Annotated in this window: 112 protein-coding genes, 1 tRNA gene and 1 riboswitch (2 of these 114 running past the window's edge); of the genes, 56 read left to right on the top strand and 57 right to left on the bottom strand. The window is 39.5% G+C overall.

Annotation, left to right across the window (positions count from 1 at the left end; translation table 11 throughout):
• Positions 1–73 carry the start of a DUF4397 domain-containing protein gene (locus HPC41_RS14190; protein WP_172394630.1) on the bottom strand. It extends 638 nt beyond the left edge of the window, so the window shows 73 of its 711 coding nt (coding positions 1–73); the start codon lies at positions 71–73; the stop codon falls past the left edge of the window.
• A gap of 192 nt (positions 74–265) precedes the next feature.
• Here HPC41_RS14190 and HPC41_RS14185 point away from each other — a divergent pair, with 192 nt between their 5' ends.
• Positions 266–637: a YkvA family protein gene (locus HPC41_RS14185; RefSeq protein ID WP_172394629.1), complete on the top strand. Its 372-nt coding sequence runs from the start codon at positions 266–268 to the stop codon at positions 635–637.
• A 51-nt stretch (positions 638–688) separates the two neighbouring features.
• Here HPC41_RS14185 and purH read toward each other — a convergent pair whose 3' ends face one another.
• From purH to HPC41_RS14155, 6 genes are all read right to left on the bottom strand, one after another.
• Positions 689–2215, bottom strand: a complete 1527-nt coding sequence (purH, locus tag HPC41_RS14180; RefSeq protein ID WP_172394628.1) for a bifunctional phosphoribosylaminoimidazolecarboxamide formyltransferase/IMP cyclohydrolase — start codon at positions 2213–2215, stop codon at positions 689–691.
• 113 nt (positions 2216–2328) lie between these two features.
• On the bottom strand, positions 2329–2967 hold the full coding sequence (locus HPC41_RS14175) for a uridine kinase family protein (protein ID WP_172394627.1): 639 nt from the start codon (positions 2965–2967) through the stop codon (positions 2329–2331).
• Positions 2968–3000: 33 nt separating this feature from the next.
• Positions 3001–3912 carry a LysM peptidoglycan-binding domain-containing protein gene (locus HPC41_RS14170; protein WP_172394626.1) on the bottom strand — a complete coding sequence of 304 codons (912 nt, stop codon included), beginning with the start codon at positions 3910–3912 and terminating at the stop codon, positions 3001–3003.
• Between the two features lie 11 nt (positions 3913–3923).
• On the bottom strand, positions 3924–4679 hold the full coding sequence (locus HPC41_RS14165) for a hypothetical protein (protein WP_172394625.1): 756 nt from the start codon (positions 4677–4679) through the stop codon (positions 3924–3926).
• 115 nt (positions 4680–4794) lie between these two features.
• A complete protein-coding gene (locus HPC41_RS14160; RefSeq protein WP_172394624.1) occupies positions 4795–6396 on the bottom strand; it encodes an OmpP1/FadL family transporter in 1602 nt (533 codons plus the stop codon).
• A 69-nt stretch (positions 6397–6465) separates the two neighbouring features.
• Complete coding sequence (locus tag HPC41_RS14155) at positions 6466–7617, bottom strand: hypothetical protein (RefSeq protein WP_172394623.1); 1152 nt, start codon at positions 7615–7617, stop codon at positions 6466–6468.
• A 177-nt stretch (positions 7618–7794) separates the two neighbouring features.
• Here HPC41_RS14155 and proS point away from each other — a divergent pair, with 177 nt between their 5' ends.
• The 3 genes from proS (at position 7795) to agaR (ending at position 11061) form a co-directional block, all read left to right on the top strand.
• A complete protein-coding gene (gene proS, locus HPC41_RS14150; protein WP_172394622.1) occupies positions 7795–9267 on the top strand; it encodes a proline--tRNA ligase in 1473 nt (490 codons plus the stop codon).
• 12 nt (positions 9268–9279) lie between these two features.
• Complete coding sequence (locus tag HPC41_RS14145) at positions 9280–10068, top strand: Rossmann-fold NAD(P)-binding domain-containing protein (RefSeq protein WP_172394621.1); 789 nt, start codon at positions 9280–9282, stop codon at positions 10066–10068.
• Between the two features lie 231 nt (positions 10069–10299).
• A complete protein-coding gene (agaR, locus tag HPC41_RS14140; protein WP_172394620.1) occupies positions 10300–11061 on the top strand; it encodes a transcriptional repressor AgaR in 762 nt (253 codons plus the stop codon).
• Positions 11062–11237: 176 nt separating this feature from the next.
• Here the strand turns inward: agaR and HPC41_RS14135 are convergent, their stop codons facing one another.
• The 3 genes from HPC41_RS14135 to rpoN form a co-directional block, all read right to left on the bottom strand.
• Entirely contained in the window at positions 11238–12314 is a 1077-nt protein-coding gene (locus HPC41_RS14135) for an agmatine deiminase family protein (RefSeq protein ID WP_172394619.1), read from the bottom strand.
• A gap of 79 nt (positions 12315–12393) precedes the next feature.
• Positions 12394–13269, bottom strand: coding sequence for a carbon-nitrogen hydrolase (locus HPC41_RS14130; RefSeq protein WP_172394618.1), 876 nt, complete (start codon positions 13267–13269; stop codon positions 12394–12396).
• A gap of 80 nt (positions 13270–13349) precedes the next feature.
• Positions 13350–14816 (bottom strand): RNA polymerase factor sigma-54, encoded by a 1467-nt coding sequence (gene rpoN / locus HPC41_RS14125; RefSeq protein WP_172394617.1) that lies wholly within the window; start codon positions 14814–14816, stop codon positions 13350–13352.
• 376 nt (positions 14817–15192) lie between these two features.
• Between rpoN and HPC41_RS14120 the strand changes: the two genes are divergently transcribed.
• Positions 15193–17565, top strand: a complete 2373-nt coding sequence (locus HPC41_RS14120; protein WP_172394616.1) for a penicillin-binding protein 1A — start codon at positions 15193–15195, stop codon at positions 17563–17565.
• A gap of 92 nt (positions 17566–17657) precedes the next feature.
• Here the strand turns inward: HPC41_RS14120 and HPC41_RS14115 are convergent, their stop codons facing one another.
• Positions 17658–17981 (bottom strand): GIY-YIG nuclease family protein, encoded by a 324-nt coding sequence (locus HPC41_RS14115; RefSeq protein WP_172394615.1) that lies wholly within the window; start codon positions 17979–17981, stop codon positions 17658–17660.
• A 99-nt stretch (positions 17982–18080) separates the two neighbouring features.
• Between HPC41_RS14115 and HPC41_RS14110 the strand changes: the two genes are divergently transcribed.
• From HPC41_RS14110 to infB, 4 genes are all read left to right on the top strand, one after another.
• On the top strand, positions 18081–18857 hold the full coding sequence (locus tag HPC41_RS14110) for an XRE family transcriptional regulator (RefSeq protein WP_172394614.1): 777 nt from the start codon (positions 18081–18083) through the stop codon (positions 18855–18857).
• A 139-nt stretch (positions 18858–18996) separates the two neighbouring features.
• Positions 18997–19461: a ribosome assembly cofactor RimP gene (gene rimP / locus HPC41_RS14105; RefSeq protein ID WP_172394613.1), complete on the top strand. Its 465-nt coding sequence runs from the start codon at positions 18997–18999 to the stop codon at positions 19459–19461.
• Between the two features lie 5 nt (positions 19462–19466).
• Positions 19467–20708 (top strand): transcription termination factor NusA, encoded by a 1242-nt coding sequence (nusA, locus tag HPC41_RS14100; RefSeq protein WP_104382659.1) that lies wholly within the window; start codon positions 19467–19469, stop codon positions 20706–20708.
• A 103-nt stretch (positions 20709–20811) separates the two neighbouring features.
• Positions 20812–23955, top strand: coding sequence for a translation initiation factor IF-2 (infB, locus tag HPC41_RS14095; protein ID WP_172394612.1), 3144 nt, complete (start codon positions 20812–20814; stop codon positions 23953–23955).
• Positions 23956–24012: 57 nt separating this feature from the next.
• Here infB and gloA2 read toward each other — a convergent pair whose 3' ends face one another.
• The 4 genes from gloA2 to HPC41_RS14075 form a co-directional block, all read right to left on the bottom strand.
• Entirely contained in the window at positions 24013–24405 is a 393-nt protein-coding gene (gene gloA2, locus HPC41_RS14090) for an SMU1112c/YaeR family gloxylase I-like metalloprotein (RefSeq protein WP_172394611.1), read from the bottom strand.
• 1 nt (position 24406) lies between these two features.
• Positions 24407–25468 (bottom strand): NADH:flavin oxidoreductase/NADH oxidase, encoded by a 1062-nt coding sequence (locus HPC41_RS14085; RefSeq protein WP_172394610.1) that lies wholly within the window; start codon positions 25466–25468, stop codon positions 24407–24409.
• Positions 25469–25574: 106 nt separating this feature from the next.
• Positions 25575–26291, bottom strand: coding sequence for a 3-ketoacyl-ACP reductase (locus HPC41_RS14080; protein WP_172394609.1), 717 nt, complete (start codon positions 26289–26291; stop codon positions 25575–25577).
• A gap of 57 nt (positions 26292–26348) precedes the next feature.
• Complete coding sequence (locus HPC41_RS14075) at positions 26349–26936, bottom strand: NUDIX domain-containing protein (RefSeq protein WP_246250653.1); 588 nt, start codon at positions 26934–26936, stop codon at positions 26349–26351.
• Between the two features lie 22 nt (positions 26937–26958).
• Here HPC41_RS14075 and pyrE point away from each other — a divergent pair, with 22 nt between their 5' ends.
• On the top strand, positions 26959–27609 hold the full coding sequence (gene pyrE, locus HPC41_RS14070; protein ID WP_077435452.1) for an orotate phosphoribosyltransferase: 651 nt from the start codon (positions 26959–26961) through the stop codon (positions 27607–27609).
• A 19-nt stretch (positions 27610–27628) separates the two neighbouring features.
• Complete coding sequence (locus HPC41_RS14065) at positions 27629–28027, top strand: SRPBCC family protein (protein ID WP_172394607.1); 399 nt, start codon at positions 27629–27631, stop codon at positions 28025–28027.
• A gap of 63 nt (positions 28028–28090) precedes the next feature.
• Here HPC41_RS14065 and HPC41_RS14060 read toward each other — a convergent pair whose 3' ends face one another.
• Positions 28091–28807, bottom strand: coding sequence for a superoxide dismutase (locus tag HPC41_RS14060; RefSeq protein WP_172394606.1), 717 nt, complete (start codon positions 28805–28807; stop codon positions 28091–28093).
• Positions 28808–28984: 177 nt separating this feature from the next.
• Between HPC41_RS14060 and HPC41_RS14055 the strand changes: the two genes are divergently transcribed.
• Both HPC41_RS14055 and HPC41_RS14050 read left to right on the top strand, forming a co-directional pair.
• A complete protein-coding gene (locus HPC41_RS14055) occupies positions 28985–30031 on the top strand; it encodes a ferredoxin--NADP reductase (RefSeq protein ID WP_172394605.1) in 1047 nt (348 codons plus the stop codon).
• 166 nt (positions 30032–30197) lie between these two features.
• A complete protein-coding gene (locus tag HPC41_RS14050) occupies positions 30198–32126 on the top strand; it encodes an acetoacetate--CoA ligase (RefSeq protein ID WP_172394604.1) in 1929 nt (642 codons plus the stop codon).
• A gap of 112 nt (positions 32127–32238) precedes the next feature.
• On the opposite strand, the gene HPC41_RS14045 is transcribed toward HPC41_RS14050, so the two are convergent.
• Entirely contained in the window at positions 32239–33846 is a 1608-nt protein-coding gene (locus HPC41_RS14045; RefSeq protein WP_172394603.1) for an acyl-CoA carboxylase subunit beta, read from the bottom strand.
• Positions 33847–33998: 152 nt separating this feature from the next.
• On the opposite strand from HPC41_RS14045, the gene HPC41_RS14040 reads away from it, so the two are divergent.
• From HPC41_RS14040 to HPC41_RS14030, 3 genes are read left to right on the top strand one after another with little or no spacing between them, the layout of a single operon-like run.
• A complete protein-coding gene (locus HPC41_RS14040) occupies positions 33999–35144 on the top strand; it encodes an acyl-CoA dehydrogenase family protein (protein WP_172394602.1) in 1146 nt (381 codons plus the stop codon).
• A gap of 9 nt (positions 35145–35153) precedes the next feature.
• Positions 35154–35993: a hydroxymethylglutaryl-CoA lyase gene (locus tag HPC41_RS14035; RefSeq protein WP_172394601.1), complete on the top strand. Its 840-nt coding sequence runs from the start codon at positions 35154–35156 to the stop codon at positions 35991–35993.
• A gap of 7 nt (positions 35994–36000) precedes the next feature.
• Positions 36001–36777, top strand: coding sequence for an enoyl-CoA hydratase/isomerase family protein (locus tag HPC41_RS14030; protein ID WP_172394600.1), 777 nt, complete (start codon positions 36001–36003; stop codon positions 36775–36777).
• Here the strand turns inward: HPC41_RS14030 and HPC41_RS14025 are convergent, their stop codons facing one another.
• Positions 36778–37251, bottom strand: a complete 474-nt coding sequence (locus HPC41_RS14025; RefSeq protein ID WP_172394599.1) for a hypothetical protein — start codon at positions 37249–37251, stop codon at positions 36778–36780.
• A gap of 734 nt (positions 37252–37985) precedes the next feature.
• Here HPC41_RS14025 and HPC41_RS14020 point away from each other — a divergent pair.
• Genes HPC41_RS14020 through HPC41_RS14005 form a run of 4 tightly spaced genes read left to right on the top strand, consistent with a single transcriptional unit; the run spans position 37986 to position 40863 of the window.
• On the top strand, positions 37986–38837 hold the full coding sequence (locus HPC41_RS14020) for an ABC transporter ATP-binding protein (RefSeq protein WP_172394598.1): 852 nt from the start codon (positions 37986–37988) through the stop codon (positions 38835–38837).
• A complete protein-coding gene (locus HPC41_RS14015) occupies positions 38821–39636 on the top strand; it encodes a hypothetical protein (protein WP_172394597.1) in 816 nt (271 codons plus the stop codon). Before HPC41_RS14020 ends, HPC41_RS14015 begins: the two co-directional genes overlap by 17 nt.
• Position 39637: 1 nt before the next feature.
• Complete coding sequence (locus HPC41_RS14010; protein WP_172394596.1) at positions 39638–40021, top strand: GntR family transcriptional regulator; 384 nt, start codon at positions 39638–39640, stop codon at positions 40019–40021.
• Positions 40018–40863: a hypothetical protein gene (locus HPC41_RS14005; RefSeq protein ID WP_172394595.1), complete on the top strand. Its 846-nt coding sequence runs from the start codon at positions 40018–40020 to the stop codon at positions 40861–40863. Before HPC41_RS14010 ends, HPC41_RS14005 begins: the two co-directional genes overlap by 4 nt.
• A gap of 83 nt (positions 40864–40946) precedes the next feature.
• Here HPC41_RS14005 and HPC41_RS14000 read toward each other — a convergent pair whose 3' ends face one another.
• The 5 genes from HPC41_RS14000 to prmC form a co-directional block, all read right to left on the bottom strand.
• A complete protein-coding gene (locus HPC41_RS14000; RefSeq protein WP_172394594.1) occupies positions 40947–41699 on the bottom strand; it encodes a 3-keto-disaccharide hydrolase in 753 nt (250 codons plus the stop codon).
• Between the two features lie 13 nt (positions 41700–41712).
• Positions 41713–43023 (bottom strand): Gfo/Idh/MocA family protein, encoded by a 1311-nt coding sequence (locus tag HPC41_RS13995; protein WP_172394593.1) that lies wholly within the window; start codon positions 43021–43023, stop codon positions 41713–41715.
• A gap of 85 nt (positions 43024–43108) precedes the next feature.
• A complete protein-coding gene (locus tag HPC41_RS13990; RefSeq protein WP_172394592.1) occupies positions 43109–44170 on the bottom strand; it encodes a LacI family DNA-binding transcriptional regulator in 1062 nt (353 codons plus the stop codon).
• Between the two features lie 263 nt (positions 44171–44433).
• Positions 44434–44506 (bottom strand) — tRNA-Lys (locus tag HPC41_RS13985).
• A 118-nt stretch (positions 44507–44624) separates the two neighbouring features.
• Positions 44625–45485 (bottom strand): peptide chain release factor N(5)-glutamine methyltransferase, encoded by an 861-nt coding sequence (prmC, locus tag HPC41_RS13980; RefSeq protein WP_172394591.1) that lies wholly within the window; start codon positions 45483–45485, stop codon positions 44625–44627.
• Positions 45486–45518: 33 nt separating this feature from the next.
• On the opposite strand from prmC, the gene ribD reads away from it, so the two are divergent.
• Positions 45519–46562, top strand: a complete 1044-nt coding sequence (gene ribD, locus HPC41_RS13975) for a bifunctional diaminohydroxyphosphoribosylaminopyrimidine deaminase/5-amino-6-(5-phosphoribosylamino)uracil reductase RibD (RefSeq protein ID WP_172394590.1) — start codon at positions 45519–45521, stop codon at positions 46560–46562.
• 76 nt (positions 46563–46638) lie between these two features.
• The gene (locus HPC41_RS13970) at positions 46639–47916 is read left to right on the top strand and encodes a DUF2851 family protein (protein WP_172394589.1); all 1278 of its coding nucleotides are present in this window, start codon (positions 46639–46641) and stop codon (positions 47914–47916) included.
• Here the strand turns inward: HPC41_RS13970 and HPC41_RS13965 are convergent.
• Positions 47913–48665 carry an ankyrin repeat domain-containing protein gene (locus HPC41_RS13965; protein ID WP_246250651.1) on the bottom strand — a complete coding sequence of 251 codons (753 nt, stop codon included), beginning with the start codon at positions 48663–48665 and terminating at the stop codon, positions 47913–47915. The two genes, HPC41_RS13970 and HPC41_RS13965, sit on opposite strands and share 4 nt — an antisense overlap.
• Before the next feature lie 245 nt (positions 48666–48910).
• On the opposite strand from HPC41_RS13965, the gene HPC41_RS13960 reads away from it, so the two are divergent.
• The 9 genes from HPC41_RS13960 (at position 48911) to HPC41_RS13920 (ending at position 55858) form a co-directional block, all read left to right on the top strand.
• Complete coding sequence (locus tag HPC41_RS13960) at positions 48911–49480, top strand: UbiX family flavin prenyltransferase (RefSeq protein ID WP_172394588.1); 570 nt, start codon at positions 48911–48913, stop codon at positions 49478–49480.
• 215 nt (positions 49481–49695) lie between these two features.
• Complete coding sequence (locus HPC41_RS13955) at positions 49696–50964, top strand: dihydroorotase (RefSeq protein ID WP_172394587.1); 1269 nt, start codon at positions 49696–49698, stop codon at positions 50962–50964.
• A gap of 3 nt (positions 50965–50967) precedes the next feature.
• Positions 50968–51642, top strand: coding sequence for a hypothetical protein (locus tag HPC41_RS13950; RefSeq protein ID WP_172394586.1), 675 nt, complete (start codon positions 50968–50970; stop codon positions 51640–51642).
• A 2-nt stretch (positions 51643–51644) separates the two neighbouring features.
• On the top strand, positions 51645–52247 hold the full coding sequence (locus tag HPC41_RS13945; protein WP_172394585.1) for a DUF4199 domain-containing protein: 603 nt from the start codon (positions 51645–51647) through the stop codon (positions 52245–52247).
• A 99-nt stretch (positions 52248–52346) separates the two neighbouring features.
• Entirely contained in the window at positions 52347–53297 is a 951-nt protein-coding gene (locus tag HPC41_RS13940; RefSeq protein ID WP_172394966.1) for a glycosyltransferase family 2 protein, read from the top strand.
• A gap of 6 nt (positions 53298–53303) precedes the next feature.
• Positions 53304–54431: a glycosyltransferase family 4 protein gene (locus tag HPC41_RS13935; RefSeq protein WP_172394584.1), complete on the top strand. Its 1128-nt coding sequence runs from the start codon at positions 53304–53306 to the stop codon at positions 54429–54431.
• A gap of 158 nt (positions 54432–54589) precedes the next feature.
• A complete protein-coding gene (locus HPC41_RS13930) occupies positions 54590–54859 on the top strand; it encodes a hypothetical protein (protein ID WP_233789172.1) in 270 nt (89 codons plus the stop codon).
• On the top strand, positions 54856–55632 hold the full coding sequence (locus HPC41_RS13925) for an MBL fold metallo-hydrolase (RefSeq protein ID WP_172394583.1): 777 nt from the start codon (positions 54856–54858) through the stop codon (positions 55630–55632). Before HPC41_RS13930 ends, HPC41_RS13925 begins: the two co-directional genes overlap by 4 nt.
• A gap of 70 nt (positions 55633–55702) precedes the next feature.
• Positions 55703–55858: a lmo0937 family membrane protein gene (locus HPC41_RS13920; protein ID WP_104382583.1), complete on the top strand. Its 156-nt coding sequence runs from the start codon at positions 55703–55705 to the stop codon at positions 55856–55858.
• Between the two features lie 4 nt (positions 55859–55862).
• On the opposite strand, the gene HPC41_RS13915 is transcribed toward HPC41_RS13920, so the two are convergent.
• Both HPC41_RS13915 and queA read right to left on the bottom strand, forming a co-directional pair.
• The gene (locus HPC41_RS13915) at positions 55863–56552 is read right to left on the bottom strand and encodes a 2-C-methyl-D-erythritol 4-phosphate cytidylyltransferase (RefSeq protein WP_172394582.1); all 690 of its coding nucleotides are present in this window, start codon (positions 56550–56552) and stop codon (positions 55863–55865) included.
• Positions 56553–56637: 85 nt separating this feature from the next.
• Positions 56638–57687, bottom strand: coding sequence for a tRNA preQ1(34) S-adenosylmethionine ribosyltransferase-isomerase QueA (queA, locus tag HPC41_RS13910; RefSeq protein ID WP_172394581.1), 1050 nt, complete (start codon positions 57685–57687; stop codon positions 56638–56640).
• Positions 57688–57892: 205 nt separating this feature from the next.
• On the opposite strand from queA, the gene HPC41_RS13905 reads away from it, so the two are divergent.
• Genes HPC41_RS13905 through HPC41_RS13895 form a run of 3 tightly spaced genes read left to right on the top strand, consistent with a single transcriptional unit; the run spans position 57893 to position 60748 of the window.
• Positions 57893–59116, top strand: coding sequence for an ABC transporter permease (locus tag HPC41_RS13905; RefSeq protein ID WP_343043832.1), 1224 nt, complete (start codon positions 57893–57895; stop codon positions 59114–59116).
• Between the two features lie 11 nt (positions 59117–59127).
• Entirely contained in the window at positions 59128–59784 is a 657-nt protein-coding gene (locus HPC41_RS13900) for a DUF2306 domain-containing protein (RefSeq protein WP_172394579.1), read from the top strand.
• A gap of 49 nt (positions 59785–59833) precedes the next feature.
• Positions 59834–60748, top strand: coding sequence for a YARHG domain-containing protein (locus HPC41_RS13895; protein WP_172394578.1), 915 nt, complete (start codon positions 59834–59836; stop codon positions 60746–60748).
• A 92-nt stretch (positions 60749–60840) separates the two neighbouring features.
• On the opposite strand, the gene hisD is transcribed toward HPC41_RS13895, so the two are convergent.
• Together hisD and hisG are read right to left on the bottom strand one after the other, a co-directional pair.
• The gene (gene hisD / locus HPC41_RS13890) at positions 60841–62133 is read right to left on the bottom strand and encodes a histidinol dehydrogenase (protein WP_172394577.1); all 1293 of its coding nucleotides are present in this window, start codon (positions 62131–62133) and stop codon (positions 60841–60843) included.
• Between the two features lie 21 nt (positions 62134–62154).
• Positions 62155–63006: an ATP phosphoribosyltransferase gene (gene hisG, locus HPC41_RS13885; protein ID WP_172394576.1), complete on the bottom strand. Its 852-nt coding sequence runs from the start codon at positions 63004–63006 to the stop codon at positions 62155–62157.
• A gap of 474 nt (positions 63007–63480) precedes the next feature.
• On the opposite strand from hisG, the gene HPC41_RS13880 reads away from it, so the two are divergent.
• The 3 genes from HPC41_RS13880 (at position 63481) to HPC41_RS13870 (ending at position 66556) form a co-directional block, all read left to right on the top strand.
• Positions 63481–64071 carry a phosphatase PAP2 family protein gene (locus tag HPC41_RS13880; RefSeq protein ID WP_172394575.1) on the top strand — a complete coding sequence of 197 codons (591 nt, stop codon included), beginning with the start codon at positions 63481–63483 and terminating at the stop codon, positions 64069–64071.
• A gap of 23 nt (positions 64072–64094) precedes the next feature.
• Positions 64095–65165 (top strand): Gfo/Idh/MocA family protein, encoded by a 1071-nt coding sequence (locus tag HPC41_RS13875; protein WP_172394574.1) that lies wholly within the window; start codon positions 64095–64097, stop codon positions 65163–65165.
• A gap of 143 nt (positions 65166–65308) precedes the next feature.
• A complete protein-coding gene (locus tag HPC41_RS13870; RefSeq protein WP_172394573.1) occupies positions 65309–66556 on the top strand; it encodes a hypothetical protein in 1248 nt (415 codons plus the stop codon).
• 100 nt (positions 66557–66656) lie between these two features.
• On the opposite strand, the gene HPC41_RS13865 is transcribed toward HPC41_RS13870, so the two are convergent.
• On the bottom strand, positions 66657–67280 hold the full coding sequence (locus tag HPC41_RS13865) for a 7-carboxy-7-deazaguanine synthase QueE (RefSeq protein WP_104382573.1): 624 nt from the start codon (positions 67278–67280) through the stop codon (positions 66657–66659).
• 341 nt (positions 67281–67621) lie between these two features.
• Here HPC41_RS13865 and thrS point away from each other — a divergent pair, with 341 nt between their 5' ends.
• The 5 genes from thrS to HPC41_RS13840 all read left to right on the top strand — a co-directional run bounded on the left by thrS (position 67622) and on the right by HPC41_RS13840 (position 71291).
• Complete coding sequence (gene thrS, locus HPC41_RS13860) at positions 67622–69547, top strand: threonine--tRNA ligase (protein WP_172394572.1); 1926 nt, start codon at positions 67622–67624, stop codon at positions 69545–69547.
• Between the two features lie 11 nt (positions 69548–69558).
• Positions 69559–70119, top strand: coding sequence for a translation initiation factor IF-3 (gene infC, locus HPC41_RS13855; protein WP_083295912.1), 561 nt, complete (start codon positions 69559–69561; stop codon positions 70117–70119).
• Positions 70120–70158: 39 nt separating this feature from the next.
• Entirely contained in the window at positions 70159–70359 is a 201-nt protein-coding gene (gene rpmI / locus HPC41_RS13850) for a 50S ribosomal protein L35 (RefSeq protein ID WP_002993964.1), read from the top strand.
• A gap of 99 nt (positions 70360–70458) precedes the next feature.
• Positions 70459–70803 carry a 50S ribosomal protein L20 gene (gene rplT, locus HPC41_RS13845; protein ID WP_046674462.1) on the top strand — a complete coding sequence of 115 codons (345 nt, stop codon included), beginning with the start codon at positions 70459–70461 and terminating at the stop codon, positions 70801–70803.
• A gap of 257 nt (positions 70804–71060) precedes the next feature.
• Complete coding sequence (locus HPC41_RS13840) at positions 71061–71291, top strand: hypothetical protein (RefSeq protein WP_172394571.1); 231 nt, start codon at positions 71061–71063, stop codon at positions 71289–71291.
• A 19-nt stretch (positions 71292–71310) separates the two neighbouring features.
• Here the strand turns inward: HPC41_RS13840 and HPC41_RS13835 are convergent, their stop codons facing one another.
• From HPC41_RS13835 to HPC41_RS13815, 5 genes are all read right to left on the bottom strand, one after another.
• A complete protein-coding gene (locus tag HPC41_RS13835) occupies positions 71311–74052 on the bottom strand; it encodes a DUF3857 domain-containing protein (RefSeq protein ID WP_172394570.1) in 2742 nt (913 codons plus the stop codon).
• A gap of 159 nt (positions 74053–74211) precedes the next feature.
• Positions 74212–75147, bottom strand: a complete 936-nt coding sequence (gene rimK / locus HPC41_RS13830; RefSeq protein ID WP_172394569.1) for a 30S ribosomal protein S6--L-glutamate ligase — start codon at positions 75145–75147, stop codon at positions 74212–74214.
• A 59-nt stretch (positions 75148–75206) separates the two neighbouring features.
• Entirely contained in the window at positions 75207–75644 is a 438-nt protein-coding gene (locus HPC41_RS13825) for an ATP-dependent zinc protease family protein (protein WP_172394568.1), read from the bottom strand.
• 58 nt (positions 75645–75702) lie between these two features.
• Positions 75703–76881: an AIR synthase related protein gene (locus HPC41_RS13820; RefSeq protein WP_172394567.1), complete on the bottom strand. Its 1179-nt coding sequence runs from the start codon at positions 76879–76881 to the stop codon at positions 75703–75705.
• Between the two features lie 53 nt (positions 76882–76934).
• The gene (locus HPC41_RS13815; protein ID WP_172394566.1) at positions 76935–77417 is read right to left on the bottom strand and encodes a DNA-deoxyinosine glycosylase; all 483 of its coding nucleotides are present in this window, start codon (positions 77415–77417) and stop codon (positions 76935–76937) included.
• A 97-nt stretch (positions 77418–77514) separates the two neighbouring features.
• On the opposite strand from HPC41_RS13815, the gene HPC41_RS13810 reads away from it, so the two are divergent.
• The 4 genes from HPC41_RS13810 (at position 77515) to mgtE (ending at position 80852) form a co-directional block, all read left to right on the top strand.
• Positions 77515–78378 (top strand): SPFH domain-containing protein, encoded by an 864-nt coding sequence (locus HPC41_RS13810; RefSeq protein ID WP_172394565.1) that lies wholly within the window; start codon positions 77515–77517, stop codon positions 78376–78378.
• Between the two features lie 10 nt (positions 78379–78388).
• Positions 78389–78565 (top strand): type II toxin-antitoxin system antitoxin, encoded by a 177-nt coding sequence (locus tag HPC41_RS13805; RefSeq protein ID WP_172394564.1) that lies wholly within the window; start codon positions 78389–78391, stop codon positions 78563–78565.
• A gap of 89 nt (positions 78566–78654) precedes the next feature.
• Positions 78655–79365 (top strand): dipeptidase PepE, encoded by a 711-nt coding sequence (gene pepE, locus HPC41_RS13800; RefSeq protein ID WP_172394563.1) that lies wholly within the window; start codon positions 78655–78657, stop codon positions 79363–79365.
• Between the two features lie 170 nt (positions 79366–79535).
• Positions 79536–80852, top strand: coding sequence for a magnesium transporter (gene mgtE / locus HPC41_RS13795; protein ID WP_172394562.1), 1317 nt, complete (start codon positions 79536–79538; stop codon positions 80850–80852).
• 70 nt (positions 80853–80922) lie between these two features.
• Here mgtE and HPC41_RS13790 read toward each other — a convergent pair whose 3' ends face one another.
• The 6 genes from HPC41_RS13790 to ubiE all read right to left on the bottom strand — a co-directional run bounded on the left by HPC41_RS13790 (position 80923) and on the right by ubiE (position 85248).
• Positions 80923–82182, bottom strand: a complete 1260-nt coding sequence (locus HPC41_RS13790; RefSeq protein WP_246250648.1) for a voltage-gated chloride channel family protein — start codon at positions 82180–82182, stop codon at positions 80923–80925.
• Between the two features lie 21 nt (positions 82183–82203).
• A riboswitch (Fluoride riboswitch) is annotated at positions 82204–82266 on the bottom strand.
• 7 nt (positions 82267–82273) lie between these two features.
• On the bottom strand, positions 82274–82648 hold the full coding sequence (locus tag HPC41_RS13785; protein WP_172394561.1) for a DUF423 domain-containing protein: 375 nt from the start codon (positions 82646–82648) through the stop codon (positions 82274–82276).
• A 9-nt stretch (positions 82649–82657) separates the two neighbouring features.
• Entirely contained in the window at positions 82658–83113 is a 456-nt protein-coding gene (locus HPC41_RS13780; protein ID WP_172394560.1) for a GNAT family N-acetyltransferase, read from the bottom strand.
• Positions 83114–83203: 90 nt separating this feature from the next.
• A complete protein-coding gene (locus tag HPC41_RS13775) occupies positions 83204–83653 on the bottom strand; it encodes a GatB/YqeY domain-containing protein (RefSeq protein WP_172394559.1) in 450 nt (149 codons plus the stop codon).
• A 10-nt stretch (positions 83654–83663) separates the two neighbouring features.
• Positions 83664–84425 carry an SDR family oxidoreductase gene (locus HPC41_RS13770; protein ID WP_172394558.1) on the bottom strand — a complete coding sequence of 254 codons (762 nt, stop codon included), beginning with the start codon at positions 84423–84425 and terminating at the stop codon, positions 83664–83666.
• 82 nt (positions 84426–84507) lie between these two features.
• The gene (gene ubiE, locus HPC41_RS13765; RefSeq protein WP_172394557.1) at positions 84508–85248 is read right to left on the bottom strand and encodes a bifunctional demethylmenaquinone methyltransferase/2-methoxy-6-polyprenyl-1,4-benzoquinol methylase UbiE; all 741 of its coding nucleotides are present in this window, start codon (positions 85246–85248) and stop codon (positions 84508–84510) included.
• 412 nt (positions 85249–85660) lie between these two features.
• On the opposite strand from ubiE, the gene dnaB reads away from it, so the two are divergent.
• Positions 85661–87274: a replicative DNA helicase gene (gene dnaB / locus HPC41_RS13760; protein WP_104382556.1), complete on the top strand. Its 1614-nt coding sequence runs from the start codon at positions 85661–85663 to the stop codon at positions 87272–87274.
• Between the two features lie 117 nt (positions 87275–87391).
• On the opposite strand, the gene HPC41_RS13755 is transcribed toward dnaB, so the two are convergent.
• Positions 87392–88285 carry a DUF3078 domain-containing protein gene (locus HPC41_RS13755; RefSeq protein ID WP_172394556.1) on the bottom strand — a complete coding sequence of 298 codons (894 nt, stop codon included), beginning with the start codon at positions 88283–88285 and terminating at the stop codon, positions 87392–87394.
• Between the two features lie 139 nt (positions 88286–88424).
• Between HPC41_RS13755 and rlmH the strand changes: the two genes are divergently transcribed.
• Positions 88425–88898, top strand: coding sequence for a 23S rRNA (pseudouridine(1915)-N(3))-methyltransferase RlmH (rlmH, locus tag HPC41_RS13750; RefSeq protein ID WP_172394555.1), 474 nt, complete (start codon positions 88425–88427; stop codon positions 88896–88898).
• 44 nt (positions 88899–88942) lie between these two features.
• A complete protein-coding gene (locus tag HPC41_RS25605) occupies positions 88943–89071 on the top strand; it encodes a hypothetical protein (RefSeq protein WP_281358815.1) in 129 nt (42 codons plus the stop codon).
• 456 nt (positions 89072–89527) lie between these two features.
• Here the strand turns inward: HPC41_RS25605 and HPC41_RS13745 are convergent, their stop codons facing one another.
• From HPC41_RS13745 to HPC41_RS13730, 4 genes are all read right to left on the bottom strand, one after another.
• Entirely contained in the window at positions 89528–90781 is a 1254-nt protein-coding gene (locus HPC41_RS13745) for a PQQ-dependent sugar dehydrogenase (protein WP_172394554.1), read from the bottom strand.
• A 164-nt stretch (positions 90782–90945) separates the two neighbouring features.
• The gene (locus HPC41_RS13740; RefSeq protein ID WP_172394553.1) at positions 90946–91191 is read right to left on the bottom strand and encodes a hypothetical protein; all 246 of its coding nucleotides are present in this window, start codon (positions 91189–91191) and stop codon (positions 90946–90948) included.
• A 69-nt stretch (positions 91192–91260) separates the two neighbouring features.
• Entirely contained in the window at positions 91261–92085 is an 825-nt protein-coding gene (murI, locus tag HPC41_RS13735) for a glutamate racemase (RefSeq protein ID WP_172394552.1), read from the bottom strand.
• A gap of 54 nt (positions 92086–92139) precedes the next feature.
• Positions 92140–93555, bottom strand: coding sequence for a glycoside hydrolase family 125 protein (locus HPC41_RS13730; RefSeq protein ID WP_172394551.1), 1416 nt, complete (start codon positions 93553–93555; stop codon positions 92140–92142).
• Between the two features lie 194 nt (positions 93556–93749).
• Here HPC41_RS13730 and HPC41_RS13725 point away from each other — a divergent pair, with 194 nt between their 5' ends.
• Together HPC41_RS13725 and aroQ are read left to right on the top strand one after the other, a co-directional pair.
• The gene (locus HPC41_RS13725) at positions 93750–95423 is read left to right on the top strand and encodes a gliding motility protein RemB (RefSeq protein ID WP_246250644.1); all 1674 of its coding nucleotides are present in this window, start codon (positions 93750–93752) and stop codon (positions 95421–95423) included.
• Positions 95424–95566: 143 nt separating this feature from the next.
• A complete protein-coding gene (gene aroQ / locus HPC41_RS13720; protein ID WP_172394550.1) occupies positions 95567–95986 on the top strand; it encodes a type II 3-dehydroquinate dehydratase in 420 nt (139 codons plus the stop codon).
• A 191-nt stretch (positions 95987–96177) separates the two neighbouring features.
• Here the strand turns inward: aroQ and HPC41_RS13715 are convergent, their stop codons facing one another.
• Genes HPC41_RS13715 through HPC41_RS13695 form a run of 5 tightly spaced genes read right to left on the bottom strand, consistent with a single transcriptional unit; the run spans position 96178 to position 99875 of the window.
• On the bottom strand, positions 96178–97152 hold the full coding sequence (locus tag HPC41_RS13715) for a bifunctional riboflavin kinase/FAD synthetase (protein WP_172394549.1): 975 nt from the start codon (positions 97150–97152) through the stop codon (positions 96178–96180).
• Positions 97153–97207: 55 nt separating this feature from the next.
• A complete protein-coding gene (gene truB, locus HPC41_RS13710) occupies positions 97208–97930 on the bottom strand; it encodes a tRNA pseudouridine(55) synthase TruB (RefSeq protein WP_172394548.1) in 723 nt (240 codons plus the stop codon).
• Between the two features lie 8 nt (positions 97931–97938).
• Positions 97939–98733: an undecaprenyl-diphosphate phosphatase gene (locus HPC41_RS13705; protein ID WP_172394547.1), complete on the bottom strand. Its 795-nt coding sequence runs from the start codon at positions 98731–98733 to the stop codon at positions 97939–97941.
• Between the two features lie 15 nt (positions 98734–98748).
• Positions 98749–98994, bottom strand: coding sequence for a DUF3098 domain-containing protein (locus tag HPC41_RS13700; RefSeq protein WP_172394546.1), 246 nt, complete (start codon positions 98992–98994; stop codon positions 98749–98751).
• Positions 98995–98996: 2 nt separating this feature from the next.
• On the bottom strand, positions 98997–99875 hold the full coding sequence (locus HPC41_RS13695; protein ID WP_108632240.1) for a cell division protein FtsX: 879 nt from the start codon (positions 99873–99875) through the stop codon (positions 98997–98999).
• 218 nt (positions 99876–100093) lie between these two features.
• Between HPC41_RS13695 and leuS the strand changes: the two genes are divergently transcribed.
• Positions 100094–102877 carry a leucine--tRNA ligase gene (leuS, locus tag HPC41_RS13690; RefSeq protein WP_172394545.1) on the top strand — a complete coding sequence of 928 codons (2784 nt, stop codon included), beginning with the start codon at positions 100094–100096 and terminating at the stop codon, positions 102875–102877.
• Between the two features lie 53 nt (positions 102878–102930).
• Here leuS and HPC41_RS13685 read toward each other — a convergent pair whose 3' ends face one another.
• Positions 102931–103212: a GNAT family N-acetyltransferase gene (locus HPC41_RS13685; protein WP_172394544.1), complete on the bottom strand. Its 282-nt coding sequence runs from the start codon at positions 103210–103212 to the stop codon at positions 102931–102933.
• A gap of 394 nt (positions 103213–103606) precedes the next feature.
• Between HPC41_RS13685 and HPC41_RS13680 the strand changes: the two genes are divergently transcribed.
• On the top strand, positions 103607–104032 hold the full coding sequence (locus HPC41_RS13680; protein ID WP_172394543.1) for a cold-shock protein: 426 nt from the start codon (positions 103607–103609) through the stop codon (positions 104030–104032).
• Positions 104033–104626: 594 nt separating this feature from the next.
• On the opposite strand, the gene HPC41_RS13670 is transcribed toward HPC41_RS13680, so the two are convergent.
• Positions 104627–105472, bottom strand: a complete 846-nt coding sequence (locus tag HPC41_RS13670; protein WP_172394542.1) for a metallophosphoesterase — start codon at positions 105470–105472, stop codon at positions 104627–104629.
• Positions 105469–105978 (bottom strand): GNAT family N-acetyltransferase, encoded by a 510-nt coding sequence (locus tag HPC41_RS13665; protein WP_172394541.1) that lies wholly within the window; start codon positions 105976–105978, stop codon positions 105469–105471. The genes HPC41_RS13670 and HPC41_RS13665 overlap by 4 nt, the downstream gene beginning before the upstream one ends.
• A gap of 116 nt (positions 105979–106094) precedes the next feature.
• Here HPC41_RS13665 and HPC41_RS13660 point away from each other — a divergent pair, with 116 nt between their 5' ends.
• Positions 106095–106574, top strand: a complete 480-nt coding sequence (locus tag HPC41_RS13660) for an SRPBCC family protein (protein ID WP_172394540.1) — start codon at positions 106095–106097, stop codon at positions 106572–106574.
• 42 nt (positions 106575–106616) lie between these two features.
• Here the strand turns inward: HPC41_RS13660 and HPC41_RS13655 are convergent, their stop codons facing one another.
• The 4 genes from HPC41_RS13655 to HPC41_RS13640 form a co-directional block, all read right to left on the bottom strand.
• Positions 106617–106937 carry a hypothetical protein gene (locus HPC41_RS13655; protein WP_172394539.1) on the bottom strand — a complete coding sequence of 107 codons (321 nt, stop codon included), beginning with the start codon at positions 106935–106937 and terminating at the stop codon, positions 106617–106619.
• 1791 nt (positions 106938–108728) lie between these two features.
• On the bottom strand, positions 108729–109214 hold the full coding sequence (locus HPC41_RS13650) for an RrF2 family transcriptional regulator (RefSeq protein ID WP_343043830.1): 486 nt from the start codon (positions 109212–109214) through the stop codon (positions 108729–108731).
• A gap of 68 nt (positions 109215–109282) precedes the next feature.
• Entirely contained in the window at positions 109283–110485 is a 1203-nt protein-coding gene (gene hmpA, locus HPC41_RS13645) for an NO-inducible flavohemoprotein (RefSeq protein WP_216660752.1), read from the bottom strand.
• A gap of 259 nt (positions 110486–110744) precedes the next feature.
• Positions 110745–111578, bottom strand: coding sequence for a DUF4846 domain-containing protein (locus HPC41_RS13640; protein WP_172394538.1), 834 nt, complete (start codon positions 111576–111578; stop codon positions 110745–110747).
• A gap of 161 nt (positions 111579–111739) precedes the next feature.
• Between HPC41_RS13640 and HPC41_RS13635 the strand changes: the two genes are divergently transcribed.
• Together HPC41_RS13635 and HPC41_RS13630 are read left to right on the top strand one after the other, a co-directional pair.
• Complete coding sequence (locus HPC41_RS13635) at positions 111740–115162, top strand: trifunctional glycoside hydrolase family 18/polysaccharide deacetylase/glycosyltransferase family 2 protein (RefSeq protein WP_172394537.1); 3423 nt, start codon at positions 111740–111742, stop codon at positions 115160–115162.
• Positions 115163–115263: 101 nt separating this feature from the next.
• A protein-coding gene (locus tag HPC41_RS13630; RefSeq protein ID WP_172394536.1) for an NAD(P)H-hydrate dehydratase crosses the window boundary here: on the top strand, positions 115264–115343 show its start. It continues 1426 nt past the right edge of the window; 80 of the gene's 1506 nt are visible here — the first part of the coding sequence; it begins with the start codon at positions 115264–115266; its stop codon lies beyond the right edge, outside the window.

Here is a 115343-nt window from a genome sequence, read left to right as displayed (position 1 = left end):
CTTTCAGGCAACTGGATAGTAAAAATGTCGCTAAAGCGATGGCAATAAAATTAAATAATCTATAGTTTTTCATAACCGTGTAATATTAAAATCTATTTTTTGTGAATAACACATTGCGCTTGTGTTGTCTATTATACGGACCTGACATACACTTTGCTACAGTTAGCTGCAAAAATAATCAATTTGTGGTTTATTATCATAACCCTTATCTAAGAGAAAAAAGGCACAAGCTTTGTTAAATAAAAAATAATCATAATTTTGAGTTATGAACAGTAGAATCAAAAAGATTGCAACAGGCATGTTTGAGCGATTCAGACACCGTAAAATCACTGAAGAGGAACTGGTGCAGGCAGAATCCAAGGCAAAAAATTTAGGGAGTTACGTTGGCGATTTTAAATTATTGATCGCCATGTGCAAGGATGCAATTACAGGTAAGTTTAAAATGAACAGCTGGAATCTATCCATTATTATCGGAACAATTATTTATGTGATTTCGCCAGTAGACGCCATCCCTGACTTTATTGCTGTCGGTGGTTGGTTGGATGATGTTGCCATTGTCGCTTATGCGATGCGCAAGCTGTCGGAAGAAATAGCACGCTATAAGCTCGAAAAATTGAACTGTGAAATCAGAAAATAAAAAAAGCTACTTTTTAAAAGTAGCTTTTTTTATGAAGTGGTTATACCGTTCTTAATGTTTGAAATGTCTTACACCAGTAGTTACCATTGCAATGCCTTTTTCATTGGCCATGTCAATGGATAATTGATCTTTGATAGAACCACCCGGCTGTAATACCGCTGCGATACCTGCTTCAGATGCAATCTCAACACAATCCGGGAAAGGGAAGAAAGCATCTGATGCCATTGCACAGCCTTTTAAGTCAAAGCCAAAGGAAACTGCTTTTTCAATTGCTTGCTTTAAGGCATCAACGCGTGATGTCTGTCCAACACCTGAAGCTAACAGCGTACCATTCTTTGCAAAAACAATCGTATTTGATTTGGTATGTTTTACAATTTTATTGGCAAAGTATAAATCTTCCAATTGTTCAGCAGTAGGTTTTACAGTTGTTACAGCGACCATTTGCTCAGGCGCTTCAATTGTGTTATCCTTATCTTGAAGAATGACACCATTTAATAAAGTTTTGAATTGTTGAGCAGGTAATTTTACATCTTTACGGACTAGGATAATTCTATTTTTCTTGGCCGTAAGGATAGCAATTGCTTCTGCTGAGTAAGAAGGTGCAATTAAAACTTCAAAAAATAATTTATTAATTTCTTCGGCTGTTGTACCATCAACTTCACCATTGGTGATCAAGACTCCTCCAAATGCTGAAACAGGATCACAGGCCAAGGCATCGATCCATGCTTGCTTGATTGTTGATCGAGATGCGACACCACAAGCGTTTGTATGTTTTAGGATAGCAAATGTAGGTTCGTTGAACTCATCGATTAAAGCTACAGCTGCATCTACGTCAACAAGGTTGTTGTATGAAAGTTCTTTGCCATTTAACTTGTCGAACATGTTGTCCAAGTCACCAAAGAAAATACCTTTTTGATGCGGGTTTTCACCATATCTCAATACTTGAGCTTTTTGCTCAGATTGTTTAAATACTTCAATTGGGCTTTCTTGGTTGAAATAATTGAAGATTGCGGTATCATAATGAGAGGATGTGTTGAAAGCACGTTTTGCAAATTCTTTACGTTGCTCCAAAGAAGTATTGCCTTCTTGGTTCGCTAGAATTTCTTCAAGTGCTTTATAATCATTTTTAGAAGAAATGATGACAACATCATTAAAATTTTTCGCTGCTGCACGAATCAATGAGATTCCACCGATATCAATTTTCTCAATAATATCTTGTTCAGTGGCACCAGAAGCAACTGTTTCTTCAAATGGATACAAATCCACGATAACCAAATCGATCTCTGGTATTTCATATTGAGCAAGTTGCTGTTGGTCTGATTCAAGCGGACGACGTGCTAAAATACCTCCGAACACCTTTGGATGTAATGTCTTAACACGACCTCCTAAAATCGAAGGATAACTAGTCAGGTCTTCTACAGGGACGACAGCTATACCTAAATCTTTGATAAATGTTTCTGTCCCACCAGTGGAATAGAATGTAACACCGTATTTGTTTAATAATTCAACTAAAGGAGCTAGGCCGTCTTTATAATAGACTGAGACCAAAGCATTTTTAATCTTTACAGGATGGTTCATTATGATGGATTTGTTTCGTGGCGCAAAGATAAGAATTTAAAGTCTTGATATCAATTAATCAAGTATTTTTAAATAAAGAGGGTTTACCAATAGATAAGCCCTCTTTATGTATATTATACTAAATTGAGTCTTGTTTTCAGCTCTTCTGAAATCTGATTGGTAATATCCCAGATGGGTTCAGGTTCGTCTGTATTGTTAAATATCACTTGATCGCAAGTGTCCTGAAATGGTAGCAAATACTCCTTATAAGAGGGAAGGACGTGATTGACCCATTTGTACATAACATCGTCTTCAAAGTAACCACGTTCAACTAAATCACGGTGGAGCCTTCTTCGGAGCGCGATATCCTGATCAGCGCTCAGGAAAATTTTATGATTTATAAGCGCATTGACCTCCGTGTAATAAAAAATGAATAGTCCCTCGATGATCAATATCGGAGCCGGCTTTATCTCTAATATCTTGGGGGTGAGCGAAGGGTTATTAAAGGTATATTCTTCTTTATAGATTGTCTCTCCATTAAAGAGAGATTTGATATCCTTATAGAAAGCTTCCCGGTCTATGGATGTCGGAATATCAAAATTATAGAGCTTATTCTCCTCCTGTGTTTTTGTATTGGCAGGAATGTAATAGTCATCTTGGGAGATCAATGTAACCTCATCTGTTTTAAAATGTTTCAAAAAACTATTCAAAAAAAATGTTTTTCCAGAACCACTACTTCCGGCAATCCCTATGACATACGGTTTGTTATTCATTCTTGTTTGCGCTATAAGAGCTATTTTATTTAATTAATTTTCTAAAGGTAATCCGTAGGCAATTTCGACCTGAAAGCGTTTATCCAATGCGCCGATACTTGCCGCAGCGGACTTTGATAGCACTACAATGGCATTTTGGTTTTCGGCATTATCATTAAATTTTCCGACAACCTTTGCGTAGGTAACGCTTTTTGTCATCGGGTTGGTGATTTTTAAGATCGTTCCCACGGGTGCACTTTTGTGAAGGGCGAGATTGCTTGTTCCTTGGGTAGACAAACCATCAATCCATACGCCAATCCCCCGCTCGGATTTTTCGCGTATTCCATAGCGATTTGTTGAAATTTGATTTTCTTCTTTGTCATCAACGTTTGTGGAATCGGGCGTAATAATTTCGATTCCTTTAGGTTCAACCAATTTTGGTCTTTCCGGTGGCAGTGGCTGATTCGGAATCATTAATTTCATTCCACCGCTAATGATGTTGTTTTTTAGGTTATTGGTTTTCTTGATATCTTCAACAGTTATACCAAACCTCTTGGATATGGCATATAACGTCTCTTTTTCGCCAACTATATATTCTGTAAAACCCTGTTGTGGATCTCGTGGATTCAGCTGTGTATTGTTGCCAGACGGTTTCTTTACAACAGGTTTTCGCCCAGTTGGTACTTTAACAATTCGACCGAGGCTTAATGTGCCATTGCCATTTATTTGTGTGAGCTGTCCTACTGTTGTTTTGTATTTCTTGCTGAGTTGATAATAATTATCTCCTTTTTCTATCTTAAAAAGGACAAATTCTTCGCCATTGATCACCTCGGTACCAACGGAATCCGGAATCGCATTTAAATGTAAGGAAGCCAAACTTCTAGCTTCGACTTGTTGAAGAGATAGCATTGAAATCGATAAAATGACTATCTTTTTATATGTATTTAATTCGAATAATAGTTTCATATATTTTGCAATTATACTAAATACGAAACAAACTCCCGTTTATTGTCTGTCAAAAGGAATATTTGTTCGTTAACAAGAAAATAGATGTTGAAAAACTTTAAGGACAACTGATCAACTGCGATTATAGAATCAATTAGCCTCTCTTTTGTTGATCGCACTATCCGGATTTGATAGTGATTATCGGTGTTTTTTTCATAGAAAGCCCAAATAAAATGGTCGTCCAATGTGCTAATCCAAACTTCGCCATTTACGGTGAAATCTGTCAAAAATTGAGGAATTTGACCATTGTAAATTATAGGGTAGACTATTTGGCTGTCAAAAGGTTTAAATAATTCCTCTTTTTTGTTTTCGATGGCCATTGTTTTTAGATCTAAAAACAACTGCATTCCTTGTTCGATCATTTTGGGACGAAGCAGTATTCCGCCATGGACCATTTCTAGAAAAAGATAATTAAACCAAGTTTCTTGTTGATCTGGCTGATAGCAATCTATCAGGTGTACACCTGCATCAATGGGTGAGTTGCTGGAAATCTTTTTTAAGATTAGTTTATGGCATTGAATTCCTGCAAGCACCCACTCTTTGCTTATTGCTTCCAAGTCTTGAATCAGATAATCTCCATCAAAAGTAATGATATTGAAATAGGGGAGTGTGTCTGCTGGATTTCTGGTCTCGACGGCAATCAATCTATTTTCAGCATCGATTTCGATCCGCCAGATGGGGTACGTAAATAAGACATTGAATGCTTTTGAGATTGTCTGATTCGCCATGTGTTTTTCAACCAAGTGGACAAATTTACTAAAAGCTTTTAAATTTTGGCTTTTGGGATTGTAATAAATGAAAAACGTCCAGACTTGCTGGACGTTTTTTTCTGAGAAGAATCTCTTAAAATTTAGAACCGATTGTCAACACGACATTAGTCCGTTGATTTTTGATATTGGCTACTGGACTCGTATTGTTCCAGTACTGCTCATCTATAAGATAAGGTCTTTCCTCATACTTGATGGAATTATAGGCTCCGGTCAGATCAATATACATACCGCGACCAAGTTTTGCACCAATACCTAAAGAAGCTGTATAGTTTGTGTAATCCACATCTTTATAAGGATTACCACTGTAATTAAAACCAGCTCTACCGCTAAAGACATTATTAAATAAAACTTCACCACCAATACGTGCATTGAGGGCACCTTGATAGGTGTTTTTAATGTTTTGGTTCATTTCCTGTTCTAAGGTTTTATTATATGCCCCAGCATCCTTAAAACGCATCGCAGCATAATCAACCCATTCCACATCTGCGGTAATTAATCCTCTGGAGAATACCTGACTAGCACCTAAGGAGAGCTTGTACGGCGTATTCATATTGTACTCGAGGTAGCTATGTCCTGCATCATCGCTGGTGCGATAAGGATCCTTAAATGTTTTGTCCTCGCCTGTTTTAAAATAACGGAATTCGGAATTGCTATAAGACTCGTCTCGGATGCTCATAAATGTCGGCGATTTCGCTGTAAAGCCCATACTAAAGGTCGGTGTGAATTTATAGATTACACCTAATTTGAAATCCACCCCTGTACCATCCGTCGCTTGTGCGTAGTCATCATACAACTCATAATCCTTGTCCAGCATCTCACGTTTTTTAGCATATGCTGCTTCTGGTTTTAGAAAGTCAGAACCTGGATTGCGTTTTGCCAAACTTTCGGAGGTCATGGTTCTGCCATATTCAGTAAACCAGCTGGAATTATCATAGGTAAAAGCTGTAAAACCCAAAGCGGCTCCTAAGTATAATTTGTTGCTATAGTTTGCACCAAAGGATAACACTGATTCTGATTTGCTTCCTTTTTCAAGGATGGAATTGACTTGGTTAAAACCATCTTTTCCATTAAAATTATCAAAGTCAGTAATAGGAAAATAACTCCCTTTATTGCCTGTTTCTTCATCAAATAACAAAGAATTATTATAGACTTCCTGGCCCCAACCGCTCATTCCACCTGGTGCAGACAAGCGGTCAGAATAGGCATCCGCTATTGAACTTGTGTTATTAACACCTTTATACTCTAATAAATTATTATAGACATAATTGCGGTTATAAGCAATACCAACATTAAAATTTAGCCAACCTCTTTCCAAATTCCCGCCATTTCGATATGTTGGTAAATGAAAAACGATGCCGGCATTATCCAGGTTGAAATTATTTTTGCTGCTATTTGAGTTTTGTCCAAAATAATCTGTTTTATTTTTATTGTTAAGATACCTGCCTGTTACAGAGATATCGGATTGATTGAAGTAGCCCAAACCTGCAGGGTTGCCAGTAATTGAACTAATATCACCACCCAATGCGGTAGAAGCATTTCCCATCGCTTTGAAACGAGCAGTACCACCATTGTCCCCTTGGGAAAACAAAAGTACATCTTTCGTATATTGCGCTTGGGCAGTTCCTGCTGCACCTAATAAAAATGCAGTTCCAAAAAGTAATTTTTTGATTGTCATAAGCTAAAATATCGTCTGAAATAAGCAGTAGCACACAAGATTATGTATGCTACTGTAAGCTGTTTTTTACTAGCGTGTACGTCCACCGCTAGATCTTGAACTTCCGCCGCCACCAGAAAATCCGCCGCTGGATCTTGAACTTCCGCCTCCGGAGAAGCCACCACTTGAGCGTGATGATCCGCTATCATAACTTCTTGTTGGTGGAGTATAAGAAGGTCTCGAAGTAGAGCTTGGATAGCCTGAACGACTTTCCATAGAACGACTCATTGGACGGGAAACTTCACCAGAGCTTGATCGAGTTCTCGAAGTGCCATTGGAACTTCGCATACTTGGATATGTTCCATTGGTTCTGTCTGAAGTACGTGTTCTGCCTCTATCAATATAACCGCCTCTTGTAGAGATCCCATCTGAAGATCTAGTTCTACCACCAGATCTATCATAGGAAGAGCTTCGTGATATTGAACCGTCGGAAGTTCTTGTTCGTCCGCCAGCAGTCGATCGTGTACTTGCAACCGAGGTGATGCGTCCTCTTGAATCCCGAGCTACACCTGTGCGGTCATAAGAACCCGAAGTTCTGGTACGAGAAGATGAAGTACGTACATTATAGTTATCTCTATAAGATGAACGGGAGGATGCGTAACGAGGTCTTGAATTACCCCAGTAGCCCCCGCCCCAATAACCATTGCCATACCAACCAGATCCCCAGTATCCACCGCCATACCAGCCGCCCCAAGGGTGATAGCCACCATACCAAGGAGATCCCCAGCCAGACCCCCAGCCCCAGCCTAGGCCGATTGACCAGGAAGATCCCCAACCGGACCCCCAGCCCCAACCTAAACCGAAGGAAGGACCATATCCATACATTCCACCAAATCCATAACCATACCACGGATCGAAGAATGGGTCAAAATAGGTCATTCCTGGGGAGGCATAATAAAACCGGTTTATCCGATTTGCATATTCAAGATCTTCGTAGGAATCGTTATTGTAATCCTGATCTGAATATTCGTCATCATAATAACCGCCCTGTGATTGCCCTTCCTGTTGAACCTGGTCCGCATCCGTGTAATAGTAATCCGGACTTTGATAGACTTTCTGTCTAGCTTGTCCATTATTGCCATAGACATCGTCGCCATAGATTTGCCTACTCGTACCGCAGGAACCTAACATAAATGCTCCTGTCATGGCAAGTGCTCCGATAAATAATCTATTTTTTTTCATAATATCCTAAATCGTTATTTTCGATTATACAGCCTTATTTACTATCTTAGACGCAAATTTCTCGACGGGGTTTAATCGAAGTAATCAAAAATACAAATATTTTTTATTGAACGCTTTTTGTATTGAAATACAGACGAGACTTAACGTTATAATGTTACAATAATTTATCAATTTCATATGAGTAAAGGAATTACAAGTCGTGCAGAAGATTATTCGCAATGGTACAATGACCTTGTGATCAAAGCTGATCTGGCTGAAAATTCAGCTGTACGGGGCTGTATGGTGATCAAACCATACGGATACGCTATCTGGGAAAGAATGCAAGCGATCTTAGACAAAAGATTTAAAGAGACAGGCCATAGCAATGCTTACTTCCCTTTATTCATTCCAAAATCATTTTTTTCTAAAGAGGCGGCCCATGTGGAGGGTTTCGCAACCGAATGTGCAGTGGTCACACATTATAGACTAAAAAATGATGGTACAGGTAAGATCGTGGTGGATGAAGATGCGAAATTAGAAGAAGAACTAATTGTACGCCCGACTTCTGAAACCATTATATGGAATACATACCGTGGCTGGATCGAATCGTATCGTGATCTACCGATTTTAGTAAACCAATGGGCAAATGTTGTTCGTTGGGAAATGCGCACGCGTCTTTTTCTGCGTACAGCAGAGTTTTTATGGCAGGAAGGACACACAGCACACGCAACGAGAGAAGAAGCAATAGAGGAAACAGAACGTATGCTGGACGTGTATGCGGAATTTGCTGAGAATATTCTGGCTGTACCTGTTATACGCGGTCGTAAAACTGAAAATGAACGTTTTGCTGGTGCATTAGATACCTATTGTATTGAAGCTTTAATGCAGGATGGAAAGGCTTTACAAGCAGGAACATCGCATTTTCTTGGTCAGAACTTTGCGAAGGCTTTTGATGTGAAGTTTACGTCTAAAGAAGGGAAACTGGAACATGTATGGGCGACTTCTTGGGGTGTTTCTACACGTTTAATGGGCGCTTTGATTATGGCCCACTCGGATGATCAAGGATTGGTATTGCCTCCAAAACTGGCGCCAATTCAGGTTGTTATTGTTCCAATTTTCAAAACTGAAGAAGAAAAAGCACAGATTGATGTTTTCGTGGATCAACTAACAAACGAATTAAAGATAAAAAATATCTCCGTGAAATACGACGAGCGAGATACTCAACGCCCCGGCTTTAAATTTGCGGAATGGGAGCTAAAAGGTGTGCCTGTACGGGTAGCCGTTGGGGCGCGAGATATGCAAAATGGTACCGTTGAATTGGCACGTCGTGATACACAAACAAAGGAAACTGTAGCACAAGAAGGATTGGCCGGAAATATCGAGCAGCTATTGCATGCAATACAGGAGAATATTTACCAAAAAGCGTTGAATTTTAGGGCATCTCATTTTACGGAAGTGAATTCTTATGATGAGTTTAAAGAAGTGCTGGAAGGTAAAGGCGGATTTATCTCCTGTCACTGGGATGGAACAACAGAAACAGAAAAACGAGTGAAAGAGGAAACAAAGGCGACAATCCGTTGTATTCCTTTGGATGTAAAGGACGAAGAGGGTGTTTGTATCTTCACCGGAAAACCTTCCAACAGACGAGTTTTATTTGCGAAAGCTTACTAATCTTTTGATCTTATGCGGATACTCATATTAGGCTGTGGATGGTTAGCGGAATCATTTGCTAAGGATATGAAACATCAGGGGCATGAGGTCTGGGCAAGTACAACACAATATGAAAAATACCATCGGCTAAAAGCTGACGGTATTTTTTCATTTATTGCCGACTTTGATCAATGCAATGTACCGTCCGACGTGATTCTTCCATGCCAATTTGACTTTGTATTAAACAGTATTCCTGCCAGCAAAAAAAACAGCCTATCGGATTTAGAAATCCGTTTTTCGAATATTTCGAGATTTCTTGAAAATATCCAATGGGCCAAGCAGCTGTTTCTTAGTTCCATTGGGATCTATCCAGACAAGGATGGCGTTTATAGTGAATTGAATGCTGAAGGAATTGAGTTTTCCGAAAAGCTTCTTTTAGCAGAACAGCTCATGTTACAACTGCACGATACTCATGTATATCGACTTGGTGGCTTATTTGGTAAAAATCGCATCTTCGCAAAGTATTTCGCGAATCGTATTTGCACAACAGGTGAACAACCTGCCAATTTTGTCCACCTCGATGATGCCGTGCGTTTAATTACCTTGGCTACTGTAAAGGATTTCAGTCATCGCATTTATAATGTTGTCGCACCAATACACCCGCAAAAAAAAGAGGTTATACTGGCGTCTGCACAAAAATATGGCTTCGATTTACCTGCCAAATTTGAAAAAGGCGATTCTTTTCAGAAAGTAGTGATTGGAAGCCTACTGCAAAATGAATTGGATTATCAATATATCTGGCCTGATCCTTTGGATTTTTAAACTTATGAAAACCGCAGGCCTTACGTTCTTGAAATAAAGTTAAATTTACATATTGGTGTAAATAATTAAATAATTTCATTATTTTAACGTCAGTTCTGCTAGAGAGATTTTATAGAATAGTTGTCCACTAAAATTTGGATAGTGAGTGAGGTATATTTTAGGTATACAGCGCTATTCTTATGAATAAATCACTAGTGGATTTAAGATTTAGCGCATATATTATAAAGAGCCATGACAAACGTAGAACGACATCAATATATTTTAAAACAACTAAAAGAAGTAGGTATAGTCCAAGTGATTGATCTCTGTGAAGAATTGGGCGTATCTTCTGTCACAATTCGAAAAGATTTGACATTATTGGAGGAGAGTGGTCTGCTTTTTCGGACCCACGGCGGAGCGACACAATATAATCCTTATACGACAGATCGGACTGTGTTTGAAAAAGAGAAACTTCGGTCTGATGATAAAAGTAGAATCGGAAAAAAGGCTGCTGAAATGATTGAAGAAAATGATTCAATTATTATTGCTTCAGGCACAACCATGCAATCATTGGCGAGGCAAATTACACCGAAGGGAAATATTACAGTTGTCACATCAGCGTTAAATGTTGCCATGGAGTTAATTAAGTATCCATCAGTGGAAATAATGCAAATGGGCGGTACATTACGGAAAACCTCCACTTCAGTGACGGGTAAGTATGCGGAAAATTTACTGCATGATTTTTATTGTAGTAAGCTATTTTTGGGGGTAGATGGTATTGACCTGGACTATGGGGTGTCAACATCCAGCGCGCAAGAAGCCCAGTTAAACCGTATCATGATTGACACTGCTCAAAAGGTCGTAGTACTTGCCGATTCCTCTAAATTTGGAAGACGTAGCTTTGGTCGAATTTGTGGTTTCGATAAAATTGATATATTGATTACCGACGATAAAGTCAGCGCCGGATTTGTTGAATCGCTCGAGAAATCTGGTGTACAAGTCATTGTTGTGTAGCTTTTAGTTGGTAGCACTAAATGATTTCTGTGAAGTTAGACGCTTCAAACAATAAAGTTCTTATTTTTTCTTTAGCATATTGACCATTTTAAGTGTTTGCTCGTATTAATTAAGCTATAAAAGAAATGCTTCATTGCATATAAATGAAGCATTTTCCTGTAATATTTATTTTATCTTTAGCTGCGCGCCGGTTCTTGCTGACTCAAGCAATGAAAACTACCCAGTCCCCAGATAATGTCTACTGAATTAATCCCTATTACTTTTCGCGACGGAAAGCAGCCTTGGATAATATCTAATGCTTTTTGGTCATTGGCATCCTTGAAAATTGGTACAACCACAACATCGTTTGCAATATAGAAGTTAGCGTATGATGCTGGCAGTCTGGTGTCTTCATAGATTACCGGTGCAGGCATAGGAAGTTCGACAATATTAAGCGGTTCACCATTTAATAATTTGAAAGAACGGAGTGTTTCCAAATTCTCTTGAAGGATCGCATAATTTTCATCTTCAGGGTTTTCTTCGACAACAGTTAAAACTGTATTTTCATTTACAAAACGTGTAATGTCGTCAATGTGGCCGTCTGTGTCATCTCCGACGATCCCGTCCCCTAACCACAGTACCTGGTCTTGCCCATAGAATTCTTTTAGATAAGTCTCAATTTGTTCTTTTGTGAAATCAGGGTTTCGGTTTTCATTGAGCAAACATGCTGTTGTTGTCATAACGGTTCCAGCGCCGTTAAATTCGACAGAACCGCCTTCCATCACGATATTAGGCGTGAATAGAGGGAGATCGAACTCCTCTGCTATACGTGTAGGGACAACGTCATCGAGATCAAAGGGGGGGTATTTGCCGCCCCAGGCATTGTAGCCCCAATCAATAATGGCTTTTGTATTTGAATGTTGATTGACAAGGAAGGCAGGACCATGATCTCTACACCAAGCATCATTAGTTGGATTGAAATAAAATTCAATATTGCTAAAATCAACTGTTACTTTTTTCAATTCTGTGATCGCAAACACCTTCATGTCTTCGTTAGCTACATTAATTCTTACTTTTTGCCCAGCAGCAACAGTTTTAATGAATTCGCAATAAGGCGCGTATATGGTTTCAATTTTTCCGGGCCAAGATTCCTCTTTATGCGGCCAGCTCAACCACATAGCTTCTTGTTTTGCCCATTCAGGGGGGAATGTGAAACCTTGTTTTTTTGGAGAATTGTCAAAATATGCCTGAGTGAAAGTACTTTCTTGTTCCATGCTTTATAATGTAAAAAGCCATTTTAATCTGTTCTTCTTTTCATGAATCACAAATTAAAATGGCCAATATGATTAACTACTAGTCTTCGTCAATAAAACGTTTGGTGATTGGGGAATACGTGTCGATTCTACGGTCACGTAGAAAAGGCCAGTGTTTTCTGAAATAGTCAGATTCACTTAGATCCAATTCGATGACTTCAATTTCTTCCTTGTCATGGGAGGCCAGGTACAATAACTTGCCTTGTCCATTTGTCACAAAGCTGCCACCCCAGAATTTCATGGCACCATCTTGTTCATATCCGACTCGGTTAACGGATACCACAGGTACACCGTTTGCGACAGCATGAGAACGTTGAATGGTTTGCCATGCATTGTATTGATCTTTATTGGTTTCTTCGTCCTGATCTGTAGCCCAGCCAATTGCTGTTGGGTAGAACAGAATTTCTGCGCCCATCAATGCTGTAATTCTGGATGCCTCAGGGTACCATTGATCCCAACAGATCAATATCCCGATTCGACCAAATCTTGTCTTAAATACTTTATAACCTAGATCGCCGGGGGTGAAATAGAATTTCTCATAAAATGCCGGATCATCAGGGATATGCATTTTACGGTATTTGCCTAAATAGGATCCGTCAGCGTCTAATACGGCCGTCGTATTATGATAAAGGCCTTCAGTTCTTTTTTCAAATAATGAAGCGATAATAACGACTCCTGCTTCTTTCGCAACAGCGGATAGGGCGTCTGTAGACGGGCCGGGGATAGATTCAGCCAGGGCGAAATTGTCATAGTCTTCGACATCGCAAAAATATAAAGAGGTAAAGAGTTCTTGCAGACACACAATTTGCGCACCTTTTGCAGCGGCTTCTTTTACTTTAGCGATTGCTTTTTCGAGATTCTCTTGTTTGCTTGCGGTACAGCTCATCTGTACAACTCCAACTTTTACTTTGCTCATTCCTTAATGCTTATTTAATTCAGGCACAAAGATACTATTCTTAATTTAGATTTGATTATTGGGTAAAACAAAAAGAGCTCTTAGAGCTCTTTTCGTAATCTTGCGACGGGTATATTCAATGCCTCTCGGTATTTAGCAACCGTTCGGCGGGCGATGTTATAGCCTTTTTCCTTAAGAATTTCGGTTAATTTTTCATCAGCCAGCGGTTTGCGCTTGTTTTCTTTGGCGATACATTCTTCCAATATTTTCTTAACTTCCTTATTGGAAACCTCCTCTCCAGAGTCTGTTTGAATGGCTTCAGAGAAAAACGATTTTAATAGAAATGTTCCAAATTCAGTCTGTACATATTTCGAATTCGCTACGCGGGAGACGGTAGAGATGTCCATGTCTATTTTGTCTGCGATATCTTTTAAGATCATGGGTTTCAGTTTGCGGTCATCACCAGTAAGAAAGTAATCGTATTGATATTCCATTATTGCATTCATGGTTTTGAGGAGCGTTTGTTGGCGCTGCTTGATGGCGTCGATGAACCACTTTGCCGAATCGAGTTTCTGTTTGACAAACTGTACCGCTTCTTTCATTTTTTTATCTTTTTGATCAGACTTTTCGTAATGTTCAAACATGTGTTGATAGTCCCGGCTTATACGAAGTTCTGGTGCATTACGTCCGTTTAGGGTTAAATGAAGAATGCCATCGTTGTTGCTAATATGAAAATCGGGAATGATATGAAGCTGTTTGCCTGCCACTGCTCCGGAATCACCTGGTTTGGGATTGAGCTTTAGAATTTCATTCACCACATTTTTTAAATCTTCAGGAGAAACCCCTAGGGATTTTTCAAGCTTATCGTAATGCTTTTTTGTGAATTCATCTAAATAATGGGCAACCACTTTAATGGCGAGTTTGATCGTTGGGTTGTTCGCATCTTTCTTTTGTAACTGAATCAAAAGACACTCTTGTAGATCTCTGGCCCCAATCCCTGCTGGCTCGAAGTCCTGGATTATTTTTAACATTTCCAATACTTCGTGTTCGTCAGTCATCACATTCTGACCAAAAGCTAGATCGTCTACCAAATTTATGATCGGACGTCGTAGGTAACCGTCGTCATCAAGGCTTCCGATAATTTGCTGGCCGATTAGAAAATGCTTATCATCTAAGGCAAGGAGGTCTAATTGTTGTTGCAGCTGCTCGTAGAAGGAATGTTGAATGGCAACAGGCATTTCTTTTCGTTCATCATCGTCATCACCATAATCGTATCCATTTCCATAGTCTTTATAATCATCCTCCTGTATATAGTCCTCTAAGCTGAAGTCATCTGAATCAAAGCTCTCTTCATTATCAAAATTGTCATCCGGATCTTTATCGGGGTACTCTTCGATTGGATCGGTCATATTAGTCAAGCTACCATCTTCTAATGCAGGGTTTTCCTCTAATTCTTCTTTTATTCTGGCATCTAATGAAACTGTTGGTACCTGCAACAATTTAATAAATTGAATTTGTTGTGGAGACAGTTTTTGTAATAGCTTTTGTTGTAATGTCTGTTTTAACATGCTAATAGTTGACTAGTTTACATCTAAATTTAAACAAATATCATTATTATTTTAAAATAAAATAGATATTAAATCAAAAGTAGGTATAATATTTGTGGAAGCATCGGCTAACTTATTGATCTAAACAAAGTCCTCCTTCAATTTTTTCGCATGTTAATTTTGCAAATCGAGTATGACAGTATTGCTACTGACCGTTTTTCGCGAAAGAGTTTGTTCAAATTAAAGGCTTATTTTTTATTGTTAAAAAATGTAAATAGTTGATTAGGGAGATGTATTTAGTTGTATATTTAGCCCCTGAACACATGTAGGCGCATATTGAGCGAGGGTAAAACCTTTTGCTGATTCAATATGTTGATTATAAGATAAATTTCCATTTATGTTTAGACGTATAAAGAATCGGATTCTTCGTTATCTCCTTATTGCAATATATTTTGTTGTTGTTTTGGTTTGTGCCATACAGCTCAATTTTTTGTGGCTTTTTGGTTATTCACCCACTAAAAAAGATATTATTATGCCTAGTGTCAATATTTCGACAGAGTTATATACTGCCGATAGCGTACTGATAGGACGGTATTTTGATGAGGATAGAAATCCTGTTCCTTTTGACAGTATTCCTAAAACTGTTATCAACGCGCTTATTGCGACGGAGGATGTACGTTTCTATCAGCATAATGGTGTTGATTTTCTTGGACTCGGTTCAGGTATAGTCTCTACCTTAAAAGGGGATAAGCGTGGGGCAAGTACGATTACGCAGCAATTGGCAAAGAATCTTTACCGTACTCGTTATAATAAGGCAGGAGGATTTTTGACACGTTTGCCTGTTGCCGGATTGGTCATTACGAAATTTAAAGAGTGGATGACTGCTTATAAACTAGAGCAACGATATAGTAAAAGCCAGATTTTAGAAATGTATCTCAATACGGTTTCTTTTAGTAATAATGCATATGGTATAGAAACCGCTGCGAAGCGATATTTTTCAAAAGGAGCTAATCAGCTGAACCAAAATGAAGCTGCTGTTTTGATTGGTATGTTGAAAGGAACAACCTTATATAATCCGATAAGAAATCCTGAGAAGGCATTTGATCGTAAAAATACGGTATTGAGTCAAATGCATAAGAGTGGCTTTCTAAAAAAAGAAGAATATAATGCATTGATTAAAGAAAAGATCGTTTTGAACGCCAATAATCGAGATGTGAACGCTGGAGGGGATTCATATCTGCGAGCTGCTGTTGCTAAATGGTTAGAAAAATGGTCGGAGGAGAATAATTACGATATCTACACCGATGGTTTAAAAATTTACACAACCATTAATTCTAAATTACAGAAGCATGCAGAAGAGGCTGTTGCAAAGCAGATGGCTGAGTTGCAGCAACGTTTAAATAATACATGGGCAGGTCAAGAACCTTGGCGGGATCTTTCTGGAAAAGTGCTTCCGAACTTTTTGGAGAATTTGGCTAAGAAAACCCCTTATTATGCATTTTTGAGTAAGAAATATGCGAATAGTCCAGACAGTATCAATTTTTTTCTGAATAAGAAGAAAAAAATGGAGGTCTATAATTGGAAGGACAATGGTAAGATCGAGAAGGAGATGTCTACGATGGATTCTCTGAAATATTATGCTATGATGTTGAATGCGGGGATGATGTCGATGGATCCTTACTCGGGTGAAATTAAAGCTTGGGTAGGTGGTATAGACCACCAATATTTCAAATATGATCATGTGATGCAGGCGAAACGACAAGCAGGGTCTACATTTAAACCTTTTGTTTATTTAGCAGCCCTCGAATCGGGCATGGCACCTTGTGATAAGATTACGGATAAGCCTGTTACAATTAAGATTGATAAGGGGGATTCCATTGAAGTGTGGGAACCGAAAAACGCAGATTGGAATTTTTCATACCGTGAGATGTCGTTGCGTCATGCAATGGCTCGGTCTATTAACTCAGTGACTGTTCAGTTGACTGATAAGGTCACGCCAGCAAAAGTTGTGGATGCTGCACAGCGTTGTGGTATTACGAGTAGGCTTAATCCGGTAGCATCGGTTGGGTTGGGACCTAATGATGTATCGGTCTTTGAGATGGTCAACGGTTACGCTACGATGATGAACCATGGTGAGCGGGTTACTCCGGTACTGGTTTCTAAAATTGAAGACCATGATGGGAATGTCATTGCTACTTTTCAGGCAGAACGTAAACAAGTGGTTGATAAACAGGATGCTTGGTTGATGACTTATATGTTGCGGGGTGGGATGGAAGAGCCGAGAGGTACCTCGCAGGGATTATGGGAGTGGGACCTTTTTGATAATGAAAATCAAATTGGCGGTAAGACTGGTACTTCGTCGGAATATGTTGATGGCTGGTATATGGGGGTAACAAAGGATTTGGTCACTGGAATCTGGGTGGGATGTGATGAAAGAAGTATACATTTCAAAAATTCACACACAGGAGAAGGCTCACGTACGGCCCTACCTATATTTGGCGTGTTTTTGGAATCTGTTTATAAAGATAGACAATTGGGGTACACGCAGGGTAAGTTCCCCGAACCTACCGTTGAAATTACAAAATCCTACAAATGTGAAACCCCGCGTTATAGTGATCCTGAACCAGAACAGAGCGATTCGACAAGTGTTGAGGAGCAAATGGATGAAGATTTTATTGGACCTGAGGAAGAATCGACAGAGGGAAATGCGGAACGCAACCAAAATGAGGACGGTGTCAGCGAAAATTTGGGTACATCGGAGAATCTGTAGTTTGCGTAAAGTTGGTTAACAGTTTATCCTGTTTTGGATTTAAGATAAATGCTATCTAATGAATATTAGGTAGCTTTTTTTATTATATTTTATTAGGCTGCATAACTGCTGTTTCTTTTGATGTAAGACTGCTGTTGTTGCGGGTATAGGTTATTCCAGTTTGGATTATTTTTACGAATAATTCGCTCGATTTGCATATGTGTAAAATGCTGTAATTCGTTCATTCTTTTTTTAGCGCAGGACAATTCCGTAAAGGCTTCAGAATAAATAATTCTATTTAAATTGGCGCCCTGTTGGAAAATAAAGCTATTGGTCTGCTGGAGTTCCAATACAGTGCTCAATATATTGGAGGTGAAGTTGATTTCAAAGTGTCTTCTGTTGTTGTCAGTTAATATATATACAATAAAATTGCTCATAATGCTAAATTATTTGGATGTTTAAATTTTATTTACTAATTTTATTGGCACAATAATACTAATAAATTTAGTTTTTGCAAAATATTTTTGAAAAATAATATGTCAAATATTTCATCCAACTTGAAATTCCTTCGAAAAGGAAAGAAAATTACGCAGCAGCAATTTGCTGATATTATGGGGATTAAGCGAGCTTCTGTCGGTGCTTATGAAGAGGATAGAGCGGAACCTAAATATGAATTGCTAAAAAAAATTGCCGAGTTTTATGGGTTAACCATGGATGAGTTGGCGAATGATGTGATTGATGATAAATGGAAGCCTATACCTAAAAGCAATGCTTCGAACCTTCGGGTATTGAGTGTAACTGTTGACGGGAATGATCGTGAAAACATTGAGCTCGTGCCCATTAAAGCAAGTGCGGGTTATTTAAATGGATATGGTGATCCCGAGTATGTGGCCGAGCTTCCAAAATTTTCGCTACCAATGTTTGGTCAGGGGACTTTTCGGGCATTTGAGATTAAAGGAGATTCGATGTTGCCCCTGCCATCTGGATCTATTATTGTAGCGGAATATGTCGAAAATTGGCATGATATAAAACCAGGGCATACTTATGTAGTCGTGTCTCGAGAGGAGGGGGTGGTTTATAAGCGGATTGCATTTAAATTTAAAGAAGATAAAGGTTTAAAGCTTGTTTCTGATAATAAAACTTACGAACCATACTGGGTTGAGACTCCTGATATTCTTGAGGTATGGAAGGCGAAAGCTTTTATTAGCACCCAACTGCCGGAACCAACTCCTGAACCGACGATGGAAACATTGACCAGCATGATGGCTCAGATGCAAAAGACAATTAATGCAGTCGTTGATAATTCAAAATAATAGAAAAAATAGTGCTGCTGTAGATGGGATATTTGTTTTTTATTTTATAAAATACTATATTTGCATATCTGAAAGGAAGGGGGCTCGTATTGCCCCCTTTTTTTAATACAATTAATTTAGCATTCTAGGCAGCAGAACAATGCAAGATGTAGAAAAAAGAGTTATCGAACTTATAGAAGAAAAAATAGCAGATCGCGAGGATTTGTTTATTGTTAGTGTAAAGATGCTTCCAAATAAGATTTTGGAAATTCTCTTAGATGGGGATAACGGTGTTAATATTGATGATTGTGCACAAGTGAGTCGTCATGTCGGTTTCCATTTAGAAGAAGAAAATGTGATCGATAATGCTTATCGTTTGGAAGTTTCATCTCCTGGTATAGATTCAAATTTTGTCAATAATCGGCAATATCAAAAAAATATAGGTCGTACTGTACAGGTCAAGTTGCACGATAATACAAAAATTGAGGGAACTTTATTGACGGTAGACGCAACCAAGATTAACATTCTTCAAAAAGTAAAAGAAAAAGGTAAAAAAGCGCAAGAGGTGGAAAAAGAACTTCCTTTTGATCAAATAAAAGCAACAAAAGTGGTAATTTCATTTTAAAAATAATGAGTAACAGCAACATCAATCTGATAGACTCTTTTCAGGAGTTTAAGGAGTTTAAGAATATCGATAGACCTACGGTCATTACAGTATTAGAAGAGGTTTTTCGTAGTATGATCCGTCGTCGTTTCGGTACGGATGAAAATGTGGATGTTATCGTGAATCCAGATAATGGGGATTTAGAGATTTGGAGAACGCGTGTCGTTGTTGAAGATGAATTTTCTGAGGATGATGATCTCGAAATTGAGTTGGCAGAAGCAAGAAAACACGATGAGGACTTGGAAGTAGGGGATGATTTTATCGAACAGATCACATTAGAAAGCTTTGGACGTCGTGCTATTTTAGCTGCTCGTCAAACACTGGTGTCGAAAGTATTAGAGTTGGAAAAAGACGAAGTCTTTAAAAAATATAAAGATAGAGAAGGTGAGTTGGTCATCGGTGAGGTTTATCAAATCTGGAAGAAAGAAATCTTGGTATTGGACGAGGATGGTAATGAATTGATCTTACCTAAATCTGAACAAATCCCAGCGGATTATTTCAAAAAAGGTGATGGTATTCGTGCTGTTGTTCACAAGGTCGATATGATGAACAACAATCCTAAAATTATTATTTCACGTACAGCCCCAGCGTTTTTACAACGTTTATTTGAACTGGAAGTACCTGAGATTTTTGATGGTCTGATTACCATTAAGAAAATTGTCCGCGAACCTGGTGAGCGCGCTAAAGTGGCTGTGGAATCTTATGATGACCGTATTGATCCCGTTGGTGCATGTGTGGGTATGAAGGGATCTCGTATTCATGGTATTGTGCGTGAATTGCGTAATGAAAACATTGACGTGATCAATTTTACGACAAATCATTCCCTGTATATCGCCCGTGCATTGAGCCCTGCCCGCATTAGCTCGATTAAGATTGATGAGGAAAATAAAACTGCTGCTGTATATTTAAAATCGGATCAGGTTTCTTTGGCAATCGGTCGTGGTGGACACAATATTAAATTGGCCGGCAAACTGACTGGTTACGAGATTGATGTTTACAGAGAGAATGATGAATTTGATGAGGATGTGGATATCGAGGAATTCAGCGACGAAATTGAAAGCTGGGTTATTGACGAATTGAAACGTGTTGGCTTGGACTCTGCAAAATCTGTACTATCACTCAGTGAAGAAGAGCTGGTTAGACGTACCGATTTGGAAGAAGACACCATCCGTGATATCGTACGCATATTGCAGGCTGAATTTGAATAAAATTCAGCTTGCTAATTTTTTTCTATCTAACGTTCGGAATAAATTGTTTATGGATGGAAAAAAACATATTTTTGTAATTATATTAAAATAGTTTATATTATAGATGACTGAAGGAAAAGGAACAAACTTGCTTAAAGCAGCAAAGGAACTCAACATCGGGATACATACTGCCGTAGAATGTTTAGTGAAAAAAGGATATGATGTAGAAGCAAAGCCTAACACTAAATTGAGCGGAGAGATGTATGGTGTGCTGTTAAAAGAGTTTCAGGGAGACAAATCACTGAAAGATGAAGCTAAACAAATTGTTATTGGCAAAATTCGTCGTGAAGAGTCGCCGTCCGCTTCTCCTAAAGAGTCATCTAGAAATGAGGATTTTGAAGAACATGAAGAACCAAAGGAGATTTTGGTTAAAAATACGGTAGAAATCCCATCTGCCAAAGAATCCGCTCCTGCCAAAGCAGATGAACCTGTTCATCAAGGAGGAATGAAAGTGGTAGGCAAAATAGATCTTGATGCCCTAAATAGAGGGGGAAACAAGGTTAAAAAAGAGGAACCTAATAAGCAGGAGCCTAAAGTAGCGAATGACTTACCTGCGGAGCCTAAAGTGGTAGATAAAGTGATCGAGAATAAAGGGGCTGAAGTCAGAGAGCCAGTCGTCGAGCCTAAAAAAGAAGAACCAAAGGTTATTGAGCAAAAAACCGAAGTCGTGACACCTAAGGCAGAAGCTCCTAAACCTGAAGTAGATAAAACTGAAGTAAAAGCAACTCCGGTTGTAGAGACAAAAACCGAACCTGTGAAGGTAGAAGAAAAGAAAAAAGACGAAACAGCGCCTAAAGCTGCTGTACCAGTAACTCCAAAAGTGGAGCCTGTGAAAAAAGAAGGAGACGATATCATTTCTGCACGTGCAGAAAGATTGACAGGTCCTAAAGTAATTGGTAAGATTGAATTGCCTTCTGCAAGACCTTCCCACAAACCTGTGGCATCATCTTCAAATGCTGGAAATAATGAGAAACGTAAGCGGAAACGCACGAATCCAAATGGTCCAGTAAATCCGAATGCGGGACAAGGTCAAGGTCATAACAACCAAAATCGTGGCCCCCGTGATGGAAATAATAACCACAATCGTGACCAACAAGGAAACAGAGGTGGCAATCAAGGAAACAACAATAATCCGAACAACCGTCCGGGACAAAACAACCAGCATCCGGGTAGACCAGGACAAGGTGGAAACAACCAACATCCAGCTAGACCGGGACAAGGAGGTGCAAGACCTCAACATGGCCGTTTTGATAATAGAGGAAAAGGAAGACCTGTTGAAAATAAAGAGGAGCCTTCTGAAAAAGAAATCCAAGATCAAATCAAAGCAACACTTGCCCGCTTAAGTGGTGCTGGTAAATCTGGTAAATTTGCACAACGTGCGAAATTAAGACGTCAAAAACGTGATGATGTTGCGCAACATGCCGAAGAAGCAGCAATGGAGCAAGAATTGATGGCAAAGGTATTGCGCGTCACAGAATTTGTTACGGCGAATGAGCTGGCAAATTTAATGGACGTTCAGGTTACCCAGATTATCGCTACATGTATGAGCTTAGGGATGTTTGTGTCCATCAATCAACGCCTTGATGCAGAGACTTTGACTATTGTAGCAGATGAATTTGGCTATCAAGTTGAATTTATTAAACCTGAAGATGAGGAAACTGCGGAACTGGAAGAAGCGGATACTGAGGCGAATTTGGTGCCTAGAGCGCCAATTGTTACAGTGATGGGACACGTTGACCACGGTAAGACATCTTTGTTGGATTATATCCGTAAAGCCAACGTTACGTCTGGCGAGGCTGGTGGTATCACACAACATATCGGTGCTTATGCCGTGAAGTTGGATGATGATCGTAAGATTACATTTTTAGATACACCAGGTCACGAAGCCTTTACGGCAATGCGTGCACGTGGTGCGAAAGTAACAGATATCGTCATTATCGTTATTGCGGCGGACGACGCAGTCATGCCACAAACAAAAGAAGCGATCAATCACGCTCAAGCAGCTGGCGTACCAATTGTATTTGCCTTTACTAAGGTGGATAAACCTGGTGCAAATCCGGATAGAATCCGTGAACAGCTTTCTGCAATGAATATCTTAGTTGAAGATTGGGGCGGTAAATTCCAAGCACAAGAGATTTCTGCAAAAACTGGAGAAAACGTTGATCTTCTCTTAGAAAAAGTTCTTTTAGAAGCTGAAATGTTGGATTTAAAAGCGGATCCTAAAAAACGTGCTGTTGGTTCGGTGATTGAAGCAGCCTTGGATAAAGGTCGTGGTATCGTAACTACAGTGTTAATCCAAGGTGGTACACTTCGTGTTGGAGATCCAATTTTGGCGGGTTCTCATTCAGGTAAGGTGAAAGCCTTGACCAATGAAAGAGGTGAACGCGTTAAGGAGGCTGGTCCTTCGGTACCGGTACAGATATTGGGTATGGCCGGAGCACCTACAGCAGGGGATAAGCTTTATGTTCTTGAAAGTGAGTCTGAAGCTAGAACTGTCGCAAACAAACGCCTACAGTTACAACGTGAACAAGGTATGCGTGCAACGAAACATATTACCTTGGATGAGATCGGTCGTCGTTTGGCTATCGGTAACTTTAAGGAGCTTAATATTATCGTGAAAGGTGATGTGGATGGTTCGATTGAAGCCTTATCAGATTCATTATTGAAATTGTCAACGGATGAAATCCAAGTAAATATTATCCATAAATCAGTAGGTGCGATCTCTGAGTCAGATGTATTATTGGCTTCGGCTTCTGATGCGATCATTATCGGTTTCCAAGTTCGTCCAACACAAAATGCACGTAAACTTGCTGAGAATGAACAAATCGACGTCCGTTTATATTCTATCATCTATGATGCAATCGAAGAGATCAAATCTGCGATGGAAGGTATGTTGGCACCGAAATTTGAAGAGAAAATTGTTGCTGAGGTTGAAATCAGAGAAACATTCAAAATTTCTAAAGTGGGTACCATTGCAGGATGTATGGTTAGAGAAGGTAAAATCAATAGAAATAATGATATCCGCATAATCAGAGACGGCGTTGTTATCCATACAGGTAGATTGGCATCCCTGAAACGTTTTAAAGACGACGTGAAAGAGGTTGCACAAGGTTACGAGTGTGGTTTGAATATTGACCGTTTCAACGATATTCAGGTCGGGGATATTGTAGAGGCTTACGAACAAGTAGAAGTAAAACGTAAATTGTAATATTGCATTTACGATAGCATAAAAAAGCGTTGATTTTTATCAACGCTTTTTTTGTTTTTATCGCTCATACAGTTCTATCGGAAGCTGATCGGGATCGGTAAAGAAAGTGAACCTTTTTTGTGTTAGTTCGTCAATTCTTATTCCTTCATGTGTAATGCCTGCCTGCTCTAATTTATGTATTTCCGCATTCAGGTTATCGACTTCAAAAGCGAGATGTCTTAAACCAGCCGCTTCGGGAAAGCTAGGTCTGGTAGGTGGGGTAGGGAAGGAAAACAGTTCGATGATGTACGTATCTTTAAGTTTTAAATCCAGTTTATATGAATCGCGTTCTACCCGATAATGCTCCTGCCAAATTTCCAGTCCCAGGACTTCGGTATAAAATTTTTTTGACCGCTGATAATCCTTGCATATGATGGCAATATGGTGTATTTTGTTTAAGCTTAGTTTCATCTTATTTTGCTCTTTCGTACTGTTTTGGCCAAGGGACATCTACGGATAATTCTTTGGCAAAGTGCAGTGGGAGATGTGGGTCATCCAAAAAGCTCCTTGCAATCATAATGAGATCGGCTTGTTCTTGTGCAATAATGTCTGAGGCTTGGGCCGCAGTTTTAATAAGCCCTACAGTGGCAGTTTTGCTTCCGGTTTTTTCTTTGATTGCTCGAGCGAATGGAAGTTGATATGCTGGGCCAAGGTCAATTTTTTGATGGGAAACGGCTCCACCGCTCGATACATCAATGATTTCAACTCCTTCTTCAGTCAAAAACCGTGATAGTGCAATGGATTGGTCTAGATCCCAACCATCCGGAGCCCAATCTGTGGCCGAGATCCGTACCCATAAACTTTGGGTTGTTATTTCCAGTTTTACCCGTCTAATGATTTCCAGTAAAAAACGAATCCTATTTTCAAAAGAACCACCAAATTTGTCGGTTCGTATATTGCTCAGTGGCGAGAGAAACTGATGAATGAGATAGCCGTGTGCAGCATGGAGTTCGATGATTTGGTAGCCAGCTTGAATTGCCCTTTTTGCAGCTCGTCCAAACTGCTCAATCAAGTCTTCAATTTCATCTATTTTAAGTTCCTGTGGGACATAATCTCCCGAATGGAAAGTCAGTGCGGATGGAGCGACAGTCTGCCATCCTAGCGGGTCTGTAGGGGCAAATTGACCTCTGCCCAGCCAGGGTTTATTGCTGCTTGCTTTGCGGCCTGCATGGGCAAGCTGAATGCCCGGAACTGCATCGTTTTCCTTAATGAATGTTGTTATCTCCCGTAGTTTTTCGATATGCTGATCATCCCATATCCCAAGGTCTCCGTAGCTGATTCTGCCTTCAGGAACAATGGCTGTTGCTTCCTGTATGATTGCCGCCGCACCTCCGGTAGCGAACTGACCCAGGTGAACAAGGTGCCAGTTGTTTGCAAAACCATCTTTAGCTGAATATTGGCACATGGGGGATACGACTAAGCGGTTTTTCAAATGTAAAGAACCGATGTTTATTGATGAAAATAGTTCACTCATAATTTTTTTCTTATCCTGGACAGGGGGCTGTCCAGGAAGATTGGTGATTACAATTAATAGTTTTATTGCGAACTTCTAAATTTATGAAGCTTCGAAATATTGAATTTTACGGATTTGTGGACCATAAGGAGGCAGATTTTAACATCGCTCTTCGCGGTAATTTTAAATTCGCAATAATTAGTTCTGCGAAATCCTCGGGTTGTAATACCTTTTCTGGATCACCATCCGTGAGGCCAAGATCTTTCGACATATCCGAAGCGATGGTACTTGGCATCAGTGTACATACCCGGATATTGTTTTTACGTACTTCACGCATCAAGGAGTCAGCGAATCCAATAACGCCAAATTTTGAAGCGCTATAGGCTGAGGTGGTAGCCGCCCCATTCAATCCGGCGGTAGAAGATACCATCACAATGTCACCTTGGTTTTTTTCAATAAGTTGCGGCAGGATAGCCTTTGTAACAAAATAGGTTCCCAACAGGTTAACATTAATAATTGCTGTCCAATCATTCACGTCCATATCCACCACCGAAGAAAAGGAAGATATACCCGCATTGTTGATTAAAATATCAAAGTAGCCGAAGGTTTCATTGAGACTTTTAACTCCTTGTTGCACGGCAGTGTTGTCAGATACGTCAAATACGCTATAAGTAACCTGTGTCCCAAATTCAGCCAGTTCGGCAACGGTTTGTTTCAACGCAATTTCGTTTCTGCCTGTAATCGCTACATGGACACCTTCTTTAGCCAATGCAATAGCAATAGCCTTTCCTAATCCCTTTGCCCCACCTGTAACTAAGGCCCTTTTTCCTGTTATATTTTCCATACGATAAAAATAAGAATGATCTCTCGGATTACTGTCAAATGAACCTCAAAAGGCGGCCTATTTAAGCTTTTTGATGAGGTTTTCTATAATGGGATAGGTGTTGGCCCGTACTTCATCAAATTGGTCCACGTGACGCCATTCCGCTTTTGTAATATCTTCAGCTGTTTGAGGAATCAATTTCGGAACTTTATTAACGCCCATTTCATACCAATTGGTTGCCTTTAATACAAACTCTCCGTTACGTAAATAGTAGGTATGGTACGATGTGGTTATCTTCTTACCTAAATAATTTATTTTAATACCGCATTCTTCTTCTACTTCCCGTACCGCGGCTTCTTTCATCTTTTCATTGTCCTCAACTTTACCTTTCGGAAGATCCCATTTGCCTAGACGGTAAATAAAAAGGTAATCTCCATCACCGTTTTTGACCAATCCGCCAGCTGCTTTGATGATTTTAAGTTTACTTTTTAAATTTTGAAATACTGTTTCGAAATCCCTATTAACATAGAGATATGTTTTCGGAACTTTGTCAATTTCAGATTGTTTGAAAAGTTTTTGAAGTTCAATGTCTTGAATACTAATTGTTTGCGTGTTTTTAGTTTTCGAGGGAACAAAATCTGCTAAAATTAGCAGGGTTTCGTTCATATAAATTTTATAAATTTGCGCCATGAATAATTTAAATGAGGTTGAACAAAAAGTTGCTGAATCCTTATTGCAAATTAAAGCAATAAAATTGCAACCTAAAAGTCCTTTTACTTGGGCGTCGGGTTGGAAGTCTCCAATTTACTGTGATAACCGTATCACTTTATCTCATCCAGCGATACGCACGTATATTCGTCAGAAGCTTTCTAAGCTTATTCAAGAAGAGTTTGGATCAGTAGATATGATTTCTGGAGTTGCTACGGCGGGCATTCCACAAGGTGTGTTAGTAGCGCAGGATTTAGGCCTGCCATTTTCTTATGTTAGAAGCTCAGCAAAAGATCATGGTCGTCAAAATATGATTGAAGGCGAAGTTGTTAGTGGCCAGCGGGTCGTTGTGGTTGAAGACTTAATATCAACTGGTAAAAGCAGTCTGATCGCAGTAAAAGCGTTGCGCGAAGCAGGTTGTAATGTTGTTGGATTGGTTTCCATATTTACTTATGGATTGCAACAAGCGACAGATAATTTTGCAGATGCAAAATGTCCTTATTTCAGTTTATGTAACTACGATGCACTGATTCAGGTCGCAGCTGAGAATAGCTATGTATTGGAAGAAGATGTTGAAATTTTGAAAAAGTGGAGATTGAACCCTGCCGGATGGGGGGAAAACTTTCAATAAAGATCGATAATTTACCGTTATGACCACTATTCAGAATACCACAGAAATTAACAGGAGCGTTGGCGAAGTATTTGCTTTTTTAACTGATCTCAATAATCATGAGCAGTTAATGCCCGAAAATATCTACAACTGGTCTTCAACAGCAGACGAAGCCCGATTTACCATTCAAAATATGGCGAAATTGGCGTTAAAAGTTGAGGAACGGGTAGCTAATGAATTAATTAAGCTCATTCCTTCTGAAAAGGCACCATTTGAGGTTACCTTACGCTGGGAACTGCAGGCCGTATCAGATACGGTGACGAAAGCGACTTTTGTGATTGATGCAGATTTAAATATGATGATGAAAATGATCGCTACGGGGCCGCTTCAAAAGCTGATCGATTTTCAGGTAAACAAACTGAAAGCTGTGCTGGGATAGTAGATCTTGGTGACGGATTATATAACATAAAAAAGCTCGATCGTTAGATCGAGCTTTTTTATGTTAAGCTATTCGCTCATTTACTTTTTTCCAGTTGACGACGTTCCACCAATTTTTGATATAGTCCGCTCTTTTGTTTTGATAATGCAGGTAATAAGCATGCTCCCAAACGTCGAGACCCAAAACTGGGATACCTTTTACTTCCGCAACATCCATTAATGGATTATCCTGATTTGGCGTAGACGTTATTTTCAGGTTTCCTGAATCGTCGAGGATCAACCAGGCCCATCCCGAACCAAAACGCGTGGTTGCTGCCGCGGCAAATTGCTCTTTGAATTTGTCGATTGAACCGAAGGTCTTGTTGATCATGGTCAACAATTTTTCCGAAGGCTGGCTTGTTTTGTCGGACAGGCTTTCCCAAAAGAAATTGTGATTCCAGGCACCACCTGCATTATTTCTGGCTTTCGCGGAATATTTGGATATATTAGCTAAAAGCTGCTCTTCGGAAGTTTCTTTGATTGATTCGGCAACAATGGCCTCGTTGACGGCATTGATATAGGCCATATGGTGCTTTGTATAATGGATTTCCATCGTCAGGGCGTCAATATTGGGCTCCAATGCGGCATAACTGAAAGGTAACTCGACTTGGGAAAACTTTAACGTAGCGGCATCTAATTCAGTTTCTTTCGCGGAAGCAATATCTTGTAATATTGATCCAGATACAGCAATGCCCAATGTGGCTTTTGCTGCATTTTGAAGGAAGTTTCTGCGTGTTTGCATATAATCTTATTATGATTAGTTTTGATATAAATATAACGTGAAATTCTACAAATATTGTACGAGAATTGTCTGTCAATTGTAATACAACAAAATTGTTATATAGCGCATCTTAAAAAGCCGCTTTCGAATCCGGTTTTTTCATTTGTGTAAGCCAAAATTCGACAGTATATTTGGTTTATGTACGCATTACGAATAGCAAAGATAATTCCTCAGCCCAATAATAATATTACTTTTCAGCTGGAATCTCCTAATGGCGACTATCCTCCTTATAAAGCTGGTCAATTTATTACGCTTTCCTTCTTATTTGGTGATCGGGAGGTGCGTCGTTCTTACTCTTTTAATAGTTCCCCAGATTATAACGAGCCACCAAGTATCACTGTAAAACGTGTGGAAAATGGCGAAATTTCGAGGTTGCTTCATCACACTGTTGCCGAAGGTGATATCGTTCAGGCCATGGAGCCGCAAGGATTATTTACCTATGAGCCCGAACAATATAAAGTAAGGACTTTATTTCTATTCGCTGCCGGCATTGGTATAACACCTCTGTATTCGATTCTTAAAACGGCGCTCCTTGTTGAAGAGAAGTCAAAGGTCGTGTTGGTGTACAGTAATCGATCTGCTGACCAGGCGCCCTTTCGGGAGGAATTGGAGGAGTGGGCCCGACAATTTCCGGACCGCCTCACTATTGTGTGGATTTATTCCAACAGTAAATATCTGATGAAAGCCCGTCTGAATAGGGATTATATTCTTTCCATTGTCAGGGATCATCTCGTGGGCCCAAAAGAGGACGCATTATGCTATACCTGTGGGCCGGTGATTTATATGGATTTATGTCGTTTCACGCTTTTGGGAATGGGCTTTGATGCGAATCAGATCAAAAGAGAAACGTTCTTATTACCCGAAAATGAAGAAGATGATGACGATGAATCTGAAAGGGTGATCGATACGACCTCTTATCGGATCAAATTACGTTTTCAAGGTGAGACTTATCATCTGGAGATTCCCTACAATAAGTCTATTCTGGATGTAGGGCTTGAACATAAAATTAAACTGCCTTATTCCTGTAAGTCTGGCATGTGCAGTACCTGTATTGCACAATGTTCCAAAGGAAAAGTGAGAATGGATTACAACGAAGTGCTAACGGACCGTGAGATGGAGAATGGACGGATCTTACTGTGTACCGGTCATCCGCTGATGGACGGAACTGAGATCGAGGTACTTTAAAGGGGATATTTACCTCGTTTATTTGATGAACTACGGGTATTTCAGAATAATATTTCAATAATGTAATTGATGTTATCTATTTGTTCTGTTTGAGTCCGAATTAAAATTGCATTTCAAAGCAAATTTAGCTAAGTTTGGATATAACCATTTTTTATATCCAACTATTATGGGAAAATTACTCTGGAGCCCGACAGAAGAGCAGCAATCTCAATCGGAGATCAATAGATTCAAACAGTATGTCGAACAGCGATATCAATTATCCTTTGCGTCTTATCACGAGCTCTGGGTATGGTCAACTGCACATATTGCTGACTTTTGGGAGAGTCTTGCAACTTATTTTAACATACAATTTCATTCAAATTTTACGCATATATTAACCCGTCCCGCGAACAGAGATAGTTTTATCGGAACGAAATGGTTCAGTGGAGCGACGTTAAACTACGCGGAGCATGTGTTTCGCCGTGCCACCGATACCCGGCCCGCTCTTGTTTTTCGGTCTGAACAAGATTCTCCACGTGAAGTCTCCTGGGAAGAGTTGAGGGTAATGGTGCTCAGATTACAGGTGTATTTAAAAAATCAAGGGGTCTCGAAAGGGGATTGCGTGGCAGGCGTTCTGGTTAACGGAGTGGAAGCCATAGCGTTGTTTTTGGCTACGAATTCAATCGGAGCAATCTGGTCCTGTTGTTCCCCTGACTTTGGTGAGGCAAGTATTCAAGATCGTTTTGAGCAAATCGAGCCAAAGGTGCTTTTTGCAAATGCGGACTACGCTTATAATGGACGGGTCTTTGAGAAGGAAGAAAGTGTACGAAAGCTTGTGGAACGTTTGCCTTCTCTGAAGGCCTGTGTTTTTATCCATGATAAAAACTGGCAAATGATAATGGATTCTGCCGCCCACCAAGGTGAACTTCAGTTTACAGCCGTAGCCTTTGAAGATCCCATATGGATCTTGTATTCTTCGGGAACGACAGGGAAACCCAAAGCGATCACACATGGCGCCGGAGGGATGCTATTAGAACATATGAAAGCTTTGGGATTGCATCAGAATGTGCAGGAGGGAGAGCGGTTTATGTGGTATTCGACAACAGGCTGGATGATGTGGAATTATGCACTTTCGGCACTATTAATGGGCAATACCTTGTGTATATATGACGGGGCAACCAACTTTCCGGATAAATTGAGCCTGTGGAGGTTTGCAAAAGAAACAGGTGTTGATCATTTTGGCGTGGGCGCCGCTTATTTAATTTCTTGCCAGGACCAAGATTTAAAAGCATTGGCGTATATGCCGAAAACAATTGGATCCACCGGTTCTCCATTACCACCAGCTATTTTTGAATGGATTCATCAACAATTTCCGGAAACCCAGATTATTTCGTTGAGCGGTGGTACAGATGTCTGCAGTGCTTTTCTTTCAGGATGCACATTGCTTGATGTGCATGCCGGCGAAATACAGTGCCGTACCTTAGGATCCAAAATAGAAGCTTTTAATACAGAGGGAATCGCTGTTTATGAAGAGGTGGGGGAGCTGGTGATTTTGGAACCAATGCCCTGTATGCCGATTTACTTCTGGAATGATGCGGACAATCAAAAATATTACGATAGTTACTTCGATAAGTATGCTGGTATCTGGAGTCATGGTGACTGGATTCAGATTACGAAGAATGACGGGATAATTATGTATGGTCGCTCTGATGCTACCCTTAATCGCGGTGGTGTACGTATCGGGACTGCCGAGATCTATAATGTATTGAATACAACAGATGACGTGCAGGATAGCTTGGTCATTTGTGTCGATCACGAAAATGGCTCTTCTGATATGCTACTTTTTGTTCAGCTAAAAAGTGGAATCTTAACGGATGAACTGAAGGATAAAATCAAGAAATCTCTTCGAAGGGAGTATAGTCCCCGGCACGTGCCCGACCAAATTTTCCAGGTTCCCGACGTCCCCTATACCTGGAGCGGGAAAAAACTGGAACTGCCAATAAAAAAGATTTTCTCAGGTATTCCTACCGAGCTGGCAGTTTCAAAAGATGTCATGCGCAATCCGGAGGCCGTGAATGGATTTGAAATAATTAGCAAAACATGGAATAAGTTGTAATGAATAAAAGATGTATGGCCCTCTTTTATACAAAACCCTCCTCGATCCGTGATCGAGGAGGGTAATTTATTGTTGGAATAGACCTTTTAGGGAACCTATTGGTCGAATATTCTTAAACCTGAATTACACCAACGTTGTACCGCTCGACTATAGGTTTTTCATTAGCGGCTTCTATGCCCATGCTGATTACCTTTCGGGTTTCCTGCGGTGCGATAATGCCGTCTACCCAGAGTCTGGCAGCGGCATAATAGGGACTTAATTGTTCATTATATCGATCTTCAATAGACTTGAGAAGGCTGTTTTTTTCTTCTTCATTGGTTTCATTCCCTTTTGCTTTTAATGCTGATTCCTGAATTTGAAATAAAGTTTTACCAGCTGCGGCCCCGCTCATGACAGCCATTTGGGCGGTTGGCCAGGCATAGATCAAGCGTGGATCATAAGCCTTTCCGCACATGGCATAATTTCCCGCACCATAGCTGTTACCTACAATAAAAGTGAATTTAGGGACAACCGAATTTGCCATTGCGTTGACCATTTTAGCACCATCTTTAATAATTCCGCCTTGCTCGGATCGGCTGCCGACCATAAACCCAGTGACATCCTGAAAGAAAACAAGGGGAATATTTTGCTGGTTGCAGTTCATAATAAAGCGTGCGGCTTTGTCTGCTGAGTCGCTATAAATAACACCACCCATTTGCATTTCCATTGCATTTCCCGGCTTCTTAGCTTTGATAATCTCCCGTTGGTTCGCGACAATACCTACTGCCCAGCCATCTACACGTGCAAGCGCACAGACAATTGTTTTACCATAATCGGGTTTATACTCCTCCAGTGTGTCCGCATCAACAATTGCTTCGAGAATATCTTGCATCCGGTAGGGTTTGGTGCGGTCCTCCGGAAGAATTTCTATTATTTTTTCGGGATTTGTTTTTGGCTGAAGGCTTTCCTTGCGGTTGAAGTTCGCTTTTGCATGACCACCGATTTTATCGATAACATTTTTAATAGCCGTAAGGCAACTCTGGTCATCGGGAAATTTATTATCTGTAACACCAGATATTTCGGAATGTGTGGAAGCACCGCCAAGTGTTTCCGCATCGACGGTTTCACCGATGGCGGATTTAACCAGATAAGGGCCGGCTAAGAATACGGATCCAGTGCCTTCGACGATGAAGGCATAGTCTGACATGATGGGTAAGTAGGCTCCTCCTGCAACGCAACTACCCATAATCGCCGCAATCTGCGGAATGCCCATGGAGGACATGCGCGCATTATTGCGAAATATCCGCCCAAAGTGTTCTTTGTCGGGGAAAATTTCATCTTGCATAGGCAAGAAAACACCTGCGGAATCTACCAGATAAATAATTGGAAGATTGTTTTCCATGGCGATTTCCTGCGCACGAAGATTCTTTTTTGCTGAGATGGGAAACCAAGCTCCGGCTTTGACGGTTGCATCGTTGGAGACGATAACACAAAGTTTGGATTTAACGTAGCCTATCACGGCGGCACAGCCTGCATTGGTACATCCGCCATGCTCAACATACATACCTTCTCCTGCAAACATGCCAATCTCTAGATACTCGCGGTCAGCATCCAGCAAGTAGGTTATTCTTTCCCAAGCCGACAGTTTACCTTTTTCTTTTAGTTTTTTGATTTTATCGATGCCACCACCGAGCTTTAGATTTTCTCTTTTTTGGTGAAGTAATGCGAGCAGCTCCTTCATAGTTTATAATTCTGGTTTAAAAGCGATGTAATTAAGAATTTCTTATTTTTAGATAAATTTAAAATAAAATTTTAGAATATTTGCAATTTTATTCCTAAATATTTTGATATATTTGAATTGTATTACCGATTGTAAATTTAATATTCATGCTTATGTTTATTGAAAATAAACAACAAATGGATATGATCAGACAGAGTGCACGTGATTTTGCACAGCATCATATCAAACCTTATGTGATGGAATGGGACGAAGCCCAAATATTTCCAATAGAACTTTTTAAAAAATTAGGTGAACATGGTTTCATGGGCGTTATTGTGCCTGAGGAATACGGAGGTTCGGGGCTGGGGTATCAGGAGTATATCACCGTGCTGGACGAAATATCCAAAGTTTGTGGATCGATCGGACTTTCGGTTGCGGCGCATAACTCCTTGTGTACCAATCATATTTTGAGCTTTGCCAATGAAGATCAGAAGCGACGTTATCTTCCAAAGCTGGCCACAGCAGAATGGATCGGTGCCTGGGGACTTACGGAAACGGGATCCGGTTCCGATGCCGGTGGTATGACCACCTTTGCTGAGCGGGATGGGGACTATTACCTGTTGAATGGTTCAAAGAATTTTATTACGCACGCCATTAGCTCGAGTGTTGCTGTTGTGATTGCACGTACGGGGGAAAAGGGCGATAAAAAGGGGATGTCTGCATTTATCGTTGAAAAAGATACCCCGGGCTTTACAGCAGGAAAAAAGGAGAATAAATTAGGCATGCGTGCTTCAGAAACGGCATGTCTGTTTTTTGACAACTGTAGAATACACCGCGATCAGCTGATTGGTGAGGAGGGACAAGGATTTGTACAGGCATTGAAACTTTTAGACGGCGGTAGGATTTCTATTGCGGCGCTTTCTCTGGGTATTGCCCGGGGAGCCTATGAATGTGCGCTAAAATATGCACATGAAAGAGAGCAGTTTGGAAAGAGGATTTACGATTTTCAGGCCGTTTCATTTGCCTTGGCGGATATGGCTACTCAAGTGGAGGCCAGTGAACTACTGACCCGCCAGGCTGGGTATCTCAAAGATCATGGTGAGCGTGTATCTAAAATTGGTGCAATGGCCAAATTATATGCTTCGGAGGCTGCAGTAAGTGTTTCCAATGAATCTGTACAGATTTTTGGAGGATATGGGTTTACGAAAGATTATCCGGCAGAGAAGTTCTTTCGCGATGCTAAACTGTGTACGATAGGAGAGGGGACTTCCAGTATTCAAAAGATGGTGATTGCCCGGGAAATTGAAAAAGACAGCTAATTATACCGTATGAAAGATCAGGTTGTATTGGTCGATTGTCCACGTGATGCCATTCAGGGACTGCATCATTTTATTGCAACGGACAAGAAAATTAAACATATCAATAGGTTGATTGAAAGTGGTCTGTTTGATGTGATTGATTTTGGCTCCTTTGTTTCTCCGAAGGCAGTTCCGCAGTTGGCTGACACCAAAGAAGTGCTGGCCGGTGTTATAAAAGATGATCGCGTAAAGTTATTAGCAATAGTCGCCAACCTGAGGGGTGTTCAGGATGCCGTTCAGGAAGAAAAAATAGATTTGATAGGTTACCCATTTTCGATATCAGAGACCTTTCAGTTACGGAATACGAATAGAGGTCAAGAAGAATCTTATCAGCAATTGAAGGAAATGAAGGTATTGGCTGATGCCTATGGCAAGGTTCTGGTCGTCTACATCAGTATGGCGTTTGGCAATCCATATAACGATCCTTGGTCTGCGGTACTGGTCGAGGAATGGATTGGTAAGCTCATGCAGCTAGGTATCACGGAATTCTCTTTGGCGGATACAACTTCTGAGGCGAATGCCGTACAGATTACCGATCTCTATGGTCTTGTTCGAACGCGATATCCGCAGTTAGCCATTGGTGCACATTTTCACGCAAAACGCGAAGATAGTCTTGTAAAGGTTCGTGCTGCCTATGATGCCGGTTGCCGTAAGTTTGAAGGGGCCCTATTAGGGTATGGTGGCTGCCCTTTTGCCAAGGACGACCTGGTTGGAAATATTCCTTCTGAAATTTTACTGAATCTTTTCGGTCGAGGTAGCCTGACCGAAAGAGCACGCTTAGAAGACAGTTTCAGACAAATGATCTTTTAGATAAATCATGGAAAAATTAAATTGCATAAAGGTACGTCGCGAACAGCATGTATTTATATTGATCCTTGCCCGATCAGAGAAAAGGAATGCCTTTAGTCCAACAATGGTCAGTGAGATTGCCTACGCCCTGGAAATCGCTAACAGTGATCCAGAGGTTCGTTTGGTACAGGTCGAAGCCGAGGGACCGGTATTTTGCGCAGGGATGGACTTAAAGGCTTTCGAAGACCCTACGGTTGATGTCGGAAATTCCGGTATTCCAAAAGTAGAAAAGTCGCTGGCCGAGTTGTTTGCACAGCTAAATAAGCCATCCATTTGTGTTGTTCGGGGTGATGTTATTGCAGGCGGATTTTTGATAGCACTTTCCTGTACGTATTTGTTTGCTACGCCAGATGTGCGGTTTGCACTGCCCGAGGTGAAGATTGGGCTTTTTCCATTTCAGGTGCTGGCTTTGCTGCTAGAATATATGCCCGAAAGGAGAGCAATGGATCTTTGTATCCGTGGGGGATCTTTCTCCGCCGCGGAAGCCCTGGAAAAGCAGTTGCTGTATGCAGTTTTGGAACCGGGGGAAGCTGAATTGGAAGCATTGAGAGACGCTATTGTAGCGAATGCACCCCTGGCTATTTCAAGAGGTTTTGATGCGCTTCGTCACTTGAAAAAAAATCCACAGGCAGATAACTATGCCTTTCTGCTGGATGAGCTTGCAAAGCTTCGCAAAACAGCCGATTTCAAGGAAGGAATGGCGGCAATGCGTGATAAACGAAAAGGGCATTGGAAGAATAGTTGATCAAAATGAACGGAAGCTCGGTCTGCTGGTCAATGGGGAAAATTCCCAGGGAATAGAACTCAGGGCAATCAGTAAAGCGAGGCCAAACCAGATTAAAAGTATTTTAAAACGTCGATCATCCGTATCGGCGTTTTTGCTTTTTAGACTACCGATGAGTAGAAATATGCCAGCGAGAATCATCATGCTGCTATGCTCCATTCCAAAAAAACGAATCTGTCGTAAGTGTACGGCTGTGTTAAAATGAGTTAGGAAATGCTGTGTGATCGGACTTAATATGTAGAGTATGATACCCAATAATGCCTGTGTATAAAACGTGAAAATAACCGCGTTTTTCAGGAAATTATCCGTAGGGGTGAAGTGGCGTCTATTCTTTTTTTGATAAGCAAATCGTAGTAAACTACTTATAAAAATAATCAAAACAATCCATCGCCAGGTGGAATGCAGTGCCAAAATGAAAGGGTAAATCGACGTCATAACATGACAAAGATGGATATAAAATGAAAAAAATCACATCAGTAGTATGAATTTGATCGGGATAAATAGACCGATCTGAGGAATAAACCGGGTGTCTGGTGTTAATATTGGTCGAAGAAATAGGAGAGTATGCTTGTTAAATATAGGGTTATTTTAATGTTTATATAACCTTTTTATTGTTTTGATTTTTAAGCTTTTAAATATATAAATACTTTGTTGTTAACTTAAGGTTAATGCTGTTTTTTAACTGATAAATGCGTTTTTAGTATTTGAAAATTGAACTGTTCGACTAAAAATTCCCGTTTAATATCTCTGATTGGAATCAAGGGGACAAGGTTGAGGTGTTTGTAACTGTTTTACATGCTTTTTAAGCGTTCTAAGCTGTTTTTATAACACACCCGGGTCTTTTGTTGAGAAAAACAGGAACGCTTTTTACCGAGCTAATACGAGGTTTGTTCGATTGGATATACTTTAGCTTGGAGGTTGAATCAAGCGTCTTATTCTTTTTTTTCATTATGAATTTCGTAATATTTATATTTAACATATTAATGTTCAATTATTTAAATATATTTATATAAAGTTTTTATTTTATTTTTTTTTCGTGAAATTGGGTTTTATAGGAAGTATGCCATCGATCTGCTTAAACTTTGAAAGCGTCATTTTTTTTTAAATAATTTTTGGAAACTTGGGAAATTAGTTTCTATATTAGTGTATTAATTAAATAATACAGTAGTATGATTACTATCCAAAATCTAAATTTTAGTTATAGTAAATCCACACCGCTCTTTCTCCATATGGATCTCACATTGAAGCAGGGTCATATTTACGGATTACTTGGAAAGAATGGGGCTGGCAAGTCTACTTTGCTTAAGAACATGGCCGGTCTGGTGTTTCCTGTTTCGGGGCATGTCGAGGTTCTGGGACATAACCCAAATCGACGTGAACCTTCGCTGTTGCGGGAGATCAGTTTTATTCCTGAGGAGTTCTATTTGCCCGCGGTGAAGTCAGAACAATTTTTAAAAGCCAATGTTGGTTTTTATCCAAATTTTGACCAGGAATATTTTTATCGCCTGATCAATGAGTTTGAAATTCCGGTAGAACAAAAATTGGCGGAGATGAGCTATGGCCAGAAGAAGAAATATATTATTTCCTTCGGTTTGGCTTCCAATACGAAAATCATTATCATGGACGAACCTACAAATGGTCTAGACATTCCTTCTAAAGCACAATTTCGTAAAATTATGGCTTCGGCTATCACAGACGACCGTTGTGTAATTATCTCGACCCATCAGGTGCGTGATCTGGATAATTTGATTGATGCGGTCATTTTGCTTGATGAGCATAAGGTTGCGTTGAATGCACCTATTAACCTGATTACCGATAAGCTCTGTTTCAAAAAGATGAAAGAGCTATCTTTTGATGTGCTCCATGCTGAAGAAGCGCTTGGAGGTTTCAATGCGATTCTTCCAAATACATTGGGGGAGGATTCCAAACTTGATCTGGAGTTGCTGTTCAATGCCGTATTGTTGCAGAAGGAAAAAATTACAAATCTTATTAAAGTCGATGAATATGTCAAACCTATTTAATACAACCCGTTTTTTTGCGCTGATCCGCAGACAATGGATCGGTTTTGGACGAATTTATCTGATGTCAATAGGGGTGATAGCAGGTATTATATTTTGTTTTTATGCCTTCAATATCGGTGCAAATTATAATGACATAAAAAATGAATCTATCCAAATTTATTCGGTGTTGAACTTTAGATCACCGTTGTTTTGTGTTTTAGGGATGTTTTTTGTGACCGTAATCTCGAGTAGCTATTTTTCGGATCTCGGAAGTAAGACAAAAGCAATTTTTGAATTGATGATACCGGCCTCCCGACTGGAAAAATTTCTGGTGGGGATTTTCTATACGGTGGTCGTTAGCATCAGTTCTTACTTATTGATCTATTATCTGATCGATTTGGCCTTTGTCTCTTATTTACGTGGCTTTGGCCCAGCCATAAGAACCGAGGTAAATTCGCTTGGTGAGCAGGTTACCGTGGAATTTTGGCCATATTATTTTAGTGTGGATTATCCAAGAGGAGTTTTTTATTTATGCTTTTTACCATTCTTGTTGAATGGAGTATTTTTACTGGGCGGTATTGTCTTTAAGAATTATCAATATATCAAAACAGCCATCTCACTTGTTCTTTACTGCGTGACCTGGATATGCTTTTTTGTGTACCTGATGAAAACGCAAACGGAGAACACCGTGCAACGTATGGATGATAATTATTGGTCAGATGTCTATCACATTTTTGGTTTAATCACCGTTGCAGGAATAGTGCTCACAGTGATATTCTGGGGGCTTGCCTTTTTAAGGCTAAAAGAGAAGGAGATTTAATATGGAATTTAATGCCAACAAAGCGATTTACCTACAAATTGCGGAATATGTATGTGATCATATTTTAATGGAGACCTGGAAAACGAACGACAAGGTACCATCCGTACGGGAATTGGCCATTCAGCTGGAGGTTAACCCAAATACCGTTATGCGGACATATGATCTGCTGCAGCAGAAGGAGATTATTGCGAATAAACGCGGGATCGGTTTCTTCCTGACCGAAGATTCTGTCAAAAAGGTTAAATCCTACCGGAAGACCACTTTTTTGGAAGAGGATCTTCCACCTTTCTTTCGGAATATCTATTTATTGGAAATTGGTCTAAGTGAATTGGAACAGCTTTACAGACAGTTTGTTGAACAGAATTTTAATCAAAATGAATCATGAAATTAAGTACTAAATTATTGATAGGGCTCGCAATAATCCTTTTTGTCGTTCCAACATTGGTCGCCTCGTATGTTGTCCAGACCAATCGGATAGATACAAATGTTTATCATGCGGAGATGGACAAAGAAGTGTCAAAAGCAGATGCAAAGGATGTTTATTTTCGATCCTTCCCGGTCGGGAAATTTGACAAACTTCGGTTACTCGGTGCGGATGCGAAGGGGATAAATCTGTACCTGGTAAAAAGCGATAAGTTTCTGGTAAAGATCAATAAGAACCAGGCTGATTTTGTAAAGACAAAGGTGGATGGAGATGGTTTCCTTACTCTGGATTTTTTGGAAGGCGGCGATAGGTACTACAAATCAGTTTATGTTTTTGCGCCGGATCTGAACATATTGAAATTGAAAAATGCTAGTGTGAATGAATTCTCAGCGAAGCTGGATGAAATTACCATTGTCGGTGATAGCATTGAAAGTTTTTCATTAAGTGGAGAAACTGCTATAAATACGCTTAATTTGATTTTGACAAATTCGCATATAGACGAATTTGGGTACCGCGATGACAAAAATACGGCGCCTGTCAATCATTTATTCGTCGATGCGACGAATACGATGCTGGGATTGCCGCGTGTTGATTACAAGACAGCTCATATTCTTGCTAAGAATTCGGAGATTTGTTTCAATAGAAAGGGGGATAAATCCAAAGTTGATGTGTTGGATGTCACAACGGAAGGGGAATCTTCTGTTCGGCTGGATAGCTTGCAGTGGAACACATTGCGAGGAAATCTATCAAACGACACGAAAATAGATTTGCCCGTGCATGCGCTACGGGGGTTGATCAAATAGCAGATCTTCTAATTTTGTTGTAGGTATCTGTTGAAAAAGGTCAACATTCCAACTGAGGGAATGTTGACCTTTTTTATTAACGATTATGGGGTGATGCTTGCTGCAACTTGTTGGTCACTTGTGACACCGGGAGGCAGTTCGATGAGTTTGAAATTACGGAAGTGAATCTCTGAACCCTCAGATTCAAGGCAGAGATAGCCTTTTTTTACGGTTGAATTTCGTAGGCCATTGACGAACTTTCCATTGACCGCTAATTTAATGGTGCCATCAATACATACGATGGTGTATTTGTTCCATTCGCCTTTGCCCTTAGCCCTGTTTTCAATGGACTTGCTGCGTGTGCCTCTGGGGTTGTCCGGAACTGTTGTGACACCCCCTACGCCAAAAAGCTCGCCGTGTACATAGGCGATCGGTGCCTGTTTTCCATCCATAAGGTTTTGATTTACCCAGTCTAATTCGAGCATTTGTACTTCGACGCCGCCGGGAAGTCTACCCGATGGGTCGGGCTTGGCGTCAGACCAGACGAAAATTCCTGAATTACCGCCCGCATACTGATGGTTCCATTCAACCTGAATCATAAAGTTTTCGTACTGCTTTGTGGAGCGTACAACACCTATTGGTTTTCCTTTACAAATGAGGAGATCTTTCTTGATAAGCCAAGTGTCCGGATCCGTATTGACATTGATCCAATGTATTGTTTTTAAATTTTTCTCATTTGATATCAAATCTTCCCACTGGATTTCCTGACCAAAATCGAATAAGGTTTTGGTTTGTGCTAGAAGGTTGCTATTGTTAAGCAATAACATGCTGAAAATAGTATAAATGAGTTTTTTCATCAGGTTTTACTACTTAACTAAATTTTGTTTTTCCCGGTATGGCAATTGGTGGACCATCAATGTTGAGTTCCCAACTATAGGAAGCTAATTCGGGGCCAAGGTTTTCTTTTGAATTCATTACTTGGTCAAATGTCAAATTTTGTCCTGTATAACCCGTCATGCGTGCCCAGATAGCGAGAAGTGTACTATTGGTCATCCATTCTCCATCATTGATCGGTTTGTTATTTCTGATGGCAGCAAACAGTTCATCATGTTGCGTTTGGTACATATTGTTTTTTGCGCCGGTATAATTCCAGGCTGTTTTTCCAGATATGGTATGCTTTCCGCCGATGACAACTTCAGCCAGGCCTTCTGTTCCTAATATGCTCACTGTGTTTCTTGGAGTGGTTCCCGCCTGCTGTCGACAGAAGTGCGTTCCGATCGCTCCATTTGCATATTTAAATTCGATTGCAAAATGGTCATATATATTTCCATACTTCGACTCTACACGGACTTGTCTGCCTCCGGTGCCCATTGCAGAAATAGGCATGACATCACCCATGGCCCAGGACATCATGTCTAGACTGTGGACTGCTTGCTCGACGATAAAATCGCCTGAAAGCCAGTTGTAATAGAACCAGTTTCTCATTTGCTGGGTCATTTTATTCCATTCTGGGTGAGGTTCGATATAAGTTGCCTCGCCGCCATACCGAAATGTGCTGATTGATTTTACTTGGCCTATTGCTCCTTCTAATACCTTGGTAAACGTGGCTCGGTTAGGCAGGTCATAACGAAAGCAAAAACCAGAGACAAGCGATAAATTTAATTCCTTTGCTTTTTTTACCGATTCCAGGACGCTGTGTAATCCGGGGATATCGACAGCCATTGGTTTTTCACAGAAGATATGTTTTTTTGCCCGAACAGCAGCTTTTAAATGGAGGGGTCTAAATGCTGGGGGTGTGGTGAGCAACACGACATCTACATCGCCGTTGATGACTTTTTCAAATGCGTCGAATCCCAAAAATTTGCTTCCATTGTCGATTTTCACTTGTGTTGGACGGACCTCCATCAAAGCGGCATAAGATTCATCCATACGATCCTGAAAAATATCTGCCATTGCAGTAATTTGACAGTTTGGGTCAGCCTGTAGTGCCTGGATGGCTGCGCCGGTTCCCCTGCCGCCGCAACCTATTAATCCTACTTTGATCACCTGTTCTTTCGACCGATCTGTAAAGGATAATAGGGAGGAAGTTGGTAGTGAACTTCCGAGCGCAATGATACTGGATTTTTTCAGGAAAGACCTTCTTGAATCGTTTCCTGGATAATTATCTGAATGAAGTGGCATATTCGTATTCTATGTTTATAAATGACTGTAATAAGGTTAAATAATTGTCACAAAACCGTTTGAATGAAGTCTATCGAGAGCTGGCTTAATCAAGAAATACTGAAGTCGATTTTCGATGTTCTATTTGGCAATCTAAAAAATAAGTCTCAAATTCAAAATAATTTTTCTTATTTCTTTTTTTTAGCATTTCAAGTAGGAGTTCTACGGATTTATCTGCCATGAGGCGTGTAGGCTGAGTAATAGTTGTCAAAGATGGGTTCAGGCTATTCGCAAAGGGTGTGTTGCTGAATCCGATTAAATTCATATTTTCTGGAATCTTTATTTTTAACTTATTTAAAATATGTAAGATCTTTAAAGATAAGGTGTCAGTGGTCGATAAAAGTGCATCTGGGTGCGGAGAATTGCTTAATAGAGCACTTATTTTTTGTTCGAGTTCTTCATCGATATCATCTTTTGGGCTTGAATAAGATATTTCAACAATATTTTCTTCCTTATACGGGATTGCGTAATTAAAAAGAGCATCTTTGTAGCCTTTAATTCTGCTGGCATTTCCTCCAATATCCTTGCAAAGTAGTAGAATGATGTTTTTACGGCCGTTTTTTATCATATCCTCTGTCGCTTGATAAATCACTTTGTTGTTTTGTATTCCAATTTTAAAGGTATTAAGTTGATGGTTTATCCGATCAAAGATGATAATTGGACATATTTGATCCATAATATACATCAAAAGGGATAAACTAGAGTCATTTTTTACTGGTGAAATGATTATGCCGTCAATATTACTCTGTACACAGAGTTCTAGCGCTTCTTTTTCTTTTTTTTCATCATTGAACGTCTGCAACAAGATTAATTGATAATTTGTTTGAGACAGAATATGTGAGATTTCTTCATAGAAATCAAAGAAGAATGAACTAGAGATAAAGGGAACGATAATGGCGAGTGTGTTTGAACGCCCTGTTTTTAGGCTTTTGGCAGAAAAGTTTGGTATATAATTGATTTTTTGTGTGTAAGCTAGAATCATTTTTTTTGTTTTTGCACTGATTTCATGACTATCGTTAAGCGCCTTGGAAATTGTTCCCGGTGAAAGGTTTAATTGTTTTCCGATCTCTTTTAAGGTGACTCTTTTCATGTTCTCTTTCCTCTCCATTTCTTATAACCATACATGTTTCATTCATTCACGAGGGAATGAAGTAAATTTATTTTTACGAATGCTGCTTACCAGGTCTAATTGTATTTAGCTGATGAATTATTAAATTATAAAGATAAGATAAAAAAAAGCTTTTCAAATGGAGATTGCAAAATCCGATGGTAGTTCAGGCTAAAAGCTTTATTTTAGGTAGTTGATATAGCAGAAGAGTGTAGGGTAAAGCATAAACAAGAAAAGCTAATCGTAAGATTAGCTTTTCTTTGTGATCCCGCTGGGATTCGAACCCAGGACCCATACATTAAAAGTGTATTGCTCTACCAGCTGAGCTACGGAATCCTTTCTGTTTTTGAAAGTGATGCAAAGGTAGAATTTCTTTCAATATGCACCAAATAATTGATTCTAAAATTTGCTGAATCAAGGTTAACTGTCTAATAAATAAAAAGATTATTTTTTGTTAACCACTCTTCTTTGCGCGGATTATCCGGTTGGCGCCATTGATATCCTTGATGAGCTCGACATGCTGAAAGCCTTTTTTTTCGATAAGATCCTTTGTTTCGAGCCCTAGATATTGATTAATTTCAAAATAGAGAGCTCCGTTCGGAACTAAATGTTTTAATGCAAATGACGAAATAACATCATAAAAGATCAAAGGTGCACTATCCTCAATGAATAATGCGATCTCGGGTTCATAAGCCAGCACATTTTGCTGCATGTGCTGTTTTTCATGGGGTGTGATATACGGAGGATTGGAAACGATAATATCGTATTGTTGGTCTGAAAAAATATATTCCCATTCCAAAATATCCGCATTGATAAACTGAACAAGTTGCCCTAGTCGCTGCGCATTTTTTTTCGCAGTATTGATAGCTTCCTTAGAAATATCTACCGTAGTCACTTGTGCTTGATTAAGGTGTTTTGACAGAATAATAGGGATGCAGCCAGAACCAGTTCCAATATCAATCACCTTTAGATTAGGCGGGGCAGCATGTGTTTTTATAATCAAGTCAACAAGTTCCTCTGTCTCTGGTCTCGGTATCAGAACCGATTCGTTGACTTCGAAAAATTCTCCATAAAAATCTGCCTTATTTAAAATATACTGAATGGGTCTGTTTTTTTTTAGATCCCGAAGAATTTCTTGCAAGCGAACAGTATCTATTTCCGATACTAAATTACCTTTTTTTAATTGATATGTTATTCTTTTTATACCGAATAATTCTTCAACAATAAGTAGAAATATTGATTTTATTTCATTGCTGTCGTAGACTGCTTTTAGTTCATGTTGAAACGATAATTCGAAATCTTGAAGTATTTTCATCCACCAAAGGTACGATTTTCATAGATTTGCGTGATGAATATGCACAGGCAATATATGCAACGTTGTTTGGATCTCGCTCTGTTAGGCGCAGGATCTGTAAGCCCAAACCCCATGGTGGGTGCGGTTATCGTTCTTGATGACCAAATTATTGGCGAGGGATATACTTCTCCATACGGAGGTCCCCATGCTGAAGTTAATGCTGTAAATTCGGTGTTGAATAGGTACGGTAAGGGGGCACAGGCTTTATTGGCTGCAAGTACATTTTATGTCAGTCTTGAGCCTTGTGCACACTATGGTAAAACACCTCCCTGCGCCAATATGATCGCCGATTTAAAACCATCGAAGGTTTTTGTCGCTTGTCTGGACCCCTATGCAAAAGTCAATGGTAAAGGTATTGAAATACTGAGAGCGGCAGGTATTGAGGTTGAAATTGGGCTTTTGGAGAAGGAAGCAATCTGGCTCAACCGCCGTTTTTTTACACGAATCGGCCATCACCGACCGTATGTTATTTTAAAATGGGCACAATCTAAAGATGGATTGATAGGTCAGCAGGATAAGCAGGTGTGGATCAGTAATGTCGCAAGCCAGCAACTGACTCATCGTTGGCGCGCAGAAGAGGATGCAATTTTAGTCGGAACCCATACTGCTCAACTGGATAATCCTAGTTTGACTGTCCGGCATTGGAAAGGTAAAAATCCAATCCGTGTGTTGATAGATCGGGATCTGGTCATTTCTCCTGAAGCTAAGATTTTTGATGAAAAAGCTGATACCATTGTGTTTAATGCAAAAAAAACAGATTGGCAAGGACGTATTAAACATATTGAACTTGAAAATTATGGACTGTATTTACCACAAAGTATCCTTTATCAATTGTACCTGATGGATGTACAGTCCATTATCATTGAAGGGGGAGCGAAAACTTTACAAACATTTATTGATGCTGGTCTTTGGGATGAAGCACGTGTGTTTCAATCGGAGAAAGAATTGCATAGGGGTGTTTCCGCCCCAAAGTTGAATGGACGGATTTTGGAAAAACGGATGATTTCCAGTGATTTGCTGACGGTTTATGTGAAATAGTGCAGATAAAATTGTATATTTAAGAAATTATAAATCATAGCCGGTTAGCTTAATTTCTTAGTATACAATTATGGTGATGACAGAAAACTTAATGCAGTTTATCTGGAAACTTCGGCTATTCAATACAATAGGATTGCGGTCCACGGACGGAGAGCCGTTGATTTTGATGAACTTTGGTCAGCATAACCTGAATGCAGGACCTGATTTTTTAATGTCTCATATCTTACTCGGAGACAAAGAATGGTATGGAAATATTGAGCTCCATATTCGTTCATCGGATTGGGATCGGCACCATCATCGGGATGATGCAGCTTATAATAATGTTATACTTCATGTTGTTTGGGTAAATGATAAAGACATATACCGGAGTGATGGGAGTGTTATCCCAACGATGTTGCTTTCGGCGTACGTAAATCAGCATTTGCTCAATCAGTATTCGACAATGATGGATACGAAAAACTGGATTCCTTGTCAGTCGCAGCTAAGTTCAGTTGATGTACTAAAAAAGACAATGTGGTTGGGTGCACTATCTTATGAGCGCCTGGAGATGAAAGTTCAGACGATCTTTAGTCTATTGGCTGATAATGACAATGATTGGGAAAAGGTATTTTGGATCTGGATGTGTAGGTGTATGGGACTGAAAGTGAATGCAGAGGCATTTCATGAACTCGGAGAAAAACTTCCTATATCGTTATTGAAAAAATATCGTTCGGATACCTTGAAGATCGAAGCAATTTTTTTTGGAGCAGCTGGTTTCTTGTCCGGCAAAGAGGAGGATGAACATGTTAAGTTGCTCTATAATGAGTTTGTTTATCAACAGGTTGCTCATGGCATTGAGGTCATGAGCGGTGTGTGGAAAAAGCTGCGAATGCGACCTTATAATTTTCCTGAACTTCGGATAGCGCAGTTGGTAGCCTTATTTACGGATAAGGCATTAAGTTTTTCAATGATTTTGGATCTGGAAAATTTAGAGGATGCACGTTCATTGTTTCATATTGAACAGTTAAACGACTACTGGAAATCTCGTGTTTTACCGAGAGTTAAGGGGCGTATGGCGCATTCTGGACGAATAGGGAAAGATACCATTGATATTCTCATTGTTAATGTTGTGGTGCTATTTCTTTTTGCTTATGGAAAATATTATGGGATAGAGCGGTATATTGACAAGGCCATTGATTTTTTGGAAATGCTTCCTGTTGAGAAAAATGCGATCATAAAACGGTTTGGAGAATTTGACTGGCATGCCGAAAACGCGGCCCAAGGTCAGGCGATATTGCAATTGAAGAACATGTACTGCGATAAGAGACAGTGTCTTCATTGTCGGATTGGTGCCGAAATTTTGCGAAGTGGTTAATTCGCGAGTATTTCGGCGATTTCCTTATATCCTTTTTCCAAAGCGAAATCCGCTGGACTGAGTCCTGCGAGGTTGAAGATTTTTGTGTCGGCACCAAATTCGAGCAAGACAACAATGAAATCAATATTCCCGTGTTGCGCTGCAAAATGTAATGCAGTCTCACCTGTAGCCTGAATCGCATTGACATCGGCATCGGCTTCAATGAGCATTTTACCGATTTCCTCATTATTATTTGAAGCTGCAATATGTAGGGGGGAGCAGAGTTGTTCGTTTCTGCTGGCTATATTAGGATTTACCTTTTTGGACAACAATAGACGGACAATATCCGCTTTGTTAAAATACGTTGCTAACAACAAAGGTGTAAAACCGTGTGAAGACCATTCGTTGACAACCGATGGAGCTTGCTGAATAATTGCCTCCACATATGAGGTTAATCCTGCTGCACATGCCTCATGGATGGTCATCGTTTTGCTGTGTTGAAGAAGTATTCGGATAATTTGAGGTTTATTATAATAACATGCCAATAATAACGGAGAAATCCCATGACTGGTTGTCTCTTGTAATAATTCAGGGTTTCCAATCAATAAGAGGTCGATGTCGTGACTTTTGCCTTCTTCAATATATTGTTCTAAAACAGAAAGGTTCATTTTCAAACGTAATTGCGTAACACTCCCACTAAAATAGGTTTTATTAATGAAAATAACGGTTTGAATAGCGAATTTATTTGCTAAATCAGATTGATATAACATCCTAAAAAATGTCTTGGGGTATAACATTGGACAATATTTTGGATGTGAACCGGGCTGAAAAAGGCATTTTTGAAAAAATTATATACACAAATGTGTAGTAATTCATATAATATTTTTGAAAATTAAAAAGTAGATGTACTTTTGTTAAGCCCCTCCCAAGGGCATGTTTTTCATAGGTAGATGTAGGGTCGAGTGTTTCTCACTTCGACCCTTTTTTTATAGCTTTGTTTTTATATTTAAAAGAAATGTCAAAGAGAAAAATTGTTGTTGCTATTACGGGGGCAAGCGGCTCTATATATGCCAAGTTGTTGTTAGAAAAATTGAACTCTCTAAAATCTCAGATTGCAGAAGTTGGCATCGTAATGTCAAATAATGCCAAGGATGTATGGCGGGCGGAATTGGGCGATGAGAGCTATCAAGATGTACCTTTTCAATTCTACGATAAAAATGACTTTTTCGCTCCTTTTGCATCAGGTTCAGCGCGCTTTGACACGATGATTGTATGTCCTTGTTCTATGGGGACCTTATCAAGAATAGCCTATGGAACGTCTTCAGATCTTACTACCCGTGCAGCGGATGTTATGTTAAAAGAGAGACGAAAACTTATTTTAGTTACACGTGAGACACCATTAAGTATTATTCACATTCAGAATATGAAACTCGTTACAGAGGCAGGTGGAATCATTTGTCCTGCTTCTCCATCTTTCTATAGCTTGCCAAAAACTTTGGAGGAGTTGGCCGAGACTGTGGTTGACCGGATTTTGAGCTTAGCTGGATTTGATTTTAAACATTATCAATGGGGAGAAAATTCCTAATGAATGTTCACTAAAATCAATTTTTAGTGTTCTATAATAAAATTGTATTTTGTAACTTTGTTTCTCGAAATGAAGCAATCAAAAGCATCACGCGAAAAATCTGTTTATGGCTATACAATTTATAGTGATAAATTCGGCTTTTGTTTGTTGCTAGAGAACACGCTACATGCTTCAATAGACAATTTGTATCCTATTAATTTCAATCACATTCATATATGAAAAGCTTATTGATTACTTCTGTTAAAGTAATTTTACCGGGTAACGAATATCATCAGCAGACTGTTGATGTATTTATTGAAAAAGGGAAGATTACACAGATTGGCAAAACCATCAAAGTAGCTGATAAAAACGTAGAGACCATCGATGGAACAGGTAAGATTTTATCGCCTGGATTTTTCGATTTACATGCAAATTTTGGGGAACCGGGTTTAGAGACCAAAGAAGATATCCGAACGGGAACGGCTGCTGCCGCTGCTGGTGGTTTCACAGCCGTGGCCGTAATGCCCAATACCGAGCCTGCTATTCAAAGCCGGTCCGAAGTTGCACTTGTGGTCAATGCCGCAAAGGGAAATATTGTCGATATACATCCCATTGGCGCAATCAGTAAGAAGCGGGAAGGTAAGGAAATGGCTGAACTCTATGATATGAAACAGAATGGTGCTGTTGCTTTCAGTGATGGAAATAGGAGTGTGCAACAAGCTGGACTAATGAGCAGAGCTTTGTTGTATGCAAAAGGATTTGAAGGACTGATTTTTTCGCATGCCGAAGATGAGTCCATGGCGGGTGGCAATAAAATGAATGAGGGTGCAATGAGCACTTATTTGGGAATGAAAGGAATTCCTAATCTTGCAGAATCCTTGATGGTCTCCCGTGATCTATATCTCGCGGAATATACGGAAGCCCCTATCCATTTTGCGTCGATTAGTACGCCCGAAGCCGTAGATCTAATTAAAAAAGCGAAAGCTAAAGGCCTTCGGGTTACTTGTGACGTGGCAGCACATCAATTGGTATTTACAGATGAGGATATCATAGGTTTTGACAGTAACTATAAAGTGAGCCCGCCATTAAGAACCAAAGCCGATGCGAAAGCGCTGATAAAAGGCGTTAAGGATGGTGTAATAGATGCTGTGGTATCACAGCACACGCCACAGGAAATAGAATTTAAAAATGTGGAATTTCATATTGCAAAAAATGGTATTATAGGGTTACAAACAGTATTACCGTTACTAATTCGTGCTGGATTAAACGAAGAGCAAATTGTACACAGCCTAGCTGTTAGACCGAGACAAATTCTTGGCATGGCTATGCCACAAATTAAAGCAGGGGCTATGGCGAACCTTGTGTTGTTTGACCCTGCGAAATCCTGGACTTTCAATGAAAAGACAAACAAATCCAAATCAAAAAATTCCCCGTTATTCGGACAGACATTAAAGGGAGCTGTCGAATTGGTCATCAATAATAATCAAATCATTAAAAACGATTAAACCATGGAAGCAAACATAAAAGCTGCTGTTGAAGCAGGTATTTTAAATTATGGAAAAGTTGACGGGATTGAAACGGCCCCAGAATTTCTGACGAAAATCATTCAAGTATTCAATACTGAAGCTACCTATCTGGAGAAATTGGAACTTCTTGATCAGTCTTTTGACGATTATCCGTTGTTTGATGAACTTCGTGAAGTCTATGTCGACTTACTATTGATGAATTTCTTTTCTAACGACGTGCTCAAGCTTGAGGATGACTACCTAGATTCGGAAGAATGGGAAGCTATTGAAGATGAGACAATAGATCGTGGAACTGAATTATTGAATATTTTTCTATATTTAGGTGAATGTAAAGATGACGAGATAGAGCCGGAATTAGATGATTTTCTAAAAGAGTTTTTATTAGTCGATGAAGATGAATTTCAAGATGAACATGAAATCTACGAGGATATTATCGCTAATCAGATTTTAGTTGATAGCCCTTATGCTGAAATAGCCAAAGTGGCTAAAGGAGTCAACCCTAGAAGCGAAGTATATGAGCTTTTTTATCCAGTAATGAGTTTCTTCGGTGAATTGCAACCGAGTGATCAACAATTTGAGGACTACGCTGCGGCATCAAACAATAAAGCTTTTGATTTGGCACTTTATAAAGTACTTAGCACTTATTATAATAATTAATTATGACGGATTCAATTAACCCCAGTAATGCCGGATTCGATGCGGTATTTGATAAGAAAAAGAGTATTATCTATGGCATCGTTTTGGGTGTGATCTCTTTCATTCTCGGATTGATCGTTTTATTCGTCGTTAAAGACCTGAATTCCTTCTGGGGAGTTATGTCTATGTCATTTGTTGTTAATACCGGTATATTTGTTATTATATCCGCGTTGTTTTCTTTTTCTCTTAGAAAAGCAAATGGAGGTTACTGGAGTTTTTCCATTGCACTCAAATCCATTTTTATGATGTTGGCTATTTCGACGATTATTTCAACGATCGGAACACAGGTTTATGTTAATTTTGTCAATCCTTCCCTGCAGGAGCAGGTGGTTAAACATACAATTAATGTGACCATTGAGTACATGGAAAAAAATAATGTGCCGGACGAAGTCATTGATTCGAAAATTGCCGAATTGGAAAAACAGGTTGACGCGATCGGAAAGATAACCTTGGGTCAAATCTTTAAGGGCTTGGCCATTACGTTGTTATTTCAATTCGTGTTTGCTTTGCTATTGTCTGCGCTCTCAAAAAGAGAAAAATTGACATTTAATCAAAGTACGACCTAGTTTTTTATAAAATAAAATATAGCGCACAAGGTATTGCTGAGAAAAGTAATACCTTTGTTTGTATTAATATAGTACACTTTTAGCATGATTAACATTCACATGGATATTTCTGTTGTTGTTCCATTATTTAATGAAGAAGAATCTTTACCCGAATTGACAGCTTGGATTGACCGTGTCATGTCAGCCAATCACTTTTCCTACGAAATTATTTTGGTAGATGATGGGAGTAAGGATAATTCCTGGAGAATCATTGAAGAATTGAAAGCGCAAAATGGCAATATTTCAGCCATTAAATTCAGACGTAACTATGGTAAATCCGCTGCTTTGAATGTTGGATTTGCAGCAGCCCAAGGCGATGTGGTCATCACCATGGATGCGGATTTGCAGGATAGCCCAGACGAGATTCCGGAGTTATACGACCGAATTATGAATAAAGGTGCTGATCTGGTCTCGGGCTGGAAACAAAAGCGTTATGATCCATTGACAAAGACGATTCCAACTAAATTATTTAACGGTGTAACGCGATCAATGTCGGGTATTCATAATCTGCATGATTTTAATTGCGGACTCAAAGCATACAAAAAAGAAGTAATTAAAAATATAGAAGTATACGGTGAAATGCATCGTTATATTCCCGTTATCGCAAAATGGGCTGGATTTACGAATATTCAAGAACAAATTGTTCAACATTATCCACGTAAATACGGTACGACGAAATTTGGCCCCGGGCGCTTTGTTAAAGGATTTTTGGATCTCTTGTCTATATTTTTTGTTGGAAAATTCGCTAAACGTCCAATGCATTTTTTCGGTGTAATGGGGGTTGTAAGCTTTCTAGCAGGTTTATTTATCTCGATTTATATGATTTGCCACAAACTAATGAGTATAGCTAGCGGTACGCCATTTAGGGATATAACTGATCAGCCACTATTTTTCTTTGCATTGACTGCAATTATTTTAGGGACTCAATTATTTTTGACAGGTTTTTTGGCTGAGCTGGTTTCGAGGAGTAGTTCGGATCGGAATGATTATCAAATCGAAAAAGTTATTTAATCCACCATGCGTATCGTGATCCTAGGGTCTGCATACCCTTTAAGAGGAGGGGGGATTGCTTCTTTCAACGAACGATTAGCATCCCACTTTCAAACGTTGGGGCATGAGGTGGATATTTATTCTTTTTCTTTACAGTATCCCAATTTTTTGTTTCCTGGCAAATCCCAATACTCGGATGAATCTCCGCCGTTAGGTCTGAATATCAAGACTAAAGTTAATTCAATCAACCCCTTGAATTGGTTGAGCATCGGAAAGGAACTCAGAAAAGCAAAATACGATCTACTCATCGTTCGTTTTTGGATGCCTTTTTTTAGTCCTTGCCTAGGTACAATTCAACGCCAAGTACGAAAAAATAAATACACCAAGATCGTTTGTATTGCGGATAACATTATTCCGCATGAAAAGCGGTTCGGCGACAAATGGCTAATCCGTTATTTTTTAAAATCTGTGGATGCCTGTGTCACTATGAGCAAAAGCGTATTAGCAGACTTAAAGATGTTGAGCCCACGTATGCCTGCTGTCTACACACCTCATCCTCTTTACGATAATTATGGACTCCATTTGAGTAAGGTTGAGTCGCGTAAGTTGCTGAATATCGATCGGCAAGATCGCGTTATTTTGTTTTTTGGGTTTATTCGACAATATAAGGGGTTGGATATGCTATTGGAAGCTTTAGCGGACATACAGATTCAGAAATTAAATATCAAATTGCTATTAGCCGGAGAGTTTTACGGAGACCCAGCACCATATCTGGCGCTTATCAAAAAACACCATTTGGAAGATAGGATCTATATGCGTACTGATTTTATTCCCAATCATGAGGTTGGCTGGTATTTTTCAGCTGCTGACTGTGTTGTGTTGCCATACCGAACCGCCACACAAAGTGGCATTACACAAGTTGCTTATCACTTCGATTTACCGATGATTGTAAGTAATGTCGGTGGCTTACCCGAACTGGTACAGGACGGCAGCGTAGGTTATGTGGTAGAACCCAATGTGAGCAGTATCGTCAATGGAATCGTATCTTTCTATCGTCACGATAAAGAAGCACAATTCAGAACAAATATTATAGACGAAAAGAAAAAATTTAGCTGGTACACCTTTGGAAACGAGCTTCTTAAATTAATCGATTGATACCCGGAAATAACGAGAATATGCCGTGCTATAGCTGTTTTTGAAATCGCATTTTAAACACCTGGAAAATGTGTGTAAGTGAATTTATTTGTATATAAAGGCAAATTTATCTAAGTTTGGAATACTGAGAAAAAAACTAAAAAGAAGGAGAGATTTTGTTGCCGTTTACACAGAGTAGTTTAACAAAGATAGAGGAGTTTTTTAAAGAACAGGGCTTTAAAGTAAGATATGAAAAAGGTTCATTCCGCACCGGGGCCTGCATGTTACAGGCGACAAAAGTTGTGGTTGTGAATAAGTTTTCCAATCTGGAGATAAAAATCCAGTCCTTATGGAATATTTTATTGGAAGTGGAAATTGATTCAGAGGTTATTTCTGAAAAACTTTTCCCGATTTATGAAGAGGTATTGAAATCAAAGACAATAGTTTGAGAATAACATTTTTAGGAACCGGAACATCACAAGGGGTACCCGTTATTGCGTGCCAATGTCAGGTTTGTCAATCTCAGGACAAACATGATAAGCGATTACGTTCTTCTATTCTTATTGAATATAATGATCATACGCTTGTGGTCGATACCGGTCCTGATTTTCGCTATCAGATGTTGCGTGAAAAAGTACTGCATCTGGATGCCGTATTGATGACACACCCGCACAAAGATCATATAGCTGGACTGGATGATGTACGGGCGTTTAATTATCAGCAGCATTCTTCCATTGCTATTTATGGAACAAAAGCACTTCATGAAGCCCTAAAACGTGAATTTTACTACGCCTTTACTGAAATAAAATATCCCGGAGCTCCGCGATTGGATTTAGAAGAAATAAAAGCAGGGGAGCCATTATTTCTATTTGGAAAAGAGATTATGCCTATCGAGGTAATGCATTATAAAATGCCTGTGCTTGGATTTAGGATAGATGATTTTGCCTACATTACCGATGCGAAATCTATCTCCGAAGAATCCAGGAAACTACTGAAAGGTGTAAAAATTTTGGTCGTCAATGCACTGCAAAAGGAATCCCATATTTCCCATCTAACCCTGCAGGAGGCGATAACATTTGCAGAGGATATTAATGCTGATAAGACCTATTTTACACATATTGGGCATCGAATGGGTTTACATGCGGAGGTGTCGGAAGAACTACCACCCAATATATACTTCGCTTACGATCAATTGCAGATCATTCTTGACGAATCCATTTAATATAAAACTTTAGTGCATTTCTTGTTGTTATACCTATATAAAACAGAATAAGGTATTAAATTATAAAGAAATGGGAAACTTATTGTACATCATCGCCGTTATTTTAGTGATCATCTGGGCGATTAGTTTTTTTGGAGGTTATGCAGCCGGAAATAACATTATTCACATCCTTTTGGTCATTGCAATTATTGTCGTGCTGTTGCGCGTCATTCGGGGTAACGCATAGCAATTCACTTTTTAATCAGGTTCAAATAAAACTGGGCAATTTGTAGATCTTGTGGATAGGTGATTTTAATATTTTTAGCATCGCCCTCAACAATAGCAATGCGATTGCCCAGTTTTTCGACCACTGAGGCATCATCCGTAAACAAAGGATCCTCTTTTTGGCAGTAGGCTCGTGTTAGCAATTCTGCATGGAATACCTGAGGGGTCTGTACCAACCAAACCTGATTTCGATCGACGGCATTATTTGATGTACTGTTGCCGGTCCGGACCGACTCAATACTCTTTCGCGCTAGGACAATGGCTTGATGCTCGTATGCCCCTTGGAATGCCCTAGCAATTAAAGAACTGGAGACAATGGGACGGGCACCGTCATGGACGGCGATATAATCATTTGTTCCTAATTCAAAATTTTTCTGGATATATGCGAGGCCATTTTTTACACTCGCGAAACGAGTATCACCGCCAAAAGCCAAATGAACTGGCGTGCGATAATGCTGTTTTAAACATAAATCCGTCCAGAATTGCTCCATTTCTTTGCTGATGACCAAGATAATCTCCGAAATCGCTGATGACTGATGAAAATGATCGATGGTATGCATAATCACCGGTACACCGTTTAAATCAAGAAACTGTTTCGGTAAGTCGCTATTCATACGACTCCCGGTTCCGGCGGCAACGATAATGACAAAATTCATAGACAGATATGGGGTGTTTTTATTTAAAAAAACGCGGATAGTTTACAAGCTACCCACGTTTCAAGCTATTTTTAATCTACTCTGTTTAGATAATCAACATCGCATCCCCGTAGCTGTAGAATCTGTATTTTTCTTTTACAGCAACCTCATAGGCATTCATTACATTCTCATATCCCGCAAATGCTGCGATCATGACCAATAACGTAGATTCCGGTGTATGGAAATTGGTAATCATTGAATTTGCAATGCTGAAATCATACGGAGGGTAGATGAACTTACTTGTCCAATCTGAAGCAGCCTTTAAGTGATGATCTGCGGACACAGAGGATTCAATCGCACGCATGGATGTCGTGCCAACAGCACATACGCGACGTTTATTGTCAATTGCTCTGTTCACTACTTTTGCAGCTTCATCCGTAATAATAAATTGCTCCGAATCCATTTTATGTTTAGTCAAATCTTCCACTTCAACAGTACGGAAGGTGCCAAGACCCACATGTAATGTAACTTCGGCGAAATCCACACCTTTAAGTTCCAAACGCTTCATTAATTCACGGGAAAAGTGAAGACCGGCTGTAGGTGCTGCAACAGCGCCTTCATTTTTGGCATAAATAGTTTGGTAACGGAATTTGTCCTCTGGAGTTGCTTTACGTTTGATATATTTAGGAAGTGGCGTTTCACCCAAAATCTCAATGTTGCGACGGAATTCTTCGTCAGTACCATCGAACAGAAATCTGATTGTACGTCCACGTGAAGTCGTATTGTCAACAACCTCGGCGACCAATAGATCATCATCACCGAAATACAATTTGTTGCCGACACGGATTTTACGTGCGGGATCAACCAATACATCCCAAAGACGAAGCTCGTTGTTCAATTCGCGTAACAAGAAAACTTCAATCGTAGCTCCAGTTTTTTCTTTATTACCATATAGGCGCGCTGGAAAAACTTTTGTATTGTTTAATATCATGACGTCTTTATCGTCAAAATAGTCCAATACATCTTTGAAAATTTTGTGTTCAATTTTACCAGTATCCCGATGTAAGACCATCAAACGCGATTCGTCACGATTTTCAGAAGGTTCAGAAGCAAGTAATGATTCTGGTAAGTTGAATTTAAATTGAGATAACTTCATCTTTAATGATATATATATTAATGTCTGCCTTTCAGTGCATTACAGTGCACTAAATACTAGGTTGCAAAAAGCATACAAAGTTATAACTTTTTTGGGTATCAAAAGGCCTTATTTCTAATTTATGCATATATTTTTATTGATTTTGACATTAAATCAAAACTATATTGTATTTTAGAATGCAATTATGTTATTCCTTCGATTAATATTGGAAAGTTGTCAGTTTGCGTTTTCGGCATTAAAGGACAATCGTACACGTACCTTGCTTTCCTTGCTGGGCGTGACCATCGGTATTTTTACCATTATAGGTGTGTTTTCAGCGGTAGATACCTTACGTAATAATATTGAGGAATCTGTCAAGAAGATCGGCAGTAAGACGCTTTATATCGAAAAATGGCCCTGGGATGGCGGTCCTAATTATCCTTGGTGGAAATATTTGAATAGGCCCGAACCTACCTACAATAATTACCAGGATTTAAGAAGTCGTATGACCACGGCCGAGTATATGGCGTATATGATCAATATCGGCAATACGACGATTAAATATAAGAACAACTCGGCCCAAGGCTCTTCCGTAAATGCAGCTACCTATGAGAATCTATATATCCAAAACTTAAATATTGTTGACGGTCGATATTTTGCCGAAAGTGAATCAAGAAGTGGAGCTCTTGTAACGGTATTAGGAGCCAACATCGCGGAGGGTCTTTTTCCAAATGAGGAGCCCGTAGGGAAGTATATCAGTATGTTGGGCAGGAAAATTCAGGTTATCGGCGTGTTAAAAAAAGAGGGTAATGGAGTATTAATCAATACATCACCTGATGATACGGCTTTTATTCCCTTTGAATTGGCCCGTAATCTTGTCAATTATGATAATTTCTCGCCGAGTATAGCCATGGTGATCAAGTCGAATTATACCTTGGGGGAGGCGGAAAGTGAAGCAAAAACATTGATGCGTTCGATCCGTCGCATTGCCCCGCAACGTGAAGAAAACTTTTCCATTAACCAGACAACGATGATTACGGGCGCTTTGGATCAGCTTTTTGGTATCATCAATCTTGCTGGTTTTTCCATTGGTATTTTTTCTATTTTAGTTGGTGGTTTTGGTATCGCGAATATCATGTTTGTCAGTGTCAAGGAACGAACACATATTATTGGAATTCAAAAAGCATTAGGCGCTAAAAACTTCTTCATCTTATCGCAGTTTCTCATTGAGTCTATCGTGCTTTGTTTACTGGGGGGCGGGATTGGTCTTGTCGTTGTCTATTTTCTGGCTTTTATCGTTCAATTGGCTACTGGCGTGGCCATTGTCGTCAGCTTAAAGATGGTCATTCTTACGGTTTCTCTTTCGACCTTTATTGGCCTAATATCAGGGATCGTTCCGGCTTTAATGGCCTCGCGGTTGGATCCTGTCGAAGCAATTCGAAGTAAATAAATAAACTCGTCATGGAAAAAAAAATCCAAATTTCGATATTGAATGGATTTTGGCTTTTGATTTTTGCTTACAGCTGTACGTTGATGGTAGAAATCACCTGGCGATACCACAGTTTTGCGTTGGATGCTAATTTTCTAATGACCAAACAAACTGAAGTTGAGGAGCTTTGGTGGTACAAGTATGTTTTTTATACCCATGTATGCACTGCTATTCTTGCCTTACCAGCTGGTTTTACCCAATTTAATTTAGGTTTACTGACAAAATATCCGCGATTGCACCGGACAATTGGTTATGTGTATGTGCTCAGTATTTTGGGCTTCGCTGCACCTTCCGGTGCCTTAATTGGTTTTGTTGCCAATGGTGGTTTATTTGCCATCATCTCCTTTGAACTGCTTGCCCTGGGCTGGTTCTATTTTACATTGCAAGCAGTGCGTCTGGCAATTCAGAAAAAAATTAATCTCCACCATGATTTTATGCTGCGCAGTTTTGCACTGACCTGTTCAGCGATTACATTGCGCTTTTGGAAGGTAATGCTGGTTTATCTCTTCCATCCCAATCCGATGGATCTTTATCAGCTAATTGCCTGGTTGGGTTGGATACCTAATATACTACTTGCGGAGTTCATTATTTATCGAAAAAATCATAATTTACTGAACTATTATGATTGATCCGAATCATAAATGGCACGAAGTCATTTTTTTAAAAAAATATAAAGTAATGAAAGGGAATATTTATTTATTGTTATTGCTTTCTGTCTTGATCGGTTGTAAGGATGGAGCAAATAAAAAGGCTATTAAGTCCATAACACTGGACTCCGTTGTCCTCGAGCGTGAAGCGCACCAGGAGCTTTATGGCAACTGGGTGGGAGATTTTGTAATTGATGAAAATTTACTTGAGGAAGGTGAGGAGCTGCCAAATACAGATTATAATCCAAAAATAAATCTGACCATCAAAAAAATAACAGATAAAGGGAGTGTTTTCGGACAAAATGTAGTCAAAGGAAATTTGCGTTCGTTGACGGGAAAACTTGAAGGCGACGCGCATGTAATACAGCTGCTATTAGATGAGCCAGGAGATAAAAAATCAGACGGGCGTTTTGAAATAAAGCTGAGGAATGATACGCTGATCGGTAGCTGGGTAGCCTACGACCAGAGTGTGAAGATTAAAAGAAGGCATTTCAAATTATTAAAGAAACAGTTTGCCTATAATCCAAATCTGATGCTTAATAGTCAAGATGAAGAATATGGAACTTTGGTCGATTGGATCAATGCTAAAAAGAAAGAAGCGACAGATCAAGACGGTGATTCGACTTATACCTATGTGATGGAATATTATCGATCTGCTTCCCCAGCCGTATTCAGTATAAATGCTTCCAAACAAAAGTTGGTGGAAAAAGATTTGAAAAATCTGAAGAAATTAGATCTGGAGATTATCCGAAATACGATTTTCGCACGGCATGGCTATGCTTTTACTAAACCCGCTATCCGTCAGTTCTTCGATCCAGTAGATTGGTATGTGCCGGTTTCGAAAGATGTAAGTTCGGATCTGAGTCCATTGGAAAAAGACAATATTGCTCTTCTCACGAGATTCGAGAAGTATGCGACAGATAATTATGACACATTCGGAAGGTAATTTTCTTTAGGATTTTATGTCTGATTCAGAAGTATAAAAAAAGCGGCCGTACAATGTTCGGCCGCTTTTTTTATTTTTTCAGTTCCACTAGCTTATACGGGTTCGGTGCGGATGGAAATGGCATTTTTATGTGCTTGTAGTCCTTCGAGCTCGGCAAGTATTTCGACCGTAGATCCGATTTGTTGAAGTCCGGTCTCATTGATGTGCTGAAATGTTATTTTCTTTACAAAAGAATCCACTGAAACACCGGAATAGGACCTGGCATAGCCAGAGGTTGGTAAGGTATGATTTGTTCCGGATGCGTAATCACCCGCACTTTCTGGTGTAAGGTGGCCTAAGAATACAGAACCAGCATTGCTGATATAGCGTGTCAAGGGTGCCCATTGATCCGTTTCTAAAATAAGGTGCTCAGGAGCGTATTCATTCGAAAACTGTATGGCTTCCTGAAGGTTGCCTACCGTGACTGCATAAGAGTTTTCGATCGCTTTTGAAGCAAGTTCCTTGCGTGGTAGTACAGCTAATTGTTTGTCAAGTTGTATATTAACAGCATCTACAATTGCGGTCGAAGTAGCAACTAACACAGCCTGACTGTCTACACCGTGTTCTGCCTGCGCGAGAAGGTCAGCAGCCACAAATGCGGGGTTTGCAGATTCATCGGCAATAACAAGCACTTCAGATGGGCCGGCAGGCATGTCGATACTAACATTTGTTAATCCTTGTATGATTGCTTTTGCTTTCGTGACAAATTGGTTTCCCGGCCCAAAGATTTTGTCAACTTTGGGAATAGATTGGGTGCCGAATGCCATGGCTGCAATGGCCTGCGCGCCGCCGACAAGATAAATACGCTTAATGTTTAGCAATTTTAGACAATAAGCGACAAACCCATTAATTTTCCCATTGGATTGTGGCGGGGAACAAACTACGATCTCTTTACATCCTGCGATTCGAGCCGGAATTCCCAACATTAATAGGGTGCTCGGTAAAACGGCAGAACCTCCAGGTATATAGAGTCCTACCTTTTCTATCGGCCGTATTTCCCGCCAGCATTTCACACCGGGCATTGTCTCGACCGTACGTTCCCTTTTAAGTTGCGTGCTGTGGAATCTGTGGATATTTTGGAAGGCAATTTCTAAAGCGCGCTGTTGGTCGCGGTGTATAGTCGCCGATAAATCGTCGATATCATCCGCATCTAAAAAGAGTTTTTCAAGTTGCACTTTATCAAACTTTGCAGCATATTCGCGTAAGACAGTGTCACCTTGTATGCGTACCTGCTGAATAATATCTTGGACCACATCCTGGATTGCATTGTTCGGGTCTGTATTCCGGTCAATTAATTGGAGTAGTTCTTCTTTTTCTAGCGATTGGTAATCATATTTTTTTAACATGGTCGTAAGAATCGATGAGGGTTAAAGAATGATTTTTTCGATTGGCATCACAACGATACCCTGTGCACCTTCTGTTTTTAATTTGTTGATTTTATCCCAAAAATCGTCCTCAGTAATAACCGTGTGTACTGCCACCCAGCCTTCCTCAGCTAGTGGGACCACCGTGGGACTTTTTACACCATGTAATAAGGAAGTGATTGCCGGAAGATTTTTCTTCTCCACATTCAATACGACGTATTTGGTTTCTTTAGCCAATAGAACAGATTCGATACGCTGCACTAATTCCGCAAGGATTTCATTTCCTTCAAGGCCTTTTCGTCCGACTAATATCGCTTCAGAATTTTTGACATCCGCAAAAGGTTTGAGACCATTGCTTTTCAATGTTCCACCTGTAGAAACAATATCACATATTGCGTCACTAAGTCCAAGACCAGGTGAAATTTCTACAGATCCAGATATTAATCGTATATCTGCATTGATTTTATAATCATCAAGAAAATTTTTAAGAATATTGGGGTAAGAGGTTGCGATTGCTTTGCCATTGAGGTCTTTGATGTCTTGAATAAGACTATCTTTCGGTATCGCTAGTTTTAATGTGCATTTTCCGAAGCCAAGCCGTTTAATATATTCTACTTTTGATTCTGTTTCGTCAATGATATTTTCGCCGACAATGCCTAGATCGGCGATACCCTGCTCAACATAGCCTGGGATATCATCATCTCTAAGAAATAGTATTTCTAAGGGGAAATTGCCTACAGTAGTAATTAAGGAGCTTTTGTAGTTTTCGAAATCTAAACCACAGTTTTTCAGTAATTGAACAGATTTTTCGTTTAACCTACCCGATTTTTGGATAGCAATTTTAAGATTTTTCAACGCTTTATAAATGTTAGCAGTAAATTATTAATAATAAGAAATCAAACAAGAGGGAAGGTATTCTACGTAAGAACACATTAAATCAACATATCGCCACACTGGCGATGATGCAAATGAAAATGATGTACGTAGGTATAGACCATGTTTGTATTAATAACTGGAGGCAAATGTATAGTAAATTAATGGGAAATACAAAATATCATTTTAAAAAGTTTAAAAATTCGATCCTTGGCGGTTTCAGGTTCTAAAATTTCCCGCTGTTTGTTATAAAGTTTGAAACATAGACTAACAATTCTTAGAAATTTCCTTATTTTTAAGGGATAAAGTCATTTAAAATTGATATTGCTCATCAACAAAAAAATGTTGAATAAGACGATGAAGCAGTTTAGATAATCTCAATGGTCATATTGCTGAAAATAATTTAATTGGGTAAAAAGGAACTGAATTATAATATGGAAAAATAATTTATGCTAGATGAAAAGAATAGCTTTTATTTTAATAAGCTGGATAACCTATCTGTCTGGTGCTTCAGTAGCTCAGGAGAAGCCAGCTTCTACGTTGGATATCCGTATTTTGGAATCTATTGCAGAAACGAGAAGTGAACCTCAGACACAAACCTTCAAAGTGCTCTCTGATATCAACAACTATGTACAGGTAGCAGTACCAGTTGGTTTATTGGTGGCAGGGGCTATCAATAATGACAAAGCAATGCGTCAAAATGCACTCTACGTTGCGAGTAGTACTGCAGTGACTGCTTTAGTTAATGTTGGAATAAAGCATTTGATCAAGCGGAGCCGACCATTTAAAAAATATCCTAACTTTATTTCCGTTCGTACGGCAAGTGGTTATTCTTTTCCTTCTGGACACACCTCATCAGCATTTGCGACGGCCTCTGCGTTGTCCCGGGCTTATTCAAAATGGTATGTTGTTGCACCCTCATTACTCTGGGCTTCTGGTGTTGGATATTCTAGGATGTATTTGGGTGTGCATTATCCTACGGATGTATTGGCCGGTGCAGTGTTAGGTGCGGGATCTGCTTTTGCGTTGGAGGGGTTAAGAAAATAAAATTTAGTTTAAACGAATAATTGATGCAAGTTATTAGAATATTGGTGGTAGGCTGTGGTAATATGGGCGCTTCCCATGCTAAAGCTTATCATGATCTGGATGGATTTGAGATCGTTGGTTTGGTTGCTCGAGGAGATAGCAAAAGTAAACTTAATGTGGAATTAGGTTCCGAATATCCACTTTTTGAGTCTTATGAGTTCGCGTTGGAACAGACAAAACCTGATGCTGTCTGCATTGCGACCTATCCGGATACCCATAGAGACTACGCGATTAAGGCTTTCGAATCAGGCGCTCATGTTTTCATTGAGAAGCCCTTGGCGGAAGATGTAACCTCAGCCGAAGAAGTCGTGAATGCTGCCATAAAATATGGTAAAAAACTGGTGGTGGGATATATTCTGCGTTACCACCCTTCGTGGATTAAGTTTATAGCGATCGCAAAGACCATGGGAAAACCTTTGGTCATGCGGATGAACCTTAATCAACAAAGCCATGGTTACATGTGGAATGTTCACCGCAATCTGATGTCAAGTCTGAGTCCAATTGTTGACTGTGGTGTTCACTACATTGATGTGATGTGTCAGATTGCGGGTGTTAAGCCGGTGCGTGTTTCGGCGATTGGTGCCCGACTCACTGACGATATTCCGGCATGGAATTATAATTATGGTCAGCTCCAGTTGCATTTTGAGGACGGGTCTGTCGGTTGGTATGAAGCGGGATGGGGCCCTATGGTGAGCCAAAATGCATTTTTTGTAAAAGACGTTTTCGGTCCCCGGGGCTCAGTGTCCATTGTTGCAGACAAAGCTAGTGACGAAGGCAAATCGGATTCCGTCGCAGCGCATACGCAAACAGAAAGTTTACGGGTGCATTATGCTGATTTAGATGACCGTAATGAATTTATCAAAGAAGATGAACGGATAAACTTGTCTGATGAACCCGATCATCAGGAATTGTGTAACAGGGAGCAGCGTTTCTTTCAGCAGGCAATCTTAGCGGATCTTGACCTGTCTTCTTCCATGGAAGATGCCATCAACAGTTTACGCATAGCGCTTGCTTGTGACGAGGCGGTTAAAACAAAACGGACAGTATTGTTGTAATGCTAGTTCATGTAAGATTTGCTGTTTTTTTATCCCTTTTATAAAAAAATTGAGAAGGAAAAAAGCAATTAAATAAAAAATATAGCGGAAGGATAGGCTTTTTGGTCTATCTTTTGTTATTTAGCTACATATTTATCATTCTTATGAAGAATTTATTCAAAGTGGCGTTGTTGTTTGGATTGTCTATTCCTGTAGTGCATGGGCAAGATAAACAATGGCAGATGGAATTGGTGTTTAAAGGTGAGATTTCACCCGAAAAATTTGAAAATGAGATTCCAGAGTTTGCAAAGGAGTTTTACGAGCCTTTTCTGAAAGGAAAGACGGCCTATAGGAATGTTGAAGTCTTAGCAGATGCCAATTATTCTTCAGCTGTTGTTAATCAGAAAGAGCATGCTATTTTGAATAGAAAATTGGCAAAAACCTATTCTTTTTCAGCAGGAGACGATATTGTCACGGCAGAATCTTATCACCCATCCTATAAAGTTGTCAGCAATAAGCTGAAAGATGCTGAGGGTCCTTACGTGTGGATGCAAGATCTGGGTGAAATTGAGGACATTGCTGGAGTAACTTGTAAAAAAGCGAAATTATTGATTAAGAATCAAACAGATTCTGCCGAAGCAACGGTGTGGTATTCTGAAGCAGTACCAGCATATTACATGACCGCGTTTTCTTTCGTAAACGATTTGCCAGGAGCGGTATTGAAAATGTCGCTGGGCCAAAATACGGATTTAGGTTTCGAGACAACTAAAGTTTCTAATGTGGCGGGCGTAAAAGATTTCCGATTGCCTCAGGATATTAAAGTTGTTGATATTTCAGGTGATGGTCCTTCGGAGGGTGGCGACGATGTGAGTTTATTTGAGGATACTTTTCCTTTGGATAGATCGCTTAAGTGGGTCATGGTGAAAGATAAGGAAACAAATGATGAATATTATGGGATAAAGAGCACAACCGGGCAGGAAGTGCTGTCCTGTTCACTTTTTTCCTTGGCTTATTTTAATGATCAGACTGCCATCGTTTCAGATAAGGATAATTACTTCTGGCTACTGGATAAAAAGGGGAATAAAATAAACAAAACAGGGTTCGACTGGCTCACTCCTGCAACGGAAAGATTGGCTATTTTTCAGAAAGATGGAAGTTTTGGACTCGTTACTCAAGAAGGGAAGGTTTTACTGGATAAAAAGGAAAACATAAGTAAGTTTTTGAGTAATTATTTGATGTTTTCAGAAGAAGGAAAAATAGGATTATTGGATGAGCATGGAAAAATTATTGTTGAGCCTAACCTGTTATTTTTGGATGTAGACAGTGCTGGTAAAGTTCTGGTGCGGGATAAGGAAGGAGAGGAGACAAAAACGCTTGAATTCGATGTATTTATAAAAGAATATGTGAAATAATTTAGTATTTTTTTTGAGATAAACAGCTGTCGGTTATGACAAAAAAAGCATTCAATGTCGATAGATTGAATGCTTTTTTTATTACTATTTTTATGTCCTTTTAAGGGATATTCAGGAATTTGTGCGTCTGTAGGGAGATGTCCCATTTCGGATTTTCTTTGACGTAGTCAATAATTGACGGGGTCATTTCTTTGGATTTGGACCATTCCGGCTGAAGGTATAATTTGCAATTCGGACCGACCAATTGTGCATATTCTTCACCCCAGGCAAAATCACTTTTATTGAAAACGATCACTTTGAGTTCCCCGGCAGCATCAAGCACGTCTTTTCTTGGTGCTTTGAATTTTTTTGGAGACAGGCAGATCCAGTCCCATTCTCCACTTAGCGGATATGCTCCGGATGTTTCGATAAAAGTTTTTATTCCGGCAGCATGCAGACCCTTGGTAAGGTAATCCAAATTATAGATCAGTGGCTCTCCACCTGTAATAACAACTGTTTTAGCGGGATATTTCTTGGCATTTTCAATAATTGAATCTGCCGCTGTAAGCGGATGGATAGACGCATCCCAGCTTTCTTTTACATCGCACCAATGGCACCCCACATCACAACCACCCAATCTGATGAAATAAGCAGCAGTCCCGGTGTGGTAACCTTCCCCCTGGATGGTGTAGAACTCTTCCATCAAAGGTAATCGTGTTCCGTCTTCTGGTACTTGATTCGACATAGTTAAAATTTGAGTTTGCAAAAGTAGTAAATATTAATGATATGCTCAATTTAAACTGTTGTTTTCAGTGGAATTCATGTCATTTTTATGGGATTGAAAATTGAATAGTAATTTTGGAGGTTTTTGTGAGAGCGATGCTTTTTGTTTTCTTTTGAATCCGGTGTTACCAGATGAAGGACTACTGAAAAAGGGATAAGAGATCATAAAAAAACTGTTTATTACCAGAATTTTTGCTAAATTTGTTTCACACTTTATTTATTGAAAACATAAGTGTAATAACATAATTGTACATGTTGTTTTGTGTTTTCTATTTTTTAACAATATAAAGATCATAGTTGTAAATGATTAAAATTACACTACCTGATGGTTCCGTTAGAGAATATCAAAAAGGAATCACTGCAGCAGAAATTGCTTTGTCAATTTCTGAAGGGTTAGCCAGAAATGTTCTTGCTGCTGAGGTGAATGGTGAAGTATGGGATTCTGCCCGTGCTATTGAAGAAGACGCTAGCGTGAAGTTGTTGACCTGGAATGACACAAAAGGAAAATCTACTTTTTGGCATTCTTCGGCTCACTTGCTTGCTGAGGCACTGGAAACATTGTATCCGGGAATTAAATTCGGTATTGGACCAGCCATTGAAACAGGTTTTTACTACGATGTTGATTTTGGTGATCGCGAATTTTCTTCGGATGACTTTAAGGCTATCGAGGACAAAATGTTAGAACTCGCTAAACGCAAAGAAACCTTTGAACGTAAAGCCGTTTCTAAATCGGATGCTTTAGCCTATTTTACCGAAAAAGGGGATGAGTATAAGCTGGATCTGATCAAGGATCTGGAAGATGGAAAGATTACTTTTTATACCCAAGGTGATTTTACAGATTTATGCCGTGGGCCACATATTCCGAATACCGGATTTATCAAAGCCATAAAACTGACTAATGTTGCCGGTGCATATTGGCGGGGTGATGAATCTCGGAAACAATTAACACGTATCTATGGTGTAACTTTTCCGAAAGCATCGGAGCTTACAGAATATTTGAAGTTTATTGAAGAAGCAAAAAAACGTGACCACCGTAAGTTAGGTAAGGAACTGGAACTTTTTGCATTTTCTGAGAAAGTTGGTGCTGGATTGCCTTTATGGTTACCAAAAGGGGCGGCTTTACGCCAAAAACTAATTGATTTTTTACAAAAAGCACAGTTGAACTCGGGGTATGAGCCTGTCGTAACGCCACATATTGGACATAAACAACTGTATGTGACTTCTGGTCACTATGAGAAATACGGTGCAGATTCATTTCAACCCATCAAAACACCTATTGAAGGTGAAGAGTTTTTGTTGAAGCCGATGAACTGTCCGCATCACTGTGAGATCTATAAGGTAAAGCCGCGTTCGTATAAAGATTTACCGGTTCGTTTTGCCGAATTTGGTGCCGTATATCGCTACGAGCAATCGGGTGAACTGCATGGGCTAACACGTGTACGTGGCTTTACACAGGATGATGCACACTTGTTCTGTCGTCCGGATCAGGTAAAAGATGAGTTTAAAAAAGTAATCGATTTAGTTCTTTATGTATTTGGGGCTTTAGGATTTAATGACTATACTGCGCAGGTATCATTGCGTGATCCTGAAAACCGTACTAAATATATCGGTACTGATGAGAACTGGGCTTTAGCGGAATCGGCGATTATTGAAGCTGCTGAAGAAAAAGGTTTGCCAACTGTCGTGGAATATGGTGAAGCGGCTTTCTATGGGCCGAAATTGGATTTCATGGTCAAGGATGCGTTGGGACGTAAATGGCAATTGGGGACAATTCAGGTTGACTATAACTTACCGGAACGTTTTGAATTAGAGTATACTGGTAGTGATAATATGAAGCATCGCCCAGTAATGATCCACCGTGCACCATTTGGCTCACTGGAGCGTTTTGTGGCTGTATTGATCGAACATTGTGCGGGGCAGTTCCCGTTATGGCTTGCGCCTGAGCAGTTTATCGTCTTGCCAGTGTCAGAAAAATACGAAGAATATGCGCAAAATGTTTTGAATTCGCTAAATAATTCCGATATTCGCGGACTGATAGACTTACGTGACGAGAAGGTGGGCAGAAAAATCAGAGACGCCGAAGTGAAAAAGCTTCCTTATATGTTAATTGTAGGGGAAAAAGAGGTGGAAAATGGCACAGTTTCTGTACGTAAACATGGCTCAGTAGAATTAGGAACTATGACTGCTGACGAATTTAGAGATATATTAATTAAGGAAATAACCGTTTAATTTTTAAACATTTGGCATTAAAAAGACCCGGTGGTCCAAGACCACCAATGAGAAAGAAAGAACCAGATCACCGCATTAATGAGTTAATCAAGGTACCTGAGGTACGTTTGGTAGGAGATAATGTGGAACAAGGAGTTTACCCTACACGCAAAGCGTTAGAGTTGGCTGATGAGTTGGAACTTGATTTAGTGGAGATTTCGCCAAATGCTGTACCGCCGGTTTGTAAGATTATCGACTACAGTAAGTTTGTTTACGAACAGAAGAAGAAACAAAAGGAAATCAAAGCTAATGCAAAACAGACTGTTATCAAAGAAATTCGTTTCGGACCTAACTCTGGTGAGCATGATTTTGAGTTCAAATTGAAACATGCGATTAAGTTTCTTGAAAGTGGTGAGAAAGTGCGTGCATACGTACACTTCAAAGGCCGCGCTATCGTGCACAAAGATCAAGGTGAGATCTTGTTGTTACGCTTTGCTCAGGCACTAGAAGATTACGGTAAAGTAGAACTTTTACCAAAATTAGAAGGGAAACGTATGTTTTTAACAGTAGCTCCAAAGGCTCCTAAAAAATAATAAGAATTCTAACAGATTGATATAAAATTTATAAGTATTATGCCAAAAGTTAAAACCAATTCCAGCGCAAAGAAACGTTTCAAATTGACTGGAACAGGTAAAATTGCAAGAAAAAACGCTTTCAAAAGCCACATCTTGACAAAAAAGAGCACAAAACGTAAACGTAACTTAACACAAACAAGTTATGTATCTGATGGCGATATGGGCAACGTTAAACGTATGCTTGCTATCGGTAAATAAGTTTTATTCGATTTTATTTAATAATAATTTTTTAACCGGGTACAGGGTCGTAAGTTCATTGAAATACATGGCACCTTTTACCAAACTAATTTTAAAAATATGCCACGTTCGGTTAACGCAGTAGCTTCAAGAAGAAGACGCAAAAAAATCCTAGGCCTTGCAAAAGGTTACTTTGGATCACGTAGCAAAGTTTATACTATTGCTAAAAATACAGTAGAAAAAGGTTTACAATACGCTTACCGCGATCGTAAAACCAAAAAACGCGAGTTTAGAGCTTTATGGATTCAACGTATCAACGCTGGAGCTCGTCAACACGGAATTTCTTATTCCCAATTGATCGGTAAATTAAACGCTAAAAACATTGGTTTGAACCGTAAGGTTTTGGCTGACTTAGCTTTAAATAACCCAGAAGCTTTCAAAGCAGTTGTAGACGCAGTAAAATAGAGTTTTTAATCCGCTGTCAATTTGTTAGAGATATTAAAGGAGCCCAAAAGGCTCCTTTTTTTGTTATCACCCGATTGGACGCTGTCTGTTTTTTGGGACGATGTCCGCAGTCTGTATAAAGCAATTTCCCGGATTCTGGTGTTTGAAAGACAGCGTCTATCTTGTTGTCAGCTGAAATGATCAAACGGCAGCTCCTAATTGGCTTTTTTGTTTAGGCGAGGTTTGATTTTTGTATAGTGATTTATAAATATACAATTATGAAAATAAGAACGATCGCATTTGGATTTTCACTCCTTTTATTGGGCGGGATGGCAATGGCTAAAGGGCCGGGATCTCACACTTCGTTAAACACTATTTTCGACCAACAGGGAAAGGTTATTTCAATTGAGGGAGTAGGGAATACCCGTACCATCGAGGCTAAAGGTGGTGAGACAATCCAAATTGAAGGCGCTGATAATAAGGTCAAGGTGCCGACAATATGGTTATGAAGATGGAAAAATAGTATAGCTATGTATTGTCATGATGGTCCTCCGGATGTGCACGATCTATTTTGTCATTCGGGAACTTCAATTCCGTTACTGTATCGTCCGCATTTTGCTCAGATACAGGGTATGGCTTTAGAAAATCTTGATCAAAGGGATGCGCTATCGTAGCCCTTTGAATGCTATCATCATTCTGATATGTCCGAAGACAGGTGCCTTTGATACGTTCAGAGTTATACACATAAGTTCCCCAAATGCAGAAAAAGAAAATCGCCTTTAGAGTATCTTTGTAGTGTGTGAACAGATCGTCTGTTTTATCTAAATAACTTTTGAACATAAAATAAGATGCAATTCCATCAATAGTACAAAATATGGCCATAAATAGTGCAACCATAAAGAAGGTCTGTGCGAAAATATCTCTTTTCTTGATCAGTAAGATACAGCTATAAGTCAAACCAACCAGTATCAATACATTACCGATTATTTCCGTTAGCAGCAGAATTTTGTATAAAATAGGTGAAACACCTTCTAACTGATTAGCCGCTTGCCAAGTATTTAAATTAAAAAAGGACTGTTGGAAGAAAAACATACCAGATAGGGTCAATATGTTTATAAATAGTACAATAAGCAGTAAGATCATCCATCCGCCGATCTGATCGTGATAAATTTCGTCATAGGGTTTGATGATAAAAGGTTTGCTCATATTGTACTTTTTAACAATATACCAGATGACAGCTTGCACCAGAACAATGAATAAGATCAGGGTAAACCAATTAATCTCCTTCGCTGATGTCGGTGTGCCCAGATTAGTTATTCCATCTGTTACATATCCGTCGGCGTCCAAATAAAAACCATTGAAAAAAATATTCTCACGATCGACAAAATCTGTATAATACTGTTGAAGGTCTTTTTGTTCAACAAAAGGTTCGTGAAAACCTAAGGTATAAGCAATCTTGATACGATCTGGCTTTATTTCCAATGTCTTTCCAAATACATAGGCGTTACGATCAAAATAGCTATTATCTTTATGACTGCCAAATGTATTTTTGCCTTTGTTAACGACGTCGATCTCATATTCGATATCCATAGGGAACGGCAGGCTTAGTGGGGCAATACGATCTTCCATAATTTCGGGTAGCTTGTCGTTTATATTTGTGCCCAACAAGGAAATATACTTTTTGGAAGATCTATTTTCTGCTTTTCCGATATTTTTAATTTTGTATTTTTCGGTGATCTCCACGCGATTGTTCTCAATATCATCTTTGAATTGTATATGGCCAATTTTATTGATTTTGGGATAGATTTTTGCATAATACTCCAGGTATTGCTTTTGTATATCATTTTTGGCACTACCTTGAAAATAAGTACGCATATTGTCCGCTTCATTTCCGAAATAGACTGTTTTGACATCAAGGGTCGCTTCGAATTTGCCTTCCAGCGTCAACGTTTCCTTGACTTTTATATTTCCTACAATATGCTGCGGTACATTGGCAAGTTTTCCATTGCCCATGGTCGAGAGCACTTTTCCATAAGTGGGGAAATATCTGTTTTTGATATCTCCGCCTTGATTGGTTATGGTCGGATCAATATATTGGTGACGTCCTCCGATATTAACTTCAACAACCATGTGGTTGAAAGCATAAGGTGAGGGGAGCTCTTCCTGCAGCCCTCGGTCCTTATACGTATTGGCTAATACCAGTCCTACGTCGATGTTCTTATTTTTGAGTATTGTTGCGAGCAACATCGATTTATCTTTACAATCGCCATAGCGCTGCGAAAATACTTTTTCCGGAACATTCGCCCGATGTGAATATTCTCCCATCTCAATACCCATATAACGTATTTCGTTTTGTACAAAGTCACAAGCCTTTTTTAAGTAGTTATAGGGCTGCCCATTTGACTCTTTCCACAGTTGATTGACGAAAGTTTGAAGTGTACTTGAAGGAACTAGCTGTGGTATGGGATTGATTCTGCGGTTCCACTGATCAACGTCCTGCCAGGTATTAAACTCTGAGCATTGGATATATTTTAAAGGGCTGTACCAGGCCGGACTATAATTTTCGAATTGAACTGTTTTGTCCTCAGTAAGCTCCCAGAAGAAATTTGTTGTATTTCCCATGGATTGTTGCTGTACTTCAGGTGCACCATTGAAACTTTTGAATTGAAGTTTGCGACCGTTAGGTACAATATAATTTAGATGGACCAAACCAGTAGGTTCATATCCCTGTAAGTAATAGGTATCGAAAAATTTATGTTCAAATACGGGATTTGCACCTATTATGGAATAGGCAAATACGATCTTATCGTCTTTACGTAAATCTTCCAGGACATAATGGGCCATCTGACTTCCGTTGTAGATAGACCTCGAAAGCTCCGTTTCGGATGCAAGGAGGTTGAATTTTGCCTGTGGCAGTAAGTCAATATCTTTCCCGTTGCGAATGATCTTCAACTCATGTAATTGAAGTCTTTGGAAATGTGGATCAAAGGTTACCTGAACCTGTCCCAGGTTTTCGATTCCACTTTGATCAAACAATACTTTTATGTCCCTATAATATTTTGTCTGGGCAGCTAAGTTTATTTGATTTTCGATTAACTCATAGTAATATCCATCACTAATATCATCCAGATTTGGCTTTATGGCCTTTTTCGTAATGGGTCGGAGCCAAGTGGGCGAGGCTGTTTTTTGAATAGGTGTTTGGCTAAATGACCCGGAAAATGAAGCTAGTACGAGTACGAAAGCGAATAGAAGATGGCTAAATCTTTTCATTAATTCATAATTTAACCTAAGATAAGTAAAATTTGGACTCAACGGTAGCTGAATTTAGGAAGTATTGGAAATCTTTATTTCATTGAATCTAGCATCTTTAAAAATAAAAAGGGTTGTCAATAGCTATTGACAACCCTTTTTATTTTTAATTCAGTTATTTTATAATTTGCTCTCTCTCTTTTTCTTTTTCTTTACCACTTTTGGCATTTGTGCCTGTTTCAATTCATATTGTCTTTCGATGTATTGAATGATTTCAGAAGCAATATCCTTTTTGGTGGCCTTTTCTATGCCCTCCAATCCGGGGGAAGAATTTACCTCAAGAACTAACGGACCCCGGTCCGAGGGAATCATATCCACACCACATACGGTAAGTCCCAATTGAGCGGCAGCGGCAATAGCGGTTTCTCTTTCTGCCTTGCTTAAGCGTATTACCTGAGCTGTTCCGCCCCGGTGTATGTTTGACCGAAATTCGCCTTCTTTAGCCGTGCGTTTCATCGCCCCGACAACTTTGCCGTCAACCACAAAAGCTCTGATGTCAGAGCCTTTCGACTCTTTGATAAACTCTTGGATCAAAATATTGTTTCCGAGGCCGTAGAAAGCCTCTATAACAGATGATGCCGCTTTCTTGGTTTCTGCCAAAACAACACCAATCCCCTGTGTACCTTCCAATAGTTTAATCACCAAAGGTGCCCCGCCTACCATACTGATCAAATCGTCAACATCAGAGGCCGTACGTGCAAAGCCCGTAATTGGAAGGCCAATGCCGGCACCGGACAAAATCTGTAAGCATCTCAATTTATCCCTGGATCTGGTAATGGCTTGACTCGGATTTGCAGAAATTACATCCATTACCTCAAATTGTCTGACGATTGCCGAACCATAAAAGGTGACCGAAGCGCCTATTCGGGGAATAATAGCGTCAATACCACTGAGATCCTGTCCTTTGTAATGAATACTGGGTTTACCTTGTTGAATGCCAACGTAACACTTACTGTGGTCTATGACAACACATTCGTGTCCTCTTTGTTGGGCAGCTTCTACGAGACGACGAGTTGAGTATAAACTCTTTACTGTCGATAATACGGCAATTTTCACGGTTTGTATATTGAATATATTTTTGTGCTAAGATAACAAAATAGCTTTGCTATTTGTTTTTATTTTGACGGGGACTTCAAGGAGAGATTTTCTTTGGAAACGTCGACTAAAAATCTTCGATAGAGAAAATTCTTTCCTAAAAGCATCGGGTAAGTCATTTTGGAACGATTTCGAAATGAAATCTTGATACTGAAAACCTGGTCGTATAGTTTTGCTGTAGTTCGGATATAATACCGCTTTTCCTCCTGGCCAAACGAACTCTTGACCAGTTTTGTTTTATAAAGCTTTAATTTTAAAACTTTGGTTTCTTCCGTTTCGAAATTGGTAATGAGTTCGCAATGGATCCAGTCCTGACCATCTTCATTGACGATTTTATAGGAGTTACAATGCAAAACCGAGGAAGCAGCGCCGGTATCGACTTTTGCTTCTATGCCAAATATTCCTAATTCAGGTAAATCCAGGGTCTCTTTCCAGCCCACGAGAAGTTTTTCTTTCATTGATACCAAAAGGAATAAATGCACCAATCTTTATCGCGTAGATTGGTGCATACATATTTTATTCGTAAATAAATTCTCCAAAAGGAGATGTAATCGTTACTTTTTTAGAAGCGGCATCTTCTACATGACCGATAATTTGTGCCGGAATTCCGAATGACTCCGAAATGGCAATGATATCGGCAGCAATAGCTTCAGGCACATACAATTCCATCCGGTGTCCCATATTGAATACCTTGTACATCTCCTTCCAATCTGTATTGGATTCTTTCTGTATCAATTCAAAGAGTGGCGGAATTGGGAAAAGATTGTCTTTAATGACGTGTACATTGTCCACAAAGTGCAACACTTTAGTCTGCGCTCCACCTGAACAATGTACCATTCCGTCAATCTGAGAACGGTACTTATCTAAAATATTTTTGATGACAGGAGCGTAGGTACGTGTGGGTGAAAGGACGAGTTTACCCGCGGTAACTGTTTCGCCTGTTTCCACTGTGATGCCATTGGTTAAATCCTGACTCCCCGCAAAAACAAGGTCGTAAGGGACAGCCGGATCGTAAGCCTCCGGATATTTTTCCGCTACTTTTTTGTTAAAGACGTCATGACGTGCTGAGGTTAAGCCATTGGAGCCCATACCGCCATTATAAGCTTTTTCGTAACTTGCTTTTCCATTGGACGCCAAGCCGACGATTACATTACCACCTTTAATCCGGTGATTTGAAATCACGTCTTCCCGTTTCATCCGGCATGTAACCGTACTATCAACTATAATTGTGCGTACCAGATCACCAACGTCGGCAGTTTCGCCCCCGGTAGAATAAATACCGATACCCAAATCACGAAGTTCAGCCAATATTTCTTCTGTACCATTGATGATTTCTGCAATAACTTCTCCGGGAATAAGATTTTTGTTTCTTCCGATTGTAGAGGACAGTAGAATATTATCGATCGCCCCAACACAGAGTAAATCGTCTATATTCATAATGATTGCATCTTGTGCAATACCTTTCCAAACCGAAATATCTCCAGTTTCTTTCCAATAGACATAGGCTAGAGAAGATTTGGTGCCAGCACCATCAGCATGCATTATATTGCACCAGTCCTGATCTCCCCCCAAAATATCGGGAATGATTTTACAGAATGCTTTGGGAAACAGACCCTTGTCGATATTTTTTATCGCATTGTGCACATCCTCTTTTCCAGCGGATACACCTCGTTGATTGTATTTTAAATCTGACATCTTAGCGCAAAAATAAGCAATAGCGCTGAATTAACGAACCTTATTTATGTAATTTAATCACTTATGATCGTACGCCAATGTGTGACGAGTTGTTCGAGGTTGGTTTTTGCATTTGCAGGACTTGTACTGGGGAGGCATAGGTAGCGTATGTTCTCTTTTTGCTCAAAATACTTTGCATATAATTTATACGCCTTTTGCCCATTAAAGACTACGAGTTTGATCCCTGGATTTGCCTCCAGGAGGGCGATGATTGGATTGGGACTTTCATCTTTGATGGCTAAATCCATACTGCCCGGCCGAGATGCTTCGGCACATACATCCCATAAACCAATACCATTGTCAAGTAGTAGGTTCACTTTGTCAACATAACTCGTCGTATCGGGATTGTTATATAAATGTCTAATCACTTTCCAGAAACGATTTTGTGGATGTGCATAATATTCATTTTGCTCCAATGATCTGTCACCCGGCAAAGATCCGAGGATAAGCGTTTTGGTGTTGGCATTCACAAGTGGTAAAAAGGATCTTTTGAGCATATTCAAAAATAATAATAAAAATTTTGGCTTTTAAATAAGAATTATTTTTTGCTATATTTATGATATTAAAATGATATCAAATATATATTAATAAATTATGGAAAAATTGATTAAACCTATGTCGGGCTATTTAGCCTTATTAATTGCGGTAGCTTCTTTTATAGCTGCCATATTTTCATTTGCCAACGTCGAGGAAAGTTCGCTGTATGTTGTACTTGGTGTCATCCTGATGATCGGAACATTTTTTATCCTGAAGGGATTAATGATTATTAATCCAAATCATTCACGTGTTTTGAATTTCTTTGGTCGATATGTGGGCACTGTAAAAGAGAACGGTTTGTTTTTTGTCAATCCGCTGTATTCTACAATCAAGATCAGTTTACGTTCGGACAATCTGCAAGGGCAGACATTAAAGGTAAACGATAAGATGGGAAATCCGATTGAGATAGGCGCTGTTATCGTATGGCAGGTAGGAGATACCTATAAAGCTGCTTATGATGTCAGTAACTATACGTCCTATGTACGTACGCAGAGCGAAGCAGCAGTACGGCATCTTGCGGGAAGTTTTCCTTATGATAACCTGGAGGATGAGGGAGCGGATATCACTTTGCGTGAAGGTGGTGATACAGTGAATCATATCCTTGAGCAGGAACTTGCTGATCGCCTTGCGCCTGCAGGGGTGATTATTAAAGAAGCGAGAATCAGCCATCTGGCTTATGCATCCGAAATTGCCGGTGCGATGCTACAAAGACAACAAGCTGCCGCCATTGTTGCCGCACGTTCAAAGATCGTGGATGGCGCTGTAGGCATGGTTGAGATGGCACTAAAGAAATTGTCCGAAAAAGATATTGTAGAATTGGACAACGAGAAAAAAGCGGCTATGGTGAGCAATCTAATGGTGGTACTTTGTGGAGAAAAAGCCGCGACACCAATTGTAAATACCGGTACTTTGTACCAATAAACTGAATGAAATGGCAGATAAAAAGAACTTTATGTTGCGGCTTGACGATCAAATGTACAAAGCATTGGAAAAATGGGCTGCAGATGAGTTTAGGAGTGTTAACGGGCAGATCGAATATCTTTTACATAGCGCGCTGCAAGAAAATAAACGATTGAGTGCGGAGAAAAAGTCTGCTGATAAAAAATAAAGAATCAGAAAGTAAAAATGTACCTTTGGCTTCGTTTCGAACGAAGTAAAAGGTACATTTTTTTGTTATATAATTTTAAGAAATAAGATATGGTGATCAATCCAATCTACAATTTATTGGTCGTAAGCACAAGTACCATTCATGGCAGCGGATTTCTCGATTACATTAAAGAAGATTTTGTGAAATTTATCGCTTCCGATGAGTTGCTGTTTATTCCCTTTGCCAGACCATCCGGAATATCTTTTGATGCGTATACAGCCAAAGTTCAGGAAGCTCTCGATGATAAAAATATAAAAGTTACTGGATTGCATGAGTTTCAGAACAAGAAAAAGGCCATTCAGGAAGCAAAAGCAATCTTTGTCGGTGGTGGTAATACTTTCTTGCTGTTGAAGACATTGTATGATTTGGATCTTGTACATCAACTGCGCGTACAGGTAAGCAAAGGAACTCCTTATGTAGGTACTTCCGCCGGATCTAATTTGACCGGATTGACCATTGGTACAACAAACGATATGCCTATTGTTTATCCGCCTAGTTTTGATGCGTTGGGATTTTTGCCTTTTAACATTAATCCACATTATTTGGATCCGGACATGAATTCGACCCATAAAGGAGAAACACGGGAAACCCGTATTCAGGAATTTCATCAATTTAATTCACAACCCGTAATCGGGCTACGGGAAGGTAGTTGGTTAAAAGTAAGTCAAGGAGAAATAAAATTGGAGGGAACGTTGACAGCCCGCGTATTCCGACCGAATAAAGAGGTTGTGGAGCTTGCTCCCGGATTAATTAATTTTTAAGATTTTGTAAAATCTGCATTGTTTTTGTGGCTTAACAATAAAATGAAAGCGGTCAGCAGCCTATTTTAGAAATAATAGCGTCTTTCCTTCTTAAAAAATACTTTTGTACATGATTGGATATCATACAAAATAAACTACTTTTGCGCTAAATCCATTAAAATATTCTTCCAATGGAACAAAATTCAGCATTGCACCCGGCCGATATTGCGGAAGAAATATCGCGCCTAAATAAAGGTGAGCAACATCATCATTTTATGGACTATCCGCTAGAGGATAGATTGGAAATCTTTTCTTTTTTGGAGGTAGATGTCCAATATACATTGATTAAATCAATGACCGAACAGGAATTGTCTGAATTGCTGAATAACCTGAAGCCGGATACGCGAAACGAATTGCTTTCCGAATTACCGGATGATCTGATCAAATATTTGATTAATCTCTTGAATGAGCGCGAAAAGCAAATGGCGTTGGAGCTGATCGGATATAAAGAGGATAGTATCGCCCGATTAATGACACCAATGTACGTGCAGGTACGCCCTTATTATACGGTGGATGATGTTTTTCGGCACATTAAAGTTTTTGGAAGAAAAGCCGAGACGCTGAATTTCATCTATGTTGTTGACGAAAAAAATGTTTTAATTGATGATTTGAAGATTGGCCAATTACTACTGTCTGATGGTTCCACAAAAATTTCGGATTTAATTGACTACAATTTTGCGTCAATTAAAGCTTCAACACCCATGGAGGAAGCATTCGAAATTTTTCAGAAATACGACCGTAGTGCCTTACCTATTGTTACCGAGGCTGGCGTATTGGTGGGCATAGTGACATTTGATGATGTGCTGGACCGGATCGAAGACCGTGACACAGAAGATATCCAACGATTTGGGGGGATGGAAGAGCTGGATCTGGCTTATACAAAGACACCATTACTTCAGTTGGTACAAAAGCGGGCCGGATGGCTTATTATATTATTTTTCAGTGAGATGCTTACGGCTTCTGCAATGGGTTTCTTTGAAGGGGAACTGGAAAAGGCGGTTGTATTGGCATTATTTGTTCCCTTGATTATTTCAAGCGGTGGAAATTCAGGTTCGCAGGCTGCATCACTTATTATTCGTGCGATGGCCTTGGGTGAATTGAAACTCAAAGACTGGTGGTATGTAATGAAAAGAGAAGTTTCTTCGGGATTGATTTTGGGCGGTATATTAGGTGCCATTGGCTTCCTTAGGATATTGGCCTGGCATTTTCTTGGTTTATATGACTATGGCCCTTATTGGATTGCAATAGGTCTTACCGTGGCGGTATCTTTGGTGTTTATCGTGTTATGGGGAACTTTGTCGGGTTCATTTATTCCTTTTATTTTACGTCGATTTGGTTTGGACCCAGCCACGGCATCGGCACCTTTTGTGGCTACTTTGGTTGATGTCTCGGGCTTGATTATTTATTTTACTGTTGCAGCGTTCTTTTTACAAGGAAAATTATTGTAGGCCTGTTTGAAAAAAAATAGCGATGAAAAGCATAAAATCAGGGACTTTTATGCTTTTTTTATGGCCAGAGTTACAGATTCAATCTTCGGTACAATTTTTCTTTAATTCCCCCTTTCTGGGCAACATAAATTCCTTTTTTTCCAGAAAATATAAATGCGACTATGCAAGCAATTGCTATAAAAACGACAGGTTGAAAACCAAAAAGCTCATAGCCCATAATGATACAAGCCAGTGGCGTATTTGTGGCGCCTGAGAATACGGCAACAAAGCCCATGGCGGCCAGTAGCCCCAAAGGAAGTGGGATAATGGTACTCAGCGCACTGCCAAGCGTAGCCCCAATAAAAAATAATGGGGTCACTTCCCCGCCTTTAAAACCGGCAGAAAGCGTAAATGTGGTTAGTACCAGTTTAATGAGAAAATCATAATAATCCGCAGGATTGTTAAAAGCCTCCTGGATCATTGGAATACCCAAGCCGATATATTTTGTGCTTTTTAGCAATACCACCGTAATCACGATGATGAGACCACCGATCACTGGTCTAAGCAGAGGGGATTTGATCTTTTTAAATTGAGCACTGAAGAAGTCACCCGTGAAAGTAAACAACCAGGCGGCCACGCCGAATAAAATTCCTGCAATCAGGCTAAGACCAATATTGCCTAAAGATAATGGAGGTATACTCTCGTGTATAGGATAATGTGTATGTGGGACATTCCACAACTGGCAACTAAGGTTTGCAATATAGGCTGTGAGCATGCAGGGGAGTAGTCCAAAATATCTTTTTTTACCAATGAGCAAAACTTCAAGACCAAAGATCGTACCGGCAAGTGGGGTGCCAAAGACGGCGGCAAAACCTGCTGTAATACCGATAGATATCAGGATACGACGTTCGGTTTTGTCGAAATTAAACCAACGGTTGAGCTGGTCGGATATTGCCCCGCCAATCTGGACAGCCGTTCCCTCACGTCCGGCTGATCCTCCGAACAAATGAGTGATCAAAGTTCCAAATAGGACAAGTGGTGCCATAACGAGCGGTATCCGGCGCTGCGGATAAAGGTATTCTTCAATCAGCAGGTTGTTCCCTTTACTGGAAGGATTACCCCAGCGCTGATAGGATAAGACAATGATCAGACCCGCAAGAGGTAATCCGTAGATGATCCAGGGATTGTTTTCCCTATATATGGTGACCCAATTCAGCGAAAAAAGGAAGAATGCGCAGATTGACCCAACGATAAAACCTACCATACAACAGGTAATCAGCCATTTGGAAATAAAATAAAAATTGTTTTGCGGTGTTTGATTTGAAATTTTTATAGCCATAAGTCTACTCATATAAAATTTGTTGTTTTTATACTAAAAGTAGACGTCATCAGCTTATTAAGGCGGTTCAAGGCAGACATCATTGCCACTATGTGATGCAAAGTTATAAAAAACGAATGATAATTGCAATCCAGCCCATTATCATGAGTAATCCTCCTAAAGGAGTGATAGGACCGAGAAACTTCAGATTTTTCTTCCAATACTCCGCAAAGGAAAGAAAATAAATACTTCCTGAAAACAATAATGTACCCGAGGTAATTAGGTAATAGGCTGCCCGTTCGGACTGATAGCCAAAGGATAGGTTTAGTCCGAGAACCAATAGGGTGATGGCTGCATACATTTGATATCGAACGCCTACCTCGAACGAATCCAGCTTTTCAGCCGATATAATTTTTTTGAATGCATGTGCGCCAAATGCACCTAATATAATGGCCAAAGCGCCCAATAATGCGGCGGTAATGATTACAATGTGATTCATAAATATAATTTATTTAAGAACTGATTTAGTCATGTCTATGTGGAGAATCCCGTAGTCAGGATAAGGTTCGGAATTTTGTTCAAACCCTAATTTCTCATAGAATGACTTTAAGTGAAATTGGGCACCGATTTGTATATCCTGCGGTCCGAACGCTTCTAGCGTAGCCGCGATAGATTTATGCATCAGCAACTGGCTTAAGCCTGTTCCTCGCGCCTCCTTCACAACAATTACACGCCCTATGGAAGCTTGTGGGTATGAAATTCCAGCCGGAACCAAACGGGTATATGCGACAATTTCGCCATCCTTTTCCGCCCAAAGATGTAGGCAGACATAATCTTTATCATCCAGTTCAGGATATAGACACGCTTGTTCCAGTACAAAAACCTCCGTACGCAATTTTAAAAGGCGGTACAGTTCCCGGTTCGTCAGTTCATCAAAATTCTTAAGTTTCCAATTATATTCCATGATGGTTAATGAAGACAGACAAATCGAGTTACCGACCCTACGCAAGAGCAATTGGTTGGTAACTCGATTTATATTATTTTAATGGGATGATTATGCCAATAGGCTTTTTACTACTTCAGAGATTGTTTTCCCGTCAGCTTGCCCGGCTAATTTTTGATTGGCAGCACCCATTACTTTTCCCATTTCCTTAATCGATGAAGCGCCGGTATCTGCGATGATTGCTTTGATAACAGATTCTACTTCCTCTTTGTTCATTTGTTTAGGGAGATAAGCTTCGATCACTTTTTCCTCTTCTACCTCAATTTGGTAAAGATCTTCACGGTTTTGATTCTTATAGATTTCGGCAGATTCACGGCGTTGTTTTACCAATTTTTGTAAAACCTTGATTTCAGCTTCTTGAGTCAGCTCTTCTGCGTGGCCTTTTTCAGTTTTAGCAAGAAGAATAGCCGCTTTAATGGCACGTAATCCACGCAGTGTTGCGGTGTCTTTTGCGATCATTGCCGCTTTAATGTCTTGATTTATTTGTGTTTCTAATGACATGATGTTTTAATTATTTTCGATTGACAATCGTGCCCGTAGCCTGAGCTGTGGGCATTATTAATAGATCGTTGATATTCACATGCGCCGGTCTGGTGATGACAAAAAGTATTGTTTCAGCGATGTCGGTTCCGGTTAGGGGCTGCACGCCTGCATAGACGTTTTTTGCCCGTTCCTTGTCGCCATGAAAACGAACTTGAGAGAACTCTGTCTCGACCATTCCGGGATCAATGGAACTAACTTTTATGCCTCTGGAAAGCAGGTCGATACGCATTGCTTTTGTTAAAGCGTCGACGGCATGTTTTGTCGCACAGTACACATTACCATTGGGATAAACCTCTTTTCCGGCTATAGATCCTAAATTGACAATATGTGCCCCATTTTCAGTTTCCATTAATGGGATAACTGCTTTGCTGACATAAAGCAAGCCCTTGACGTTGGTATCGATCATTCTGTCCCAGTCACCAATATCGCCATCCTGAATAGGATCCAGCCCTTGACTAAGTCCGGCATTATTAATTAACACATGGATTTTTTTCCATTCCTGTGGCAAACCATCTATTTGATTCTGGACCTGCTCTGAATCTCTGACGTCTAACTCAAAGGTATGAATTTTGATATCGGGGTAGGCTGAACTCAGTTTTTCCTTCAATTCATCCAAACGATTTAGTCTGCGGGCACAAAGTAAAAGATTGTAGCCTTCCTTTGCCAATACTTCAGCACAGGCTTGGCCAATACCTGAACTTGCTCCTGTGATGAAAACTGTCTTTGTCATATATGTTAACTAGTTGAAATATTAAAACTCGATATTGACCGTCTTTTAATGCTAATATGAAGTCGTAGAATCGTTTATTGACTTATTTAGTAGCGATATAAATCGTACAGATACCAAACGTTTGAGGTTTTACAATCGTTTGGTCAAAGCCAGCCTTTTTATTTATAGCAACAAATTTCTGTCCATCGGGAAACTGAGCAACAGATTCCGGTAAATATTCGTAAGCACTGGCATCTTTTGAAAAGAATTTTCCAATGGTTGGGGTTACATATTTGAAATAAAAATTATAGAGTTGTTTTATTGGGAATTTTTTTGGATTCGAGAACTCCAAAATAACAGCTTTACCGCCGGGTTTTAATACACGGTAGATATCAGATAATCCTTTCTCTAAGTTCTCGAAGTTACGGACCCCAAACGCCACGGTAACAGCGTCAAAAGTATTGTCATCAAATTGAAGTCTTTCCGAATCCCCTAATTGTACTTCGAACTGATTTTCAAGCCCCTTGTTTGCTATTTTCTTTTTGGCGACATCAAGCATCCCTTGTGAAATATCAACACCAATTATCTTTTTTGGATTCAATATTTTTATAGATTCCAATGCAAAATCACCCGTTCCGGTTGCTACATCAAGCATCAGCTGAGGCTTGATGGATTTTAGCGCATTAATGGCTTTTTTTCGCCATATAATATCAATCCCTAAAGACATGAAGTGGTTTAAGAAGTCGTAGGAATGGGAAATATTGTCGAACATATCCGCCACCTGTTTTTTCTTGCCATCATTGGCATCTTTATAGGGCTTTAATGTAGAAGAATCGTGCGTCATTTTACAAATATACGATATAAGAATATTTTTAATGCGTAAAATAGGATTTGTTTTTTGATTTAAAGCTGTGATTTTTCTGGCTTAATCATCGTGATTAGTCTCGCCCCTGATAAGAAATAAATGTCGCCATTTTGAATTTGTGAAATTTTGGTTATTCACAGTGGCTTAAGTTATCAACACTTTTTAATGTATTGATTTTAAGAACTTGTTTTTTATTTTCAACATGTTTTCCACATGTTGTGTTAATAAGTGGAGCGGTAAAACTGTGTTCTTCAAAGTGTTTTGACAGTTGATGGCTGAACAACTAAATCTACTGTTTGTAATTCATCATCGTGGTGAATTTTATTTTTTATACATTTGTTATCCCATCTTAAATTTAAGAGCTGGGAAGCTATATTTCGGATATAATATCATGATGAACGAGAGCAATTTTGAGGCGAATAATACGGATAATAACAAAAGAGGTAATTATGGTGAGCGCCGTACCAAATTAAACAATATGGTAAGCGGCTTAGGTAAGCTACCGCCACAGGCAGTAGATCTTGAGGAAGCTGTTTTGGGCGCATTGATGCTTGAGAAAAATGCACTGAGCGAGATTATTGATATTTTAAAACCTGAGTCTTTCTATAAGGAATCGCATCAGAAAATTTTTGAAGCGATATTTGGTTTATTCCAAAAGACCTCACCGATTGATATTTTGACGGTTACATCCGAGTTGCGGAGAATGGGCGCACTGGAAATGGTAGGCGGAGCTTATTACATTACGCAACTGACTGACCGGGTTGTTTCAGCGGCTAATATTGAATACCATGCACGGATTATTTCTCAGAAATATATTCAAAGGGAACTGATCAAAGTTTCGACTGAAATCATCAATAGCTCTTATGACGAGACCTCCGATATTTTCGATCTCTTGGACCATGCCGAAAAGAGCTTGTTTGATATTGCGCAAAATAACTTGAGAAGAGATTCCCGGAAGATGGACGATATTATGCGTGAAGCCATCTCAAATCTTGAGATGTTACGTGATCGCACGGACGGTCTGACCGGTGTGCCATCAGGGCTAACCGCGCTTGATCGTATGACTTCTGGCTGGCAACCTTCGGATCTGGTGATTATCGCTGCACGTCCAGCCATGGGTAAAACGGCATTTGTATTGTCTGTCGCACGAAATGCGGCGGTGGAACACGGTAAAGCTGTAGCGGTATTCTCGCTGGAGATGTCATCGGTTCAGTTGGTCAATCGTCTGATCGCTGGAGAAACTGAAATTGAACAGGAAAAATTGAAGAAAGGTAACCTGGCAGATCACGAATGGCAGCAGTTGCACTCTCGTATTGGGCGACTGACAGATGCTCCGATCATCATTGATGATACACCTGCGCTGAATGTATTTGAATTTAGGGCAAAATGCCGTCGTCTAAAAGCACAATATGATATTCAAATGGTGATTGTCGATTATTTGCAATTGATGCACGGTAAAGCAGAAGGTAAAGGCGGAGGTAACCGGGAGCAAGAAATCGGTAGTATTTCCCGGGCATTGAAGTCGGTCGCGAAAGAATTGAATATCCCTGTTTTGGCTTTATCACAATTGAGCCGTGCAGTGGAATCTAGACCAGGAAATAGTAAACGACCGATGTTATCCGATTTGCGTGAGTCGGGATCTATCGAGCAGGATGCCGATATGGTACTTTTCTTATACAGACCGGAATATTACGGTCTGACAGAAGATGAAGAGGGACGCCCTACCGCCGGTGTTGGTGAAGTTATCATTGCCAAGCACCGTAACGGTGAAACAGGAATCGTGCCACTTCGTTTCGTTGGTAAATTCGTTAAATTCGTCGATCTCGAGGATGAATTTTCTGGAATGGGCGGTGGCGATGGTTTCGGCGATGCACCAGCTACATTTTCAGCGTCAGCGCTGAACCCTTCCCCGAATTTTGGCGATGACTTTGGCGGGGCCGGATTTAGTGGTGGTATTACGATGCCTTCACGGATGAACGATATGCCTGACGATGCACCATTTTAATAAGTAATTTTAAATCAGTATCCATAAATGAGAAAGCCGAAATAGTACATTTCGGCTTTTTTGACTATGTTCAATGCATTGTTGTCATTGTTTTTAATGTAGAATTGATCGTCGTAACTAAAACTTATAGGTTACTCCAGCACCAACAATTTGTCTAACCTGTAAAGCTGAGTTTCTTTTACCGACCTCTACACCATCTTTAATAATCGGAATAGCGGTGTTGTCGTCGTAGATCATTTGTAGGCCAGCATTTACAGTTATAAATTTATTGACCTTCATGAACAGATTTGCGGTGTAGTCTATGTCAACATTCTGAGGTTTGTCGAGATAATTTGAATATAGCTTTAGAATATTTTCAAAGGAAACATTCTCCATCAGGTTTACTTTGTAATACGCATCAAAGGAGGCACCGAATTCAGTCCTTACTTTTTTGCCTGGATCTAACCCATATCGAGTAGAAAGAAGCGTATCAGTAACAAAGACAAACCTTACAGCTGCTGGAGACAGGTTGAACCTCAGGTTATCAGATTTTTTGTAGGCAAAGCCCGGTCCAAAGCTTAAATATGCCGGAGCCAGGAATCGCGAAATACGTTGTTTCGGTGTTTGGGTATAATCAAATCCATCGGCAAACTGCGTATTAAAATTTAGGAAAAAAGTATATAACCAATGTTGCGAAGCTTGATGGCCCAGTAAGCTGTTCAATACCAATCTGTCATCATTTTTACGCCAATCCGATTCTTTTTGGAAAGTTAGTCCGTAGGCCGCTAAAACTTTATTATCCCAAGACCATTTATCTTTTTTATAATTGAAATCATAATTTAGGGTGAGATTTCCGGAAAATGAATTGACACCACCTGCAGCCCAATTGGAGAATGAACTCTGGTTAATCAAAAAGGTATTTTCACCTTTGATGGTCCATATTTTACTGGTGTCAGTAGGGTTTTCCTGGCTGAAACTTCGATAGCTAATTAAAATTAAAGCAATAAGAAAGATAGATTTAATTTTTTTCATACTTAAAAGTTGGTTTTCGTGCATTTGTTGAGAAAATAAATGTATTATAACTAAACGAATAACTTTCTTTATTGTTTTGTAGCTTTTTGTTTGCGTATATTTTAAATAAAATCGGAACTTTGATAACTTGATAGATACTATGAAAATAACATTACTTTGTATTGGAAAGACAGATGATACTTACTTGATCGAAGGAATCGACAAATACGTCAAAAGACTAAAGTACTACGTAAACTTTAATATTCTAGTAATACCGGATATTAAAAATAGCAAAAACCTTTCAGAGGAGCAACAGAAAGACAAGGAGGCTGGACTGATTTTAAAACAATTACAACCACAGGATATGGTTATTTTATTGGACGAATTCGGCAAAGAATTCCGTTCCTTGGAGTTTTCGGCTTATTTGGAAAAAATGATGATCAACAGTGTACAGCATATGGTTTTTATCATTGGTGGTCCTTATGGTTTTGATCAAAAAGTCTATGATCGGGCCAATTCAAAAATGTCTTTGTCAAAAATGACTTTTTCGCATCAAATGATCCGTTTATTCTTTACGGAACAACTTTACCGGGCATTTTCCATTATGAAAGGTGAACCTTATCATCACGAATAATATGGAAAAAAGTCCGTAACTTCATCATTAATAAAAACAGACTTATGAATTTACCGAATAAACGTGATTATCACTATAAAAGTGACGAAGGAGAAAAAAATAGCCAAATGAATAAATACATCATGATAGCCTGCATTATTATCGTGATTTTATTGGCAATTTATTTTGCATAATTTGATATCCTCTACTGATGGTACAATTAAAAGAATAAATCTCTTACTTAATATCCGTATGGAGGATATCAGTAGATGATTTAATGAATTTGATTGAAATGTTTAGAGGAAGAACGCTTAATTTTTCGGAGAAGCCTGGGAGGTCTTGTGCGTTCTTTTTGGTTCGGTGTTGTTTACAAATCCCCAGTTAGTCACATAGAACGATAAGGGATTAATTTCTAATAATTTTTTCATTTTTTCTTTTTTTACCATATGATATTTTATTGTTTCGGTTATATGCTGTCAATAATCACGCCAAACTGTAGTATGTGCCAAATTGATTCGTAATTTGATTCTGAATTGATAATTTAGGAATTAAATTGGTGGAGCAGGAGAGAGCTTTGGATAACGGGATGTCCATGCAGCGTCAATGTTTAATAATTAGCCCCATATTGGGGCTAATTATCTTTATCAAATTTACTTTTTATCTATTTTATATAATTTACCAAGATCAGTGATGGCATAGAGAGCACCGTCTGTTCCTTGTGCAATGTCTCTAAACCGTTGCCCTTCACTACCAAGTAAGCGCTCTTCGCCAACGACTTTATTATCTTTCAGAATAATTCGGGCAATATGCGTACTACTTAAGCCGCATATAAATAAGTTATTTTTCCACTCGGGGATGTTTTGACCTGTATAAAACGTAATTCCACTAGGCGAGAGGACAGGATCCCAGTAATAAACCGGCTGCTCCAATCCTTCTTTTTGCTGTATACCTGCACCAACCTTATCTCCTTTATATTCTATCCCATAGGTAATGGTTGGCCAACCATAATTGCTGCCAGCCTGGATTTTATTAAGCTCGTCTCCACCACGAGGGCCAAATTCAGTTTCCCATAGATCCCCGGTTTCGGGATGAAAAGCAAGTCCCTGCGGATTTCGGTGTCCGTAACTATAGATTTCTGGTCGTGCATTTGCTTTTCCTATAAATGGATTTCCCGATGCAGGCTGTCCATCTTTGGTAATACGCAAAATCTTACCCAAGGCAGCATTTAGATCCTGTGCCAGCGGTCTTGTGACCAAATCCGATCGTTCACCGGTACTGAAAATAATATTTCCTTCTTTATCAAAAACTATGCGTCCGCCATAATGTAAATTGCCCTTATGGGCAGGAGTTGCTTGATAGATCACTTTTGCTCCTTCGATTGATTTCTCGTCAGCCGAAAGCTTACCCTTGGCGACTGCCGTTAGTGTTCCTGCTGGCGTATTGTCTGAAAAAACCCAATATACCATCCTGTTTGCAGCAAAATCCGGATCTAGCCTCAATCCAAGTAATCCGCCTTGGCCACTGCTATTAACAGCAGGAAGACCTTTGATTTGTTCGCTTAATTTTCCATCGGCACTTACTATACGCATATCACCTTCTTTTTCTGTAATGAGTAACTTACCTTCTGGTAGAGCCACAATGCCCCAAGGTGACTTTAATCCTTCGGCTATGACTTTGCCTTCGAACGCTGTAGCTGTTTTTGCTCCGGCGATCCTTGTCTGTCCAGCAAAAGCGGGTTTGTAATCTGTATTTGCTTTTTGAGTTTCTACCGGAGGGTAGCTTGTTGTATCTGTTGCTGAGTTCGTTGTACTATCTTGGCTGGAACCTGAATTTGCATGATTGGAATTACAGGCAGTCAAGCCTAACGATATTGTTAAAAGGCTTATTGTCAGTTTGGTTTTCATTGTTAATGACTTGTTTATGGTCCGATTGTTCGTTTGAAGATATTAAAAATAAATGAGATGCTATCGGATATCATGTAATAAATTTATCGACATTTTACCAAAGATCTAAAAAATAGGACAGATAGCATCTTCTTACATCCTGTGCAATGTGTATGTAAGGGTACCTAAAACTTTTCCAAACATTGCGTCAGTATCTGTTGCAGCTCATGATCTTTATTGACAAAATAATCACTCACCTCTAATGTTGTACTCGTGTTTAAATTATAGATACATACAGGGACATAGTTTGGTTGAGCGGAAGTCTCAAAAGTCTTAAAATAATCCGCACTTTCTTGAAAAGTCGAAAACTCTTTTGACTCACAATGTTTTGACTCTTGATTGTATGTGATAGTTATAAAGTTCTTTTTCATTAGACACTCCTTTACCTAGAATAACGAAAAGTAAAAGACAAAAGTTTTAATAATTCTTCGCTTTTTATATTAAACACTGATATGGCTTGCATCAACAGGTTTTCCAAAGAATATTTTTGCTTTGTTCTCAAAGTCCCTAGGGTCATCCGTGGTATAAAAAGCTAATTGACTATTTTTGGAACAGCATGTTTCTATTTCAGTATGCCTGTGGAGATATTCTTGCAGACTATTCGCAACGATCGGCCCTTGAGAAATAATATTGACATTTTTGGGGACATATTTTTCGATGATAGGCAATAGTAGCGGATAATGTGTGCATGCCAAAACAATGGTGTCAATTTGATCGCTTTGCTGTAATAGCTCATGGATATCCTTTTGGACAAAATATTGCGCACCTTCTGTATTGATCTCATTATTCTCAACCAAAGGAACCCAAAAAGGACAGTCATGTTGAAATACTTCAATTTCTGGATTGAATTTCTGGATCTCTATTTTATACGATTCAGATTTTACTGTTCCTGTCGTGGCTAGAATACCGATTTTATTTGTCTTCGTATAATGATGGATGATCTCTGTCGTTGGCCTGATAACACCAAGAACTTTCTTTCCTGGCGGAAGATCGTTTTGCTGGATCGTTCTCAATGCTTTGGCCGAAGCTGTATTGCAGGCCAAAATAACGAGATTACAGCCTAGATCAAATAGTTTAAAAACGCATTGTTTGGTATAGTTATATACCGTCTCAAATGAACGTGTACCATAAGGGACGCGTGCATTGTCGCCTAAATAAATGTAATCATATTGAGGGAGAAGTTGCTGAATTTCCTTAAATACCGAAAGGCCGCCATAGCCTGAATCAAAAATTCCAATAGGACCAGAAGTTATTGTATTCTTCATAACGCAATGCTATAAGTTACATCCACCTATAACATTGCGTCATAAGATTCAGTTTTACTGAAGCAAAGATGGTTTCTCTTTGTATATTTTCCAAATTAATTCGCCAAATAATGTATTGGTCCAGGCAAACCAATGTCTGGTGAATTTTTTAGGATCATTCTTATGGAAGGATTCATGCATAAATCCTGTGCCCCCATGTGTGCTTACTAATGTTTTGATACAGTTGCGGATTTCTTCATCGTTTGTCGAAGTTTGTGCACGCATGATAATTGACATCGGCCAAATCATATCACGACCAATGTGCGGACCACCAATGCCTTCGGCTGCGGTACCCTTAAAGAAGAATGGGTTTTTATCGGATAATACAAAATTGCGCGTACGTTGATAAACTTCATCATTGATGTCAATAGCCCCTAAATAAGGTAGGGCTAATAAACTCGGGATATTCGCATCATCCATCATCAAGTGGCTTGAATAACCATCAACTTCAAAAGCATATATTTTCCCCAACGTTGGATGGTCAATAATTCCATATTTGTTTACGGCAGTTTCAACCTCATTCGCCAACGACTCCATTTTTGCGGAAAGCTCTTGTTCGTTTTTGACCTTTTTAAGAATTTCAGCCGCTTGTCTCAAACTAACGACCGCAAATAAATTGGAAGGGATTAAAAAAGAAAAAATTGTGGAATCATCCGACGGCCTAAAGCTTGAGCAGATCAAACCCACAGGATTAACAGGATATCCGTAACCATCGACCTGCAAGGTGTCTGAACCTCTCGAAGTCGTACGTTCGAACTTATAAGGTCCCAAATTATCCTTACGTTGCTGTTCAACAAAAGTTTGATAGATTTTATGCTGTGCCTCCAACCACTCTTCATTAAATGGACTGCTATCTTTTGTTTCTTTCCAGTAATGATAAGCTAATCGAATCGGATAGCATAAGGAGTCGATTTCCCATTTCCGTTCATGGATGCCAGGTTTCATGTTGGTATGGTCACTAAACCATTCTCCTTTTTTGGTGGGGTCATTATAAAAAGCATTTGCGTAAGGATCGATGTTAATGCATTTGCTCTGCTTTTGGATTAAACCAACGATCAGATCCTGTAATTTTTTGTCCTTTTTCATAAAGGGGAGGTACGGCCATACCTGTGCACTACTATCACGTAACCACATGGCATCTATATCCCCGGTGATTACATAGGTATAATTTCTTCCATTTTGGACGTATGGAAATACCGTCGTGTCCAATGTATTTGGAAAACAATTGTTAAATAACCAGGCTAACTCTTTATTTTTTGTGTTTTTTTGAAATTCTGCGATAGCATCCTCAATTACTTTGCTCGAAAAAAGTCGTTTCTCTTTAGGGGTACGCACAGTAGGAAAAGAATGTTCCTGAGCAAAGGAAAATTTGCTCGCAAATGCACCTGCTGTTAATAAGGTTGCGTTTTGGATAAATGTTCTGCGTTTCATGTTTATTAGGGCTGATATTTTGTTATACAAGGTTATTTACTAAGATGCAAGATATAAATATTTTTGAATATAACGAACAGCAAATACGATTTAGCATTATAAAATTGACTTAGAATGTTAATAAAGTCATTTTTATTCGGTTAATTTGCAGTTAGGAATACATTTTGCTAGAAGAAATCATCTGAAATAATTTTATGGGGCTTAATATATCAAAAAAAAGTAATTTACTTCGAATTGTGCTGGGAAGCATCGGGGTAGGTGTCTCGTTCGCAGGGTTTGGACAAATTAAAAGCCAACCTTATTCGTATCATTTCTATCAGAAAATGAACGATGTCGTTTATTCTACTGAGACAAGAATGCATACAACAGCCAAACCATTCGTGATCATGGATTCTTTATTGCTGGCCAAGTTTGACTCGATTCAATCCAATAAACCGGTTGCCTCATCGAATTGGTTCATGCGTAAAATCTTTAACGAACATTTGGTTCAAGTGGAGAAAGATGATTATACCTTCTATGCTGATTTTTTGCCGGATATGTATATCGGGAAAGATATGCAGGGCGATAAACGTCGGACTTGGATGAACGGAAGGGGCTTTCAGGTGGGGTTAAATGTAGGAAATAAATTCACATTTAACTCATCGGCCTTTGAGAGCCAGGCTGTTTTTCCAAAATACCTGGATGACTATATTGTTGCCAATAAAGTAATTCCTGGTCAGGGAAATACCAAATTTCAGTCTAAGAATAAGATGGATTGGATGTATGCAACTGCAAGTATGACCTACGATGCGCATAAGTATATCCAGGCGACTCTAGCCTACGATAAGAACTTTATTGGAGACGGGTATCGCTCGATGTTGCTTTCTGACTTCTCATCTAATTATGCGCATTTGAAGCTCACAGGTACAATTGGAAACGTGCAATATACTTCCATCTGGGCGTATATGAATGATCCAACACATCCAAGACAGGATCTCACCGGAGTTTATCCTATGGAAGGGCAAAATAACACACGTCTGGGTGATGGAAAAAAATGGGGTGCCTTTCAGTATCTGGATTGGAATGTAACCAATAAGTTATCCGTTGGTTTCTTTCAATCTGTGGTTTGGGCAGCCCAGGATGAAGCGGGAAAAAGAGGATTTGACTTTAGTTATTTGAGTCCAATTATCTTTATCCGTCCTGTTGAGAGTAATAACCGTTCATCGCCAGATAAGATGTTCCTAGGCTTGACGTCAAAATATAAGTTGCCTTATAACTTGACTGTTTATGGTCAGTTTCTATTGGGCGAATTTACAGCGAAGGAGTTTTTTGCAGGAAATGGCTATGCACATAACAAATGGGGGGCGCAGCTAGGGGTAAGGGGTTATGATATGTTTGGAGTCAAAAACCTTAATTTTCTGGCCGAGTATAATACCGCTCGTCCTTATACGTATGCACACTTTAAATCCTATTCCAATTATAGTAACAATGCCGAACCGCTGGCGCATCCAAAAGGTGCTAATTTCAGGGAATTGGTTGGTCTTGTCAACTATGCCTGGGATAGATGGGATTTTTCTTTGCAAGGAATGTTTACGCAAAATGGATTGGATCTACCCGACGGAAGCAATATGGGCGGAAATATCTTTCAATCGTATAACACCATCCCGAATTTGTACGGCAATCATATTGCCCAAGGGATAAAGAATAATATCTATTATGCGGATGCGAAAGCAGCATATGTACTCAACCCTAAATATAATCTTCGGTTAGAATTAGGTTATATGCAACGTTATGCTAAAGCACACTATGAAACGCCTGTCGTAAATAAATCGGGCGTGGTTACCTTTGGACTTCGTTCGAGCTTTAGAGCAATTTATAATGATTTATAGGGAGTTTTTTAGAGTTGAAGTAACTATTGAGCTTATGAAAACATCATGATTATTCATTTTTTGCGTTCGGTCTACGCTGATGCCACCAAAAGTAGCAAGCATGCCGGATTGGTCAACTAACATGTATAAAATACTAAATATCAATGAAAAAAATCCTTGTATTAAATGGCCCAAATTTAAATCTATTGGGCATTAGGGAAAAGTCAATTTATGGAAATCAGGATTTCCTGAGTTATTTTGAGGAGTTGAAAAAACGTTTTTCAACTGTTCAATTAGAATATTTCCAGAGCAATTCCGAAGGAATATTAATTGATAAAATTCATGAAGTTGGCTTTGAGTACGATGGCATTGTCATGAATGCAGGCGCATATACACACACCTCCATTGCTATTGGGGATGCTATTGCTGCTATTCAGACACCGGTCATTGAAGTTCATATCAGCAATGTCCATCAACGGGAGGAATTTCGTCATCATTCCTTTTTGGCTAAAAATTGCAGGGGAGTGATTTGTGGCTTTGGATTGGATAGTTACCGACTTGGAATCGAAGCCCTGTTAGTCTAAAAGCAAGCTTTACATTACAGGAGCGATAATTAGCTCTATTTGACTTAGAACGCTTAGGGATTTAAAGGTATCTTGGATGCATTGGATGAAGACAATCGTCGAAATAAAAGTATTATTAGAGAAAAATAAGAAGCTATAACGAGAAAAGGCGGGTACTCCCGCCTTTTCTCGTTATGATAAAATCAGCGGTATTAGCAGATAAGGCTTCTTATCGCTATCTCGTCTGCTTTGATCTGTGCCTTCATTTCCTCGAGCGAGTCAAAACGTTCGTCGTGTCGGATAAAATGTAAGAATTTGACGCGGAGCGTCTTACCGTAAATATCCTGATCAAAATCAAACAGACTGATTTCAATCGCACGATTCATGCCATCAACCGTAGGCCTTGTGCCAATGTATCCCATACCCTTAGCAATGGAAACAGGATTCTCTTCTTTATATTCGCCTGTCGTGATGTTCTGGATGTGATTGTATATATAGACCTCAACGGCATAGATACCGTAGGCAGGAATGAGTTTATGGGGCTCATGTACCTGTAGATTGGCTGTTGGAAATCCAATAGTCCGTCCGATTTGATCGCCCCGGATAACTGTCCCTGTCAATTCAAAGGGATAGCCTAAATAGAGATTGGCAGTTTTAATATCACCTTTGATGAGTGCTTCACGGACACGGGTGGAAGAGACTGCAATATCATTGATATCCTGCTCTGGGATTTCGTCTACACTGTAATCGAATATTGAGGCAAATTGTTCAAGGTCGCCTAAGGATCCTTTGCGGTCTTTTCCAAAATGGTGGTCATATCCGATCACGATCTTCTTTGTTCCCAGTTTTCCTACAAGTACATTGCTAATATATTCTTCAGGAGTCTGATTGGAAAAATCACGGGAGAAGGGGATAATGATCAAATGGTCAATACCAACTTTGCTTAATTGGCTTACTTTCTCTTCAATATCATTTATTAGCCGTAAGCTATCATCATCTGGATTAATAATTAACCGGGGATGAGGGAAAAAAGTAAGCAATATGGTTTCGCCGTTGATTTTTTGTGCAGCCTCCTTTAAGTGGACTAATATTTTTTGGTGGCCGATATGAACACCGTCAAAAGTACCAATGGTAACGACTGCATTTTCAACGGGGGAGAAATCTTCTAAACTTCTGTAGATTTTCATTTATAGGATTTTTTGCAAAAATAAGATAAAGAATCAATAAAATGTGTCGGTGAGATTATTTAATGATTTCTTTATGACGTTTTATTTCAGCGATAAGCTGTTCGAGGTTCCATGCGTTTTCGACACGATAATCACCACTTTTGGTACGTCTTAATGAACTTAAATGTGATCCACTTTGTAATACTTTTCCAAAGTCGTACGCCAATGATCGGATATATGTACCTTTTGAACAGGAAATGCGAAAATATACATTAGGAAGTTCAATTTTTTCAATTTCAAAACTATTGATTCGCACCTGCCGGGATTTTATTTCGACATCTTCGCCACGACGAGCTTTTTCGTAAACACGTTCACCATTGATCTTTATGGCAGAGTGCGCCGGAGGAAATTGTTGGATATCACCCACAAATGATTTTGCGGCATCCAAAATCATTTGTTCGTTAATATGTGCGATCGGGAATGTCTCGTCAATTTCGGTTTCCAAGTCGTAGGAAGGGGTTGTACCTCCCAGTGTAATTGTACCTGTATATTCTTTGTCTTCAGCCTGATAGCTGTCGATCTTTTTAGTTAACTTCCCAGTGCAAACAATCAATAATCCTGTGGCCAGGGGATCCAGGGTGCCCGCATGGCCAACTTTTAATTTTAATGGTTTCAGGGAATTCCTGACTTTACCAACAACGTCGAAACTCGTCCATGTCAAAGGTTTATCAATCAACAACATTTCGCCTTCAGCAAAATTAAACCTTGCTGAGTTTTCACTAACCTCTCTGTTTTCCATGAAAAATTTTAGATAATTTGTAAACTATGACCAGAAAGGAGTAATGCCAATATAATAACGCCAATCACTATCCTGTACCATCCAAAGGCCTTAAACCCATGTTTGGTTAAAAAACCAATAAAGGACTTGATCGCAACAATCGCTACGACAAAACCAATTAGGTTACCAACAATCAGCAGGTTCAGTTCTTCACCCGTAAATGTATTCCCCTCTTTGAAAAACTTCAAAAGTTTAACGGCTGATGCACCAAACATCATCGGCAAAGCGAGGAAAAATGAAAACTCCGCTGCAGCTTTACGCGTTAATTTTTCAGCCATACCTCCGATAATGGTACTTGCAGATCGAGATGTGCCCGGAATCAAAGCAAGACATTGGTATACACCGATCATAAAAGCCTGTTTATAGGAAATTTCGTCGGAATCCTCAACAGTAGGCTTATTAAACCATTTGTCCACAAATAGTAACACAACACCACCAATCACCAACATGATTGCAACGACCAATGGGCTTTCCAAAAGTGAATCAATGTAATCGTTGAAAAGTAAACCTAGCACCGAAGCTGGAATAGCTGCGATTACCAGTTTGTAATAAAATGAAAGCGATTTGAAAAACCTTTTATAATATAAAACGAGTACCGATAAGATGGTTCCCAATTGAATGACAATTGTAAATAATTTAACAAACGCAGAGGGCTGAATACCCATCAGAGCGGTTGCAATAATCATATGACCTGTGGAGGAGACAGGCAAAAACTCCGTTAATCCTTCGATAATAGCGAGGATAATAGCTTCAATAATAGACATTATTTTTTATTAAGATTATTCTTCAGTTTTGGTTGTTTTGGGACGGTACAAGATCGCTACAAACCCCAATGCAAATCCAAGAACTACAACAATAGGTGCTAATGTGATTTTGGTAAAACTATAAATATCGGTTTCACCTGACATTAGCGCGAAGCCAATGACTACTATAACCAGACTAGCTATGAAAAGCTGATAATTTATTTTGGAAAATACGAAAGAACCTTTGTTTACAGATTCAGTAGATTTCTTTATTTGAGCCATTTTTATCTATATAAGTCGTTAGATTGCGCTTTTAAATATTTAGTAACAGCAAAGTAGGTGCTAAGTCCTGAGATTAAAATTCCGATGAAGATAACCCCCAAAAAGATAACCGCAAATTCAAACCAATTGCGTAAAAATACCAATTCAGGTATCTGTTGCTGCGCAAATTTGAGCGTCAATATCAACAATAAGATCGCGATTAATGAACCAAGGAGACCATGGATAATACCGTAAGTGATAAAAGGCTTACGAATAAAGTTTTTGGTCGCACCTATTAATTGCATACTTTTGATTAAGAAACGTTGGGAATAAATGGCCAAGCGTATGGTATTGTTGATTAAGGCAACAGCAATGATCAATAAAATAACAGCAAAGGCTAAAACAATCATTCCAATGATACGAACGTTTTTATTGACCATATCAATTAACGATTCCTGATAAACCACCTCTTTTATTCTATTATTTTTAGAGATTTTTTCAATGAATGTTTTAATACTGTCTGTATTGGCGTAATTTTCCTTCATATAGACATCCAGGGAAGGCAATAATGGATTATGCCCAAGATACTGCACAAAATCTTCACCAAGATCTTCTTTCAGGTTTTTCGCAGCGATTTCTTTGCTGATATATACCGAACGAAGTACATAAGGATCTTTTTCAAGATCTTTTTGTAAGGAGAGTACGTCACCCTCACTAGTGCCATCGTTTACAATGACATTTAGGACAATGTTTTCTTTAACGTACTTTGAAAGATTTTTAGCGTGCACCAATAATAAGCCTAACATACCGGTCACCAACAATACCAGGGCAATGCTGATCACTGTGGAAACATATACAGACTTTGTTTTTCTTTTTTGTGTGCTTAATTCGTATTCTGACATAATAAGCAAAAATTTATTTGCGAAAGTAACTAATTGAGCGGAAGATTTCGAATTTATCTTGTAATTACTTTGATAAAAATCATTTCGAATTTTGTATTCTACCTATGTTTAAATAACTTTTCAATACTATAATTTATTGTTCAAACTACAAAACTTTTATCACATTTCAGTATTAAAATCGTAATTTCGCAAGTCATAAAAATTCCTTACGAACAAAAATGGAGTATAATCACAAATCATTAGAGAAAAAATGGCAAAAGTTTTGGGCGGATCATCAAACTTATAAAACATCAGATACGCATCAAAAGCCAAAATACTATGTGTTGGATATGTTTCCTTATCCATCTGGGGCGGGACTACATGTCGGTCATCCACTCGGATACATTGCTTCGGATATCTTTTCAAGATATAAACGTTTAAAAGGCTTCAATGTGCTCCATCCAATGGGTTATGATTCCTTTGGACTTCCGGCAGAGCAATATGCGATTCAAACTGGACAACATCCTGCGGTTACAACCGAAGTGAATATCAGTCGTTACCGCGAGCAGATGGACAATATCGGTTTCTCTTATGATTGGAGTAGAGAGGTACGAACCTCCGATCCGGCTTACTATAAATGGACGCAGTGGATTTTTATGAAATTATTCAATTCCTGGTATAATAAGGAAACGGATAAAGCGGAACCAATTGATACATTGATCGCAAAATTTTCCACAAATGGTTCGGCGGCTATTCAAGCAGTTTCTGACGATGATGTATTGGAGTTCACTTCACAGGAATGGAAATCATTTGAGGAAGAAACACAACAACGCGAGTTGTTAAAATACCGGATTGCATATTTGCGTGAAAGTACGGTGAATTGGTGTGCCGCATTGGGTACAGTACTCGCGAACGATGAGGTCATCAATGGTGTATCTGAACGTGGTGGCTACCCGGTTGAGCAAAAGAAGATGATGCAATGGTCCATGCGTATTACGGCGTACGCTGATCGCCTATTAAAAGGTTTGGACACCATTGACTGGCCCGAACCTTTGGTTGAGATGCAACGTAACTGGATTGGTAAATCTGTTGGCGCTTCGGTAAAATTCCCCGTTCCGCAGCTGGATACTGCGATAGAAGTTTTTACAACACGTGTAGATACCATTTTCGGCGTTTCATTTGTTGTTTTGGCTCCCGAACATGAATTGGTCGCCGCATTAACCACAGCAGAACAAAAAGCTGAAGTTGAGGCATATATCGAGAAAACAGCAAAAAAATCCGAATTGGATCGTATGGCCGATACCAAAACAGTATCCGGTGCTTTTACAGGTGCCTACGCGAAGCACCCTATTTCGGGTCGGGATGTACAGATCTGGATTGCGGATTATGTGCTGGCTGGATATGGCACCGGGGCAGTAATGGCTGTTCCTAGTGGTGATCAGCGTGATTATGTTTTTGCTAAACATTTTAATTTAGAAATTATCCCGATTTCGGATACACAGCATATCGAGGAAGAGGCTGATCCGAACAAGGATGGGAAATATATCAATTCCGATTTTATCAATGGCATGACTTATCAAGAGGCTGTGCCTGCGCTGATTGCGAAGCTCGAAGAATTGAAATTAGGTAAAGCAAAGATCAACTTCCGTATGCGCGATGCGATTTTTGGTCGTCAACGTTATTGGGGCGAACCGGTACCTGTTTACTTTAAAAATGGCTTACCTTATCTCATTAAGGAGGAAGAACTACCTTTATTATTACCGGAAGTAGATAAATACTTGCCAACAGAATCAGGTGAACCTCCTTTAGGACGTGCAAAAGGTTGGAAATATGAAGATCAGTACGAGTACGAGTTGAGCACGATGCCGGGATGGGCAGGTTCTTCATGGTATTGGTTCAGATACATGGATCCAAAGAACGAGGGTAACTTTGCTTCTAAGGAAGCTGTTGATTACTGGAAAGCAGTTGATTTATACATTGGTGGTTCAGAGCATGCGACTGGACACTTGTTGTATTCCCGTTTTTGGAATAAATTTTTAAAGGATCTTGGCTATCACAATGAGGAAGAACCGTTCCGAAAACTGATCAATCAGGGGATGATTCAAGGTCGTTCAAATTTTGTCTACCGTGTACTAGATGAAGAGGGTAGAGGAACTAATCAATTTGTATCCTACGGACTGAGAAATGATTACAATACAATCCCCATGCACGTGGATGTCAATATTGTATCGAACGATGTATTGGATTTGGAAAAATTCAAAAATTTTAGGCCTGATTTTGGGAATGCAGAGTTTGTGTTGGAAAATGGTAAATACATATGCGGCAGTGAGGTGGAGAAAATGTCCAAATCAAAATTCAATGTCGTTAATCCAGATGATATCATCGAAACTTACGGTGCCGATACCTTACGCCTTTATGAAATGTTTTTGGGACCATTGGAACAGGCTAAACCTTGGAACACCAATGGTATTGAAGGTGTTTACAAATTTCTAAAGAAAGTATGGCGCCTGTTTCATGATGCGGAAGGTAATTTTAACGTATCTGATGCAGAGCCTTCAAAAGCTGAGTTTAAAGCGCTGCATAAGATTATCAAGAAAGTGGAGGATGATATTGAACGTTTCTCTTTCAATACCTCAGTTTCTGCCTTTATGATCTGTGTCAACGAATTGACTGATCTGAAATGCAATAAACGCCAGGTATTGGAGCAACTTATCATCGTTCTTCAATCCTACGCACCACATATTACCGAGGAATTGTGGAACTTGTTAGGCAATGCGCCGGGTACACTTTCGCAAGCAACTTATCCTGTGTTTAAACCGGAATATCTCGTTGAGTCTGAATTTGCCTATCCGGTATCTTTCAATGGTAAAATGAAGTTCAATCTTTCACTTGCATTGGACTTAGATCAACAAACTGTTGAAGAAACGATCAGAGCGCATGCTGATGTACAAAGACATCTGGATGGAAAACCAATTAAGAAGATTATTTTTGTCAAAGGGAAAATAATCAATATCGTAGCTTAGTTTTTTCCGTTATCAAATAAAAGCCATTTTATCTCAAGGATAAGATGGCTTTTTTATGCCAATACATCCTGGAAGGCAATCGTTTTTTCAAAAATTGATTTTGCGTATGGACAGTTTGGGATAATCTTGGCATCGTTTTTCCGTGCGTAATCCACAGCTTCAAGGACGAGTTTTTTGCCCACACTCATGCCTTGATATTCGTCATAGACTTCGGTATGGTCGATGGAGAATTCACGCTCACTCTGCCATGTGTATTCCAAAATTCCAGCTTCGTTATTTTCCACCTCAGCAATGAAATTGCCTTTGTCTTCTCTTTCGATATTTTTTACTTCCATAATGTTTTTTTTCAAAATAACGTCCAAAAGATATTTTTGTTTTATCAAATTTTTCGATTTTTATTCCGCAACTCAAACAATAGCTATACTATAGTAGGATCGTACGCTTTTTGGCCTTCATTGATCAGAAAATTGTATGGGGTATAGGACTCACCCGCGTTATCGAGCAGTGTTATTCGTATTCAATCAAAACCGATAGTTTTCATATCTTCGGTAAATAGCCTGCAATTTGCCCGGCAATCCTATGATAATTGCAAAAGCACCTATCTGATTTCTCCTATTTTTTTTGTACCTTTGCAATTATCTCCTTAGAACACCTCGCATTTTTATCTTTCAACGAAGCTCTAAAGGTCCGAAACCTCCTCGGGAACATTTTATTTTTAATCCATATTGAATGAGCAAAAGCCAAATTACATTTAACAAAAAAGAACGAGAAAAAAAGAAACTACTCAAAAAACAACACAAAATTGAGAAAAAAGAATTCAATAAAACAAACAATGACAAAGGAAAATCTTTGGAAGAATTGTTTGCTTATGTTGATGAACATGGGAATATCTCAGACAGACCTGCGATAAAATTGAAAGAAGGGGAGAGTCCAAGCATGAGTTCAAATCATCAGGATGAGTATTCTTTCGGAAAGGTTGTCCATTACAATGCAGAATCCAATTACGGATTCATTAGGGACAATGAGACCCAACAATCTATTTATTTCAATGACCGTCTTGTCGGGCAGAAATTGAACCTGAACCAAAAAGTGAAGTTTAAATTCAAAAGTGCTAAACAAGGCGCTCAGGTTACTGAGGTTTTGATTGAGTACTAGTAAACGAAGATTCCGCTTGTGCTAAAAGCGTTGAATTATAAAGCCCTCAAGCACTTCTAATAGCCAGAAACTATGTGGAAGCCAAGCGAGGGCTTGTTTTTTGTTATCAACTGACAGAATAGCCTACTCCTTAAAATTAATCCCTTTTCCATTAAAGCCTAACTTAACAGGGGTAAGGAAGCTTTTCCAAGACCATGGAGCTTCAGTAGGTCCTTCACCGAGTACTGAGCCAGCTTTTCAAGTTGATCATACCATGGTTTAACAGCGCATTTCTAGCGGGGCTACTTAAAAGAGCTAGAATACCATCTTCAGGTTCTTTTCCTTTTCGCATATTGGGCATGTTGGGCAATCTGTACGCTTATAGAAGCTGTGCCCATTACTACATGTTCTTTTGGTTTCGATTCTTGTCATGTGGCCTATATCTGCTAATTAATTACAATGTCAACACTATTTTTCAATTATAGGATATACTTCTGTGCTTTGAACTTGTCAACCAATTCGTGAGCTAGTGTAAATAAATGCTGAGAATGGCTGTATATCCTTCCAGATTTAATTTCAGTTTGCGTAGCATTAAACTCGGCTGTATCCGAGATCTTAGCCCTTTGTTAACGTGAAAATCGTTATTTCAGGTTGCGCATTAAAGCGGATAGGGATACTGTGACCGAGGCCCCTGTTGATGTAAAGGGTTCGGTTGCCCGGTAGTTTTTTAACACCCTGATCGTAGTTTTTGTTCGAGACAGGGATAATGGGAGAGCCCCAAAATGGGATCCGTACTTGTCCGGCATGTGTGTGACCTGATAAAATCCACCCTTCAAAGCCGTTCCATACATCCAGATCAGCTACATCGGGGTTGTGGCAGAGGACAAGGTTTGCATGGTTACGATCGTAGTTCTGCATAGTTTTTACAGGATCAAAGTTTGTTCCCCAATAGTCGTCCATACCATAGAGCTGTAGACCATTTATATTCACAGTTTCGTTTCTTAAAACAGTAATATGATACTTTTTTAGCAGTGTAGTGATTGAATCCGCTGCGGAACCGTCTTTAAAGTCTCGTCCATAATCATGATTTCCCAAGATGGCCAATGTCTGTAGTTTTCCTTTTGGGGCTAATTGTATGACTTCGTCTAGATCATGAAGTGGCAGGGCATTGTCGACCAATCGGACAAAATCACCTGTGTAAACAATAATGTCCGGATGTGTTATGCCAACTTTCGCGAAGTTGTTTTTGATAAAATCTTTACTCACATAGTCACCGATGTGGATATCCGAAATCTGAACGAGAGTTTTCCCTTCAAGGTTGCTAGGAAGGTTTTTTATAGGGAGTTTTAGCTGTTCGAATTTGACCCAGTGTGGTTCGATCTGCCAGGCATAATAACCGAGCAGAGCAGCGATCAAGGCCAGGGTAATAAAGGCTTTCTTAAAAAAACGTTTCTTCTTCATTGTGTTTTGGCTAGCCAGTTCGATTTGGTGATCTGCATATTCAGGCCTATCCAGGTTTCATTGCCGATTGAGGTTTTGCTAGTGACACCTTCATTGATCTGGAACCCTACACCCTCATAACATTTTATTGCATTTGTGTTCCAATCATAAACGTTTAAATCCGCCTGATCGTAAGTGTTGTCAACAAAGAGCAGTTTCAGCATCGCATGGATGGTTTTCTTGCCATAGCCTTTATTTCGTTCCGTATTGTCAGCAATCAATATGCGAGATAATCGTGGTATACTTCTTTCAAAGTTCAATTCACAATGTCCGATAACATTGTGTGTTTCTGTACTGACAATTTTATAGGGGCGGCGTTTGGGATCGTCAATATACTTTTTTAATTGTTCATCAGTCACTGGAAATGAAAAATATGGACCTGCGAACTGCAGGAGTTCTTCCGGAGATCTGATCCAGGATTTGAAGCGGTCAAAGTCAGCTTCTTCAAATGGAAGCAATGTGATCATAGTCTTCTTGTTATTGATATTAGATTGAAGGGTTAAATTAGATAATTGTTAGACTCTTTCCAAGAAATTCATGTTTTTTACGAAATTTGTTCCGAATTTACCGATAGCAAGATTTTATGCCAACACTTGTATTAGATACCTTTTTAAATGCGCCTATAGAGGTGGTTTTTGATCTGGCCCGTAGTATAGACTTACATATGTATTCGACTGGCAAGACACAGGAGAAAGCGATAGCTGGTGTTACTAGTGGACTGATCGAAGCGGGGCAGACCGTTCAGTGGCGGGCAAAACATCTGGGTGTATATCAAACGTTGACGGTGCAGATCACAAAAATGGAAAAGCCCTTTTTTTTCGAAGACAAAATGATACAGGGAGCATTTCAGTCGATGGATCATCAGCATCTTTTCGAAGAGCAGGCTGATGGTAGCGTGCTGATGCGGGATGTGTTTAATTTTAGGGCGCCACTAGGTCCTTTGGGGCGGTTTGCCGAATGGTCTTTCCTTACACGTTATATGAAGCGATTTCTTGAAGAGCGTAATCATATCATCAAGCTGGTCGCCGAATCAGGAGATTATAGCCGCTATATCGAAGGGTAGGGTGGAGGGTTGCTTTTTACACGCAGACTGTGTGTAAGGAACTTAATGGTTTTTAGAAATGATGCTGAGGTTCGGATTTTCCTCCAAAAGCTGTTCCTGTAGAAAATCAAAGGCACCTCTTTGGTTCATTGTCACCTGATGAATCTTGAAGAATTCATTGTAAAAATAGACGCGGAAACTATTCGGGCCACGGTGGTTCCTAATAATCCTGGTTTCTATACGGTGAAGTTGACTGATCGGAATTTTTTTACTTCCAAAAAAAGCAAAAAATACAAGCTCATGCTCCTGAAAAAGGTACGGCGCAATAGTTGCATAGATACGGACAAGTCTTCGGGTGTACCGCTGATAAATATCAAATATCAAGGTCAAGGCTATTGAGACCTCGTAGGGCAATAATAAATTTCTGATTTTTGGCGTAAACGACCCAGCTGAGCCCGCCGAATAGTACTCCGAAATAAACGAACAATGTACTCAAGAGGGGGAGTGACTTGTAAAAAAATGTCAGTTTATCTGAGGCAGCTGTCCACTTATCCAAAAAAACATAGAAGAAGAAGCCATAGCAAAGAAGAAACATCGTTATAAATAGTCCAATAATGGCATTGCGGACTTTGCAGATTTTCCTTATCTCGGTTTGTAGAAATAGAATATTGTCAGATGTGTAATTATACATGTAATGAATTAATGTTGGTATAAAGATAGTAAGAAGCGGGCTTGTTTGCTTATTTCTGAATCTAAAAATTCTGACATGATCAGCTGTCTAGCGGGTACTTTGTGGTTGTAATTCGTCTTTTTCATGTATTATTATTGTTTATATAAATATGATTATATTTCTATTTTGTAGTTTGTTATATTTAATTTTTTTGAGTTCTGTACTTTTATTGATAGCTATAGATAGCTTTATTGTCGCTGCTGTATACAGTCGCTGTCGTGTCCAAAAGCAACTGATGGAGATATCCCGCAAGTTATGGACTACAATGCCCGGAAGGACAAGAAAGGACTTGTTCGCTAATATTCAAAAAAATGATGTTAACTGCGGCTGTAAAATTTAGCATGGAATGATTGACAGTAGGAGTTGGCCAGCCGCACGACTTGCTTAGGAAAAATATTTTTGGATGTCATAGAGCTGTGGAAAGGTTTTAAGCCATCTTTTGTATGGGCCGGTGTTCGGGTATTCCTTTTGCAAATTCAAGTGTTTGTAGCGTTTAAAAATAGCGTGAAATCAAAGGCAGGCTCGGGGAAGGCAGTATGCGATCTTGGGGTATTGAAGATTTCCTTTTGCAAATCAAATAAAGCAGTGCGATTCAAAGTTTAGGAAAAATCAGGGTGCGGGTTTCCGATCCAGTTACGGTCCATGTTTGTAATTTGCTGATCTACATCGTACACATTTACGTATTGTAAAGAAAGCTGGGCAAAGTGAAATGGTGCCGGTGGCTTTCCTTGATGGACGAGCGGTATTTTACGCTTGCGTATCCCTGCTCTCCCAGTTTGCTCCCAGAATATTTTTATAGAAAAAAGATATGGATAAAATTTTATCCATATCTTTTTTCTATAAAAATGAACAGATTTTTCTGGTTTTTTTATATTGTTCTTTTGTTTAAATAAAATTTATAAAGTTCTGTGTATAAAATAATAATAATATTTTATTGTGCAATTATAAGTTTAGGTCCGGGAAAATTTAAAAGACGCTATCTTGACCTTGAGTCAGCACGATATGGGCTATTTTAACCCATAAGAAACGCTGGTTTTGAAGGGTTCTTTTTTTATTTATCTGCCAAAATTTGTGTTCACAGAAGCTGGCATCGTTGATTATTGTATCGTTTACAGCTTTTTACTGGCAATGGTTTTTCAGCATAGGTATGGGATAGAGGTCTTTCTCAAAGAGCTCATTTTAGGGATCAGATCAAATGATTCTATTGCCACAGGTGCAGGTTTGATAAAAAGTAAAACGGCTATTTTAAGAGTGTTAATTGTGTTTAACTTGCTTTATTTCAATATAATTATGTTTTTTATATAAAGCTATTCTTTATTAATGGTTACATCCGATAAAGCCCTCTAAGAAGCATTTTTCAAGTGCTTGAAATCGCTTGAAATATTCTATAATAGGGTGAAAAGTATACTATTGTGGAGCTATTTGCCCAGCTTTTGAGCTCAGTTTTAGCGATGTTTATTGGGGGCGATTTTGGATTTTGTCAGCAGAATTTTTCCTTTAATGAGGTCGTCGTTGAATTGACCGACCGTTGTTTTTTGAAGCATCTCGGAGAGGTTATTGCGAATGCTTTTAAATTCATGATGTAACGGACAGGGATACTGCTCTGAACAGAACTCCAGGCCCATCCCACAGCCAACAAAGAGGTTCTCTCCATCAATTGCTTTGACTACATCGGACAACGGGGTTGACATATCTGAAGTATCTAGATAAAATCCGCCACCAGGGCCTTTCATGGAACGAATAATGCCTGCGCGGCTTAAATTCTGCAAGATTTTCCCAAGGAATGCTTCAGGGGAATGGATATTTTCGGCAATTTCTTTGATACCGACGCGTTTGTTTTCTTGCGAACGCTGTGCGATAAAAAAAACTGCCCGGAGACCGTATTCACATGTTTTGGAAAAAATACCCATAATCTGTCCTTGCTTTTCCACAAAGGTACAAAATCAAGAATAGCCATCCGCAATTCATGGAAAATTTACGGATGGCCATAACTATCCACTTAACCGAGCTGTAGTGAAGCAGGACCAAATTCTTCAAAATGAATATTCTCGGCTCCGATACCCCGGCCAGTTAAATACTGAAAATGCTTCGCTATGAAACCTGAAGGGCCACATAAGTAATAGTTGGCTTTTTGCGGCAGATGATCCGGATCTATTTTAGTGAGGTCTACCCAACCCTTTAAATTGCTGTTATCGCTCTCTTGGAGCTCATCATAGAAGGAGAAGCAGCTGATATGCTCGTGTTGTGCTTCCAGTGTCCTAAGCCTTTCTTTAAACGCATGTAAATCGCTGCTTCTACAGCCATGGATCCAGGTGACTGTATTTCGTCCCTTAGCATTGACCAGTTGTTCGAGCATCGCTATCAATGGAGTCTGCCCGACTCCACCGCTGATAAACACATGTGGATGTTCATTCTCCATTAGGTTAAAAGAACCGGTTGGTGCTGTCAATTCCAGCTGCTTTCCTACCTGAAAGTACTGGTGTAGGTAGTTGCTGACCAGTCCTTCGGGTTTTCCGGAAGGAGTTTCTTTTTTAACAGAGATGCGAAGGTATTTACCATTGCTGGCATCGGACAAACTATATTGTCGCGGTTGATAAAGTTGAAGTTCGGGTAAGTATACACGCACGCTTACATACTGGCCGGCGCTATGTGCGGGAACTTTGCCACCGTCGGTCGGTGCCAGGTAAATCGATTGTATTTCTGAGGTCTCTGAAACGATTTTAACAACATTAAACGGCTTCCAGCCTGTCCATCCCCCCTCATTTTGGATCATTTCATCATACATCTCTTTTTCGATGCCAATCATCAGGTCAGCTAATTGAAAGTAGGCTACTTTCCATGCCTCTATAAGTTCTTCTGTAGCCGCATCAGCCAGCACTTCACCGATAGAAGCCAACAGGTGCTTACCCACGATCTGATAGTGTTCGGGACGGATGTTGAGACTACTGTGCTTTTGTCCGATGTGTTTGACGGCTGATAAGAGTACCGTGGGATTGTCAATATGCTCTGCATAGGCCAATACAGCCGTAGCCAAGGCCGTCTGTTGTTTCGCATTTTGCTGATTGCCCATATTGAAGATATGCTTAAGCTCAGGGTTGTGCGTAAACATGCGTTTGTAAAAATGACTGGTTAGCGCGACACCATGCTCCTTCAGAAGGGGTATGGTTCCTTTGATTAGATCTTTCTGTGTTTCGGTGATCATAATAAAATATTTAAATACCTTTTTGTCTTTTATTTTTTTAAAAAAAACTGAAATGTGATTTTACCTCTTTTGGAGGTTGTTATAACTCCCTGATAGGATACACTTGCAAATGACTATCGAAAGCAAAAATAGGAAAATTTAATAAAAGACAAAAATATCTTTTATTAAATTTTAAACGGAACCTAATACTTAGTATAGAGAAAAGTACCGGATTCTAATTGCTCAAAAACAGGCTAACGGCATTTGCCGGATAAGACAACTATTTCCAGGTTTTCAGATTACGGGCATAAAAAGTCCATTCCGGGGTATTGATCACATCTTTGTCAATATCGTACCAAGGACTCAGTTTTGGGTTATTCCAATTGTTCAAGAGTTGGATTTCTTGTGCTGGCATATAACTTTGAGCAAGCAGCACAATTTTTTTTCCTTCCTTATTTATTGCAAGATCAACGATAATAACGGCATGCCCAATGGGGGAGCCTTTCTGTATGAAAGTGTCTCCGATTTTGACCTCTTTTGTTGTTTTTACACTTGGTAATTCATCATGTAAAGAAGCTGTGTTGGCATAGGCAAAGATATACTCCATGTATTTCCAGTATTTTGCATAAGAATAGTCTCCTTTGACATAGTTTCCATAGCTGCGCGGTTTTCCATCCGACAGGAAGTTAAACTTAATGTTCTGATATCTTTTTTGCTGATAGAGGTAGTCGGCACGTAAGCGCATTACGGCATCGGCGCATTGATGTAGGTCGCGTTTACCAATATCCAGTTTGATAACGCTATTGTAGATATTGTTTCTGGGCTTAATTTTTCCATTATAATAACGAACGTCATGGTCTATAGGGTATAGCGGAAGATTTTCCAGAAAACTGCCAAATTCTTTTGTGGTATAAGGGAGTCTTTCAAAACCCTTAGGCAACGAAATTCTTGTTTTGACGGTCATTCCGCCCGGATTAATTAACGGTATTTGCTCGGCATGTTCAGTTGTCGTCTGGCCCTTTGATTTTGCTTGAGAGACAGCTGAATTTGGCTGCCCACAGCCAATGAATGTTAGTAGGGTTAGTGCGGATAGTAATAAATATGTCGTTGTCATATAGTGTTTTTTAGTCAATGTCGTCCGTTCTGCTAATATAATAAAATTCAATAGAGCACTCAGGTTGATCAATCGTTGAAAATTAAGAATTTTTTAAGCTGTCTAGGAGCTTTTTGGATCATTTTCTGATGTAGCTTAGCCAAAGTTAATTGCAATAATTTATGTCAGAAAAACAGATTTTTCAGACTTCGAGCAAAAAGCGTTGGTACGCTTTCTCATGGATGAGCAGGGCTATGATCATTTCAATGGTCATAGCCATTGTATGCGTTCTCTATACCCTGGGCAAGATTCAGATACCTCCATTTCCAACCATTAATACAAATGCGCCATTGACAGCAAGGTCTACTGCTATGCTTAAAAAATCCAGACAGTTCAAAGAATTTGCTGTTGCCAAATCAGAACTTCAAAAGATCAAACGGGATCGAGAGCTAAAACACTCAAAGCACCTGGGCAATAAAAATAGGATTAACATGGGGTTTTATGTCAGTTCTTGGTCCAATGAGGTTCGTCAGCAATCCCTGTCCGACTTAAGGCGTAACATTGGCCACTTGGATATGGTTGCAATGGAATCTTTTTTTACAGTGCCCGGCCAAGATACAATTGTGGATAAAGCAGATACCGCTGCCTTGAATGTCATTCATCAATATAAGCGCAAAGCTATTGCCCAGATTTCCAATTTCAGTGGCAATGATTTTGATGGGCAGACGGTGCGAACAATACTTGGGGATCCGGTAAGGCAACAACGTTTTATTGATGATATCCTGATCAAAATAAAGCGTAATGGTTTTTCAGGAATCAATATTGACTTTGAAAATCTTCAATTGAATGACCGTAAGCCTCTAAATGATTTTATGGCGCGGATCTATCAAGTTTTCCATGCCGAAGGTTTACTTGTTTCACAAGATATCTCGCCGGAAAATGATGATTACGATCCCGTTTCATTACAAAAATATAATGATTATATCATTTTGATGGCCTATGATCAGCATTCAGTTGAAAGTAATGCTGGCGTAATTTCCCATCAGACCTGGGTAGAAGAGAATCTAGATATATTATGCAGTAAAGTGGATGCTGACAAGGTGATTTTGGCATTGGCCTGTTATGGGTATGACTGGCCTGTTGGGAAAGTAGGCCAGACCCTGACCTATGATAATGCTGTTATTCTGGCTCATAATTACAACGCAAATATTCACTTTGACCCAGCGTCTGCTAACCTCAATTTTAGTTATCAGGATGGAACTGGTATGCGGCACGATGTCTATTTCACCGATGCGGCGACCTACTTCAACCTGATTCGTAAAGCTGACGATTGGGGGTTGGCGGGTATAGCGCTCTGGCGATTGGGAAGTGAGGATGCCCGTTTATGGTCTTTTATCTCCAAGTCATTGGATCACGATGATTTGGCAAAAGAGCCTTTTAATTTTAAGAAGATCAGTAAAATTAATGTCGGTGGGATACAATATATTGGTGATGGCGAGATTCTTGATTTGGTTAATAGTCCTGAACCCGGCATGGTCAAATTTGTATATGATTCCATTACCGGCTTAATTCAAAATCAGCGGTATGTCCAAATTCCGAGCAATTATGTCATCAAGCGCTTCGGTGAAAAGGATAAAACTGTTGTGCTGACTTTTGATGATGGTCCAGATCCAACATATACACCCGAGGTGTTGGATATTTTAAAAAGAGAGCATGTTCCGGCCGCGTTTTTTCTCGTTGGGGTAATGGCCGAAAAGAATATGGATCTGGTCCGAAAAGAATACCAGCAAGGGCATGAACTTGGTAACCATACTTTTTTCCATCCAGATATGTCGGCGATTGGTCCCAACAGGGTGAAATTTGAGCTAAATGCAACGAGAAAGATCATAGAATGTATCACTGGGCATAGTACTATTCTTTTCCGTGCACCGTTTAATGCAGATGCTGAACCGCAGACTGTAGCCGAGATTCTTCCCGTCGCCCAGAGCCGAAAGGAAAACTACATTAATGTCGGTGAATACATTGATCCGAATGACTGGGTCCCAGGACGTACTGCGGATGAAATTTATACGGAAGTTATAAAACAACGGAATAATGGTAATATTATCTTGTTACATGATGCTGGAGGCAACAGAGAAGCGACCATAGCGGCATTGCCCCACATTATCCATTATTTTAAGGAAAATGGGTATAAATTTGCGACAATAGGGGACTTGATGAGCAAGAAGCGGGACGAGCTGATGCCACCTGTGCAAAATGCTTCGGATTCGGGTTTCAGTGGCTCATTCAATCGCCTTTTTCTTGGAACGTTGTTCTACGGTAATATCTTCCTTAACTTGATTTTTTCAATAGCCATTGTATTGGCAATCCTTCGGACGGTGATGATTGCCTATTTGGCAATACGGCAAAAAAAGAAAAATAAGAAGGAGCAATCCAAATTAATTGCTGACCCACAGGACAAGGTCAGTATTATTATACCTGCTTATAACGAAGAAGTAACCGTTTTGGCGACGATCAAAAGCCTGCTTCATCTCGATTATCCGGCTTATGAGTTAATTTTTGTTGATGATGGATCAAAAGATAAAACCTTCGAAATTGTAAGCCAGGTATACGGTGATCATCCAAAAGTAAGGTTGTTTACGAAACCAAATGGTGGAAAAGCATCGGCATTGAACTATGGTATTCAACAATCTAAAGCTGCATTTGTACTCTGTATAGATGCGGATACACAGCTAAAGACCAACGCACTGCGGATGCTGATGAAGTATTTTCATAGTGATCAGATTGCAGCCGTTGCTGGCAGCGTGAAAGTGGGAAATGTGCATAATATGCTGACGCAGTGGCAATCTATTGAATACATCACTTCCCAAAATATGGATCGACGGGCTTTTGACCTGCTTAATATGATTGCTGTCGTTCCCGGCGCAATTGGTGCTTTCAGGCGCTGCGTTATTATAGAAGTTGGTGGCTTTACAACAGATACATTGGCAGAAGACTGTGATTTGACCATGCGTATACTGAAAGCAGGTTATACGGTACGCAACTCTACAGAGGCTATTGCCTTTACTGAAGCACCAGATTCCGTAAAAATGCTTTTCAAACAACGCTTTCGCTGGAGTTTCGGTGTGCTGCAAAGTTTCTGGAAAAATAAGAACACATTATTAAATCCCAAATACGGCTATTTTGGAATGGTAGGTATGCCTAATATTTTAGTTTTTCAGATCATCCTGCCTTTGTTCGCACCGCTGGCAGATCTATTTATGTTATTTTCCCTTGTTGGCGGTCTGTTTTCTTTGAGTGAAGTGAATGGTATCAGCTGGACCGGTATCGCGGGATTATTCTCACTGCACAACGGTTTTGGTCAGGTCATGTTTTATTACTTTCTCTTTGTATTTGTGGATATTTTCTTTGCTGGCATCGCTTTTCGGATGGAAGGTGAGAAAATTAAAAATTTGATTTACCTGTTTCCACAACGTTTTTTCTGGCGTCAACTGATGTATTTTGTGCTGTTGAAATCGGTTAGAAAAGCCATTAAAGGTGAATTAAGTACCTGGGGCACGTTGAAACGTACTGGTGGTGTGAAGGAATTGACTATGAGCGAATAGTGTTCCGATCTTGCTTGTGCGCTATTTTCTAAGTAAATTAGAAAAGGCATTTGTTTGCAGAAGAATTCGAAAACAGATGCCTCAATGCAAATAAAGCAAACATGAAGATACTTTCGGCCACCCAAATGGGTTTGGTAGATCAACAGACCATGAAAGATCAGGGGATCAGCAGCCTCGAGTT

Origin of the sequence: Sphingobacterium prati, from assembly GCF_013167215.1 — a bacterium.
GTDB classification, from domain to species: domain Bacteria; phylum Bacteroidota; class Bacteroidia; order Sphingobacteriales; family Sphingobacteriaceae; genus Sphingobacterium; species Sphingobacterium prati.
The sequence above is the reverse complement of the archived record's forward strand: the minus strand, read 5'-3'. Positions and strand labels throughout refer to the sequence as shown.

Coding starts and splice junctions, on each gene's coding strand:
- HPC41_RS13970 (WP_172394589.1), top strand. CDS start 46,639: ATGACAGAAAACTTAATGCAGTTTATCTGGAAACTTCGGCTATTCAAT.
- prmC (WP_172394591.1), bottom strand. CDS start 45,485: ATGAAAATACTTCAAGATTTCGAATTATCGTTTCAACATGAACTAAAA.
- HPC41_RS25605 (WP_281358815.1), top strand. CDS start 88,943: ATGAATTTACCGAATAAACGTGATTATCACTATAAAAGTGACGAAGGA.
- HPC41_RS14135 (WP_172394619.1), bottom strand. CDS start 12,314: ATGGAACAAGAAAGTACTTTCACTCAGGCATATTTTGACAATTCTCCA.
- HPC41_RS14175 (WP_172394627.1), bottom strand. CDS start 2,967: ATGAATAACAAACCGTATGTCATAGGGATTGCCGGAAGTAGTGGTTCT.
- HPC41_RS13780 (WP_172394560.1), bottom strand. CDS start 83,113: ATGGAATATAATTGGAAACTTAAGAATTTTGATGAACTGACGAACCGG.
- infB (WP_172394612.1), top strand. CDS start 20,812: ATGACTGAAGGAAAAGGAACAAACTTGCTTAAAGCAGCAAAGGAACTC.
- HPC41_RS13785 (WP_172394561.1), bottom strand. CDS start 82,648: ATGAATCACATTGTAATCATTACCGCCGCATTATTGGGCGCTTTGGCC.
- rlmH (WP_172394555.1), top strand. CDS start 88,425: ATGAAAATAACATTACTTTGTATTGGAAAGACAGATGATACTTACTTG.
- HPC41_RS13895 (WP_172394578.1), top strand. CDS start 59,834: ATGAAAGGGAATATTTATTTATTGTTATTGCTTTCTGTCTTGATCGGT.
- aroQ (WP_172394550.1), top strand. CDS start 95,567: ATGAAAAAAATCCTTGTATTAAATGGCCCAAATTTAAATCTATTGGGC.
- HPC41_RS14185 (WP_172394629.1), top strand. CDS start 266: ATGAACAGTAGAATCAAAAAGATTGCAACAGGCATGTTTGAGCGATTC.
- HPC41_RS13875 (WP_172394574.1), top strand. CDS start 64,095: ATGCAAGTTATTAGAATATTGGTGGTAGGCTGTGGTAATATGGGCGCT.
- HPC41_RS13745 (WP_172394554.1), bottom strand. CDS start 90,781: ATGAAAACCAAACTGACAATAAGCCTTTTAACAATATCGTTAGGCTTG.
- HPC41_RS13665 (WP_172394541.1), bottom strand. CDS start 105,978: ATGATCACATTGCTTCCATTTGAAGAAGCTGACTTTGACCGCTTCAAA.
- rpoN (WP_172394617.1), bottom strand. CDS start 14,816: ATGTTAAAACAGACATTACAACAAAAGCTATTACAAAAACTGTCTCCA.
- HPC41_RS13950 (WP_172394586.1), top strand. CDS start 50,968: ATGGAAGCAAACATAAAAGCTGCTGTTGAAGCAGGTATTTTAAATTAT.
- HPC41_RS13810 (WP_172394565.1), top strand. CDS start 77,515: ATGGAAAAATTGATTAAACCTATGTCGGGCTATTTAGCCTTATTAATT.
- queA (WP_172394581.1), bottom strand. CDS start 57,687: ATGAAGTTATCTCAATTTAAATTCAACTTACCAGAATCATTACTTGCT.
- HPC41_RS13955 (WP_172394587.1), top strand. CDS start 49,696: ATGAAAAGCTTATTGATTACTTCTGTTAAAGTAATTTTACCGGGTAAC.
- HPC41_RS13775 (WP_172394559.1), bottom strand. CDS start 83,653: ATGTCATTAGAAACACAAATAAATCAAGACATTAAAGCGGCAATGATC.
- HPC41_RS13660 (WP_172394540.1), top strand. CDS start 106,095: ATGCCAACACTTGTATTAGATACCTTTTTAAATGCGCCTATAGAGGTG.
- HPC41_RS13715 (WP_172394549.1), bottom strand. CDS start 97,152: ATGAAAATCTACAGAAGTTTAGAAGATTTCTCCCCCGTTGAAAATGCA.
- HPC41_RS14110 (WP_172394614.1), top strand. CDS start 18,081: ATGTCAAATATTTCATCCAACTTGAAATTCCTTCGAAAAGGAAAGAAA.
- HPC41_RS13805 (WP_172394564.1), top strand. CDS start 78,389: ATGGCAGATAAAAAGAACTTTATGTTGCGGCTTGACGATCAAATGTAC.
- HPC41_RS13705 (WP_172394547.1), bottom strand. CDS start 98,733: ATGTCTATTATTGAAGCTATTATCCTCGCTATTATCGAAGGATTAACG.
- HPC41_RS13815 (WP_172394566.1), bottom strand. CDS start 77,417: ATGCTCAAAAGATCCTTTTTACCACTTGTGAATGCCAACACCAAAACG.
- HPC41_RS13865 (WP_104382573.1), bottom strand. CDS start 67,280: ATGTCGAATCAAGTACCAGAAGACGGAACACGATTACCTTTGATGGAA.
- HPC41_RS13820 (WP_172394567.1), bottom strand. CDS start 76,881: ATGTCAGATTTAAAATACAATCAACGAGGTGTATCCGCTGGAAAAGAG.
- truB (WP_172394548.1), bottom strand. CDS start 97,930: ATGGAAAACAGAGAGGTTAGTGAAAACTCAGCAAGGTTTAATTTTGCT.
- HPC41_RS13920 (WP_104382583.1), top strand. CDS start 55,703: ATGGGAAACTTATTGTACATCATCGCCGTTATTTTAGTGATCATCTGG.
- HPC41_RS14020 (WP_172394598.1), top strand. CDS start 37,986: ATGATTACTATCCAAAATCTAAATTTTAGTTATAGTAAATCCACACCG.
- HPC41_RS14160 (WP_172394624.1), bottom strand. CDS start 6,396: ATGACAATCAAAAAATTACTTTTTGGAACTGCATTTTTATTAGGTGCA.
- HPC41_RS14080 (WP_172394609.1), bottom strand. CDS start 26,291: ATGGAAAATATAACAGGAAAAAGGGCCTTAGTTACAGGTGGGGCAAAG.
- HPC41_RS13840 (WP_172394571.1), top strand. CDS start 71,061: ATGAAAATAAGAACGATCGCATTTGGATTTTCACTCCTTTTATTGGGC.
- rpmI (WP_002993964.1), top strand. CDS start 70,159: ATGCCAAAAGTTAAAACCAATTCCAGCGCAAAGAAACGTTTCAAATTG.
- HPC41_RS13915 (WP_172394582.1), bottom strand. CDS start 56,552: ATGAATTTTGTCATTATCGTTGCCGCCGGAACCGGGAGTCGTATGAAT.
- HPC41_RS13995 (WP_172394593.1), bottom strand. CDS start 43,023: ATGCCACTTCATTCAGATAATTATCCAGGAAACGATTCAAGAAGGTCT.
- HPC41_RS13835 (WP_172394570.1), bottom strand. CDS start 74,052: ATGAAAAGATTTAGCCATCTTCTATTCGCTTTCGTACTCGTACTAGCT.
- HPC41_RS13670 (WP_172394542.1), bottom strand. CDS start 105,472: ATGAAGAAGAAACGTTTTTTTAAGAAAGCCTTTATTACCCTGGCCTTG.
- pyrE (WP_077435452.1), top strand. CDS start 26,959: ATGAATAATTTAAATGAGGTTGAACAAAAAGTTGCTGAATCCTTATTG.
- murI (WP_172394552.1), bottom strand. CDS start 92,085: ATGAAGAATACAATAACTTCTGGTCCTATTGGAATTTTTGATTCAGGC.
- hisD (WP_172394577.1), bottom strand. CDS start 62,133: ATGTTAAAAAAATATGATTACCAATCGCTAGAAAAAGAAGAACTACTC.
- HPC41_RS14015 (WP_172394597.1), top strand. CDS start 38,821: ATGTCAAACCTATTTAATACAACCCGTTTTTTTGCGCTGATCCGCAGA.
- gloA2 (WP_172394611.1), bottom strand. CDS start 24,405: ATGAAACTAAGCTTAAACAAAATACACCATATTGCCATCATATGCAAG.
- leuS (WP_172394545.1), top strand. CDS start 100,094: ATGGAGTATAATCACAAATCATTAGAGAAAAAATGGCAAAAGTTTTGG.
- HPC41_RS13730 (WP_172394551.1), bottom strand. CDS start 93,555: ATGAAACGCAGAACATTTATCCAAAACGCAACCTTATTAACAGCAGGT.
- HPC41_RS14085 (WP_172394610.1), bottom strand. CDS start 25,468: ATGAGTGAACTATTTTCATCAATAAACATCGGTTCTTTACATTTGAAA.
- nusA (WP_104382659.1), top strand. CDS start 19,467: ATGAGTAACAGCAACATCAATCTGATAGACTCTTTTCAGGAGTTTAAG.
- HPC41_RS13790 (WP_246250648.1), bottom strand. CDS start 82,182: ATGAGTAGACTTATGGCTATAAAAATTTCAAATCAAACACCGCAAAAC.
- purH (WP_172394628.1), bottom strand. CDS start 2,215: ATGAACCATCCTGTAAAGATTAAAAATGCTTTGGTCTCAGTCTATTAT.
- HPC41_RS14045 (WP_172394603.1), bottom strand. CDS start 33,846: ATGAAGGAGCTGCTCGCATTACTTCACCAAAAAAGAGAAAATCTAAAG.
- HPC41_RS13960 (WP_172394588.1), top strand. CDS start 48,911: ATGTCAAAGAGAAAAATTGTTGTTGCTATTACGGGGGCAAGCGGCTCT.
- HPC41_RS14055 (WP_172394605.1), top strand. CDS start 28,985: ATGTACGCATTACGAATAGCAAAGATAATTCCTCAGCCCAATAATAAT.
- HPC41_RS14035 (WP_172394601.1), top strand. CDS start 35,154: ATGAAAGATCAGGTTGTATTGGTCGATTGTCCACGTGATGCCATTCAG.
- pepE (WP_172394563.1), top strand. CDS start 78,655: ATGGTGATCAATCCAATCTACAATTTATTGGTCGTAAGCACAAGTACC.
- HPC41_RS13685 (WP_172394544.1), bottom strand. CDS start 103,212: ATGGAAGTAAAAAATATCGAAAGAGAAGACAAAGGCAATTTCATTGCT.
- HPC41_RS14025 (WP_172394599.1), bottom strand. CDS start 37,251: ATGACGTCGATTTACCCTTTCATTTTGGCACTGCATTCCACCTGGCGA.
- HPC41_RS14030 (WP_172394600.1), top strand. CDS start 36,001: ATGGAAAAATTAAATTGCATAAAGGTACGTCGCGAACAGCATGTATTT.
- ribD (WP_172394590.1), top strand. CDS start 45,519: ATGAATATGCACAGGCAATATATGCAACGTTGTTTGGATCTCGCTCTG.
- HPC41_RS13870 (WP_172394573.1), top strand. CDS start 65,309: ATGAAGAATTTATTCAAAGTGGCGTTGTTGTTTGGATTGTCTATTCCT.
- HPC41_RS13640 (WP_172394538.1), bottom strand. CDS start 111,578: ATGACAACGACATATTTATTACTATCCGCACTAACCCTACTAACATTC.
- HPC41_RS13770 (WP_172394558.1), bottom strand. CDS start 84,425: ATGACAAAGACAGTTTTCATCACAGGAGCAAGTTCAGGTATTGGCCAA.
- rplT (WP_046674462.1), top strand. CDS start 70,459: ATGCCACGTTCGGTTAACGCAGTAGCTTCAAGAAGAAGACGCAAAAAA.
- HPC41_RS13755 (WP_172394556.1), bottom strand. CDS start 88,285: ATGAAAAAAATTAAATCTATCTTTCTTATTGCTTTAATTTTAATTAGC.
- HPC41_RS13880 (WP_172394575.1), top strand. CDS start 63,481: ATGAAAAGAATAGCTTTTATTTTAATAAGCTGGATAACCTATCTGTCT.
- HPC41_RS14170 (WP_172394626.1), bottom strand. CDS start 3,912: ATGAAACTATTATTCGAATTAAATACATATAAAAAGATAGTCATTTTA.
- HPC41_RS13940 (WP_172394966.1), top strand. CDS start 52,347: ATGGATATTTCTGTTGTTGTTCCATTATTTAATGAAGAAGAATCTTTA.
- HPC41_RS13680 (WP_172394543.1), top strand. CDS start 103,607: ATGAGCAAAAGCCAAATTACATTTAACAAAAAAGAACGAGAAAAAAAG.
- agaR (WP_172394620.1), top strand. CDS start 10,300: ATGACAAACGTAGAACGACATCAATATATTTTAAAACAACTAAAAGAA.
- HPC41_RS14075 (WP_246250653.1), bottom strand. CDS start 26,936: ATGAACGAAACCCTGCTAATTTTAGCAGATTTTGTTCCCTCGAAAACT.
- HPC41_RS13825 (WP_172394568.1), bottom strand. CDS start 75,644: ATGAAAGAAAAACTTCTCGTGGGCTGGAAAGAGACCCTGGATTTACCT.
- HPC41_RS14115 (WP_172394615.1), bottom strand. CDS start 17,981: ATGAGCAATTTTATTGTATATATATTAACTGACAACAACAGAAGACAC.
- dnaB (WP_104382556.1), top strand. CDS start 85,661: ATGATGAACGAGAGCAATTTTGAGGCGAATAATACGGATAATAACAAA.
- HPC41_RS13695 (WP_108632240.1), bottom strand. CDS start 99,875: ATGTCAGAATACGAATTAAGCACACAAAAAAGAAAAACAAAGTCTGTA.
- HPC41_RS14005 (WP_172394595.1), top strand. CDS start 40,018: ATGAAATTAAGTACTAAATTATTGATAGGGCTCGCAATAATCCTTTTT.
- HPC41_RS13990 (WP_172394592.1), bottom strand. CDS start 44,170: ATGGAGAGGAAAGAGAACATGAAAAGAGTCACCTTAAAAGAGATCGGA.
- HPC41_RS14120 (WP_172394616.1), top strand. CDS start 15,193: ATGTTTAGACGTATAAAGAATCGGATTCTTCGTTATCTCCTTATTGCA.
- HPC41_RS14010 (WP_172394596.1), top strand. CDS start 39,638: ATGGAATTTAATGCCAACAAAGCGATTTACCTACAAATTGCGGAATAT.
- HPC41_RS13900 (WP_172394579.1), top strand. CDS start 59,128: ATGGAAAAAAAAATCCAAATTTCGATATTGAATGGATTTTGGCTTTTG.
- HPC41_RS14000 (WP_172394594.1), bottom strand. CDS start 41,699: ATGAAAAAACTCATTTATACTATTTTCAGCATGTTATTGCTTAACAAT.
- hmpA (WP_216660752.1), bottom strand. CDS start 110,485: ATGATCACCGAAACACAGAAAGATCTAATCAAAGGAACCATACCCCTT.
- mgtE (WP_172394562.1), top strand. CDS start 79,536: ATGGAACAAAATTCAGCATTGCACCCGGCCGATATTGCGGAAGAAATA.
- HPC41_RS14050 (WP_172394604.1), top strand. CDS start 30,198: ATGGGAAAATTACTCTGGAGCCCGACAGAAGAGCAGCAATCTCAATCG.
- rimP (WP_172394613.1), top strand. CDS start 18,997: ATGCAAGATGTAGAAAAAAGAGTTATCGAACTTATAGAAGAAAAAATA.
- HPC41_RS13635 (WP_172394537.1), top strand. CDS start 111,740: ATGTCAGAAAAACAGATTTTTCAGACTTCGAGCAAAAAGCGTTGGTAC.
- HPC41_RS14065 (WP_172394607.1), top strand. CDS start 27,629: ATGACCACTATTCAGAATACCACAGAAATTAACAGGAGCGTTGGCGAA.
- HPC41_RS13935 (WP_172394584.1), top strand. CDS start 53,304: ATGCGTATCGTGATCCTAGGGTCTGCATACCCTTTAAGAGGAGGGGGG.
- ubiE (WP_172394557.1), bottom strand. CDS start 85,248: ATGACGCACGATTCTTCTACATTAAAGCCCTATAAAGATGCCAATGAT.
- HPC41_RS14165 (WP_172394625.1), bottom strand. CDS start 4,679: ATGGCGAATCAGACAATCTCAAAAGCATTCAATGTCTTATTTACGTAC.
- HPC41_RS13965 (WP_246250651.1), bottom strand. CDS start 48,665: ATGTTATATCAATCTGATTTAGCAAATAAATTCGCTATTCAAACCGTT.
- proS (WP_172394622.1), top strand. CDS start 7,795: ATGAGTAAAGGAATTACAAGTCGTGCAGAAGATTATTCGCAATGGTAC.
- HPC41_RS14040 (WP_172394602.1), top strand. CDS start 33,999: ATGTTTATTGAAAATAAACAACAAATGGATATGATCAGACAGAGTGCA.
- HPC41_RS14130 (WP_172394618.1), bottom strand. CDS start 13,269: ATGAGCAAAGTAAAAGTTGGAGTTGTACAGATGAGCTGTACCGCAAGC.
- HPC41_RS13945 (WP_172394585.1), top strand. CDS start 51,645: ATGACGGATTCAATTAACCCCAGTAATGCCGGATTCGATGCGGTATTT.
- HPC41_RS14060 (WP_172394606.1), bottom strand. CDS start 28,807: ATGCAAACACGCAGAAACTTCCTTCAAAATGCAGCAAAAGCCACATTG.
- thrS (WP_172394572.1), top strand. CDS start 67,622: ATGATTAAAATTACACTACCTGATGGTTCCGTTAGAGAATATCAAAAA.
- HPC41_RS14155 (WP_172394623.1), bottom strand. CDS start 7,617: ATGAAAAAAAATAGATTATTTATCGGAGCACTTGCCATGACAGGAGCA.
- HPC41_RS14145 (WP_172394621.1), top strand. CDS start 9,280: ATGCGGATACTCATATTAGGCTGTGGATGGTTAGCGGAATCATTTGCT.
- HPC41_RS13700 (WP_172394546.1), bottom strand. CDS start 98,994: ATGGCTCAAATAAAGAAATCTACTGAATCTGTAAACAAAGGTTCTTTC.
- HPC41_RS13740 (WP_172394553.1), bottom strand. CDS start 91,191: ATGAAAAAGAACTTTATAACTATCACATACAATCAAGAGTCAAAACAT.
- HPC41_RS13725 (WP_246250644.1), top strand. CDS start 93,750: ATGGGGCTTAATATATCAAAAAAAAGTAATTTACTTCGAATTGTGCTG.